This is a genomic window from Pedobacter sp., from assembly GCF_031119335.1.
Taxonomy (GTDB): domain Bacteria; phylum Bacteroidota; class Bacteroidia; order Sphingobacteriales; family Sphingobacteriaceae; genus Pedobacter.
In genome coordinates this window covers 115344-216277 of record NZ_JAVHXT010000006.1, presented here as the reverse complement: position 1 = coordinate 216277, position 100934 = coordinate 115344, and the positions used below count along the sequence as shown (strand labels likewise).

The following is a 100934-nucleotide window of genomic DNA, read 5'->3' as shown; positions in this document are numbered from 1 at the left end:
TTTGTTAAGCATGTGGTTAGATTTCTCACTGCGTTCGAAATGACGAAAGTGGCAAGTTTCTGTAAGTTCTTCATTGTGCTAATTCACGTATGTCGTCATCTCGAACGAGGCACGAGGAGAGATCGAGCGCTTTGTTAAGCATGTGGTTAGATTTCTCACTGCGTTCGAAATGACGAAAGTGGCAAAGTTTCTGTAAGTTCTTCATTGTGCTAATTCACGTATGCCGTCATCTCGAACGAGGCACGAGGAGAGATCTAGCACTTTGTTAAGCATGTGGCTAGATTTCTCACTGCGTTCGTGACGAAAGTGGCAAAGCCTCTTGTAAGTTCTTCGTCATGCTAATTCACGTATGCCGTCATCTCGAACGAGGCACGAGGAGAGATCTAGCACTTTGTTAAGCATGTGGTTAGATTTCTCACTGCGTTCGTATGACGGAAATGGGATAGCTACTATAAGTTCTTCGCTGTGGTAGTTCACGTATGTCGTCATCTCGAACGAGGCAGGAGGAGAGATCTAGCACTTTGTTAAGCATGTGGTTAGATTTCTCACTGCGTTCGAAATGACGAAAGTGGCAAGTTTCTGTAAGTTCTTCATTGTGCTAATTCACGTATGTCGTCATCTCGAACGAGGCACGAGGAGAGATCTAGCGCTTTGTTAAGCATGTAGTTAGATTTAGCTTCGCTTTCTTTCAGTTCTCACTTCGCTGTGCTTCAGTTCGCAATGACGACAACTATAAGCTAACCCTCCGCTAACTCCTTCACCTTCTCCAAAGCTTTTGGCCACTTCTCCTCAAAATAATCTTTGTATTCTTTGGTAATATCCATTTCTACGCTAAGCATAGATTTTCCATCCAAGTGGCTTATTTTATAATTCTCATAAATATCACCCCATTTTTTTGCTTCTTCACTCTCGTAATCTTCTACACCATTTTTGTAGAAACCTAAATGTTTAATAGATATGTACTCGTTAGGAATGTGTTCAGCAATTTTCGATGCCATACCATCGCCTTCAGCGTTTACGAAGAATACTTTACTTCCAGGCTGCCAGTCTGTTATTGCTCTCGAACCCTCAGCAAAAACTGCGGTCCATTGCGGGTAAGTAGTTTCTCCTAAGAGGATATCCCAAATCTTTTCTTTTGAGGCGTTGATTTCGATTTTAAAATATATTCTTTCCATGGTAAAAAAAATTAGCCACAAATGCACAGATGTTGAGAATGTGATTAATGGCGTTGATGATTGGTTAGTTTTATTTAATAGGTAAATTATCTTGATGTTAACTGTCTCATTTTTTTCTTAGTAAAAATCTGTTCATCAGGGGCATTAAAAAATCTACTGTTTGAATTTACTAAAATCCATGAACAAAACATTCCATTTGTGTCCATCTAAATCGGTAAAGCCACCGCCATACATCCAGCCATTTTTTTCACCTCCTTTGGCGTAAATGTAAGCTCCAGCGGCTTCGGCTTTCGCTAAAATTTCGTCCACTTCCGCTGCATTTTCTGCATCAATAGAAATCAAACATTCAGTTTTATTTTCTAAGTCAGCAATTTTGAAAGGAGTAAAACTGTTAAATACTTCTTCGGTAAAAAAGTTAACAATAAAATCTTTCTGTCCAATTTTGAAAGATGCCATGGTATCGCTTTGCGGTGCATGGGTGTTTAACGTGAAACCGATTTTGGTAAAGAAGTCGGTAGTTTTTTGGATGTTTGTAACTGGCAGGTTAAGCCAAATTTCTTTAGTCATACAGTTATGATTTGGTTGTATATCAAATTTGATTAAAAATTTTGAGAAATGAAGGGTTAAAAACGACACTTAAAAGGTGTATTGCAGACGGTGTTAATTTTTGTAAACGACTGTCCGTTAGAAAATTTTAGTGAGCCATGCAACAAAACATTTTTTTTCTCCTCTAATGTAGATATCGGTTACTGGGGAAAAAAAAGTCGACATAAAACTTGCTTCGTACGAAAGTTATCCTACCTTTGCTTTATGCAAGAGAATAAGTTGAATAATTCGATCCCAGAACCAACCCGAGCAGAGTTAGAGATATTGCAGGTTTTATGGGAATTTGGTGCCAGTACTGTACGTTTTGTGAATGATGAACTAAACAAGCAGCGAGATGTAAATTACACCTCAACCTTAAAGCAAATGCAAATTATGGCCGACAAGGGGATTTTGAAACGTGACGAAAGCCAGATGAAACATATTTATGCACCAGTGCAGGCCGAAATAAAAACCAAAGACCAGCTCTTAGACAGATTTGTAAATACATTATATAAAGGTTCTACAACCAATTTGGTAATGCAGCTTTTGGGTAATGAAAAAACCTCAAAAGAAGAACTGGAAGAGATTAAAAAAATGCTGAACGATTTAGAAAAGTAAACGAACTCAAAATATTAAAGCAACCACGATTATGGAATTTCAATGGTTAAACATTTTGTCTGCAGATTGGATAAATGCGCTTTATAGCACCTTATTTCATTCGCTTTGGATAGGTGTGGTGATGGCATTGGTAGCTGGTATTATTATGATGGGCACTAAAAACAGCAGGCCGTCTTTAAGGTACAACCTGTTAACGGTCTTGTTAGGTATGTTCTCGCTGAGCATGATTTTTGTTTTCTATCAATCGCTGAATAAAGTTAACCTGCTTTCTGGTTATTTAAATCCAGCAGCTTCAAATTCAAATCAGCTTTTCAAAATCAATTTTGCGGGCGATATAAACAACGTGTTAACCACTTTGGGTGCTTATGCTAATCAGCTGTTACTAATTTGGTTTGGTGTGATTTTTATCAAGACAATAAAACTGATGATTGGTCTGCAAGGTGTTCATCATTTAAAAAGAACAAAAGTTTTTGATGCAGGAGCTTACTGGCAAAATAAGGTGAACGAGCTTTCGCAACACTTGTACATTAAACAAAGTGTTCAAATTCTGCAATCGGGTATTGCTAAAATCCCCATGGTAATTGGACATTTTAAACCGGTTATTTTAATGCCTATCGGTATGTTAAACCATTTGAGCTTGACAGAGGTAGAAGCAATTCTAAGTCACGAGTTGGCGCATATTAAACGTAGAGATTACCTGATAAATATTCTCCAGAACATATTAGAAGTATTGTTCTTCTTTAATCCCGCTGTTTTATGGATATCTAAAGTGATTAAAGATGAGCGAGAAAACTGTTGCGACGATTTAGCAATTTCTTGTACCAACGATAAAAATGGTTACCTCAGAGCTTTGGTTTCTTGTCAAGAATTTAACCTAAACGCCACGGGTTTTGCCATGTCAATGGCAAGTGGAAAAGGACAGTTAATTGCTCGAATACGTAGAATTGCCTTTAATAAAAAAGCCTCTTTAGGCAGTGTAGAGAAAACAATTTTAGCTATGTCGTTGCTTTTTGTTTTTGCTTTAAGTGTAGCTTTTACATTAAGCGAGAGACCAAATAGGGTAGTTAAAGGAGCAGTTAAAACAGTGCAAACTTCGGTAAAGCATACCACAACAGAAGTAATAACTACTAGTGCAGGTACAATTACTAGCGCAGGCACAATCAAAAAAATAAAGCCAGTAATAAATAAAACTGTTGCTTCGATAAAAGAAACTGAATATGTAGACAACTCGGAATTGGCTACAACTAAAACAGAAGAAGAAAACGCCAATAAGCCAAATGAAACGCCTGAAACCTGCGCCAAGGTATCCCCAATTAAGTCGGTTCAGTTTTATGTTCCTCCAGTTTCGAAGACGGTGACTACTACAATTTCTACCACAACCACTACCGTAAAAGTTGATGGAAAAGTAATGGTATATGTAACGCACCAAGGTAGAGATGCCAGAAATGATATCAAAAGGGATATGCTAAATGATAGCATTATTGTAATTGGCGAAAATCCTAGCTATGTTTTAAATAGAGATGAGATGTTGGTAAACGGCGTAAAACAAAATGCTTGCATACATCAGAAATATAAAGAGAAATACATAACCAGACCAGATACGCAATACCGTATTGGAAGTTAAATTAAAATTAGGGACAGTTAAGCTGCTGCAAGGAGTTATTCTTAACACCTAAAACAAACTGTTAAACCAACGAACTATTAAACTGCTTTTATGAAATTTAAACTAAAGGTTATAACGACCTTTTGGCTAGCTATTGCTTCAACTTTTGCCTACGCACAAACCAATGCTGTCATTAATGGAAAAATTACCGATAGTAATTTGAAACCACTTGATTTAGTTACTGTAGCATTATTTAAAGCTAAAGATAGTGTGTTAATTAAAACTGTTTTTACAGAGGCTGATGGTAAATTCTCTTTCGATAAAGTGGCGAATGGTAGTTATCAGGTTAGAGCCATTTTGATAGGTTATGTCAATTACAGGAGTGAAACAATCGTTGTCGACGAAAATAATGCAATGGTTTACTTGGGCGATCTGAAGCTGAATTCTGCTACTAAGACCTTAAATGAGGTAAATGTTGTGGCTAAAAAGCCATTTGTTGAACGTAAAATAGATAGAACGGTGGTAAATGTTGATGCCTTAATTTCTAACGCTGGTACTTCTGCGCTCGATGTTTTGGAAAAATCTCCAGGAGTAAGTGTAGACCAAAATGGAAGTATTAGCCTAAAAGGAAAGCAAGGAGTGATGATTTTTATAGATGATAAACCTAGCTTTCTTTCTGGAGCCGATTTGGAAAATTATTTGCGGTCCTTGCCATCATCAATGGTAGATCAAATAGAATTGATGACCAACCCGCCAGCAAAGTACGATGCCGCTGGAAATGCAGGTGTTATCAATATTAAAACAAAAAAAGATAAAGCGGTTGGCTTTAACGGTTCCGTAAATGTGGGTTTAAACCAAGGAAAAAAAACGAGATCAAACAATAGCTTAAACCTAAACTATCGCCGAAACAAGCTTAATTTCTTTGGCAATTTTGGTTATAATTTAAGCAATACTTTTACCGATTTAGACTTAAATAGAAAGTACAAAAACCCCGATGGAAGCGTAGATTATTACTTTAATCAGAACTCTTATTTCCAAAGGCATGGCAACACTTTTAACGGTACTGCCGGAATGGATTTTTACCAATCTGATTTTACTACTTGGGGCGTGGTTTTAAGGGGAAATCTAAGAAATGCAGATAATGTGAATGATAATACCAGTAATTTGTTAACTCCAGCAATGGTAAAATATTCGAGCATTGTTGCTAAAAACATGGACGATATCAGTTTCAAAAATGGCGGTGCAAACATCAATTATCGCCATAAATTTGGAAAAACAGGCAAAGAAATTACTGTAGATGGCGATTATATTAATTACAATACAAGAACAGAGCAACAATATTATAATGACACTTATGCAGGTGATGGCACCTTAACATTGCAAGATTTGCTAACGGGATATTTGCCGGCAAAAATCAATATCTACAGCTTAAAATCAGATTATTCGCAAAGTTTAGCCAAAAATTGGAAGATAGATGCTGGTGCTAAATCGAGTTACATCAAAACTAACAACATTGCCAGTTATTTTTTAACGGCTAACAACGTTACTTCTCCAGATTACGATAAAAGTAATCACTTTCTGTATAGCGAAAATATCAGCGCTGCTTATTTAAATTTAAGCTCCGAAGGAAAGAAATTTTCTGTACAAGCAGGTTTGAGGGTAGAGGGGACAATTTCTAAAGGGCATCAGTTGGGTAATGTGATGAAACCAGATTCTAGTTTCAAAAGAAGCTACATCAATGCTTTTCCAACTTTATATTTCTCTTATAAATTAGATACTACTTCAACTCATCAGCTCGGTTTAAATTATGGCAGAAGAATAGATAGGCCGTTTTATCAAGATTTAAATCCTTTCTTTTCGCCGCTAGATAAGTTTACTTACTATGTAGGAAATCCGTTTTTGAAGCCATCATTTACACAAACCATTGAGTTGTCGCATACCTATAAAAATAAAATTACTACAGCGGTGAGTTATAACCATACCCGCGACCAAGTAAATGAAACCATTGAAATTGTAGATGGAACTTACTACAGCCGACCAGCGAATATTGGTAAACAACAGGTTTACAATGCCTCGGTTAATGCAAACTTAGATTTTACGAAATGGTTGGCACTGCATTGGTTTGGTCAGTATACCTACATTCATTCGCGAAGCGATTTTTATACTGGATTTCTAAATACCAAGGGTGGTTTCTTTTCAAGTAATGGGCAGCTACAATTAAAGTTAAGCAAGGGCTGGAGTGGAGAATTGAATTACAGATATCAAACCAAATTGAGAAATGTCCAGTTCGAGATTGGTAAGGTGTACGATATGGGCTTAGCGGTTCAAAAGAAACTTTCTACAAGCAGCACTTTGAGATTAAGTGCTACAGATATTTTCCAAACTAGAGCTATTAACGGCATCATTAATAACCTAAATTTAACTGAAGCAAATTGGAGAAACCGAGGTGATTTTACAACCGTTGCAGTAAGCTATACTTACAGATTTGGCAAAGCGATTAGCAATTTGCGTAGGCACAATGCAGATGGAGCGCAGACCGAGCAAAACAGGGTGAAAAATTAACTTCGCTCAGTACTTTGTAATTGCTTTTACACTGTATTTATTAGCATTTATTTTTAAGTTTTAAAACTTTTTTGGTTAGAGCTATTTGTTTTATCGTTTAGTTATCGGTAACTTCATGTTGTGATATCAGTGCCTCTAAGATGAAAAGGAGTTGTCTTCTTCTTTTAATCATTTTTATTTTACTTGCATTTAGGCAGGTCAATATAGAAACGCCCAAAAAGGGTATATTTAAGCTCCCTATTGGCGTTACTCCCAACGACTATTTGCCAAATACACTAGTTATTAAATTTAAGGAAGGTGTAAGGTTAGATGTGGCTACTCAAAGTGCTGCAAAAGAGCTTTCGGCAAATGGAATTTCATTAACAGCGCTAGAACCTATTTTTAGTGAAGGTTCGAAAAACAATCAGGCTCTCGCAAACAGAAATGGATATAATTTTGAGCTTTTCTACCATGCCAAATATCAGGGGGCTGCTAATATAGAAAAGGTAATCAATAATTTGCTGGCTAGTGATAACATCGCATACGCCGAACCTAGTTACATTCACAGCACTTGGTATACGCCAAATGATTTAGCTTATAGTACGCAATTTTATTTATCGCAAGTAAAAGCGCCACAAGCGTGGGATGTTTTAAAAAACTCATCTAATGTGATTATTGGTATTGTTGATACTGGTTCTGAAATCACTCATCAAGATCTGGCTGCAAACATTTACTACAACACAGCAGATCCAGTTAATGGTATCGACGATGATGGTGATGGCTTTATAGACAACTACGCAGGCTGGGATTTATGTGGTGCTTCGGCAACTACCATGATACCAGACAACGACCCGAATGTAAAAAGTGCCGCTGCAGATCACGGTGTGCATGTAAGCGGTATTGCAAGTGCAGTGTCTAATAACGGCATAGGAGTAGCGAGCTTAGCATACAATGCAAAATTACTGATCGTAAAAGCAGGCGCTGATGATGCCGCCAGATCCATTTATAAAGGTTACGAAGGTATTAAATACGCTGCCGACAAAGGTGCGCATATCATTAATTGTTCTTGGGGCGGCGCCGGAGGTGGACAATTTGGTCAAGAAATGGTGAACTATGCCATTAGTAAAGGCTGTTTGGTGGTAGCTGCTGCGGGTAATTCTGGTAACGACTTTCCCATTTATCCCGCTGCTTTTGACGGTGTGTTGGCTGTAGCAAATTTAAATGCCGATGATACCAAAGGTTCGGCTTCTAACTACGGCACTTATGTTGATATTTCTGCCCCTGGACAAGGCATTTACAATACTGTTTACAATAATAGTTATTCGTATTATTCTGGTACATCTATGGCTGCGCCGCTAGTGTCTAGTGCCGCTGCACTGTTAAAGGCAAAGTATCCTAACTATACAGGCTTGCAAATTGGTGAAATACTAAGGGCAACTGCCGATCCGATAGATGCTAAAAATCCAACCTATGCAAATATGTTAGGCCGCGGAAGACTAAATGCCTATCGGGCTTTAACAGAAACAGCGGCTTCGGTTCGTTATCAAAATATTGCGATCAGTGATCAAAGTTCTGGGAATAGAGCACCGGGAACAGAAGTGACCATGAAATTTAATTTGAAGAATTTCCTTATTCCGGTAAGCGGATTAAACGTCAGTGTTTCTAGTAATAGTTCTTTTGTACAGGTATTAGACCAAAATATCAATGCCGGAAATTTCAATAGCCAAGAAACAAAAACGGATATTGGGCCGGTGAGGGTGAAGGTTTTGCCTAATGCACCAGAAAACCATGAAGTTACTTTTACAGTTAGATATACCGGTAACAACGGTACATACACAGATTTTGAAAGTTTTAAAGAGGTTTTTGCATTAGATTACCTTAATATTAGGGTAAATAAAATCAGCACTACGTTAACTTCAAATGGTAGGGTAGGTTACAGTAAGCCAAATGCCACAGCTGGGTTGGGTTTTGTTTATAAGGATGAAAATATGCTTTACGAAGCGGCCCTAATGATTGCTCAATCTGAAACTCAGGTAATGAACAATGCCAGGATAGATGCTAGTTACGGCGAAGATTTTAAAAGACAACAAATAGCAGCAATGATGTCATCGTCTACGGCTAATTTTGAAGGTACAACCATTTTTACCGATGCGGGTAGCGCTAATCCCATCGGTTTAAAGATACTTGCTAAAGGTTTGGCTTTCAATACCGCTACCGACGATAGATATGTGATCATGGAGTATGAAATCTCAAATACAGGAAGCGTAGACCTAGAAAATATCTATACCGGCTTATTCACCGATTGGGATTTAGACGAATCATCAGCAAATGCCACACAGTACGATGCGACGAATAAAACAGCTTACGTTTATTCAAAAAAGAATGCCAGTTATCCGTTTGCTGGTGTTAAATTGTTGAAATTGACTGCGCCAGCCGCTTATTACCCACTCTCGTATCAGGTGCCAGGTAATTTTCTGGCGGATAATTATTTCAGTATAGCCGAGAAATACAAGACGCTAACTTCTGGCGTACAGGCAAATGGTTTAGGCCATGATGTTGCCAATGGCTACGATGTGATGTTTACCCTAGGGAGCGGTCCTTATACTATTCCTAAAAGTGGTTCAATAAAAGTGGTTTACGCTTTCTTGGCTGGAGATAGTAAAAATGATTTAATAGCAGTTGGCGATGCTGCACAAACAAAATATACCGAATTGGAAACTAAAGCAAATAAAGTATTGCCCGCCGAATATGCGCTCAAGCAAAACTATCCAAATGCTGCAAAAAACTATACCTACCTGCCGATTGATTTGCCAGAAAAAACTCCACTAGAAATTACAATTTACAATATCGATGGTAGAAAGGTGAGTAAGATTGTAAGCGGTATTTTTGAAGCAGGCAGTTACCAATTTTATGTAGACACAAGTCTTTTTCCCAATGGAATTTATACTTACAGCGTAAATACTTCTAACTTTAAGCAAGCAAAAAAAATGATCGTGGCTAGGTAAGCCGTTCATTGGTTCATTAGCCATTGGTTAATTTGCAATGGAATGATTTACCTAATTCATTCCTCGACAGCATTAAAACAGGCTCTGCAACGAGGCTCGTAACTGTCTTTTTCACCCAATAACACTCTTGCTTCGCTAGCTGCGGTACGGTAAGAATACACCGCCGGACTTCCACACTGCATACATACAGCATTCACCTTGGTTACGTGTTCGGCAATGGCCATTAATGCAGGCATGGGGCCAAAAGGTTTACCCAAAAAGTCCATGTCTAAACCAGCAATAATAACCCTGATACCTTTTTTCGCCAGGGTGTTGCAAACTTCTGGAAGCTCTTGGTCAAAAAACTGAGCCTCGTCAATGCCTACAACTTGGGTGTTGGTGCCTAACAATAAAATGGCTGATGAACTGTCAACCGGAGTAGATTGAATGGCGTTTTTATCGTGTGATACCACCGCAGTGTCATCGTAACGTGTATCAGTTTTAGGTTTAAATATCTCTACGTTTAATTTAGCTATTTGGGCTCTTTTCAGTCTTCTGATCAATTCTTCAGTCTTGCCAGAAAACATCGAACCACAAATTACTTCTATACTGCCACTAAATTCTCCCCGTCTAAAGTTTTGTTCGCTAAATAACATTGTAAAGGTATTTTTAGCCAAACTTAGATAAATTTGCTTTTATATGCAATATAATTAATCGGCATATAAAAGCAACTTATCGTTCTCTCCTCAGCCATACGAAGATATATTCATCTAGAGGAAATATAATAGATTTTTATAGTATTTTTGGTTGTCAGTTATTAACATAAAATGCCAAAACTTTCGTTACAACATTATGATTTAATAATTGTTAAATGTAATGTCGGGTTCGCTGATCTAAAAGAAAAAATAAACGGATGAAACAAGAAGCTCTTTTCAAGAAATTAGGAAATATACTCAATGAATTGAATGAACAATACCAGTTTTTATCTCAAAATCCTGAGCAACTGAGCGAGCTGGAATTGGAGCTATTCTTGGCCAATGCTAATTTCTTGGCCGATCATATTCAAATCATCAAAAAATTAAATTTACCGGTACAAGCTTTGCCAATTGCATCGATACCTCAAAATACAAAAGAAGAGGCTGCAATTGATGATGAAATAAGTGATGAATTGAAGGATGTGCAGCAGGTAGAAGCAATTACTTTCGCAAATGTGCCAGAAGAAGAGGTAGAAGTGCCGCAACCAATATTAATTGAAGAAGAAGTTGAAGAGGAGCCAGAAGTGCCAATAGCCGAACACGAAAGAGAGATTTTTAAGTTTGATGAAGAGCCTGAACATACTTTTGAGTTCATTTTGAATGATGGTAGTTTTTCTGAGGACGATAAGTTTGATTTTGAGGAAAAAACCACGGAGCAACTGTTTGATAGACCGCTGAGCGAAGAAGAGGAACTGATATTGGAACATAAGAAGAAAGTTAAAGAAAACTTAATTCGCAACCCTGAAGAGCTTGAGGAAGATGAAATTGGACCAGAACCGTTTCTAGTGAATGAAATAGCCGAGCCGGTTGAAGAAGTAGAGGAAACACAAGTTGAACCAATTATAATCGAACAAGTTGCAGCACCAGTGGTAGAGGTAAAAAAGGTGGTATTAGAAACTACAAAAGTAGAGATTGAGACAAGCCACAAACCCACATTGAATGATATATTAGCAGGTAAAAATACTGGCACTAGATTAAACGAAACATCAGGTAGTACAATTGCCGATTTGAAGTCTGCGATAAACCTAAACGATAAACTACTTTACATTAAAGATTTATTTAATGGTTACAATTTAGCTTACGCAGAGGCGATTGATATTGCCAATAAAATGCCAAATTTTGATGCTGCTGATAACTTCTTCCAAAAGAACTACGCCGCAAAAAATAACTGGGCAGATAAACAAGCTACCGTAGATAAATTTTATTTGTTGCTGAATAGAAGGTTTAGAGATTAACCCCCAGCCCCTAAAGGGGAGTTTTTCTATTGAAGTCCCCTTTAGGGGATTTAGGGGTTAAATAAATCCCATCCTATTAGAATCTAACTTCAGGAAGATAAACAGCAATATTGTAAAACTCCACAATGATGAACCTCCATAGCTGATAAACGGCAACGGTATACCTATTACTGGCATAATTCCAATCGTCATTCCAATATTTATAAAAACGTGGAAGAAGAAGATACACGCAATGCTGTATCCATAAACCCGAGAGAATACCGATCGCTGTCGTTCAGCCATATTGATAATCCTCAGTAAAAGAAACGCATATAAGCCTATTACTACGAAGCAACCAATAAAGCCCCATTCTTCGCCTATGGTAGAGAAAATAAAATCGGTGCTTTGTGCAGGTACATAGCCATATTTAGTTTGTGTGCCCTCCAAATAACCTCTTCCTGTCACTTGGCCCGCACCAATAGCAATTTTAGATTGAATTACATTGTAACCTGCACCTCTGTTATCACTTGTTAATCCCAAGATTAACTCAATGCGTGTACGTTGGTGAGGTTTCAGCACGTTCTCAAAAATATACTTTGCTACAAATAAATAACAGATGGCCACCAAGGTTACAATACCAATGTTGATGACTTTTTGCATCCGCTTTTTGTTATTATAAGCGAACAAACCGCCAATTACCAAAATGGAAATGATAAGAATTGTAGGCGACACAAACAGGTTGAGGATGAACAGCAATACCGCACCCCAGAAAATAATTAAAAGATTGCCAGGTAAACCTTCACGATACAAAGGGAACATAAAAGAGAGGAACACTAACATTGAACCTGCATCAGGCTGTAGCATAATTAGCGCCATTGGTGCCACAATAATGGCCGCACAAATTAGTATGGGCTTTAAGGTGTTCAGCTTGATGTTAAAAGAGCTGATGTATCTGGCTAAAAGCAATGCCGTACCAAATTTTGCAAACTCGGAGGGCTGTAAACGGAACGAGCCTATGGGTATCCAAGCTTGGTTGCCGCCAACATTTCTTCCCACAACTAACACAGCTATTAACAAAACAATGGTTACGCCATAAACTATAGGCGCAAATACACTGAAAAACTTGGCATCGAATAATAGAATAGACAAACCTAAGACTAAACCTGAGATGACAAAAATGAGCTGTTTTCCATATTCAGCGCCAAAATTAAAGGCCTCAGATTTATCGGGATCGTATCGAACCGAGAAAATGTTGAAAAAACCAATAGTGCACAAAGCCATATAAATTAATATGGTTACCCAATCAACATTAAAGAAAAATCTACTATTCTGTTGTTGCATTATTTTTAGGTAAAATGGCTGCTTTGTTAATGTTGTTTGCTGTAGATACAGGTGTTATTGGTGCAGATTTTTTCGTGCTATCTACTTTACTCGTATCTACTTTAGGTTTTACTTTCGGCAATTTATCCTTTAAAACCGGAAGCAGGTTATCTGCTTTGTATTGCTCTATAGTCGCACCGTTAATCCTTCGGCCTTTTAAGCTGTCGGTTAAGTATTTTTCGGTGATGAAACTGGCCATCGGCGCAGCATAAGCGCCGCCATAGCCACCATTTTCTACAATTACGGCAATCGCAATTTTCGGGTTATCACGCGGAGCGAAACCAATAAAAACCGAGTGGTTTTTACCATGCACGTTCTGCACCGTTCCTGTTTTGCCGCACATCAAGATATTTGGAATACGAGATTCTGTCGCTGTTCCCCAAGATGTATTTACTGCATCCTGCATACCATCAATTACAGATTCAAAATGTCTTGCATCTATGCCTACATGATGTTTTTCTTTATACTTAGGGTGGATATATTTCGTATCTCCAATACCTTTTACCAAATGTGGTTTGATGTAATGACCTCTATTGGCGATGATAGCCATGATGTTGGCCATTTGTAATGGAGTAGTAGTAATCTCGCCCTGCCCGATACTTACCGAAAGTATAGAGCCGTAGTTCCAATATTTACTATAGCGTTTGGTATAATCTTCTGAAGTAAATAGCTTGTAACCACTTTCACCAGGGAAATCAATTCCTAACGTATCTCCAATACCGAATTTACGAACCTTTTCCTGCCATTCATCGTAGGCTTTGTGCTGATTCTTGCGACCTTTTTTTAGCATCATTCTAGCAAAAATGTCGTAGAAATATACGTTACAAGACCTAGCAATACTTTTTCGAACTGCCACATTACCATCGCCACTTGCGTGATCACACCTAAATCTTCTATTTCCAACAACGTAATAACCAGGGCAAAAAACAGTAGTAAGCTCGTTAACCACGCCATCTTGTAGCGCAATTAAAGCATCTAAAGGTTTAAATGCAGAACCAGGGGAATATCGACCCTTAATTGGACGGGAAAAAAACGGACGATAAGGGTTGGAGAGAATCTTCATGTAGTTGTTTCCCGTTTCACGCCCTACCATTAAGTTGGGGTCGTAACCTGGACTACTCACGAATGCTAAAACCTCGCCAGTGGCGGGTTCAATAGCTACAATACTTCCAACTTTGTTGCGTAACAATTGTTCCCCCAATTTTTGTATCTCAACATCAATTGTCGTGGTTATTTGATCTCCCGCAATAGCTAAGGAATCGAATTTACCGTCGGCATAACTTCCTTGCGGTACGTTGTGAGCATTGTAAAGAATGTTTTTTACGCCTTTGGTACCTCTTAATTCTACTTCGTATTGGCGCTCTAACCCCATTTTTCCTATATAATCACCAGGCTTGTAGTAACCTTTGTGGCGCTCAATTTCTGTAGCGTTTGCCTCTCTAATGTAGCCCAACAATTGTCCGCCAATACTATCTGGATAATAACGGATAGTTCTTTTTTGTACGTCAAATCCTTTGAAATTTGCCATGCGCTCCTGTAAGGTAGCGTAGGTTTGTACTGACAATAACTTCTGAAAAATAGAAGCTTGATATCTCGATTGTACCACAGCCTTCCGAAATTTCTTTCTAAAATCTTCCATGCTAATGCCAATGATGTTGCACAAAGAAAGTGTATCAAAAGCCTTCACTTCGTTAGGGATCACCATTAAATCGTAGGTAGGCTGGTTTTGGGCTAGTACTTTGCCTTTCCTATCAGTAATTACGCCGCGAGCAGGGTAAATGAATTTCTTGCGTAGGGCATTGTTATTGGCATCGAGAAAATACTTATCACTAGCCACCTGAATATAGAAAAGCCTACCCAGCAAAATAAGCGCAATAAGCACAAATAAGCCTTGAATGATATATTTTCTATTAAACAGTTGGTCCATTAAGCCGATTTTCTATTATGGAAGATAAACTCTACCAATAATACGATGAAAAGTGTAAATACCACACTCAGTAACGTCCTTCCCAAAGTGTAAGCTAGAGATGTAAATTTAAAAGCCTCCAGGAAAAACAACACAATGTGATGCGCAAAAATACACAATACGGCGTATAAAGAAAACCACCTAAAGCCCATATTTCCCAATGATGGCTCAGGTTCATCTACAGCTTCTCTGTTTAAACTTACAGAAATGAAGAGTATCCTCACAAAAGCTAAAGCGATACAAGCACTGGTATGTACCCCCAATGTATCGTAAAACGCATCTAAGGTTAAGCCGGTAACGAAGGCGATGATATATAGCAGCAAGTTTGGGATCTGAAAAGGCAGTACCAAAATGAAAAGCACGTAAATAAATGGCGTAGAGAGGTTATAAAATGCCATGTTTCGTAACAGAAAAATCTGTACAAACAATAGCACTAGCCATCTAAAAATATTTACAAATATTACTCTACTGTTCATTTTTCACTTCTGGTTGCAAAGCTTTTACCTCTTCTGCAAATTTATCTTTAACTACATATACAAATTGTAGCGTACTAAAATTATTAAATAATGCCACTTCCAGAGTCATAAAGCTATCACCTGTACTAATAGTGTTGGTTACTTTACCCACTTCAATTCCTTTCGGAAATCCTCCAAAACCAGAAGTTACAATGGTATCGCCAACTTTAACCTTATAATGGTTAGGTATTTCCTTCACTTGTGCTTTACGATAATCAAAATTGTTTTCGCCCCAAACCAAGCTGCCAAAAGCATTATCTTTCTTAAGCGCCACACTAATAGCCGTTTCTTGGTTTAGCAACGGACGTATCGTAGCAAAGTTTTCAGATACATTCTGCACAAAGCCCACTACGCCTTTGCCTGGAGAAATTACCGCCATGTCTTTTAAAATACCTTCTTTGCTCCCCTTGTTAATGGTGATAATATTGTTGGTTAGTGTAACCGAGTTCTTAAAAACTTTAGCTGCAATTAAAGTGTATTGCTGGTGGTTAATCGTGTCTTTTACTTTAGTAATTTGCGTACTATCAATACTGGCAATGGCAAGCAGCTGCGTTTTTAAAGCTGCATTTTCGGCGGACAAACTATCATTTACCTGCACCAAGTTTAAATAACGCTTAATTACATTCAGTCTTTTATAGGCAGTGCCTACTACTTCGTTGGTAGAACTGAAAGTTACACTACGTTGGTATACATTATTCCTAATCGTTAAGATAATGCCAACGGTAAAAAAAACAATAAAAAAGAAAAATGCGTTGTATCTGCTAAGAAAAATCCAAAGGTTACGCATCTTGATTTACGGATTAGGATGTGAGTATTGGGGCTTGCGTATTGAGACTTGTCTCAAATCTCATATCTCAATACGCAATACTCCTATTGCATTAAGAATTTATAATTTCCAATGTTTTTAAGGGCGATACCAGTACCACGCACTACTGCACGCAAAGGATCTTCGGCAACGTGAACAGGCAATTTAGTTTTTGCAGCCACACGTTTGTCCAAACCTCTTAACAAAGCGCCACCACCGGTTAAGTAAATACCAGTTTGGTAAATATCAGCAGAAAGTTCCGGTGGAGTAATCTCCAAAGCTTTCAAGATTGCTTCCTCAATTTTAGAGATTGATTTATCTAAACAGTGCGCAATTTCAGTGTATGAAACTGTGATTTGCTTAGGCACACCAGTCATTAAATCTCTACCTTGAACCGCAAAATCAGCAGGAGGATCGCTTAATTCTGGTAAAGCAGCACCAACTTCAATCTTAATTTTCTCCGCAGTACGGTCACCAATCATAATGTTATGCTGGCGACGAATGTAATTCACAATATCCGAGTCAAAGTTATCACCCGCAACACGGATAGATTGATCGCAAACAATTCCAGAAAGTGCAATAACAGCAATTTCAGTTGTACCACCACCAATATCGATAATCATGTTACCCATTGGTTCTTCCACGTCAATGCCAATACCTACAGCAGCAGCCATTGGCTCGTGGATTAAGTAAACCTCTTTTGCACCAGCAATTTCAGCACTATCTCTAACGGCACGTTTTTCTACCTCGGTAATACCCGATGGAATACAAATCACCATTCTCAACGAAGGGAACATCCAACCTTTACCGCCGTTCAACATACGGATCATTCCTTTAATCATGGCTTCTGCAGCATTAAAGTCTGCAATTACACCATCTTTCAAAGGTCTTACGGTTCTAATATTGTCGTGGGTTTTACCCTCCATTTGCATCGCCTGACGACCAATAGCTATAATTTTATTTGTTTGTCTGTCGAAAGCCACAATAGAAGGCTCATCAACAACTACTTTATCGTTATGTATAATCAGGGTATTCGCAGTGCCAAGGTCAATGGCAACTTCCTGCGTAAACCAGTTAAATAATCCCATGTAAAAGGTATGTTATTGTATGTATTAACAAAAATGTCTAATATCTAAATGTAAAATTAGACAAAATATTATATTAAGTTTCTTTTTTCTCTTTGAAAATCAAAACCGGTAGCGCTTTTTAAGGCAAGTCCCGCTTTACGCTTCAATTCCCGATGAAAAATCGGGATATTTCCGCTTCAATCGGGTTTAGCGAACTCGGGTCTTTGCTTAAAACTCACAACCTTTTATTTGCTTAAAGATTGCTTCGTGCCTCGCAATAACGGCAAACGTCTAATCTGCAATTTGCATTCCTCCCCTTTGGGGAGGTTAGGTGGGGCTTTAGTGCTTAAAATGTCTCACACCAGTAGTTACCATTGCAATGCCTTTTTCGTTAGCTTTTGCTACAGAATCAGCATCTTTAATAGAACCGCCTGGTTGTAAAACTGCAGTAATACCAGCATCAGCAGCAATCTCCACACAATCAGGGAAAGGGAAGAAAGCATCAGAAGCCATGGCAGCACCTTGTACGCTGAAACCAAAAGAAGCTGCTTTTTCAATAGCTTGTCTCAAAGCATCAACTCTTGAAGTTTGACCAACACCACTAGCAATTAAAACATCATCCTTAACCAAAACAATGGTGTTAGATTTTGTGTGTTTTACTATTTTATTAGCGAAGTGCAGGTCTTTTAATTCTTGTGCGGTTGGTGCCTTTTCGGTAACAGCAGTCATTTGCTCCGGACCTTCGATAATTAGATCTTTATCCTGCTCAATTACACCGTTCAATAAAGTTTTGAATTGTTTTTTGTTCAATTCAACATAATTGCGTTTTAAGATTACGCGGTTTTTCTTCGTTTTAAACAAGTCAATAGCAGCCTGCTCGTAGCTTGGTGCAATTAAAACTTCAAAAAATAAGTTGTTAATTTCTTCTGCAGTTGCCAAATCAACTTCTCTGTTGGTAATTAAAACACCACCGAAAGCAGAAACTGGATCACAGCCTAAAGCATCAATCCAAGCTTGTTTAACCGTGCTTCTAGAAGCTACGCCACAAGCATTGGTATGTTTCAATATTGCAAAAGTAGGTTCTTCAAATTCATCGATTAAACTTACAGCAGCATCAACGTCAACCAAGTTGTTATAACTAAGCTCTTTTCCATTAAGTTTGGTAAACATCTCGTTCAAATCACCATAAAAAACGCCAGCTTGGTGTGGGTTTTCACCGTAACGTAAAGTTTGTGCGCTAGCAATGCTTTCTTTGAAAACGTTTAAAGGCTCTTCGTTATTGAAATAGTTGAAGATTGCCGTGTCATAGTGAGAAGAAGTATGGAAAGCTTTTTTAGCGAAAGCCTTACGCTGTGCTAAATCAGTTGCACCATCTTGCGCCTGCAGTTGTTCCAATAAAGTCGAGTAATCATCTTTTGATGCAATAATTACCACGTCGTTAAAGTTTTTAGCAGCGGCTCTAATTAAAGAAATCCCGCCGATGTCAATCTTCTCGATAATTTCTTCGTCGGTACCACCATTTTTAACAGTTTCCTCAAAAGGATAAAGATCTACGATTACCAAGTCAATTTCTGGGATTTCGTACTGAGCAATCTGCTCTTGGTCGCCAGCTAAGTTTCTACGGTTTAAAATACCGCCAAAAACTTTCGGGTGTAAAGTCTTTACACGTCCACCTAAAATAGAAGGATAGCTAGTTAAGTCTTCTACAGCGGTCACAGGAACGTTTAAGTCTTTAATAAACTGCTCGGTTCCACCGGTAGAAAATAAGGTTACACCTTGTTTGCCAAGGTACTCAACTAATGGTGCTAAACCATCTTTGTAATAAACTGAAATTAGGGCGTTTTTGATCTTTACTGTTTGGCTCATTTTGAGGGTATTGTTTTGAGCCGCAAAGGTATGAAAATGAGCCGATTTTTAGAGGAGGTTTTGAAAGAAAAATGATCTATTGTTAAATTGCTTTATTGTTAACCAGATGTGCGGCAATTAAACAATGCAACAATCTAGCAGTTATTGCTATTTCTTTATCTTCTTAATCAGTGTTTCCACAATCCTTGGATAGTGTAAATGTTCCAATTGCTGCCCTTTAAACTTTACCATTTCCAAGTTGTCGCCTTTATCTATACGGTATTTAGCTTGATAGATGAACTCACCTTCGTCATAATGTTCATTTACATAATGTATAGTAATGCCACCTTCGGGTTCTTTCGCCTCTAATACAGCCTTATGAACTTTATCACCATACATTCCTTTGCCGCCATACTTTGGTAATAGGGCAGGGTGTATGTTAATCATTCTTCCAGGATATTCTTTTAACAAGTTTTCAGGAATTAACCAAAGGAAGCCTGCTAATACAATTAGGTCTATGTCCAGGTTTTTAAGCAAGTCTAATACCTCATCAGTTTGGTAAAACTCATGCCTATCGAAAACATGAGAGGGAATTTCAAAGCTGTCGGCTCTTTGTAATACGTACGATTCTGGGTTGTTTGTTAGAACTAAGGCGACTTCTGCCTCTGTACTGCGTTTAAAATGCTCCATTATCTTTTGGGCATTTGATCCTGAACCTGAAGCAAAAATGGCGATACGTTTCTTCACTGATTTCTGTGTTTTTTCCAAAAATAATATTTTATGGCTCTTTGCACTAATTTCGGGCCAAAAAACCTTAATTTATCTAAAAATAATGAATGGGTATAAGTGTTTAGCATTCAAAAGCTTCGTGCTTAAAATGTTAGATGAAAATATTTTTTAAAAACCATTTTGCAATTAAAAATAATACCTCTATATTTGCAGTCCGAAAATAAATACAAGAAGAAATAAAAGGCTAAACAATGGCAAATCATAAATCAGCATTAAAAAGAATTAGAGCAAACGCTGCAAAACGTCTACGTAACAGATATCAAGCTAAAACTACGCGTACTTTCATTAAAAGATTGCGTGCTGCTGAAGATAAAAAAACTGGATTAGAAATGCTTCCTAAAGTAATTTCTATGTTAGATCGTTTAGCTAAAAAGAACGTTATCCACAAAAACAAAGCTTCTAACAATAAAGCTAAGTTAACTAAGTTCGTTAACAACTTGAAATAGTCGCTTTTTTAAACGATATTAGAAACGGTATCATCGAAAGATGATGCCGTTTTTTTGTTTAAAAAAAAATCTGATGAAAAAAATAACTCTCTTCCTTTTTGTCTCTTCAATAGTCAACTTCGTTTTCGCTCAGAAAAAGTTTGAAATCTATGGAAAGTATAAGGAGCCAACAAATGGTCTGTTAAAAGTGATGTATGACCAAAAGCTGGTGGATTCCGTTCCTGTAGTTGATGGAAAGTTTCATTATATAGGTAAAGCCGAACTTCCAAAGGCGGTTAGTCTATATATGGATTTTGAAAATCTGCCAAAAGATGTTATGACTACGTCTTTTGAAGTATATGTAGGTGAAAAGCCGACAATCTTAGAATTGGATACTACAACTGTTAGGGATTTTCGAACTTTTCTGACGACCAAAGTAACTTTTGTTCAGAAAAATAAATTTCAGGACGAATTTGATAAATTGAAAGCAGAGATGAAAGGCTTGGTGTCTTCAAAAGAGGAAGACAAGAAAAGAGGTGAAAAGTTGGCGCTTTCTTATATAGATAAAAATAAATCTGACCTAGAAAGAAGTATCTTGCTAAATTGGTATAGTAGTTTTATAGCTAAAGATAAGTTAAAAACATACTATGAAAGTTTTAACGAAAAGACAAAAAAATCATTCTACGGCGTTAGAATTAAAAATGCTGCGCTTACTAAGTACATGCTAAAGGTAGGGGAGTTATTACCGTCCTTTTCTCAAAAAGATACTAAAGGTAAAATGTTTAGTATCTCGGATTTGAAAGGAAAATACGTGTTGATTGATTTTTGGGCTTCTTGGTGCGTACCGTGTAGGGAAGAGAATCCAAATTTGGTTAAGGCTTACGAAACCTTTAAACATAAAGATTTTGAGATTTTAGGTGTCTCGTTAGATGATGATAAAGACAAATGGCTAGATGCTATTGCAAAAGATGGTTTAGTTTGGAAGCATGTCTCCGACTTGGATGGTTGGCAAAACGAGGTTTATAAAATGTTTAATCTTAAATCGGTTCCTTCAAGTATCCTTATTGACAAAGAAGGGAGGGTAATCGCAATGAATTTAAGAGGTGAAGCTTTAAATAAGAAGCTTGAGGAAATCCTTCTCTAAATAAAATCTACATCTATGTCTATCTATGAAAACAAACTCGGCATCAAAGCTTGGGCAGAGGCCGACCGTCCGCGGGAAAAATTACTGCAACAAGGCAGGCGACAGCTTACTGATGCAGAGCTCATTGCCATCTTAATTGGTTCGGGCAGTAGAAACGAAACTGCTGTTGACCTAAGCAAGCGCATCCTTGGCTCTTGCCAAAACGACCTCCATAAATTAGCGCAACTTGGCGTAAAGGAGTTATCAAAATTTAAAGGCATCGGCGAAGCTAAAGCCATTACCATTGTTGCTGCTCTAGAGTTGGGGCGTAGAAGAAAGGAAGCGGAACCAACCGAGGTACAAAAAGTGACATCTTCTATTGATGTTCATCGAATGTTGAAGGCCGACTTGGCCGATTTGCCGCATGAAGAATTTTGGGTATTGTTAATGAGCAGATCCAATGTTGTTATTGGCAAACACTTTTTGAGCAAGGGCGGTCAGGCAGGTACGGTTGTAGATCCGAAAATTGTTTTTAAAACTGCACTGGAGCACGGTGCGGCGTCTTTGGTATTGGTGCATAATCACCCGTCTGGCAGTTTGAAGCCCAGCAGTGCCGATATCAGTATCACCAAGAAACTAATGGAATTGGGTAAAATGATGGAAATTGCTGTTCATGATCATTTGATTGTTTATAATGACACTTTTTTAAGCTTGGCTGATGAAGGATATGTTTAATGTTTCATAGATTTTACTTTCGCTTAATTTCTATTCTTTACATTTGAAATTAAAATTAAATGAAATGAAAAGAATTATCATAGCGCTTTTGCTAATTGTGGCGGGCTTTCAAGTTCAAGCTCAAAAAAATCAGCCGATTAATGTAATGACCTATAATATAAGATACGCCACAGAGAAAGATGGCGTAAATGCTTGGTCTAAAAGAAAAGATGATGTAAAAGCACTCGTGAAATTTCATGATACAGATATTTTGTGTACACAAGAAGCTTTGGCAGAACAATACGATTTTTTGTTAGAGAACTCTGAATTTGAGGCAGTGGGTGCTGGTAGAGATGACGGCAAACGTAAAGGCGAATTTTCTCCAATCTATTATAATAAAAATAGATTTACCAAGAAAGACGGTGGTGTGTTCTGGTTATCGCAAACGCCAGATGTGCCAAGTAAGGGTTGGGATGCCATGTTTAATCGTGTTTGTACCTGGGTGCGACTTTACGATAAGTTAAATAAAAAAGAGTTTTTGGTTTTCAATACGCATTATGACCACGTTGGTGTGCAGGCCAGAATAGAGTCTGCAAAATTAATCAAACAAAAAATACAAGAAATTGCACCTAAATTACCGGTTATTTACACGGGTGATTTAAACGTAACTCCAGAAACAGAAGCTATTGCAACTATCAAATCGTTCTTAAGTGATAGTAAAGAAGTTTCGATAGAAGCTCCTTACGGTCCTGAAGGGACATTTAATGGTTTCAAGTTTAACAGTCCGTTGAAAGAAAGGATTGATTATGTTTTCGTAAACAAAGGTTTCAAGGTACAGAAATATGGGGTGTTAACGGATAGTAAAGACCAACGCTATTTTTCAGATCATATGCCGGTATTTGTCAAATTGTTGTTTTAACCCCTAAATCCCCTAAAGGGGACTTGTTCTAACGGCGAGAGGTGCTTTTTTTTGAAGACTTACGAAGTTTGATAAACTTCGTAAGTCTTATCCTTATATTCCTTCTCCTTTACCTTTATAAATAATATCTTTGCACTTTAAATCGTATAGCGTATAGAGATATGCGTAGTGAGATGATCGCAATACGCAATACGCCCTACTCAATACCCAAACATGAAAATATCATACAGCTGGCTTAAACAATTATTAAAAACGGATAAAACTCCTCAAGAACTTTCTTTAATCTTAACTAATATTGGTTTAGAGGTAGAAAGCCTAGAGAAAGTGCAAACTATTCCAGGCGGATTAGAAGGCTTGGTAATTGGATATGTGGAAGAAAGAGCGCAGCACCCAAATGCAGATAGATTAAGCGTAACCAAAGTAAATGTTGGCGGTCCAGAGCCATTACAAATTGTTTGTGGTGCACCAAACGTAGCTGCGGGACAAAAAGTAGTAGTTGCCGTTGTTGGTACTATGGTTCATCCAAATGAAGGCGAGCCTTTTAAAATCAATAAATCGAAAATTAGAGGCGAGGTTTCTGAAGGGATGATTTGTGCCGAAGATGAAATTGGTTTGGGCGGTTCTCATGCAGGTATCATGGTATTGCCAGAAGATGCGACTATAGGTTTAGAAGCTAAGAAATATTTCAACGTTGATGATGATTATCTCTTCGAAATTGGTTTAACACCAAATAGAGCAGATGCAGCTTCGCACTTAGGTGTGGCTAGAGATTTAGCAGCTTATTTACGTACAAGCCACGAATTGCCAGATGTAAGTGCTTTTGCAACTGAGAATGAAAACTTAAACATCGCTGTAGAAGTTGAAGCTACAGATGCTTGTCCACGTTATAGCAGTGTAAGCATTAGTGGTGTTACGGTAAAATCATCGCCAGATTGGCTAAAAGATAAATTGAAAGTAATTGGCGTTCGTCCAATTAATAACATAGTGGATGTTACCAATTACGTATTGCACGAGTTGGGACAGCCTTTACATGCTTTTGATGCAGATCAAATTGCAGGCAAGAAAATCATTGTTAAAAAATGTGCGGAAGGTACACCGTTTGTTACTTTAGATGAAGTAGAGCGTAAGCTTTCGGCAGAAGATTTAATGATCTGTGATGCTGAAAAACCATTGTGTATTGCAGGTGTTTTCGGCGGAATTGGTTCGGGAGTTACTGAGCAAACAACTAATATATTCCTGGAAAGTGCTTATTTCAACGCAGTTTCTGTACGTAAAACCTCAAAAAGACACGGTTTAAAAACTGATGCTTCTTTCCGTTTTGAGCGTGGTACCGACCCAGAAATTACCATTTTAGCTTTGCAAAGAGCAGCTTTATTAATTAAGGAAGTAGCAGGTGGTGAGATTTCTTCATCAGTTTCTGATATTTACCCTGTTAAAGCTAACCCTTTTGAAGTAGCCGTAAAATATCAAAACATAGTTGATTTAATTGGTAAGGATATTCCTGCTGCGGAGATTAAAGAAATTATTACGGCTTTAGGTATCAGCGTTGCTAAAGAAACTACAGAAGGATTGGATTTATTGGTGCCTGCTTACAAAGTAGACGTTACCCGTGAGTGCGATATTACCGAAGAAGTTTTGCGTATCTACGGTTATGACAATATCGAAATTCCATCGAAAGTAAATGCTTCGTTGGCTTTTACAGTTAAACCGAATAGAGAGAATATACAAAACTTAGTAGCTGATATGCTTACTTCAAACGGCTTTGTAGAAATTTGGTGTAACTCATTAACTCGATTAGCTAACTCTAAGAATGAGGAAGAGGCAGTTCAAATTTTAAATCCATTGAGTTCTGATTTGAATGCGATGCGACAAAGTTTGTTGCAGCCAGCTTTAGAAAGTGTAACTTATAACATCAACCGTAAAAATTCGGATATTAAATTCTATGAGTTTGGTAAAACTTATCATTTAATTGAAGGTAAATATGTAGAGCGTCCTCGTTTGTTAATCGCATTAAGTGGAGCTAAACAAAGTGAACAATGGAACCATCAATCTACGCCATCAAGTTTTTATAATTTAAAAGGAGCGGTAGATGCTGTGGTTACACGCTTAGGTCTTTCGAGTTTCCAAACAGCAGAAGTAAGCGATGAAAACTTCGCCTATGGCTTAAAATACTTTAGAGGAGATAAAACCTTGGTGAGCTTTGGGGCAGTAACCAACGCCGATAAAAAAGCAGCAGGTTTGAAACAGGATATTTTTTATGCTGATTTTGACTGGGCTTTTGTATTAGATGCCTTGAAGAAAAACAAAATCATCAATAAGGAAGTGCCTAAATATCCAGCGGTAAGAAGAGATTTATCGTTATTGGTAGACCAAGCAGTTACTTTTGACGAATTGAAGACGATTGCTTTCAAGTCTGAGAAGAAATTGGTTAAAAATGTACAGGTTTTTGATGTTTACCAAGGTGATAAATTGCCAGAAGGTAAAAAATCTTATGCTTTAAACTTTACTTTGCAAGACGAAGAGCAGACTTTGACTGATAAGCAGATAGATAGCATTATGCAAAAGATTATTACTAACTTAGCGCAAACTGCAAAAGCAGAAATAAGATAGAATAGGTTTAAAGTTGAAAGTTTAGAGTTGAAAGTTTTGAAGTCGGTATGCCGAAACATTCTCTCATTCGAAATTTTCTCATTCAAAATTAAATAATAGATGGCTGCTGTAGCTGATCAACTCAATAGTGTAATGCAAAAAACTGCTCGATTAATTGAGCTTTGCACTGCGTTACAGGAAGAAAACCAGTTGTTGAAGTCAGAAAATCAGCAACAAAAACAAGCTCTAGAAAGTGCTAAAGGTGTTCATTTAGAGCTAGATGAAAAGATAAGAGTACTCAAATTGGCAAAGAGTATTGAAGGTACAAGTGAAAAGACACTTGATATAAAGCAAAAAATTAACGAATTTGTGCGTGAAATTGATAAGTGTGTAGCATTGCTTAAAAAGTAAGTAAGGCAAGATTAATTGAAACAAAGCTAAAAAATGGGAGAAATCTCGATTAAAATAACTATCGCCGACCGTATTTACCCTTTAAAGGTGAGTATGGAAGAAGAGGAAATTGTGAGAAGGGCGGCAAAGATTATCAATGAACGTATAAAAGACTACCAGGAAAATTATGCGGTTAGGGATAAGCAAGATTTGTTGTCGATGGCGGTTCTACATTATGCAACGGCAGTTTTAAAGGCCGAGCATAAGGTACAACACCAAGATACCACAGTAACCGATAAAGTTGAAGAATTAGATAGTTTATTGAACGGATTTTTCGCTAAATAAAATGTTCTTTATAGCCTTTTCGAAATTCGAAGGGGTTTTCTATAGCTATAAATTTGGCCGTGGCTAAATTTTTATGTTTCTTTTAATTGATGTGGCTGCACATTTGGAACATAATGATTTAGTAACGGCTTTTTTTATATACAAAACCACGATGATGGATAGCGTCATCAACATTAAACAACAACTAGAAAATGGAAATATTAGGAATAGTAGGATGCATACTCGCCAGCTTAATTGTTGGGGTGGTAATTGGCAGATACCTGCTGCGTAACCTGTTAAAGCAACAAGAAGTAGCGGCGCAGACAAAGGCGAAGAAAATTTTAAAAGATGCTGAAAATAATGCGGAAATCTTAAAGAAAAACAAGCTTTTAGAAGCAAAAGAAAAGTTCTTGCAGATGAAAGCAGAGCATGAACAACAAGTTCAATCTCGTAACAGCGAGGTAGCTCAACGTGAGAACAGTATCAAACAAAAAGAGCAATCTTTAAACTCGAAATTAGAGAATGCCAACAGAAAAGAACAAGAGCTAGATAAGCAAAAAGATACCTTAGAAAAGCAAACTGCTTTAGCTGTAAAAAAACAGGAAGAAGTAGATGCGATTAAAAATCAACACGTACAGCAGCTAGAAACTATTGCTGGTTTAAGTGCAGAAGAGGCTAAAAATCAGTTGGTAGAAAACATGAAAGCAGAAGCTCGTTCGCAAGCTTTGATGCAGGTAAAAGACATTGTTGACGAAGCTAAATTGACTGCAAGTAAAGAAGCAAAGAAAGTAGTTATCCAAACTATTCAACGTACTGCGGCAGAAGCTGCCATTGAAAACTCGGTGTCTATTTTCCATATCGATAACGACGAAATTAAAGGACGTGTAATTGGTAGGGAAGGTCGTAACATCCGTGCTTTAGAAGCGGCAACAGGTATTGAAATTATTGTGGATGACACACCAGAGGCAATTATCCTTTCAGGTTTTGACCCGGTAAGAAGAGAGATTGCCCGTTTGGCTTTACATCGTTTGGTAACGGATGGTCGTATCCATCCAGCTCGTATCGAAGAGATTGTAGCTAAAACCAAAAAGCAAATCGAAGATGAAATTATCGAGATTGGTGAGCGTACTGTAATCGATTTGGGTATCCACGGTTTACACCCAGAGTTAATTAGAATGGTTGGCCGTATGCGTTACCGTTCTTCTTACGGACAAAACTTATTGCACCACTCTCGTGAGGTAGCTAATTTCTGTGCTACTATGGCCGCAGAGTTGGGCTTAAATGCAAAATTGGCTAAACGTGCAGGTCTGTTACACGATATAGGTAAAGTACCTGATGATAATCCAGAATTACCACACGCAATTTTGGGTATGCAGTTGGCAGAGAAATATAAGGAACATCCAGAGGTTTGTAACGCCATTGGAGCGCACCACGACGAAATTGAAATGACGTCGATGATTTCTCCAATTATCCAAGCTTGTGACTCTATTTCTGGTGCTCGTCCTGGAGCTCGTAGAGAGGTAGTAGAAAGCTACATCAAGCGTTTGAAAGAGTTGGAAGAATTGGCCTTGTCTTATCCGGGTGTAGAGAAAACTTTTGCGATACAAGCAGGTAGAGAGCTACGTGTAGTGGTAGAAAGTGAAAGAGTAACCGACCAACAGGCAGAATTGTTAGCAGCAGATATCTCTAACCGTATCCAAACTGAAATGACTTATCCAGGTCAAATCAAGGTAACGGTAATTAGAGAAACCCGTTCGGTAGCATTTGCGAAGTAGTTTTGGGATTAAACCGATTTCGGGATTACACTGATAGTATCGTCATTGCGAGGTACGAAGCAATCTTAAACCGATATTCTAAATTCATATAGAGAGATTGCTTCGTGCCTCGCAATGACGACTTATAAAAGATACTAAAACTAAAAGCGATAGATTTCTATCGCTTTTCTTACTTTTACAAAACCAAAATTAACCAGCTATGAGCAAGACTGTAAAAGCGCCAGAAAGAAAGCCTATAGATATCTTATTCGATAAATATGCAGAAAGCCATCAAGATCATACCAATAAATTGATCCATTGGATTTGTGTTCCTCTAATTGTCTTCAGTCTGTTAGGCTTAGTTTGGCAAATTCCATTTCCTAAGCTAGATTTCTTGGGACAATACCAAACCTTCCTTAACTGGGCATCTTTCTTACTTGCTTTTTCACTGTATTACTATTTTACACTATCGCCGGTTTTGTTTTTCCTGATGATTTGGGTAGTATCGGCAATGAGCTTTGTAATTGTGAAAATAGAATTACTTGTAGGTTTAGGTAGTGCAACGGCTTACGGCATTTACGCAGGCATATTTGTACTCGCTTGGGTTGGTCAATTTATCGGTCATAAAATAGAAGGTAAGAAGCCGTCATTTTTAGAAGATGTTAAGTTTTTGTTAATTGGCCCAATTTGGTTATTGCACTTTATATGCAAGAAAATCGGCTTAAAATATTAATTGAAACGCTCTCCAAAAGCGATACCGGCGGTGTTTAACAATTTATTAACCTGCCGGTAAACAAATGGTAATTTCAAGCTAACATGAAGCTAACATTGTGGTAATAGTTTTGCCCTAATTAAAAATAAGGCAAATTGAAATCACAATTAACTCTAAAAAAAGCACTACTAACCATCATGTTCGTGTTAGGCAGTGTACTTGTTTTCGCACAGGGAACAGGAAAAATTGCAGGAACTGTAACAGATAAAAAAACTGGCGAAACGCTGATTAGCGCCGCCGTTAAAGTGGTAGGTGCAAATAAAGTTGCTGGTACTGATGTTAACGGAAAGTACAGTATCGGAGGTCTGGCAGCAGGAAAATACACCATAGAAGTTTCTTATGTGAGTTACCTTCCAACCACAATTAAATTGGTTGAAGTAAAAGAAGGTGCAACAACAACCCTAAACGTTGCTCTAGAAGAATCTAGCTCTACTTTAAACCAAGTTGTAATTGCAGGTAAAGCAAATAAAGAATCTAGCAATGCCTTACTGGCAGAACGTAAAAACTCGACTTTAGTAGTTCAAAAAATTGGAGCACAGGAGTTAAGTCGTAAAGGTTTATCTAATGTTGCAGAAGGTGTAAGTAAGATTGCTGGCGTATCAATGGTTGGCAATAAAAACGTTTTCGTAAGAGGTTTAGGAGATCGTTACAACAATACTACTTTAAACGGATTGCCAATTCCTTCTACTAATCCAGATTTGAAGTTAATTCCTTTAGATATTTTCCCTACTTCGGTAGTTAAAAATATTGGTGTAACTAAATCTTATTCTCCAGAATTGTATGGCGATTTCTCAGGAGGTTCTATCGATATCGTAACTAAAGATTATCCAGAGCAAGGCTTTTTTAAAGTTGGCTTATCTAGCGGATATAATTCTATCACCACTGGGAAGGATTTTTACACCACCCAAAGAAGCTTTTTGAACTTTACAGGTTTTGACAGAGGTGAGAGAGCAATGCCGCAAGCTATTGATAATATGCGTATCTACAGATCTGCAGAGCGCCCTAACTTAAAGCCGAATTTTGCAACTAAATGGTCGCCAGAAACTATTACAGCGCCGGTAGCTACAGGTTTCTCATTATCTGGAGGCGACTCGTACGATTTAGGCAACAACAGAAAATTTGGCTACTTGGCAAGTTTAGGGTATAAAAATGATCTTCGTTTTAACGATGGTATCAGTGCAATTTATAACGCACAGCAAGCGCCAGATTATTTATACCAAACAGAACGTTTCAGTTTTACAACGAATACTTCTGCATTGTTGAACTTATATTACAAACCAGGAAGCAAGAGCAGCTACAGTGTAACTGGTATGTTTGTTAATGATTCTGGTAATGATATTTTCAACCAGCAAGGTTTTAAGGCCGATTTAAGTGGTGATATCTACGCTAGAAGAAATGCTTATGTACAAAATTCATTATTAACCGGACAGTTTTCTGGTACAAATAACTTTAGTGAACGTTTCAATTTGAAATATACTTTAGGTTATACAAACATTACCGGAAGTACGCCAGATAGGGTTCAAAATACTTTTATCGATAATAAAACTTCTACTTATTCATTTTTGAAACTTAACAATAGTGATAACCACAGGTTTTTTGCAGACTTGAATGAGGATGATTTCTCGGGTAATATCACTGCTGAGCTAAAATCAAAAAATACTGAGTCAGCTTTTAAAACTTTGCAATTCGGTTTTCAAGGCAGGTACAAATCTAGGGTTTTCAATTCAAGACAATTTGAAACGAAAATTGGTCTAAATCCTGTATTTAATTTAAACCAAGTAGATCTTTATTTGAACGATAACAATTTAGGAAGCGGTAACGATGAAAACTCATTTAGATACGATGAATCTTATTATGCGCCAAATAACTATGAAGCAGATTTGATGATTGCAGCTTCGTTTGTGAACTTCAACTTCGAATTTAATAAGAAGCTAAAATTAATTGCTGGTATAAGAGCAGAGTATTCTGAACAAAACACTTACTACAAATTAGGTAGCCAAACTTACGATTCTCCTTTTAGGGTTAAAACAATTGATGGCTTAGATATATTGCCGGCATTGACTTTGAAGTATGCGCTTGATGATAAATCTAACGTGTTGTTCGCAGCGAGTAAGACTATTTCTCGTCCGCAATTTGTGGAGGCTGCACCATTTAGATACAACGTTGGTTTTGGTATAGCTGAAGGTGAAGGTAATCCAAATTTGATAAATAGCGATAACTACAATGTTGATTTGAAATATGAAATCTATCCTTCTAGCGGTGAGATCTTTGCAGTAAGTTTATTTGGAAAATATATTGATAAACCCATCGAGTTAAGTCAAGTGGTTTCTGCCGATCCATTATTTACATACATCAATACCGATAACGCAATGTTAGCTGGAGTTGAAGTAGAATATAACAGAAATATTGGGGCTTTATTCTCATCATCATCAAAAGCTTTACAAAATATGTCACTAGGCTTTAACGCTTCATACATCTATAGTAAAATCGACATCAGCCAAGAAACGATTAATAATTCTGCTACGCCAATTGCGCCTACAAACACTTCGAGGCCTTTATTTGGTGCATCTCCATATTTAATCAATTTTGATTATAGCTACAAGCACAACTGGTCGGCTAAATCTAACACGACATTTACTTTAGCTTACAATGTTTTTGGTAAACGTTTGTTTGCTGCGGGAGCACAACAAGCGGGTGATATCTATGAAATGCCTGTGAATACTTTAGATTTTATCATCAATACAAAATTGAACAATAAGATAGGCTTGGATTTCAACTTTGGTAATATCCTCAATCCGGATATCAAATTCCAACAGGAGTATGAAAATAATAATCTTCCTTACAATCAGTACAAGCGAGGAATGAATATAGGTGTTAACCTTAACTACACATTCTAGTGGTAGTTAACAATTAATTAATGTTTTGTTGATGGACTGGTAATTACTAGCTAATCTATTCTTAATACTAATGTTGTTGCTTTGTGATATAAAATTTTGAATATAAACAATTTAAAAAAATGAATAAGCTTAAATTTTCAAAAATCTTTTTTGTTGTGGCTTTAGCGGGTGCTTCAACCTTTACAGCTTGTAAAAAAGACAAGCCAACAGAAGAAGACACTGTATTAGCAGGATCATTAGCTAATGGTACCGTACTTGTTGGCGACTTAGTAAATGATGTAACTTTAGTTAAAGGAAACACTTATGTTTTAAGAGGCGGAGTTCACGTTAAAGAAGGTAAAACGATTACCATTCAAGACGGAGTTACTGTTAAGCACGATCCTAATGAGCCAGCAACAGCTTATTTGTTAATTGAGCCAGGAGCTAAAATTAATGCTCAAGGTACTGCTGCTAGCCCTATTGTATTTACTTCTGGTGCAACTACTCCAACAGAACAAGATTGGGGAGGTATTATTGTATGCGGTAGAGCACCAGTAAATGGTGAAGGTGGTCGTGTCGCTTCAGAAATGGGTGCGGGAGTTACTTACGGTGGTACAGTAGCTAATGACAACTCTGGCACATTGAAATATATGCGTGTAGAATTTACAGGTAGAAAACAAACTGCCACTAAAGAACATAACGGCTTCACTTTTGAAGGTGTAGGTAACGGAACTACAGTAGAGTACTTATCTGTTTATAGAGGTGGTGACGATGCTTTCGAATGGTTTGGTGGTACTGTAAATGTAAAATATCTTTTCGCTTACGGTGCGCAAGATGATACTTTCGACTGGACTTTCGGCTGGTCTGGTAAAGCCCAATTCTTGGTTGGTGTACAAGGTGATGGTGTAGCTGATAGAGGTATTGAGGCAGATAATAGCGATACAAATAATGCAGCTAATCCGTTCTCCAATCCAACTTTATCTAACGTAACTTTAGTAGGTTCATTAATTGCAAAAACAGGTGATGATCCTAAGACAGCTTCTGATGTTGGTAAAACTACTGGTTTGAAATTACGTCAAGGTACTAAAGGTAAGTTGCACAACTTCGTAATCTATAACTTTAACAATGGTGTAGATGTAGAGCACAACGGTACTTTGGCTAATGTGCTTGATAACTCTTTAGTAATTAAAAACTCAGACATTTCTAATGTTAAACCTTGGGTTTTCAAACCTTCAAGTGGTGGTACTACAACTTTAACCCCTACTAGTAATCCATTCATTACTGGTCCATATAGTAACACTATCACAGAAACTAGCACTAAGCCTGCTTACATTACAGGTGTATTCGTAGGCACTTCTACTACTGGTTCAGTAGATCCAACTACATTAGATCCTTTCTTCACTGCTGCTAACTACAAAGGTGCAGTACAAGCAGGTTCTGATTGGACTACTGGTGCCTGGGTTAAAACTGATAAAAGATAATTTTAATTAAATAAAATATAAGGGGTGCGTTGTTTACAGCGCACCTTTTTTATTTTGTGTTAGGTTCGTATGCGTACACTACTTCGTAGGCTTCCTTTCTTAATTTAGGCGGTAATTTTCCTATTGGTAAATCGTTAATTTGAGGAGTAGGTTCGCAAATAGAGTAAGCTCTGTTGTTGTAATTGATAGTTTTTCCAATTGGTTTGTCAAACTGAACAGCCATTGTTACATGCGTAGGATAGAGTAAAACAATCATTGGTAAATCGTAAATCTCTCTTACTAAGTAAAAGAATAATGCTGCCCTATCGTCGCAATCGCTGTATGGATTTAATAAAGTTTGTTCTGGCGATAATCTCTTTTCTTTTCCAAAGTTTTCATGGTCGTTTTCATATAAGAAAGCATATCTGGTAAACTTCATCAAATAATTTACACCATTTTTTACAGACATACCATCTATGTTCTTTTTCAATGTAGGGATTAAAGAACCGTACGTTTCTTTGGTTAAAGGGATGTTAAAATAATAAGAGAAATCGACGCCTGGATAATTTTTGAAAATGCTTTCTACCTCTGGGCTCACTTTAATGTCGAAATGATAGTCTTGTGCGCCATATTTAAATGACACTTGCTTCTTGCCATAATTCGAAGGATTAAAATCGGGCATTTTGGTAATCTGGTAAGAGAAAGGTTTGGTAGCTTCAGTTATGCCAATCATTTCCGTATCAGGTATCGATGTAAAATTGGTATGGATATAATCATGGTAGTTTAAGCACATGTATTTTTTATTATCCAGTATCACATAGGGAATATCAAAAATCTTTTCGTTGTTATAAACGTACATGATAATTCTGTTGTCGGCTAAAATTAAACGAACATCGTAACCGCTTTTACCTAATAGGAACCATTTATATAAAGTGTATTGCTCATAGTTTTTTTTCTTGGCGCAAATGGTCTCTGCTGTTTTTCTAATGAGTTGATAAAAGAGCCAGTCATTAAGTTGTTTCTTCTTTTGAAAAGCCAAAAGCGTATCTACTATGGGTTGGTAGTTACTAGCTTCTAAAGTATGGTAGGCTGATGAAATGTATTGTGTGTTAAAGTCTACCTTGTTTTTAAGGATGATATTAGAATCTACATTGATATTAAAGGTATGACCATAGAACTCAAAGCTGTGCATTTGCCCTTTCACATTAGTGAACGTGCATAAAACCATCAGCAATACTGAGAGTTTAAAAATGCCATATCGTTTAATTGAGTGCATGTCTTAACATTCGGTTAACATTAAATTTAAACAAAATTAACACCTAATTGCAAGAAGTTTTTTGAGAAAAACACAGTTTTTACAAGAATTTCATTTTTCCTGTTAAGTAAATATAAAATAACTCAGGTTTTACAAGGACTTAACATTGCCACGCTACATTTGTGACGTTAAATATTTGGTTAGTATTTATCATACAGTTTAGGTTAGTTGATAGCAAAAAGCCCCGATGGATGTCGAGGCTTTTGCTTTTTGAAGGTGTGTGTTGTCTTTGTCAGGCTGAGCTTGTCGAAGCCTTTTGCGAACATTTCGACAAGCTCAATGTGACAACGTCACTGTTATGGTTTAAAGGTTCTTTCCAACCTTCTCTAAAATATCTGCAGGAATTTTATGCGTATCAACTACTAAAAATCCATCTAGGCAATCGGAAAATTTTGGGTCTATATTGAAACAAATAATTTTGGCGTTCAAATTCATGTACTGGCGCAACAACACCGGAATTTTAATATGATGATTTTCAATATCACCAATCAATCCATCTAAGTCTTTCAAGCTCTCACTCTGTTCAATCAATAAATCGGTATCAATAGGTGTAAGGTCTGCTTTAAACTTATTTCTTGGTTTTACGTAATGCGCCATCTCGTAATCGAAATGGTTTTTCGTAATAAAATCTACAATTAAAGACTTACTAAACTTAGAAAAACTATTGCTAATACTTACTGGGCCAATCATATAACGGTACTGCGGATTTAGAATTAAGTATTTCAAAATACCTTTCCACAATAGAAAAAGAGGCAGTGGTTTCAATTGATATTCTTTCCTGATCCACGATCTGCCTAGTTCAATTCCTTGCCTTAAAATTGGGTAGAAAGGTTCTTTGATTTTAAAAAGTTCTGAAATGTAGAAGCCACGTTTACCCATGGTATCCAAAATTTCATCGCCTTTGCCAATTCGGTAAGCACCCACAATCATCTGCGTTTCTTTGTCCCAAATAAAAAGGTGATTGTAGTAAATATCGTAGTTATCTAAATCTATTTTTTTATTAGTGCCCTCACCAACCTGTCTGAAAGTAATTTCACGCAAACGGCCTATTTCCCTTAAAATATTCGGAATGCCCGTAGTTGGAACAATGTAGACTTCATAGGCTTTCTCTTCCCAAACTTTGTATTCGGTTAAATTGGCTACCTCTTTGGCCATCAGTTCTTTGTTGGTCTCTTCAACTATTTCGGCAGGCTTTTTCTTAATCTTAAACAGATTAATAGGATTGAAAAGTTTCCTTTCCTGCTCAATGCTGGTGCCTAGGGCGTAAGTTCTAGCTCTTAAAAAATCTAAAAGCTTATTGGTGTCCTTATTGTAATTGATGTCTTCAATCTTGATCGGCTTACCAATACGCACTTTAATTTTCAAACCCTGCTTGTTCAAAAACTCGGATGGCAACTTTGCCGTTCGAAGCGTAGGGTGGATGAAGCTCAGGATGTTAAACAGCACGCCATTATTACCATGAAAATAAATTGGAACTACTGGAAGTTTCGCTTTTGAAACGAGTTTTCCCACCACCGGATGCCAAAGTCTGTCGGTAATTTCCTGCTTTTCTAAATTAAAGGTAGAAACTTCGCCAGCGGGGAAAATCCCGATAGGCGTACCACTTTGTAGCAAATCGAAAGTAGATTTTAATCCGCTAATACTAGACGAGTGCTGCACATTTTCAAAAGGATTTACAGCCACAAAAAACTCACTTAGGTTTGGTATTTTCTTCAAAATAAAGTTTACCATTACCTTCGCTTCCGGCCTAACGGTGCAAAGCAGCTTTACCAATGCCAAGCCTTCTACACCGCCATATGGGTGATTGGCAATGGCAATAAATCCGCCAGTTTTCGGGATGTGTTTTAGGTCATCTTCATCAAAATCTATAGAAACACCAATGGTTTCCAGTATCTTATCCACAAACTCTAAGCCCTCAAAATGTTGGTTTTTGGAGAACACCTTGTTAATGTCGTTCAGCTTCATTACTTCCATTAACAGGGCTGCAAGTCCTGGTACGCCTAACTTATCTATTTTGGTTGCCTGGGCAAACTCTTGTTTGGTTATAATCTTCATCTATAAATAATAAGGTGCAATGCAATTCCAAAATTAACGATTATATTTATATACCTATCTAATCTATGAAAATATGAAGAACTGGCTAATCAATAATTTTGGTTTCAGCAAGCGGGAGTATAACGGATTATTGTATCTTTTGTTATTGATCTTGCTCGTTACCTTCACGCCTTACATCTATCAATATTATCGCTATAAAAATCAAATTTCAACTCCTCAAGAAAAGTTGGCGCTGCAAAAACTAGAACTGGTCGACAGGTATCATCGCAAAAAGTACGAAAACACAAGGAATGAGATTGAAGGTAGTAATCTCAAACAGCCGGTTCGTTATTTTCCGTTCGATCCCAACGTAATCACAGAAAAAGAATGGCAGCAATTTGGACTTTCATACAAGCAGGCCATGTCTATCGTAAATTATGTGAAGAAAGGTGGCAAGTTTTATAAGCCCGAAGACCTCAAAAAGATATACACTATTTCTCCCGAAAAATATGAAGCTTTACTGCCTTACGTTTCTATTTCAAAAATTGAACAGCCAGACAAGAAACCTGCTTCTACGTATACCAAGAAAGAACCTATAATTGTAGATATTAATGCTGCCGATACATTGGAACTAGATAAAATCAAAGGGGTTGGGGCGGCATTCGCAAGGCGGATTGTAAAGTACAGGGAACGCTTAGGAGGTTTTTATGCCAAGGAACAATTGTTTGAAGTTTTCGGGGTAGATACGCCAAAGTTTATAGAAATTAAAGATCAGGTAAAGATTGATTTAGATGGAATTAAGAAAATAGACATTAACAAAGTTGAGTTTGACGATTTGAAAAGACATCCTTATTTAACTTTTAAGCAAATGAATGCCATTATTCAATACAGAAAACAACATGGCCCCTATAAAAGCATAACCGATTTGAATAAGGTCTTGATTTTAAAATCGGAAGTTATTCAAAAGATGGCGCCGTATTTGGAATTTAATTGATGTGAGTTTTTTGATGTTGATTTAGCCCACAGTTTAAACCGTGAGCTATGGTTTTAACCATTTATAAATATTTTCGCAATACATTATTTAAAATTAAGAATAATATACTAAGCTTTCTTACTTTTGAGTGAAGTTCTAAATTGGCAGTGCTCAGTAAGCAACAATTAACCAAAATGGTATCCGATAAAATCAAACAAATTATTAGGGATGTGCCCGATTTTCCCAAGCCAGGGATTATTTTCAAAGACATTACCCCAATATTGAAAAACCCCGCTCTGTGCAACGAAATAGCGGATGCATTAGCTGAGCAACTTAAAGAAGTTCGAATAGATGTAGTTGCCGGAATAGAAAGCAGAGGTTTTTTGTTTGGTTTGGCATTAGCGCAGAAGTTAAACGTTCCTTTTGTGCCAATAAGAAAAGCTGGGAAATTACCTTACAAAACGGTACAGCAATCTTATGATTTGGAATACGGAAGTGCCACTTTAGAGGTTCATGAAGATGCTTTTGAAGCAGGGCAAAACGTTTTGATACACGATGACTTATTGGCTACCGGAGGAACAGTGGTTGCTGCTTCACAGTTGGTGCAAAAATTAGGTGCTAGGGTGGCTGGTTATTCTTTTTTAATTAATCTGGCTTTTCTTAATGGTAAAGATAGGTTAAAGGTGTATAGCGAAAGCGTGTTTTCGTTGGCAGACTATTAGATTTGCGCTACTTCTGGTATGTGTGGTCAATAGTAAAATTGAGCAAAAGTCTTGTATTCATTGGCTTTTAACCTCATTTTAAGTTACATTTGTGTAATCATGCCTTCCTACCGTTCATATTCTGATAGTGAATTGTCTTATCTGCTTACGCAGGATGATGAGCATGCTTTTACGGAAATTTATCATCGATTTTATGGCTTGTTGTTTATTCATGCCAGTAAACGCTTAAACAACGATGAGGAGGCTAAGGATGCAGTTCAGCAGTTATTCGAATCGCTGTGGCTAAAGCGGACTCAAGTAAAGCCAGATGGAAATTTATCAGCTTACTTATATACGGCTATTCGTCATCGTATTTTAGATATATTTTCCCATCAAGAGGTAGAAAACAAGTATGTAGATTCCTTGCAGAGCTTTATTGATCAAGATCATGAGCTCACCGATTATAAAATCCGGGAAAAGCAGATGAAAGAGTTGATTGAGAAAGAGATCGACTCCCTTCCGCCTAAAATGCGGGAGATCTTCTTGCTAAGCAGGATGCAGAACAAATCTCATAAAGAAATTGCTGAGGAATTAGGTATTTCAGAACTAACTGTAAAAACTCAAGTAAAAAGAGCGCTAAAAATTCTTAGATCTAGGTTGGGTTTGGTGGTTTACGTTGCTTTTTTATTAAAAATCAATTCCTAATCTATTAAGTTGGCATTGTTTTTTAATTTTCTTTGACTTTGTGGTGTATATATGGTTTGTTATCCGTGTAATACATCGTATTCTTATTGCTTTTTTAGTCTTTTTTCTTTCTTAAAATATTTTTTCAAAAAAATATAAACTATTAGTACCCCCAAGCTAGGGACTTTGCCGTACTATATATAACCGACCAAACTTTAACTTCCTATTTATGGAGAAGAATGCAGCAAAACTGTTGAAAAAATATCTTTCTGGGCAATGTACGCCAGAGGAAAAAGCTATAGTGGAAGATTGGTATGTGCAATTCCCGTATCAACGTAATTCGCCTAGTGCCGAGCAAATTGCTGCAAGCCACGAAGAGGTGATTGGTCGATTAAACTTACAAAAGACCAAAACATTTCCTTTTCTAAAACCTTTGCTTGTAGCTGCAAGCTTATTGGTGTGTATAGGTTTTGGTCTAATCTTCTTTAATAGAAAGGCCGATACGCCTGTAGTATTAGCGAAAAAAGAACTAAAGGATGTACTTCCCGGAGGTAACAAAGCTACATTGACCTTAGCAGATGGTACTGTGGTTGATCTTGATCAAGCACTTAATGGCGAAATTTCTAAGCAAAACGGAATTATTATTCGCAAGACCGAAAATGGACAGCTAGAATACGTTGTTCAAGACAGTCCTGATGCTGTCAGCGGCACCAATACCATTGCTACACCTCGTGGTGGCCAGTATCAGGTGAGTCTGCCAGATGGTACAAAGGTTTGGCTTAATGCAGCAAGTTCATTAAAATATCCTTACCCTTTTGATAAAAACGAACGATTGGTAGAACTTAAAGGCGAGGCATATTTTGAAGTCGCTAAAGACCAGCGCAGACCTTTTAGAGTGAATACCATTCATCAAACGGTAGAAGTTTTAGGTACCCATTTTAATGTTAACGCTTATGCAGACGAGCCTACGTTAAAAACAACTCTTTTAGAAGGTTCAGTAAAAATAGAAGCAGGAGATAACCAAGTGCTTTTAAAACCCGGACAGCAGGCTAAGCTTAGTACTTCTAATGAACAGTTAGTGATAGACAAAAGTATTGATGCAGACCAAACCATTGCTTGGAAAAATGAAGTTTTCGCTTTCAACAATGAGGATATAAAATCGGTAATGCGCCAAATATCTAGGTGGTACGATATAGACGTAGTTTACAAAGGGAAAATTACCACAGAAAAATATTTTGGAGAAATTCCCAGAAACACCAATCTCGCCGAAGTATTTAAAATATTAGAATTGAACCACATCCGTGTAGAAGTATCAGGTAAAACAATGACCATTATTGGTGATTAAGTATACCTGAAGATGCATGAAACGCAAATAAACAAAATCAACAAACCCTTAAACAACAAACTATTGATGAAAAAACTACCAGAAATTTAACGGAAAGTACCTTTAAAAAAAACCGAAAGCGCAGCAACGCTTCCGGCCAGAAATTCGGACAAGCAGTCTGTTTTAGACCTAACTGCTTATTATTAAACCTCATTCAACTATAAAGGTATGAAATTAACTACCCTTTACAAGTCTGCGTGTAAAAAGCGGAACGTAAAGACTAAACTTTTATTGGTCATGAAATTGACTGCCATTTTATTGCTAACTGTTGCATTGCATGTGTCGGCGGCAAGTTATTCGCAAACCGTAACCATTCCCCGCCAAACAGGATCTATTAAAAATATTTTAAAGGAGATCAAAAAACAGACGGGCTATTTCTTTTTCTACAAGGGCAATGTGTTGCAGAACAAGCAGGATGTAGAGATAGAACTTCAAAAAGCATCTATTAACGAAGCGTTGAACACTTTATTTAAAAGCCAAGAGCTGAGCTATCACATTATCAACAAAACGATTGTGATCAGCAAAAAAGATGAAGTATCTACTGCCCAAAATCAATCTGCAAAAATTGATATAAAGGGAACGGTAAGCGACAAAAACACTGGAGAAACACTGCCTGGTGTAAATATTTCTCTCAAAGGCGGCGCAACTATAGGTGCAACCAACAGCAAAGGTGAATTTATAGTAACTGCCGATGAGGGAGTGATCCTCGTATTTAGTTACATAGGTTACGAACCTTTGGAAGTTCCAGCATCTGGTGGCAAAAATCTAGTTATAAAGCTAGTTCCTATGTCTATACAAATGAAAGATGTGGTAGTTACAGGCTATCAAACCATTAAAAAAGACAACTACACAGGTAATGCTATTGTAATTAAGGGAGAAGATTTGCAGAAGAACAATCCGCAGAGTTTAATTAAGAGTATCCAAACTTTCGATCCTTCATTTAAAGTTTTAGATAACAATCTTTTTGGCTCTGACCCTAATGCATTGCCGCGAATTAATGTAAGGGGAGCTACTGCCTTGCCTACCATCGAAGATACAGGCAACCTATTGGACCGTAACAATCTATCGAGCAACTACAACTTGCCAGCTTTTATGTTAGATGGCTTTGAGGTTACGCTACAAAAAGTAACCGACCTAGACATGAACAGGATAGAATCAGTTACGTTATTAAAAGACGCTGCGGCAACTGCCGTTTACGGCTCTAGAGCGGCCAATGGCGTTATTGTAATTACTACCAAAGCGCCGGTAGCAGGTAAACTCCAGCTATCGTACAATTACGAAACCACTTTGAATGCGCCAGACTTAACAGATTATCACGTACTAAATGCTGCAGATAAATTGAAGTATGAAGTGTTAGCAGGATTGTATGATGCGATGGAGAATGCTGGTAACACGCAAGAGCAGCTAGATGCAGAATATTTCAATAGGTTAAAAAATGTTGCCAGTGGGGTAGATACCTATTGGTTATCGCAAGCTTTACGTAATGCTTACCGCCAAAAACATGCGGCTTATGTACAAGGGGGTGATGAGAAATTTAGATATGGCTTAGATCTTCGCTACGAAACCACTCCGGGTGTAATGTTGGGCTCTAACAGAGATCGTTACAGCGGCGGAATGAGTTTTACCTACAGCCCGAGTAGAAAACTGATTTTTAGAAACGAAGTTACCGTTACGCAGGCAAACGGAAACAATTCGCCCTATGGAGATTTTTCTACCTATGTAAGAATGAACCCATATTATCCTATCAGGAACCAAAATGGTGATATTGTACAGGAATTGGCCAATTGGCGAGTAGATACTAAACAAAATGGTGCAGATCAATTCCAAAATAGGTATGTATTTAATCCATTGTTCGAAGGCACACTAGCTAGTTTCGATAAATCATCCATGTTGGAAATTATTGATGCTTTCTCGATAGATTGGAGAATTACACCAAGCCTAAACCTAAAAAGTCAAATTAGCTTAAATAAAAGTGTATCTAGCAACGACAAGTTTGTTTCGCCTTTAAGCAACCAATTTTATTCTTATCCTAGCGATCAACTAAACAATAAAGGAACTTACGGGTTGCTAGAAAATGACCGTTTAGCCATAGATGGTAAGGCAACTTTAGGTTATAATAAACAGATTGGCGAACAGTACTTTAACTTGGTTTTGGGAACTAATATTGTTGCCGTTAGAACCGATGATAAATTGACGGAAGCTCAGGGTTTTTCTAACGATCGTTTTACCAACATCGGCTTTGCCCGTATCTACAAATTAAATTCTGCACCTGGTGGTAATGTAACCGAAAACCGATTGGCAGGCGCATTCTTCTCAGGTAACTATTCCTTTAAAAATAGATACTTGCTAGATGCTTCTTTTAGGTACGAAGGTTCTTCTGCTTTTGGATCTAACAAGCGTTTTGCACCTTTTTGGTCTACAGGTATTGGTTGGAATATGCACAACGAATCATTCTTATCAGGATCTAAAGTGATTAGTCAACTCCGTTTAAAAGCTAGTGCTGGAGAAGTGGGTTCGGTTTCTTTTCCAGCCTATTTGTCTAGATCCTTATACCAATATCAGCCTAACAATTGGTATTCTACCGGTTTAGGGGCACAGGTATTGGGTTATGGTAACCCTAACTTACGCTGGCAAAAAACAACCACTTATGATGCCGGTATAGATTTAGGTTTGTTGCAAGATCGTATCGTGATTTCTCCAAGATATTATTACAAATTAACCAAAGGGTTAATCACTGATATTGATTTGGTGCCTTCTACAGGTTTTACTACCTATAAAGAAAACCTGGGTAACGTAGCTAACAAAGGTTTTGAAGTTTATTTGACTGCAAATGCACTAAGAACGAAAGACTTTAACATTAACGTTACTGCCAACTTAGGACATAATTTAAATAGGTTGGTAAGCTTATCCAACTCTTTAAACACCTTAAATAGTAAGATAGATGAGTACCAAACCGATCCTACTAAAAATGCACAGTCTACTCCGCTAGTACGTTTTAACGAAGGTGAATCGATGACCATGATTTACGCTGTACCATCTTTAGGTATAGACCCGCAAACTGGTAAAGAGATGTTTAGAAAGAAAGATGGTTCGTTAACTTATACATGGGATGTGGCAGATATTATGCCTATTGCCGAGGGTGCGCCAAAGTTCGAAGGTAATATTAACCCAAATATTGGTTACAAGAACTTCTTGTTCAGCTTCAGCTTTTTCTACCGTTTTGGTGGCTATACCTATAACCAAACTTTAGTAGATCGTGTAGAAAATGCCGATCCGAGGTTTAACGTAGATAGCCGCGTGCTTAACCAACGTTGGATTAGACCTGGCGACCAAACTTTCTTCAAGGATATTGCAGATTTTTCGATCACCAACGTATCATCTAGGTTCGTTCAAAAAGAAAACTTGTTAGAACTAAGGTCTATTTATGCATCGTACGACTTTAAAAAAGATATGGTGAAGCGCTTCGGACTACAAAATCTACGAACCACCTTGGCTATGAATGATATTTTCAGAACCTCGAGCATTGAAATGGAAAGAGGTACTATTTATCCTTTCGCCAGAAGTTTCACCTTTTCATTATTGGCCTCATTCTAAACATAAAGACATGAAAAAATATTTAATCATATTCATTAGCTTAATTGCACTGTCTTCTTGCAAAAAGTTTCTAGATATACAGCCAGAGTCTGATGTATCTAAAGAAGAACTTTTTTCATCTGAAGAAGGCTTTAAGGAAGCGTTAAATGGTGCCTACGTAGGCTTGGCTGGTGCCAATTTATATGGCGGTAATCTTACGTTCAGCAATTTGGATATCATGGCACAGAACTATCAATTTACTGATGCCAACTTTATAAGGATTGCTGCATTCGATTATACACTTACAGCCTATGTGCAAAAAATCAGCGTAATCTGGACACATTCCTACAAGCAAATTGGTAACCTTAATCAAATTTTAAGTGTAATAGACCAACGCAAAGAACTTTTCAGAGATCAAAATTATGAAATAGTGAAAGGCGAGGCTTTGGCTTTAAGAGCTTATATGCACTTTGATTTATTAAGGATGTTCGGTGCCTCTTATCAAAATAACCCCAGCTTTAAGGCAATGCCTTATGTAACTACGGTAGATACCAAACCTACCCCATTTTCTACCGTTACCGAAGTTATTGATAAAGCAATAGCTGATTTACAAGAAGCCAAAACGCTATTGAGAGGTAAAGACCCAATTTTGCCAGCTAGTTATGTGGTGGGTTATCCAACAGGAGAAAAAGCTACAGAACTGAAAAATCCATCCTTGTTTTTACAGAACAGAAGGCATAGGATGAACTATTACGCTGTAGCTGGTACCTTGGCTCGTGTTTACCTTTATAAGAATGATAAAGTGAATGCTCTAAGTAATGCGAAGGAAGTTATCGATTCACAAAAATTCCCATGGACATTACAAGCAGATTTCTTTGCTGATGACGTGAGCAAGAGAGATCGAATTTTCTATAATGAGCTTGTTTTTGGATGGTATGTGCCTCAATCTAGGGAGCAACTAATAGGTTTGTTCTCAAGGGTAAATCCAGATTATTCGGCTACTGCAGATCAAATCAATTCCATTTATAACTTAGGTACCGTTGGAGCAGACGATTGGCGCTACAAACAGTGGTTCAGGTTAGTGAGAGATGCCAATCAATCTGACAGGTTCTACCTGCAGAAATACATTGTAAATACCACGCCACTAACTAACCTGCATCCATTAATGGCACCGGCTATACGTTTAAGCGAGATGTATCTTATTGCAGCCGAATCTTCTTTTGATACCAATCCGGGAACGGCAGTAGATTACTTTAATACGTTTAGGGTGCACCGTGGTATCGGGACTAACGTAAGTGCATCTATTTCGAAACCAGATTTTATCAATCTCTTAAAAGGCGAATATAGAAAAGAGTTTTATGGAGAGAGCCAAAGCTTCTTCATGCACAAGCGCTTAAATCTCGATATCATTACCACCGCAGGATTTATTTACTCAGCGTCTGATAAAATATTTGTGTTTCCTCTTCCAATTGAAGAGCAAGCTAATAGAAACTAAATAGACCAAACAATGAAACCACTATGAGTTCAAAATCACACACTTGTCCCGATTTTACATCGGTAGTAACAACGATTAACTCATGGTAGCTTCATCACAAATGAAGACAAATTTTATACGGATGAAAAAGATCATATTTTCCTTTTTGCTTTTAAGCACAGTGTTATGGGCTTGTAAAAAGAACGAGTTGGCACCTTTTGAGGCAACCGACAATGTATACCTACATTATTTAGATAAAGATAAAAAACAGGATACAACCACGATTAGTTATTCTTTTGCTTACAACCCGAGTTTAGGGCAAGACACGGTTTGGATACCTGTTATTGTGACAGGTAACAAGGCTTCACGCAGCCGTCAGTTTGTGTTATCGGTAGTAGATTCGTTAACCACAGCAGTTAAAGATTTACATTACGAAGCCCTAAAGCCAAGCTATACTATGCCTGCTGATTCTACCACTTTTAAAATCCCAATCATCATTAAGAACATAGATGAAGGTTTAGCAGAAAAATCGGTGACGCTGGGTTTTAGAACAATATCTGGTGGCGACTTTTCGGCAGATTTGCCCTTGCCATTGCGCACCAAGAAAGTCATTTTCTCTAACCGTTTAGAAAGACCAAGCTGGTGGATGTATTGGCAATCGCAATTGGGCGACTACGGACGATTGAAACATCAGTTGTTTTTGATTGCTTCTGGTACTACCGAATTAGTAGATATGTCTAAACCAGATGCTTATATGCAAATTCCGCGAACGCTTTATTATATCGACAGTTTTAGGATATTTCTAAAAGATCCAGCGACTTGGATAGCTAAAAATCCGAGCAAGGGATATGTTCTAGTAAAGAAAACTGATGGTAGTAACGAATATGAGTTTTACAACGAAGATGCGCCGAGTAAACGTTTCGTAATGCGCTTTTTTGCTCAGGTTAACAGCTATTTCTTTATTGACGAGAGCGGCAACCAAATTGTTATTTAACCTTTATTAAACTTAGTAAAGATGAAATTTAAATTAATTTTAACACTGGCCATTTTGGTTGGTTTATATACAGCTTGTAAAAAGGATTTAGGTAATTACGATTATCATCCACCTTCGGAGCCTGTGGTGACCGAGTTTAGAGATTCTACTTTTGCAGCGCTTTTAGGCGATTCACTTATCCTTAATCCTAAAATAACGATAGCCGACGCAGACCCGAAAAAAGACCTTTCTTTTGAATGGCGCATTATGGTCGCTGAAGAGCTAAGGGAAGCGGTATACACTGGTTTTCCATTAAGAATGGTGTTTAATTTAGGGCCAGGTTTGCGTAATTCGAAGCTAATTATCATCGATAATCGTAACGGCCTAAGATATGTAGTGCCCTTTAAAATTTTAGGATCTACAGAGTTCAGCGTGGGTAACCTAGTTTTAAGTGACGACAATGGAACTGCTAGGCTATCTTTTGTGAAACCTGACAATACGGTCATAGCAGACATTTACAAGTCTTTTCACAACGAAGATTTGCCTAAAAACCCAGTACAGCTTTACTTTTCAGATCCACTGCCTTACCAGCCCATTACCAACCAAGACTATTGGGTGTTGTGTAATGATCCTACAACAAAAAGCCCGGTGCTAGATGCCAGTACTTTACTGCGCAAGAGATATTTTAATGACCAGTTTTTTACGCAGCCAAGTACAATTAATGTAGGCAGATTAGAAGCTTTTATGGGTACGGTGCCTACTGGGGTGGTTAATGGCAAATTGTACGTGGGTGTAATGTCTACTGCACCTTTTGCTCCAGATTACGGCAAATTCGCAAATGAGCAGGCAGGCGACTACCTTTTGTCTAAATATTTTACACGTACTCCTGGCTTTTACTTCGGTTTCGATACTAAATCTAAGGGCTTTGTAACTTTTGGTGGCGATGGCAGCTATCTAGGAAAAGATTATGTGGTAGATCCAGATGGAACTGCTTTTGATCCAAAGAATGTGGGCATGGATGATTTGCTATTCATGCAAACTGGTCAGGCAGGGACATTTTACGCATTTTTTAAAGCTCCCGATGGTACCATTACCGAGCTTGGTTTTAATTATACGTTTGATAGCAGCAACAAGCGGGTGAGAGCAATAAGCAAGCGAGTTTTTGCTGGAGCAGCGCTGGTGCAAACAGATAGCAAATGGGTACGTAATACCTTAAATGTATTTTACTTTACATCGAATGATAAGATTTATCGCTACAATCCTCTTAATGAAGATTTAAGGGTGTTAGATGCCAATTTTGCTGGTAAAAAAATCACCATGTTAAAAATCAGTGCCGACGATAATACCCTTACCGTGGGCACTGCAGGTGCTGTTTACACGGTGAACGTTAGTGTAGGCGTAAATGGCGTAATTACCAAAACTATAAACGGAATTCCAGGGGCTGCAGTTGACATTGTAACTCGAAAATAAACATACTATTTTCCGCCGCATGAACATTATGATTGCGGCGGATATTTATAAAACTCAAACTAAAAATAACACAAATGAAACCACCATGAGTTTCAAAATCACACAGTAGAATGATTAACTCATGGTAGCTGCATCACAAATGAAAATAAATTTGAACAAATGAAAATAAAAGAATTGATTTTATCAGCATTGCTACTGCCTACGTTAGCTTTAGCACAAACACCCAACTTTAACTTTACTGGAAAAGTTGGCAATTTGAATAAGCCTGCAATGGTTTATTTCGACTATATGGACAATGGTGGAGGTCGCGAAGACTCGGTGGCATTAGTTGACGGAGCGTTCAAGTTTAGTGGAACTATTACTTCGAACAACGCTTATGCCCGCATGGCATTAGATCATACCGGAAAAGGTAAAGGACACGCCGTTTACACAGGAGATGTCATTTATTTCTACTTTGGTAAAGAGCAGTTCAGCTTAACATCGAAGGATTCTTTACAAACGGCTAAGTTTACTGGTTCTAAGGTTTATGATGAGTCTGAAGCTTATAACAAAGTTATTGGAGGTACTATTATGGCTGTTACTAAAACAGCAAACATGGAGTACAACAGCGGCACACCCGAGCAAAAGAAAGACACTACTTTTATCAAAGAGATAGATAAGCGTTTTCGCAAAAGGATGCAAGACCGAACCGACAAGCAGTTTGAGTTTGCCAAAGCTAATCCAAAGTCTTATTACGCATTAGTAGCCTTATCTGAAGCTGCGGGCAGTAAAGTTGACGTAGCCAAAGTTCAGCCAATTTATAATGCGTTATCTAAAGAATTGAGGGAAACAGATATGGGCAAGGAGCTGGCACAACGTATAGAAGCTAATGGTTTAACTGCGGTAGGCAAACCAGCGCCTCTATTTACCCAAAATAACGAAGTAGGCAAACCAGTTTCTTTAGCCAGTTTTAAAGGTAAAGTAGTGTTGGTAGAATTTTGGGCAAGCTGGTGCGGGCCATGCCGAGAAGAAAATCCGAATTTGGTAAAACAGTATAAAACCTACCATGATAAAGGTTTCGAGATTATCTCCGTTTCTTTAGATCATGTAAAGCAAAGTTGGTTAGAAGCCATTGAAAAAGATGGGTTAGAATGGGCACATGTATCAGATTTAAAAGGTTGGAACAACGAAGTAGGACGTTTGTATGGAGTGCGTGCCGTGCCTGCCAGCTTTTTAGTAGATGCCGAAGGAAAGATTATCGCTAATGGTTTAAGGGGTGAGCCTCTAAACGCAAAATTGGCAGAAATTTTTAAATAGTCGCACAATAATGCAGGCTTGCCTCAAAAGGGTAAGTCTGCTTAAAGATCTTTAAATCTAATTCTATTGTGGTTGTTTTGTTAGGTAACGCCGCATGGAAGGTCATGTCTTTTGCTTTCATAGAAACGCTACCGAAAGAAAACCGTCTATGCGACTGAAGAAGTTCTAGCTCTAAGAAGAATTCCCACCACCATCGAATTAGGTTAGTAATGATTGGTATGGCCAGAAATGGTCATGCCTTTTTAAATCCATTCCCAAAACATGAAACCATATCAATTCCGTATCAAGATACTAATGGTATTATTACTCATTGGCTTTAACGGTTATGCACAAAAGAAAAAGCTGCAACAGTTTGAAGAAATTGTATCGAAAGCAGTTCAAAAAAGTTACCCCGCTAGTGTGCGCATTTGGAGCTTTGATGTCAAACTAGATCAGCGCACCGGAAATCAATTTAGTGGCGTGGTAGTTACAGCAGATGGCTATATTTTAACTGCGGCACATACCACCGTTCCGGGAAAAAATTATAAAGTATTTTTTCCAGACGGAAAAGAGTGCATTGCTATAGCTTTGGGGCGAATAGATAATCCAACAACACCAGGTATGCCCGATGTTGGTATGATGAAGATTACCGACCAAGGTATTTGGCCTTTTGCCGAAATGGGTTATTCGCATAGTCTGGTTGCTGGTCAGCCGTGTATCAGTATTGCTTATCCAGAAAGTTTAGATCAAAAGCTGCCAACGTTGAGATTAGGTAGAGTTGCCGAAGTGAAAAATGAGTACGGTTTTATTCGTTCTACCTGTAAAATGGAACCTGGCGACTCGGGAGGCCCTTTGTTCGACTATCATGGGCGTGTGATTGGCTTGCATAGTGCTGTTGATGTTGGCGAAGACCAAAACTTCGAAATTCCGGTTGATTTGTATCGTAACTATTGGACGGCGTTACAGCAGCAAACTACTTATTTAGATTTTCCAAAACAAAAGGATAGCATTGGAAAAGATCCATTGGCAAATACATTGCAGAAAGAAAGCAAACAGCAAAAATTGCATCCTAAGTTTGATACTCAAGCGGACAAATTAAGCTGCGTGGCGATAACGAGTACAGTTCAATCGGCGCAGCAACAGATATTGGCTACATTGTTTAATCAGAAAGATAGTAATGGGGCTAAACGACAGTTTCTAGTTACGAAATTATCTATGCTTGGCGATAACCCCGAGCTGGTCACCTATCCAAATGCGAAGCTTTCATTAGTAGCCAAAGATAGAGAGAACGATGTGGCATTGTTAGCTGTGAGTGGTACGGATGATTTGCGAGGTGGAATAAACTTATCAGAAGTATCGACAACCAATGTAGCGATGGGCAAGCTAATTTACATTGAAAAAGAACGTGGTAAATTAGTGTCTGGTGTATACGGTAGTGAAATATTTAACCTTCCGAAAAATAGCAGCAGGCCTTATTTGGGTGCCATGTTGAAGTTTAATTCTAAACCTGCCTTATTTTCTTTAATTAATCCTGAAAGTCCAGCAGGAAAGGCAGGGATTAAAGTAGGAGATGAGTTATTGGCACTTAATGGTAAGGTAATAGAAAAAGCGAACGATTTTGCACCAGCTTTACTAAACTATTGGCCAGATGATGAAATTAACTTGACTTGGAAGAACGATACTACCACCTTAACAAAGACTTTGGTTTTAGCAGGGGTGAAGATGGGAAGTTCTAATCATCCCGCAGAGCGGATTACCGGTGGAAAATCTGGAAGACGTGACGGTTTTGCGAAGGTTTTTGCGCACGATGCGGATGTAAAAGCTGCGGAATGCGGTTCGCCAGTGTTCGATTTAAATGGCAAGTTTTTGGGGATCAATATTGCAAGGTTTAGCCGAATTGCAACTTTAGCTTTGCCCGCTGATTTGATATTGCAATTTGTTAATGGTTCTAAATAAATGGGGTGGCGTTAAGCTTTTAAGTGTGTATGAACCTGAGTTCGATTATTAAATATGTCAAAACAAGCCGTTTAAACTAGTCCCGAATTAATTTCGGGATACGGAGTGCCAATATACCCGTCACCTCCGATATCTGGAGCAAGCTCTGAATTTATTTCAGGGTCAGTTAGAATAACCCGGTATAAAGCTGTAAATCAGTTAAATAATAATCGGACTGATAGGTTAGGCGCTTAGTAATGCTTTAACCAAGGCACGGAACTTGCGTTTTAAACCCGACAGTAGCGAAAACCTTTTTGTCGTGTCATCCTGAGCTCGTCGAAGGATTGTTTGTGTATCGATGCTTCGATAAACTAAGCATGACAATGATGTGGTAGTAGTGCTACAAAAAGGTTGTAGCGAATCCCGAAGTATCCTATCGTGTGGACACAGATATTAGCAAATGCCATTTTCCTCCCCCTGCCCCCTCGAAGAGGGGGATATGCAAAATGCTTAAGCGCTATGTGTCCCCCTTTGGAGGGGGATTCAAGGGGGAGGAATGAGATGTCCACACGATAGGAAGTGTCGGGACAGGTTGGCGGGGCTGTTCACAAATACTAGCATTAGCCTTGCTTTTCAAATTATTAGACAATTTGTAATGGTTCTTTTAAAATATTTCTCATAAAAAATTGCGAATTTAAAATTGAAACATTACTTTTGCAGTCCGTTAACGATACGGAAATGCTTTCGTAGCTCAACTGGATAGAGCATCTCACTACGGATGAGAAGGTTTGGGGTTCGAATCCCTACGAGAGCACAAACAATTAGGTAAAGCCTTGCCGCCCAAGCGGGAAGGCTTTTAATTTTTAAAGACAAACTTAAATGCTCAATTTAGTTCTCTTTGGCCCTCCGGGTGCAGGCAAAGGCACCCAATCTCAAAAGCTAATTGATAAATATCAACTAGTACACATCTCTACCGGCGATCTTTTTAGAGGCCACATCAAAAACCAAACTACGCTAGGAAAACAAGTAAGTAAATTAATTGCAGATGGCGAATTAGTACCAGATAGCATTACCATTGCGATGTTGGAAGAAGAGGTAGATAAAAATCCGGATGCGAAAGGATTTATCTTTGATGGTTTTCCGCGTACAGTTCCACAAGCAGAAGAGTTGGATAAGTTTTTAGAAGGAAAAGGTTCTAAAATTAATGGTGTAATTGCTTTGGATGTTGATCAAGATGAATTGAAACGTCGTATTGCAGAACGTCATAAAGTTAGCGGCCGCCCAGATGATGATGCAGAAAAACTAAAAAAGCGTATCGACGAGTACTTCACTAAAACTATTCATGTTTTACCTTACTACGAAGGTCAAGGCAAATTGGTTAAAGTTAATGGTATTGGCGAAATAGAAGTTATTTTCGGTGATCTTTGTAAGGTGATCGATAAGTATTAAAATGATTTTGGTGATTAGCGTTTAGCGTATCACAAAACATAAATTATTAAAGAAGCATCCGTATGAAATACATTAGTTATTTTTACGGATGTTTTTAGTTTTTTACCACAAAGGCACAGCATGTCCCGACTTATTCGGGAAAGGACACTAAGGAGTTAACAGTTTTCAGTTCTCGGTATGTCAGGCTGAGTCTATCGAATCCCAGCAATAAAACAATATAACTATTTAACAATCGTACTTAGTAAATCAAAATCGTAAATATTCATGTCTCAAGGTTCCAATTTTGTTGATTATGTAAAAATCTGCTGCCGCTCTGGTAAAGGTGGGGCAGGCTCTGCGCATTTGCACCGCGATAAACATACGGCTACTGGTGGTCCAGATGGTGGTGATGGCGGCAGAGGTGGTCACATCATCTTGCAGGGGAACGCCCAATTTTGGACTTTACTTCACTTGAAGTACCGTAAGCATATTATTGCAGAAGATGGAGGTGCTGGTGGTAGCGGACACAAATTTGGAAAACAAGGTAAGGATGAGGTTTTGGAAGTGCCACTAGGAACTATTGCTAGGGATGCAGAGACTGGTGAGGTGCTTTTTGAAATTACGGAAGATGGCGAAACTAAAATATTAACTGCTGGTGGCAGAGGTGGCTTAGGAAACGCTCACTTTAAATCGCCAACATTGCAAACCCCACGTTTTGCACAACCTGGAGAACAAGGCAAAGAAGAGTGGGTGGTTTTAGAATTAAAAGTATTGGCAGATGTAGGTTTGGTGGGTTTCCCAAATGCGGGTAAGTCTACTTTGCTTTCGGTTGTGTCTGCAGCTAAGCCAGAAATAGCAGATTATCCTTTCACCACTTTAGTACCTAATTTAGGGATCGTTTCTTACAGAGACTCCAAATCTTTCATCATGGCCGATATTCCGGGGATTATTGAAGGAGCATCGAAAGGAAAAGGCTTAGGATTTAGATTTTTAAGACATATTGAGCGTAACTCGGTACTATTGTTTATGGTGCCAGCAGATACCAGCAGAACCATTGCAGAAGAGTACGAGATCTTAAAAAATGAATTGCAGGCCTTCAATCCTGAGTTAATGCAGAAACCTCATTTGCTGGCAATTACCAAATCGGATATGTTAGATGAAGAATTGAAGGAAGAAATGGCGAAAGAGTTACCAGCGCAGGTTCCACACTTGTTTATTTCTTCTGTAGCGCAGTTAGGATTGGTAGAGTTGAAAGATTTGTTGTGGAAAGCGATTAATACCCCCTAGCCCCCTGAAGGGGGAATTGAATAGCAAACTTTCTATCAGATATTTAGGTCAAAATCCCCTTTATGGGATTAACCGACTGATACAATTAACCAAGTTAACCGATTAAACAATACCTACCTCTCTATCACAATATCCTCCAAAACAAGCATATCCATTTTTGTCCTTAAAAAGCAATTAAGTGCTTCTTCTGGCGTATTTACAATCGGCTCATTTTCATTGAATGACGTATTCAACAAGATAGGTACACCCGTTTTTGAATAGAAATTATTAATCAATCCAAAATACTTAGGTTCTATAGTTTCGTCTACACTTTGTAGTCTTCCAGTGCCATCTACGTGTGTAACTGCCGGAATTTTAGCTCTTTGATCTTCCTTAATTAGAAACACTTTCTCCATGAAAGGAACATCATCTACCTGCTCAAAATAGTCGGGGATGTGTTGTTTTAATATCGACGGAGCAAAAGGTCTAAAAGATTCTCTTCTTTTAATTTTAGCGTTCAGTATTTCTTTCGCATCATTACGACGAGGATCTGCAATGATTGAACGATGTCCCAAGGCTCTAGGTCCGAATTCTGCTCTTCCTTGAAACCATCCTACTACACCCGAATTGATCAAACAAGAGGTTACTTTATCAAATAAAGCATCTCCCTCTAATTTGGTGTAGCTGATATTCTTCTCTTTCAATAATGCTTCGATATTTTGGTTGCTAAAGCGACTGCCCAAATAGCCATGCAACATCGGTTCGGTTCTTGGCTGGTCTAGCAACTGGTTATAAACCCATAGTGCTGCGCCGATACAGGTTCCTGCATCATGACCTGCTGGTGGAATATATACTTTTTTGAACGGTGTTTTTAAGATAATCTTTCCATTAGCTACAGAATTTTGAGCCACACCACCAGCAATACAAACAGAATCTAAACCAGTTTTTTGTTGCAGGTGGGTTAGCATGTGATAAATCACTTCTTCTGTAATTCTTTGGATTGAGGTAGCCCAATCTCTGTGTGATTGCTCTAAAGGTTCTTCAGCTTTTCTGGCAGGGCCTAACTCACTAAGCAAGGCTTCGCTGTAAAGACTATCCATAGCTGGAATGCCTCCTTCCCAAGCCATATTTACGCCTTTAGTAGGATGATTGAAGTACTTTAGTTCTAACTCGAAAAGACCATTATCCTTAAACTTAATCACCTTTCTCAGCTGATCCAAGTATTTCGGTTCACCGTAGGGTGCTAAGCCCATTACCTTATATTCATCACCGTAATGCGGAAAACCTAACCATTGTGTAAAGGTGGTATAAAACACACCAATGGAATGCGGATAAGACACTGTTTCCATCACCTCTATTTTGTTGCCCTTACCGATGCCAGTCATGGTACTAGTGAAATCTCCAAAGCCATCAATAGAAAGCAATGCCGATTTTTCAAAAGGTGAAGCAAAGAAAGCACTAGCCAAATGACTTCTATGATGCTCTACATTATGAATTTTAGCCTTTAATTCTCCGGCCTGTAAATTGAAATGTTGCAAAAATTCATCTTCTATAGATGCCGCCTTTTTTAAATTTTTCACCCTATCAAGGATGTTGCTCAGCTTCAATCTATTCTTTAGCGCAGTCATAGCTTTTTTGCCTAAGTTTGCTTTAGGATCTCTTGAAATAGCAATATGATCTACGTCTTTAATTGAAATGCCAGCTTCTTTAAGACAGAAGTTAATGGCTTCAGTAGGAAAACCCGCCCAATGTTTAATTCGCCTAAAACGTTCTTCTTCAGAAGCTGCGATAAGTTGGCCGTCTTTGTAGATACATGCAGACGAATCTCCATGATAGGCATTAATTCCTAAAATATACATAATAATTTGCTGTCGTTAAATAACTGATTGCGAAGATATAAAAATGATAGATGTTCTAAAACAAAAAGGAGTACAGGGTTATGCTTTAGCAACTTTGCTAATATATTTTAACCAAATGTACACCAGTATAATCAATACGGCGTAAACCACAATATTGAATAAATCATGGTGATCCATATTTACGAGTGGATCTCTGCGGTTCCAATATAAAGACAATAGTACCAGCCTAAGTGTATTTAATAGCTGGATGATAACCAACCCCAAGACGAGGAAGCCATACCTTGCTTTAATCCTACCGGGAAATGTAATTACAAAGGCGGCGAATACGCTCATTACGCCATATCCTAAGCAACTATACACCATGGTAAAGCCATATTTGCCGATCACTTTCAATTGGTATTTGTTTGTGTAAACAATGTAATCGAACCATCGTAAAACTGTTGCAGTACTCTCTATAGTGAACTGGCGCCACCAATTGATATAGTTTAAATGTTCGTCTAAAAAAGGGATATAAATGCCACCTTTGGCAGTAACGCCTATAAACGCAACATTAAACCCTTCAAATAGGAAATAGAGGGCTATGAAATAGATGATGAACCTTATGTAAGGGTCTTTCCATAATTTAAGAATAGGGTCTAATGCTTTATTGCTCATTAGATTGGCTATTTAAATGTTTATGCTCATATATTTTCGCATCTATCAAAAATCTAAACCAGAAACACTGTAGGAAATGAAAAACTAAACCCCTTGTACCATCTAAAAAACCTAGACGAAAGAAGTAGCGTACAGTAAAGTAAATAAAAGGGCGTACAAAAAGTGGGAATTTCTCGTAGATGGTTTTGATATATCTTCTTTTTTGTATCGCATTACCATTTATTGAACCCGTGATGGTTTCACTTGATACTTGGTTATTGATTTGTTGTTGAGCTTCTAAGGTAGACCACTTGTTGTGTCTTTCGGTAAAAGTACTTAACGACTCTGTTGCCAAGTCAATAATATCTCCCTTTAGTTTGATGGTATCACCTTGCACTAGAAAATGTTGATCGTATAACTTCTCTTCGCATTTACCGAAGCCTTTTCTGAACATTACGGCATGATAGGTAGGGTAGTGACCACCGTATTTTATCCATTTACCCATAAAAACTGTTCTTCTGCTCGCCAAAAAACCATTGATGTGTTGAGGAACGCCGTTTGCTAAGTTTTGAAAGATGTTTGCTTTTAACTCTGGTGTTAACCGATGATCTGCATCGATGTTCAATATCCAATCTGTGGAGATGGGTAAAGTGTTAATTGCCCAGTTACGTTGTTGTGCATAATTTTCGAATGGGTTGGTAAAAACCTTTACATCGAATTCGTTTGCAATAGTTACGGTTTGGTCAGTGGAACCTGAGTCTACTACGAATATGTTTTCTGAAAAATCGGCGACGCTTTCTAAACAAGCTCTGATATTTTTTTCTTCGTTGTAGGTTAATATGATTACGGTAACCGCTGATTTCATTTAAAGCTGTTTTGATATAATTTGACGTAAGTTGCTGCTAATCTACTTTCTTCAAAGTCGTGCTGGATTAACGCTGGCGCAGTCTCACGAATATATGTTCTTTTCGTAAGGTCTTTGTAAGATAGTTCGATATTCCTAACAATTGCTTCCACATCCAAAGATGTTACCCAGCCTATCTTATTTGCTGCTACATAATCTGCTAAACCAACTTCCTCGCTAATCAATACTGGAGTGCCCATTGCTAAACTCTCTATCACTACATTGGCGAAGTTTTCATTGTAAGAGGTGAGTACCATTAAATCGCTAGCTGAAATCATGTCAAATTTCGATTGCTTTTCGATATGTCCAAGCCACCTTATGTTGGAAGCTATACCCAGATCCGTAGCTAAGGTTTGTAAGCTTTTAATATAGCTCTCTTCGCCTGTTCCAGCAATAGAAAGTTGATAGGGGATATTTACTTGCGATAAAGCACTAAATAGTAGCTCCAAGCCTTTCTTTTCTTCTATGCGAGATAAAAATAACAGTTTATAGGTGTCTGGTTGGCTACTTGACACCCCGGTCGACCATTCTCCGATTTCAGGTCGGACGGAACTGGGAAAGCGGACAAAGTTGGGAATTACAGTAACACCATTTACTTCACACGTTTGTAATACATCTTTTCGTTCCTTCTCACTGGTGGCGTGGATATGTGCGTACTTCAACAAACGTTTGCCCAAGAAAAAGTGGATAGTATCCTTAACCTTCGAATTGCGGTTATTGAGGCTGTAGCTGGTCAACATTCCTCTTGGAGATAAGATAACTTTTACCCCATACCATTTGGCTACCAGCGCAGAGAAAATAGACACCAAGTTCCACCAGGCATGGATATGGACAATGAGTTGTGGGTTTAGCGTATTGCGTGTAGCGTTGGGCGTTTGACGTTTAGCGTTTTTAATGGTTTGGTGCAGAAAACTCAAAAGGGACGGAGAAAAGTGCGTATGATCTTTCGTTAAGCGTTTGAAATAATACACCTTCACGCCATCTACTAAGGTTTCTTTACCAGTTGGCACGTCCAATTCATCTTTGCCGTTAGCGGTAGTGGTCAATACCATCACATCTTCGCCTGCTTTTACCAGTTCTTCCGACAGTTTGGAAACCGACATGGTTGGCCCGCCGTAAACGTAGGCTGGTTTATAAGCCGCACATATTTGGATGATCTTCATACCCCCTTAGCCCCCTGAAGGGTGGAAACAGTATAATGTTTAGAAAATGCGGAATTATTATTCACTCGTGTAAATACTCCCCTTTAGGGGTTGGGGGTTGACAACTTACTGTACTTATAACCATACGAGAAGTAAACAACAAGCCCGACTGCTAGCCAAATACCGAAGCCTACCCAATTGCTCAGTTCCAATTCGCACATCATGTACAAACAGCTGATTAGTCCCAATACTGGAATTAGGGATAAATTTTTGACGATGGATAAATAGGTCATGATCAGACAAATGATCAAAAATATCCACATCGGGATTTTATGCTTGAACAAATGCCAACCACTTTCATATTTCTTATGTTCGCCAATGGCTGATTTAGCCATAAAGCTTTCATATTGCTCCGTTTTTAGGTTGCTTAGGTAAGCTTCCGCATCAATCTGTTTGCCTTGTAACACCACCGGACTAGCACTGATTTCTTGCTTCACCGTTTGTAATTCCTCTGCATTCAAAGAAGTGACAAAGGTAACGGGGCTGATCACTTTGGATTCGTTGGTCACAAAAGCCATGGTTTCTTTCTTAAATTGTGTAAAGGCGATTATGAAGCCCCCAATTAGTAATAGGGGTGCCACAAACTTGGCATTTACATAAGGGATCTTAAATTTACCGCGTTGCACATCGGGCCTGTTTTGAAGTACTAAAACCCCGGCACAAACCAATACGAAAGCGAATAAGGTGCCAATAGAACATAAATCGGTAACGGTAGTTAAATTCATGAACAACGATGGCACTGCGACTACAAAACCCACTACTACCGTAGAAAATGAAGGCGTTTTGTACTTAGGGTGGATCTTAGAAAAAGCGGGAGGTAATAAACCATCACGGCTCATGCTCATCCAGATACGAGGTTGACCCATTTGGAACACCAACAGTACAGATGCCATGGCGAACACGGCACTCACCGCAATAATGCCACTCATTAATTTTAAATCGATGGCATCGAATACGTAAGCCAAAGGATCGCCAACGGCTAAGGTGTTATATTTTACAATACCGGTTAAAACCAGGGCAATGGCGATGTACAGCGTGGTACAAATGATAATAGCCCACATCATCCCTCTGGGTAAATCTCGTTGTGGATTTTTACATTCCTCTGCTGTAGTAGAAATGGCATCGAAACCTATATAAGCAAAGAATACCGCCGAAACGCCTTTCAATACACCCGATATCCCGTTAGGTGCAAATGGGTTCCAGTTTTCGGTATCTACATAAAATACACCTACCGCCAATACCAATAAAATTACGGCAAGCTTAACCACTACCATGGCATTACTGGCGTTTCTAGATTCTTTCATCCCTCTATACACCAACCAAGTAATAAAGATGATGATAGCCAGGGCAGGAAGATCGGCTACTAAATGGAAACCTCCAATTTGCGGTGCGGTGTTCCAAGCATTGGCTGCAATTCTAGTTGCATCGTCTAAGTTTGCCATGCTTTTGCCTGCATTCACCAAAGCTTCGGCATGTTTATGGCCATTGTAAGCGCTTAGGTAATCCATACTCGCCCAATCTGGCACATGGATACCGTTAATACCTAATGCGGGGATCTTGATGGAGGAGAGCAATCCGGTAAAATAATCGGACCAGGAAATGGCTACCGTAATATTGCCAATGGCATATTCCATAATCAACGACCAGCCGATGATCCATGCCACCAACTCGCCAAATGCTACGTAAGAATAGGTGTAAGCGCTACCAGAAACAGGTACCATCGACGCAAATTCTGCGTAGGCGAAAGCCGCAAAACTACAAGCGATAGCAGTAAAGATAAATAGGAAAATTACCGCAGGACCACCATCGGCACTTGCTTTACCAATGGTGCTGAAAATTCCAGCGCCAATAATAGCGGCAATACCGAAGGCTGTAAGGTCTCTTACGCCTAAAGTTTTATGAAGTGATGCTTCATGATCGCCATAGCCTTTTTGGGCATCGGCCAATATTTTGCTAACTGATTTCTTTCTGAATAGGTTGTTTAGCATTTGCTAGGTTTTGTTTGATGATGTTTCAAACTTAAAAAAATAAATAGACTTCTTGTTGTTTTGAGTTTATCGAAGCCCCTAAATTTTATCGTCATACCCAACTCGATTGGGTATCGTAATGCGATAAAAGGATTTTATTTACCACCTAAGACACATAAGTTCATTTTAGATTTGGTTGATTTTGATTAACCTCATAAGATACTCGTAGTGCATTATCATAAAATAAAATCAACATCAAAATAACCACCCCGCCTTTTAGGCACCCCTCCAAAGGAGGGGAATTTCGCTCTCCATTCCCCTCTTTCAGAGGGGTGGTCGAAGACCGGGGTGTACAATAAAAGAGGTTAATTTTTTTAAATACTTAGAGATAAGGATGTTATGTTTTTTAAATTGAAAAAAGTATTATTCACTACATGCATAAGATATCTAAGTACATTTAAGTTCTCATTTTATACTATGCAAGCATAACATAGTACACTAACAGTACACTAACAGTACTCTATCCCTACTTGAACCCTAGCTTTGATGTGGCTTTGGTGTGCTCTTGTGTTTTCCGTCATCCAAACCTTTCATTTTCCGTCATCTCGACTTTGGGAGAATTGAAAATCAACGAAGTTAGATCTGTTGGTTTTTTGGTAGTGGTTTATGTTTTTCGGGTGCTGCTAGGTTGCAGATTCCTCTCTGCGTTCGGAATGACGTGCACTTTTTATGACGTGCTGGAGTGGACATCCGGAATGATGTACTATTCCACATCACCACTCACTTATCTCATTCCATAAATCCAACCATTGAGGATTTAATCGATTTATTAATTCCTGTTTTTTCTCCCTTCTCCACTTTTTGATTTCCTTCTCTCTAACAATGGCCTCTTCAATACCGAAGAGCGTTTCGTAATACACACAACAATCTAAGTTATACTTTGCTGTGAATGCGTTTGGATGTAAATGTGCCTTATGTTGGTAAATTCGGTTGCGGAGATCTGAAGTGACACCAACATATAAGGTAGTTTTATTTTTGTTGGTCATGATGTAGATGAAGCCGCCTCGCTGCATTTTTGTTGATTTTTTTCTTGTTTTGCATCCACACGATCATTTTTCCCGTCATCTCGACCGTAAGGAGAATTGAAAATCAACGAAGTTAAATCTGTTAGTTTTTTTGAAGTGCGTTATGTTTTTTAGTGCTACTAGGTTGCAGATTCCTCTCTGCGTTCGGAATGACGTGCAAGGAGGAATGACGCGACCTTTCGACCGTCGTCCAAACCTCCCGCTTCTCCGTCATCTCGACGATGTGCAACGAGGAGAGATCTGTTAGTTTATTGGTAATACTGTATATTTTGCACTGCAGTACTAATAGTTTACAGATTTCTCTTCGTCGTGCCTCCTCATCGAAATGACGTGCTACTTTTACCCCAATTTCTCCAATTCTTCCTTCACAAAACCTGCTAACTCTTTGATATATTCTGCGCTGAAATCAAACTTAATACCTGCAGTTTCGTAGATCTCGTTCATTGGTTTAGTATAGCCCAAAGCCAAGGCATCCAAATATTGTTGTAATCCTTGTTCAGGATTTTCTTTATAGTTTTTCCAAACTGCAATAGCGCCCAGTTGTGCAATTGCATATTCAATATAATAGAATGGAACCTCGAACAAGTGCAACTGTTTTTGCCAAACGTTACCAAACTGCTGTTCAAAATCCGTCCAATCTGCAAAGCCTGCACCAAAGCGGGTATAGATTTGCTTAAAAGCCTCTTCTCTATCAGCAGCGTTATGTTCTGGATTTGTATAGATCCAATGCTGGAATTGATCGATCACCGCAACCCAAGGTAGAGTTTTTAATACATCAACCAACTGTTCCTTTTTCGCTCTAATTAAATCTTCTTCCTTGTCGAAATACACCGACCATTGGTCCATAGAAATCAGCTCCATGCTCATCGAAGCCAGTTCTGCTACTTCAGAAGGGCAGTGTTTGAAATCGTTGAGTTCTAAATTGGCCGTTAAAAAGGTATGAATGGCGTGACCACCTTCATGCACCATGGTCGTTAAATCACGAAGTGAATTGGCCGAGTTCATGAAAATGAAAGGTGCACCCGTTTCTGCCAGTGGATAGTTGTAACCTCCAGGAGCTTTGCCCATTCTGCTTTCTACATCAAAAAGATTGTTCGCTTTCATGATGGCCAATTTTTCGCCTAGAGCAGCATCGATCTGATTAAAACAAGCAATTGACTTGTCAATCAAATCTGCACCATTTTGGAAAGGTTTTAATGCCGGTTTCCCCGTCGTGCTTACTTCCAAATCCCAAGGTTTCAATTCGGCCAAGCCTAAAGCTTGTTGACGTTTTTCGGCTTGCTCCTTTAAGATTGGTACAATTTCCTGTTCAATGGCTTCTGCAAATTTATAGCAGTCTCTTGGGGTATAATCAAAACGGCCCAAAGCTTGGAACATGTAATCTCTATAATTCTCAAAACCTGCGTTCAAAGCTACTTGGTGACGTAGTTTCACCAACTCATCAAACAGGATGTTCAATTGGTCTTTGTCTACCAATCGGCGTTGTTGGATCGTTTCCCATGCCTGCTGACGAACGTTGCGGTCAGTATCTTTCAAGAAATTACTGGCTTGCTCTAAAGTGTACTCCTGATCGTTAATGGTAACACTCATAGCACCAGTGATCCCTTGATACTTTTGTTGTTTCACCTGTAATTCAGTGAACAAAGGAATGTTTTCTTCCCTGAACAACTCCAAAGCCTTGCGAACGCCACGCAGGTAAACGAAATATTTCTGCTCATCTAACTCATCTACATAAGGGTTTTCTACTAATTTCTTATTCAATTCATTAGCAAGTGGTGCAATTTTCGGTTCAATCTCTGTAGCAAAATATTGAAAGTCGGTTACCAATTGTTCATTTGCCGTATCGCAGCTCATTTTAATATAGCGCCAAGCGAAATCTTCTTCTAGTGCTGCCTCCAATTCGCTTTTATCTTTTAGCCATTGCTCCAATTCAGCAGCGCTATTGATTGTTCTATTTTGTAATTCCTCGAAAATAGGGGATAAGTTTTCCCATTTAATTTCTAGGTTTTGTGGGATGTAGGTTCTTTGTTTTTTTATGATAGTGTTCATAGTATTTGTTAGATAACCTTAACGTTTTTTAATAATAAAATTACTTTTATTAGTTATATTTTGATATACGCGGCAATAAATATTTAATGAAAATAATCGCGACAATAGTATAATAGATCAGTGGAGGTATTACTTTAAAGCTATCCGCTCCATAAAAGTTGCAGAGAGTAAAATATGGAAAAGTTATTGCTAAAGACCATACTTTATTCGGGCTTTGTTTATATAGTAATAAATATGATGTTCCTATGATAATACCAATTAGCAATGGAGTAATCCAAAAATAATAAAAGCCAAAATCAATATACCCATCTGCCATATATCCTAAACTTATTGATGTATTTGATTCAGTGCCAGATATAAATCGTCCGACATATTTTGCTGTTCTTTCACTGTCATTTGTAATGGCTTTACCTGGAAATAGTATCCTAGGCTGAAAAGCGAAAATAGTAGATTCAATGAGGTTCTGTCCATTTGTATGTGGTACGTTTATCGGGACGTTATCAATTACCTCTCCAAAATATTCTACATATGAAATACGATTGATTAATTTATCAAGTCCATCATCAAATGTTTTTTCATTCAGATTGTTAGCTAATTCTAACAATTTACCCAAGGAATTTCCAGTTCTGGTAATCTGGGTATTAATTTCTGCACCTTCTTCAGTGAGGTACGTTCTATATTCCGTTTTAATGGATGACCATATCACTCCTAAATATAACAGCAGTATCACAATTGGAAATAACTTAATTGCTTTATAAACCTTTCTGTCTGTAAAAAGTCTATATAATTGAACAAGTAATAAAATGTAAAAGTAATCTTTAAAGTCGGCAAAATACCCTGTAAACGAGATGATAATTTCAATGATGAGGAAAATGTAAAATATATTTTCCTCATTAGGTTTTCCAATGCGTACATAGTTTAAAGCAATGAAAAGTATAGAGAATTTGATTAACTCTAGGTATACGAAGAGCTGAGTAATTATGGTGATATCTTTTAAAGGACTTAATATAGTAAAAGCTATACTATAAGCGATGTATAAATGATGTGACTTCTTTGCTACTTGCCAATCTATTTTATGATAAGTGGTGTATGTTATTTTTCTTGTAATTAATGCTATTACTATCGACATGATTATAATTCCAATGTTCGAAAGGATAATCGCATTCTCTACCGATAGTGTAGGGATGTCTAGTTCTAAAAAATCTACTCCTAAATAGCTGGCATAGAAAATTTTTATGTTAATCGATAACCATTGAAACAACATTCCCCATAATATAGCATTATGGCTATTCTTCCGATACAAAATAACAGTTATAGCAATTAGGGTGAAAATTGCCTGTGCCGCTAACATTTATTTGCAAATTTTATGATAAAATCTTCTAGTTTTTTTGATTGGATGCTGATATTGAAATGATTATCAATTCTGTTGTAAGCGTTATTTCTAACTAAATCCATATTGTTTTCTGACGCATGCAATATACAGTCTTTAAGGGCAGATATGTCACCTTTCTCTATTAGAAAACCAGATTCTTTATTTATTATAATTTCTTTTGCACCGCCGCTTTTTGTAGCAATTACAACCTTTCTGTAACTCATTGCCTCTGCCACAACTAATCCGAATCCTTCGTCATGCCTAGATGCTAAAACTAGCATGTCAATGTTGTCGTAAAAGGTTTTCGATTCGTCTAACCATCCAGTAAATTGAACAAAATCTGCGATGTTTTCTTCCGCAATTCGTTTTTTTAATTTTGTATACAGTGGCTCTATCGGCTTACTGCCTATTAGGAGTTTCAGTCTCTGATCAATTTTTCTCGCTAAAATAAAAGCCTCGAGTAGATCTAGATGTCCTTTTGTTTCCGTCATTTGACCAGTAATTCCTATAATTATTGATTCCTCAGACCACTTCTCTCTAAAAATTAAATTTTCATAATCTGTCTGCTTTATCTCTATACCATTATGAATCGTCGTTATTTTTGAGGCATTCATACCCAACATCAAAGCTCTATCCCTTACGTCATCAGAAATGGAAATATAATGCGTTACAAGTTTGTCATAAAATCTAAACGACCTTTTTTGAAAGGGTGTGGGTGGTGGTGGATCATGGAGGTGACATAAAACAGGGACTTTTGCAAATAATTTAAGTACAGGATATAAAAGAATTAGCTCCTGTCTATTGGCAAAATATAGCGCTTCTGGTTTAAATCTATAATAGGTTCTGAGGAAATGATAATACAATAGCGGAAGTTTGCTAGTGCCATGTATTGTCATTTTTACATATTCGGTTTTTAGACTTTTGGAAATGAAACCTAGCCAACTTTCTGTATAAGGGATCGAATTTTCGTTTAGTGATTTTTTAAACATGCCATCGCTCCATTTAGTAAGAAGAAATAGGCTGTCTATTTTTGTAAAATTTCTGAAGAAATCAATGGTAATAAACTGTAGTCCAAAACAAAAACCTGAAGGTACTATAGCAAATATCTTAGTTTTTTTCACGCTTATGTATAAAGTTTATAGGCCAATTGGCATTTTGTATATTGGTGGGTAATTCATTAAAAGGAATATTCTCAAATTTGAAATCCTTTACAGATTCAGTATCCCATGTTTTGGATTCGGAATGACTGGATTTTTGGAACTTATTCCATATGCGTTCTTTATCTCCTATCCAGCAGGCATGATGAAATACTCCAACTTCTTTTGGGCAGTTAATAAAACCGTATATATTGTCAGATAAATCTGGTAACCGCAAAATTTTGAATAACTTAGATAAGCGTTGTAAATTCCATGAAATAGTTCTGCGTTGCTCAAAAAGTAAGTTTGGCTTGATGAAGCCGAAATGAGTAAAATCTATAATACTATTTGGAATCCGCTGGTGCCAGTTTTCAACGTAATTATACCCAGTAACTCGCATTCCTCTAGGTTTTTTCTGTTCTAAATATTTTAGTATGCTAGGAATAGTTTGTATATCATATATCTCATCTGCATCTACTATCCAAAAGTAATCTGGTGCTTCGTGAAAATCAATAATTTCATTAAATGCCCTTCCATGGGAAATAGTACCTTTGTACGGTTTTCCATTAAACGAAAGCATTTCCATATTCCTCGCTGCTGCTTCATCTGGCAACCTTCTAACAGTAAAGTGTATTTTACCATGAGGATCTGGATAATTCAAAATGAGATTAGCAGTGTTGTCAGGCTTGACGAAACTTGCATACCAATCTCTATCATATTGAGTTATAATAGATATTCTACTACAAAAGTTATACAAAGTATCTAGTTGAGGAATAATAAAATCCTCTTCGTTTAAAGCCAAGATAATTGCATGTATTTTTAACGGCATGTCATGATTTTTTTTACGGCGCTAATAGTGCTGTCGTAAGAATATTGACTAATTATTTTATAAAGTTCTTGACTACTTTTTTTGTTGGACATTGAATGTAAAATTGATTGATAAAGTTGATCTATTTCGCCAGTGTGATAAACGTGTTTATTTCCCAATTTTAATCCAATGTCTTCTGCAGAGCCACAAGAATTGGATATTATCACCTGGCAACCAGAAGCCATAGCCTCATTCACAACAAGTCCCCAAGTTTCACCAAAGTTTGATGGGAGTACTAAACAATCTGCTACTGCGTAAGCTTTAGGTATCTCCGTTTGATTTAGAAACCCTGTAATTGAAATGTTTAATTCATTTTCTTTGCAACTGTTTACTAGTCCAAGTTCCTTATCAAATATAATATTGGCCTCCTTTTTAATCTCGGGGTAAAGGACTCCATCGCCAACGTATAGAAGATGAATGTTAAGTTTGTTAGCAGACAGCTGTTTGGCAGCATAAATAATGTCTAAGGGTCTTTTTTTTTCGATAAACTTCCCTGAGAATAGAATGCAAAATGAATTAGAGGGAATGCCCCATTGTTTTCGTAGGGTATATTTGTGAGAATAAAGTTTTCCTGCTTGCTCTTTGAATCTATCATTGTCTATACAATATAGACCAGGCAGCAATTTTTCGTCTTTAATCTTATATTTCTTGTAAAGCCTTTTATTTGCTTCGCCTATATAAAGAAAATGATCGATTTTCTTAAAAAAATTAGCTAATAGCAATTTCTTTATTGGCCATTTCCATTTGCTTTCTGGTTTGAGATCGTTGCTTTCCCCTTTAAAAATTGTAATCAATCCTATAGACTTTGCAGCCCATAATGCCTGCCAATAAGCAAAAACTTGCCATCCATTGATGTATACGTGTGTAGCTTTGCACTCTCTTAGTTTTTTTTTGATATTCTCCCTAATGAAAATACTTTTAAATCCTTTGTTTGGAACTGCACCTGCGTTTACCTCTAAAAAGCGATATTTATATCCTTCCAGCATCGGTAAATCCCAGCTGAAAGATTTATCAAATTGTACATCGTAACTTTTTTTCGTTCCAAAATCGGTAAAGTACCACACTTCTAAATTAATGCCAGCATCGGTCATTTTTTTCCATAATGGTACCTGATATTGAATGGGATGGGTGGCAAAAATTACGAGCATATATTATATTAGAGGTTTAAAAAAAACTATATGTGATTTTCAATAATATGTTTCCACCTATTTCCATAGTTCTCCCAAGTTTGGTTTGCACTAGCTATTTTAGATTTTCTTGACATATCTGAAAGCTTATTTTTATTTTCATTAAACCAAATTATTGCATTTTTTAACTCGCCGATGTTACCAGCTTCGATAACCAAACCATTTTCTTCAGCAATTATTAATTCTGTTGCTCCAGAATTATAAGTTCCAACGACGGGAAGCCCACAAGAAAGAGCTTCAATTTGAACTTGAGCTAGGCCTTCAAAATAACTTGGAAATATGAACACATGAGCCTCATTGTAAATATTAGGAAGTTTATTTTTATCTATTTTACCAAGAAAGTTAATGGATTGGTGTAATGGCTTAATTTTTTCAGGCAAGTTGCCATATCCAGCTACCCAGAGTTCGCAATCAGCAAGCTTTAATTCGGTCCAAACTTTTAAGAGATCAGGAACTCCTTTATTTGCATTAATAGAACCAACAAATAAGAATACAAGTTTTTGCCTATAATTTCTAATATTTATATCTTTAAATTGTTGATTGTTAATGCCGTATGGGTTAATTAAAATTTTTTCTGAATCCACGCCGTTTTCCGTAAGAGAATTTTTTACAAAACGACTCGGCACGACAATCAAATCTGCTAAATCGTGTTCCAGCTTTTCTTGTGCTAAAAGAATTGATTTGTTTTCGTGAAAAGTATCATTATACCACTCGGGATACTCTTTACGTAACCTAGTTATATATTCTGATTTCGTTTTCGAATGACAAGTCGTTTGGTCGAGAATGAATGTTTTTCCCATGTCTTTCGCCCGTTGTGCGATTATCCAAGAGGAAGTGTCATAACCAATTATGATATCACTTTCTTTTATATAATCTTTACTTACTGAAAGTTGTATTTTTTCGTTTCTTTTATTAATTTCTTTTCGGACGTCTAACAAAGGATTGACTTTCTTTTTTAAAAGAAGTTGCAATTCGGGCAAAGGGTATGTTTTAATCTTGTTGTTTGGAAGGCCATCGAAAAATCTAAGTGATAATCTTCTATTTAATATAGGAAGTGACTTCACGACTTTCTCCAAGTATGAATTCTTCGCGAAGCCTAATGACGTTACATAATACTTTAATAAATTTAAATTATAGAGCTCTCTTGCTAGATGGGGAGAATGCTGTGTACCAGGATGTACAATCGTAATATTTGGAGATTGCATAATTAAGATCTACTTTCTTTTATTTAGAAAAGGCTTTTCTATTATCATTGACAATAAATAGCTTATAAGAACTATGGAAGCCACGAAAGGATAAATAAACCAAAAGTGTTGGGGTAGCTTATGATTATTTACTTCTAAAATATAGCTGTGTACAAAAATTAATATTGGGACATGGATAATATATATCGTATAAGAACAATCTCCAAGCCATTTGAGTTTGATAAGGACTTTAATAAGTATATTGTTTTCATTCAGTGAAAAAAAGAAACTTAACAATCCAACTAGGCCTAAACCCCAAAGAATATCATTGTATGATGAAGAGGGTTTGTATATGACGAAAGGTATTATTAAAATTAATATAGAAAGATGTGTGAAATTAATTTTGATTTTTCTTAAATATACTTCTGCTAAAAGCACTCCCAACCACCAAATTAACATCATTGAAAAAACATCACGCAGTAATTGGATAGGCCAATCAAGAAATTTAAAACTTAAACAAAAAAAGATTATTTGTAAGATAGTAGCTAAGACTATATTTTTTTTTGCTGTATAATAGAAAAAAGGGTATATAACATAAAACCACCATTCGTAGCTAAGTGACCATGTTGCCCCATTAGAGCCAAAAATAGGAACATAAGTTCTCATTAAAAAAAGTAAGTTGCCGAGAAATGTCGCTATCGATGTATTTTCTTCATTCAAATGAAAAGAACTATATATTGATCCAGTTCTGTAATTACTGAAATTTAGAATATTATTGCCTATATAGTCTAATGCAGCTGTTAGTAAAATAGCAAATATGAATGCTGGATACAAACGTTTGATCCTGTTTTTTAAATATTTAATCCAAAATTTTGAATCTACAGACAGCCTTTTCGCAGAGTTATGTGTGCTTAGATGAATTACGAATCCAGATAACACAAAAAATAATAACACAGCATTATGACCAAAACGAAATATCGTGAAAAAGTAAGCTTGAAGCTTCTCAAAAAGGCTATAGTCATTGGGATGAACATTAATCCCATGTTGAAAGCCTTCCCATAAAAGCCATCTAGCGTGGCCTATTAAAACATAAAGCGCAGCTAAGCCACGTAATCCGTCTAGAAATTGGATATGTTTTTTCAATTTAAATGTTTATAAGATTTTATCAAAGGCAAATATTACACCGTGTGGCGAGTTCCTGTAGATACTAATCCCTTTCGTATTCGTAGTGCTTAATATGTATACGTCGTAATAATGATTTTTAATTAACTTAAAGTCCGTAAATATTGAATAGGAATAAAATAACCCGTCTCCCTCCGATATTTGATATTTTTTTCCTTTTGTTCGCAGCCAGTTGTAAGCTGGCCATAATTTTAGTGCATTTAGTGATTGCTTGATTGTTCTGCTTAGAAGAGAACCTTGCCCAAAATTATTGGAGTCAGAAATAAAAATACCTTTCTTGGAAACTCGTACCATTTCCTTGATTACTTGAGAAGGTGTCTCAACGTGATGTAGTATGCCAAACTCGCATACGAGATCTATTGAATTATCTTCAAAATTTATTTTATAACCATTCCCTTCAATGAGCTCATTTTCTTTTAAACCTTTCGAATAGCCTATTAACCGAAGTTCTTTTACAGGCTCAATGCCAATAATTTTTAGATACGGAAAATTGCTCTTTAAAAATGAGATGGCTCTTCCTGTTCCGGCACCTACGTCAAGAATTGATTTAATTTTAAACTTCTTAATTAGCGAAATTAGATAATGCAATGCTAAATCATGTTCAAGGTCATTCCCTTCCAAGAGATGCATTTTATCATATTGTTCAGAAGTTTTGGCGTAATATGTTTCTTGTATTTGTTGTGGTGTTAACATACTATTCGGTTTTTTTACTTAAATGTTTTGCAGGAACGCCACCTATAATTGAGCCATTTGGGAAGCTTTTAGTCACTACCGAACCAGCACCAACCACACAATAGTCTCCTAACTCTACATCTTTTAAGATAATCGTTTTTGCTCCAATCCAACAGTGGTTGCCGATTTTTACTTTTCCACGTTGCATAGGTGCTTTTTGCGGCGATATACCATCGCCAAAAGTGTGATTGGAATCGGTGATATAAACGTCAGGACCGAACATGTTATAATCGCCTATTTGTATCATACCACAGGCATCTAGCATCATATTTTTGTTGAAATAGTTATAAGAGCCTATGATTATTCTTTTTCCTGAAAAAGCGGTATCCTCTGGCCAAAGTTTGTACGTAGAGGTAAAAGTATTGTGATCTGTTATTTCTATCTGTGTGGCTCGACGTAATAATCCTTTTTCAAAACGATTTTTTTTACCTATTCTAGCCCCTAGAAATCGGTAAATTAATATTTTAAATCTGCTTTTAATACTGTTCGGAATTCTAAAAAATAAAGATTCTATAAAATATTTCATGAGGATCTTTTTCCTAGTTTAATAAAAGTTGTAAAAGCATTTAAGCTAACAGGATTTCTGTGAGTTTTTCCTGTTATTAACCACTTAAAGAAAAATCTGAAGCCTTGTAAACATGGTTTTAGCAGCGGTTCTTTTTTGTAGGTTAATGAAAACTTTAAGTGCTTGTAGAATTTAATTAAAATAGATGGAATTAAAATGAATAACGGTGCTCTTCGGTAAGTAAATACTAAATCATTACAAACTCCCGAGAGATGTTGGTTAGCTAAGTCTCTTGAAAGCATCGTTTTTTCATGCCAAACGTACATGCTTTTATAATTCACTACTTTATAACCAGCATTAATTAGTCTGATGCAGAAGTCTTTTTCTTCTCCACCGTAAAAACCGGGATTAGGGGTGTAATAGCCTATTTTTTTTGCAGCTTTTAAATTAATAATATGTCCACAGCCGATGAAATTATTCGACTCTATAATATAGGGTACAACGTTACATCGTTTCGGGGAATCAGGAGTTAACATATCAAAACCTAATGCACCAATATTGGGATTAGCTTGCATATGATCTAATGCTTTTCTAATTGCAGTATGGTCGACAAACCAAGCATCATCATCCAAACTACAAAAATAATCGTAACCTCCTTTCTGCATAAAAAGATTTCGGGCATATAAGTAACCATTAGGCAAATCAGAGAAAAGCCAATTTACTTGAGGATATAAACTTTCCAGATTTTTTGTTTCATCAGTAGAAGCATCATCATATACCCAAATTTCTTTATTTAAGTAATCTTGGCTTAATGCCGACTTAATTGATTTAGGCAAAATAGAAGCTCTATTTTTAGAGGTTATACCTATTAAGATTTTCAAATTTTTTGTATTTTCTTTAATGCGGAATATTTTCCTTTTAAATATTTTATAGATAGAATCTTCTTTGAACTTACGGCAGAAAACAATTGTTGCAGAAATAATTTAACATAGTCTTTTAATCCTGTTTGATTTCGGATATGTTTCATTATGTAAAATCGGTTTACCAACTCCATTTCTGAATTGATGAAAATATTGCTTTTACCCTCACTTGGCTGGCTATCGTGATAAATGTGAGCTTGGCTTGCAGTTATTAATTTCCAGTTCTGACCAACTCGAAGTGACAAAGCTAAATCTTCCATCAAGGAGTAACCAACGAAATGATGGTCAAACACAGGTTTTGGCAGTGCATCTTTGCGGTAAAAAGTGCATCCCAAGTTCAGCCAATCCACTTCTGCATACTCTACTTTTGTTTCTAAAGAAGGAAGAAAGCAAATTGCTGGACCAATGCATTTGCCTGCAAGGGACTTCGAAGTGTCACCCCCTAATAACCTATAAAACATTTTGCTTATGCTACCAAGATTATGATAAGATTGATTTGTAATTACGGCATTTATTCCGCCGCAATTCTGGTGTTTTTGTAAACCATCCCATAAAATTTTAATGCAATCCTTTTCTAGAATGATATCGTCATCAAAGAACCCGATAATATCTGTGTTTGCAAGTGCGATACCCTGATTGCGTTGTTTTGCTGCTCCTAATTCTATAGCTTTCTCGTGAACTATTATACTTGATAAGTTTGGCCACATCGACGAAGTGGATTTCTCAAAATCTTTAGAGCCATCAATAATTATTATTTCATATGGTTGGTGTTGCTGTAACGATATACTCTGTAAGGTTTTTTGTAGTATTTCAGGCCGGTTGTATGTTGGGATTACAATGGAGAGGTTTAAAACATATCTGTTGTTGATTTCTAACATGTTGTTTTTTAGGAAAATCTATTAGCTATTAAGATAGGATTTAATAAAGCCATAGAACTTTGTTTTTATAATATGGTTTGCAAAATTCTCTTTACCAAATTTATAAGCCTTTTCTCCAAACTTTCTTCTAACATTAAAATCAACCGAGCAGTCCGTTAATTTTTTTATTTGCTGAGAGGCAATTTCTTCCACTGTGTAAAATATTTCGGGGTTAGCTTTAGCAAACTTAATTCCGCTTGAATATTCTTTTCCAATAATTACAATTGGTAGACCTGTTAAAGTATAATCAACTAATTTACTTGGGAAATTTGTCGACACGCTTTGTTTGGAGAACTTTGACATATCTTGAATTAATAATAAAATGTCAATATTTTTTTGAATATATTCAACTAAATCTTTTGCTTCAACCCATCCACCTATTACGATGTTGTTAGTTTTTAATCCATTTTCTCTAAGAACATTTAAAGTTATATTACTAAGAAGAATTAATTTGTGGCCAGACGTCTCAATTTCATGAGCAAACTTAATCATGTCATTTATTAATCCCGGAGTATTTATCGAGCCCAAATACCCAAACGTTAATTTTTGTTTATCATAAAAATTTATTTGAGGCGGTTCCCTTGTTAATGGCTGGAGAGGGTACAATATTTCTGCATCAGTTTTGCCAAATTTATTTTCGTAAAATTCTTTTAGAAATTCCGAAACACAGAGGTTTTTAGATTTTGTATATAATTGTTGAAAATCCCTTGTTAAATGCTTCTTTGCAAACTGCAGTAGTCCAACGGAATGATAAAAGTAGTCATGATGTATACAGATGAACGGTACTTTTCGTTTTTCAGCAACTTTAAATGCATTTATATAAAGTAGGTGATGAGAAACAGAGAGTATAATGTCAGGTCTATAGTCTTTAATTAGTTTCATCAATTTCTTTTGTATGAAATATGATAGAAAATAGATTAATGTATTATAAACAGCGGTAAATCTTGTCTTATAAAGACGACTTAAAGGGTATCTAAGTTTAACATATTCTACTGGTAGTTTTTTATTAACATCATTTTCCTTAAGATTGCTTTCAATGATTCGAACTTCCCCAGGGTAGTTTTCTAAGAGCCGGAATAATACTAACTCACCTCCAGTAGTATTAACAGCCGATACATCCGATATATATAATATTTTAGGTAAACTTCCGCTCATCTAATTCGGAATAAGTAAGAAATTTTCATCCATCTTAGATAATAATTCTAAATCTTTGATAGTAGTGCATTTGCTAAAATAAGGTAGTGCATATATTGTATAATCTATGTCTGTTGTGAATTTCAAAAGATCTAAATTTGATAGATTAAATGGGATTATATTTATTTTATTCCATTCCATTAATATTGAAGGCCTACATTTTTTGATACACTCTTTGCCTCCGTGTAGCGCTAATAAGTCTGCTCCTTCAATATCAATTTTAATGAAGGAAATCTCTGGGTTATTAAACGAATTCCATATCTCATCAATTGTTGTGCAGTCAACTTGTATAGAGTTAATAAAATTTGTACGAGAAGTATTCATTACACTTTCGTAAGCAGCATTTTCTGTTGTTGCAATTTGAAAGTCGATTGTACCACTTTTGTTTGAAACGGCTTTGTTTATTAGATGCCACTGCTTATTGAAATTACTGCTTTTGTGAGTTTTTGATAGAAAAGGGAATGAACTAGGGGAAGGTTCTATAGAAATCACATGATTATTACTATTTCTAGACAATATAGGTATAGCCATTAGACCTATATTTGCTCCTATGTCAAAAGTGTATGTGTTATCTCTAACCAAATTATTTAGAATTTTAACATTGTCCATTTCATATATTCCTTCTTCTATAGCTCGAAGGAATATTACACTATTTTTAGGGAAGTAAACCTGATGCTTATAGTAAGGAAAAGTGCCTTTTAAATTCCAATACCATTTGAAAAAGGTTCTTTTGATAATTTTTTTGATGATCTGTATCATTAAATAATTTTAGTTTGTAGATTCATTAGACCGCGTACCGAAGGGTCATATTCAAAGGTTAAATCGTTATCGTTATTAATTGCCGATAGAATTTCAAAGTTGTATACCCCAAGGATATTTTTTGAAATTATATTATCTTGAAGATAAAAACCTAACTGATATTTCCCCTCTATTAATGGGCAGTCCTTGATTGCAATTTTGATATTCAATGCTCCATCGGAAGCTATGCGAACACTTGACCCTAAGTCATTTCTTAGATCAATGATAGCTACTCTTTGATTAAATTCATTATAAATTAATGGTGTGAGAGAAAATATAGTTCTTTCTTCGCTAGATCTAATTCTGATATTTAGTTGGATATCTTCTAGACTATGGAGTTGTGTATTGCTAAAGCATAACTCTTCTATAACATAATTATCATCTAAAGTACTTTTTGTAATTTCATTTTCATTTTGTAACTGAAGATATTCTGGGATTATTGAGCTTGTATCCCCTATATTAGTTAGTTTTCCAAAGTTTAGAATCATTGATTTTTTGCAAAGCTTATAAACGCTCCCCATATTATGGCTCACAAATAGTACCGTTCTACCTTCCCCTTTACTTACTTCGCCCATTTTACCCAAGCACTTTTTTTGAAATTCAGCGTCGCCAACAGCTAATACCTCGTCTACAATTAAAATTTCACTTTCTAAATGGGCAGCTACAGCGAAAGCTAAACGCACATACATACCGCTAGAGTAACGTTTTACAGGAGTATCTATATAACGTTCTACGCCTGCAAAATCTACAATTTCATCGAATTTGCGAGTAATTTCCTTTTTGCGCATACCCAATATGGCACCGTTCAAGTAAATATTTTCACGGCCAGTGAGTTCTGGGTGGAAACCAGTACCTACTTCTAACAAAGAAGCGATACGACCTTTACCGGTAATACGGCCAGATGTAGGGGAGGTGACACGGCTTAATACTTTTAATAAGGTACTTTTACCTGCGCCATTACGTCCAATAATACCCACGGCATCGCCCCGCTCAATTTCGAAATTAATATCCTTTAGTGACCATACAACGTCTGAAGCGCCTTTGCTGGTGCGGTCGTTAGTTTCGCCGATACGTAAAAATGGATCTTCCTTGCCACGAATGCGGGCATACCAACGTTCCAAATCTCGGCTAATGGTACCTGTGCCAATTTCTCCTAATTGGTAGGCTTTGGAAAGGTTTTCGGCTTTTATCGCGATGTTAGACATGTTGAGGTTGAGGCTAAGGTTGAGGTTGAGGTTGAGGTTGAGGTTGAGAGGTTGAGATTGAATTAATGTAGCGCAAGTAACCTTTTTTTTTAGGGCCATTGCTAAGATTTGCGATCAACCTATTTGCCTTTAAGAGGATTCTTGTAAAGATCCCCTTTTTTTTGATTATCAGTCTGTATTGTTCTGAGTATTGGGGGTAACACTGATGTAAAAAGTTTCCCCTTTCTTTTTGACTGAGCTTGTAATCACTAGAAAATCCATTTAAAACAAAATTGCAAAGTACAATTTCATCTATTTTTTTAAATACAGAACCTTTCTTAAAGGCATCGAAACTAAATATCCAATCGCCAGATAATTGATAGTTCTCTTTATAAAGGCCTATTTCTTCAAAAAGCCTTTTTTCTATAAACATCGTTTGGTGGCATAAAGAAGATTTTATAAAAAAACTATCGCTCACTGTTTTTGGATAGGTCTTTATCCAAGCAAACTTTAGTTTTTCATCAACAAAGTTTACATCGGTATAGAAGATGTTAGCATTGTCATCTTTAATTTTTGCAGCAGTTTCTGTTAAAATGTTGGGATGGTACAGCGTATCACCACTATTTAAAAATAAAAGAAATTTACCATTTGCCTGTTTGATACCTTTGTTCATGGCTTGGTAAATACCGCTGTCTTTCTCGCTAATCCAATAGTTAATTTTCTCTTGATATTCCTTGATGAGTGCTACACTTCCGTCGCTTGATGCACCATCTATAATGATGTATTCGAAGTTTTGATAAGTCTGTTTGAAGACACTGGTCATCGTTTTTTTCAAACCTTCGAAATTATTTAGGTTAATGGTGATAACGGAAAGCATTATTTTAGCCATTTTCTCAATACCTTAAATACAAACGATTTTCTAAATTTCTCATCAAGAGGAATCAAATACCAGATGCGCTTTCTTCGAATAAAAGTATCGTTGAAATGCTGCTCCAAGTAATTCCCTTTTCTTGCGCTCTTAATATTCTAACCAGCCAAAACCAATAGTAGGCCAAATCTTCCTGCGCATTGGTAGATAGACCCTTATCATGAAACCTATAATAGTACAATGGTTTTGGAAGGTGGATGCAATTGCCGGTATCATAAAGTTTTAGGTAAAGGTCTTGATCTATCGCTCTTTTGAGTGCAGGATTTAAACCGTTAGTTTTATCGTAAAATTCTTTTTTAAACGTAGCAAATGGACCTATTCCCTTATCATTAAAAAAGTCATATTGCCCGTTGATCACTTGTTCAGTTTTATACGCTTTAGTGATTTGCAAATGCTCATCACACTCATAATAGTCGCTGTAAATTAGTGCAGCGTCAGACTTGCTTGCGTGTGCCTCCACCATTTGGCTAATGGCATCGAGTGTAAGCGTATCATCTGGATCTAAAAACCCACAGATTTCACCAGATGCTTCATCAATACATCTTTTTTTAGTATAACCTACGCCTTTGTTCTCTTCATTGCTAAACAATTTGATATTGCTATGTTGCAGGTAGGGCTTAATAATTTGCAATGAACTATCCGTAGAAGCATCATCAACAATAATAATTTCAATATTTGGATAATCTTGCTTTAAAACGCTATCTAGGCATTCGGCAATGTACCTTCCGTTATTATAGTTGGCAACTAAGACACTGAATAATGGTTGGGGTTGCATTGAGTTGAGATGGCTGCTTAGTCTTAATCTTAACCTAGTTTTAAAAAAATGAGATACATTTTTTTAAACCGTATCCACAAAATTCTTTTCTACTTTATTAAATACTACAATGCCTACTAAAAGTATAGCTAGGGTAATGCCAGTAGTATAGCCAATTGCCCCCCAGCTAAAAGTGCCATTGCCTAAAAAACCATATCTAAAAGTCTCGATCAATGGGGTCATTGGGTTGTATTCGATGATCCAAGAATAAGACGGATAGTTTTCTAAAGCAGTGCTTAAGGGGTAGATGACTGTAGTGGCATACATCAACAGCTGTACTCCGAACGTAACTAAGAAAGCTAAATCGCGGTATTTAGTCGTCATTGCCGAAATTAACATGCCCGTACCTAAGCCCAATAGCGCCATTAAAACAACCACTAATGGAAATAAGGAAATGGCCCAGGTAATACTGAAATCTGCTTTCGCAATGAAAAAATAATAAGCCATTACCAGTAAAAACAGTAGGAATTGCACACCAAATCTCACCAAGTTACTCACCACAATGCTTAAGGGCATAATTAATCTTGGGAAGTATACCTTACCGAAGATATTGGCATTATCTTTAAAAACGGTAGAGGTTTTAGTCAGGCAGTCGGCAAAATAGTTCCAAGCGGTAATACCAGCCATATAAAATAGGGGCTGAGGTAAACCATCTGTGCTAATTCCTGCGAGGTTACCAAAAACGAAGGTGAAAATAAGGGTGGTTAACAAGGGCTGTATAAAAAACCAAAGTGGTCCTAAGATGGTTTGTTTATAGAACGACACGAAATCTCTTCTTACCAAGAGCCAAAGTAAATCTCTGTAGGCCCAAGTGTCTTTCAACTTGAGATCTAGCAATGAGTTTTGCGGCTCAATGCTCCAGTCGTATGTTTGTTGGTTGTTCATGAATTAGTTTTGCGTTTGGCGTGAAGCGTTTAGTTGGGCAGATCTATTGATTTTTTTAATGGGTTGGTGTCAGTTAACCGATTTTGCAATTAAACAGCTAACCTTATCGATATATCGCTCAAAACCAAAATCTTGCAACGTCAGTTCTTGTTGTAGTTTTGGTTGATGCTGAGTGTTGTGGATTGCTTTTTGTATGGCTTCAATAATTTCTACTTCGCTATCTGGGGCCACTATTTGACCTAGTTCTCCGTTTAGCAACGCATCTGTGCTACCATCAACGTTTCCACCAATGACCTGACAACCACAAGCGGCAGCCTCTATGAGCACAATACCGAAGCCTTCTTTTTTGCTAGGAAGCACAAAACAATCTGCCAAGTGATAATGTGCTTCAATTTCCCGTTCTTCTATAAAGCCAATGATTTTTACGCTTTCGGTAAGCTTGTGCTTTTCGATCAATTGTGTCAATCGTATTTGTTCCTGCTCGTCGGCTTTACCGCCTATAACATAAATGAGCTGAGGAAGCCGATCTTTCAGTGCTTTCACTGCATTAATCACTAAGTCATAGTTTTTGGCGTGTTCAGTAGCTGATAATCTGGTCAAAGTAAATAATACAAAATCATTGGGCTTGATTTGGTAACGCTCTAACAAATTACTGGGCTTAGAAAAATCTTCAGACACTTTATAAAAAGGGTCAATTGTGTTGTTGAGTACTTTAATGTTTGCTGATGGAATTTGGTGCCTTTCTATCAATTGATGTTTGGTATAATTACTTACCGCCCAAATTTCGGATTTCTCTTGTAGGAACTTCTTTTTCCAATTGGGGATTGCTCTCCAAACTTCAATGCCGTGCGCCCAAAGGATAATTTTTGCACTTGGTTTTAAGCGCTTAACTATTTTACCGAATAGCAATAAGTTGATGTGACTTAAAATCAACTTATCTGTACTAAATGCTTTTTTTATTAAGGCTAAGGCAAAAGAAACTCGTTTTCCACCAAATCCTTTAAAGCTACTCTTTGCAATATAACGCTGGTCTGTATGAGTATTGTTGTCATACATCGAGTAGGTGGTCAGCTCAATATCCTCATTTTGTTGCAGTGCATAGAGGAGTGACCTGCAAGCCTTTTCTATCCCGCCTGTAAAGCTGAATGTTTTTAAAGTAAGGAAGAGGACTTTCAATTTGAACTAATAACCAATAACCAAATGAACTAATGAACCTAAACCCACAGCTTCGCCCTTTCAGTCCCATTTTCGGTACCTAGGGGTATTAATTTTGATCCGATAGCTATCGGATGATTAGTTTTCCGAATGATTAAATAAGTACGGATGAACATTAAAGGAATATTCAATCATTTACTCATTTGTCATTCTCATTTCTTTAAGTCCCCTTAGGGGATTTAGGGGCTAACGGCTCTACATAAGCCATCGAAGTTTTCACCTCAATTGCGTAGCCCAAGTTTTCTAGTTTTAAAACCAGGCTTCTTTTATTTTTAATAGACACTAGCTCGGCAATCATTCCCTTAAAAGGACCGGCGTTAACCAATACTCTTTCACCAGGCTGAATATCATGTTCAATCAGTTCCAAATCTTCGCCCGAAGCCATCAATAGCTTCAAGTCTTCCATTTGCTTATCAGGCATGATCGCAATTTTCCCCGAAAAATACAGGAAACGGCTAATGCCTTGCGTCATGAAAACTTCTGCGTGTTCTTTGTTGGAGATACGAACAAAAAGATAAGACTTAAACAAAGGTTCTTCCACAATTTTCTTGCGGTCGCTCCATTGCTTCACTTCTTTTCTAAGCGGTAAATAGGCCTCAATTCCTTTTCTTTGTAGTTCTTGATAGGCCTTTTTCTCTGCTCTAGAATTCGTATACACCGGATACCATCTGTACAAACTATCGATCATCGTCTATTTCCTTTTCCAAAACTCCCACCATTTCTTGTCTGGCTCGTCACTGTAGTAGCCACTACCATAGCCCGTATTCGAATAATCGGAATAGTAGTAGTAATTGGCGTAGTAACTGCCTGTATAATTGGTGGTATAATATCTGCTGTGTAGGATGTCGTTATCAAATGCGTTTAAAATAATCGCAATATTAGAGAGGTTAAATTCTTTCGATAACCGCTCTGGTACAGAAGCTGCTTGGTATCGAGATACGCCAGAACGTACTACAAATAAATTCACATCGGCCATTCTGATCAAAGGAATAGCATCAGAAACCAAACCAACTGGAGCCGAATCGACAATCACAAAGTCGTAAGATTTGGTTAGCTCTTCCAAAAGGTGTTTCATCTTATCAGAATACAATAACTCTGATGGGTTAGGTGGCACTGGTCCGGCAGGGATGAATCTTAAGTTTTCTACTTCGGTATCAAAAATAATCTCCGACAGCTCAGTTTGGTTTGAAAGATAAGAGCTTAGCCCTTTGAGGTTGCTTACCTTAAATGTATGCTGCAATTTCGAACGCCTTAAATCCGCCGCAATTACAATCACCTTTTTATCGATTAAACTTAAAGTACTGGCCAAGTTTACAGTGGTAAACGATTTACCCTCGCCAGAAATTTCTGAAGTGATACACACTACCTTGCTCTGTTTTTCTGAAGCTAAGAAACTCAAATTGGTTCTTACCGATCTTACCGATTCTGCAAAAAGAGATTTTGGGTTTTTAATGGAAAGGATTTGACGGTTGTCTTCGTCAATCGCATCCTGATATTTCCTAATTACCCCAATGATAGGGATATTGGTTAAGCTTTCGATGGTTTCCTTATCGTAGATGTACGGATTTAACATCCTTACCAAAAATACCAGGCCTATACCAGCCACTAAGCCCATAATTAAAGCACTGATATAGGTTTTTTTATGAATAGGAGCAATGGCGTTGGTATTGTACAAGGCAAAATCTACAATGGTAGCACCCGGAGTAATGGCTGCTTTACTGATTTGTGCCTCTAATTTCTTTTCCGACAAATAGCTGTAAACCTTTTGGTTGATGGCCGCATTAGACGTAAGGTTAATGAGCTCACGTTCGGCTTTGGGAATGGTATTGAAAGTTTGCTTGATAGAACCTATCTGCTGTTCTAAAAAAGCGATAGTTTTTTGGTTTTTTTGTCTCTGGCTATTGGCATTACTTACGAAAGCCGATTTAATATCTAAAATCTGCTTGTCGATTAGTTGTACCTTGTCTGAAGTTGATTTGAAGGTGGCAAGAGCCGCTTCTCTTTCCGATAGTAGCGTATTGTACTGAGCCAACAGAGAACCAAGCATGGGGTCTGTAATGCCTTGCAAATTGTAATTAATGGCATTCAGATTTTTATTGTTGACAATTTCCTTCTCTAACTGATTGATGAAAATACCTTGCAGATTGAGTGTGTTTTTCTCCGTCTCTAAATCGGTCAATTTTTTCATTACATCTTGTCCCGTAGCAGAAATATCTAACACTTTGTTAGCCACTTTAAACTGTTCTAGCTCCGAACCAGATGTTTTTACAGCATTAGACATGTTTTGCAGCTGACTGTCGATGAAATCAATAGTCTGCGTAGCTGATATAGTTTTTTGTTCGCGATCGTAACTTACATAAGATTTAATTACTGCATTTAATACATCCGTAGCAAAGAAAGGATTTTTATCAGTTTGGGATAAACTAAGGATGTTGGTTCCTTTGGTTTCGGTCATATTCAACCCGCTTGCAATGCGCCCTATAAAATTGGATGGCGAATTGAACTTAAAGCAGTAAATAGAACTGTTGTTGGTAGAAAATGTACTGTTGGTGATTTTGAATTTGATACCCGGAACAGCAATAATTTGACCAGTTTGATAAGTCTTAACTACTTCTTGCCCGTTTTGTTGATGACTCAGTTTAAATGACTTGCTGTCGATAGGCTCATACTCGAACAAAGAGCGGGTGAAATCTAGGCTATCTTGCTCAATAATGGCAATGTGTAAGGGTTTTTGAGGATAGATGTCGCTGGTTCTAACCCTGCCCTTTAGAAAAAAAGAAATTTTATAGTCTAAGTTTTCTACCGCATTCATTAAGACTTCCCTAGAACGGATTACAAACTGCTCCGACTGCATTTTGTTAGTGCGATCGTACGCATTTCGAACATTCAAGAGCTCAGAAATTTCTGATTTTTTCTCATCAAACTTTAACGATGCGCTGGTGCTAAAGGTTTCTGGCGTATACCAAAGGTAAATATAGGCAATTACCAATGCGATGATAACTGTACTAGCCACCCAGTACCATCTACTAAGTACAATCTTAACGATTTTAACATAGTCTATATCTTGCTGCACATTCGCGTTTCCGTTGACCTGTTGTTCCATCTATTTGGCAATATTGTAAATAAGTAATAGGGTATTCACAGCAACTAATCCAACTTGGATAAATGTAGAATAAGCTTGGAAATTTTGGCTGCTTGAGGCAATTCTACGGGGTTCAACATATACGATGTCTTTTGCACGTAGTTTCAATTTCGGGTCTTTAATAAAATTGTAGTCGTTTAAGTTTACTTGGATAATTTCTGGATTGGCTCTGTCGCCCCTAAAAATCCTCACCATTTTTCTGTTGGCATTGATATTCACACCGCCCGCATCTGCTAAAAGATCAATTAGCTCGTAATCTTCTCTATCGATGATATATTTACCCTGCTTACCTACTTCGCCCAATACTACAATGTAGGCATTGGCAATACGTACATCAATTAAGGGAGCATTTAATTCTTTAGCTTCGTAAGCTTTTTGGATTTCGGCGGCAGCTTGTGTGCGGTTTAGACCCGCAACTTTGATATTGCCAACCTTAGGAAGTACCACCTCGCCATTGGCGTTTACTTTAAAAGTTGTGAAGGTTTGCTGATTGTTGATATTGGTGCTTGTCTGTGCGTCCCTAACAATTAGCCTCATGTCTTGTACATTCCTAATGGCCAATTCGTCTTCTGGCTTAATAAGGTTGTAGTAATCTTCGCTATCTGCAACGGTTCCATTAATCACCCTAACAGTTTTTACAGTATCGGCATCGTATGGTGTCTTTAGCAATGCTTGCCTGTTTCTAAAGGAACAAGAACTCAACAGCAGTGCAACAAGACCAATTAAAAAAGGTGTTGTTAGGTATAATTTGTTGTACTTCATTAGTTTGAATGAAGGTGCAAATTACAACTTTTTATTGTTAGTCAAATGATAAAATTAAAAAACAGGTGTTTAGAATTTTCAAAACCACAGGTTTTAAGCTTTGACAAGAGATGCTTTTTTTTCTATCAAATGCTGATAAGTTAATGCCTTGCTAATGGCTTGAAAAATTGAAGGTAGAATTGCCATTAACTAAAGGTTTGCTTCGTATCTGCTTCGGTGCTTGTTTGGTAAAAGGGACATTTTACCGAAGCAGGTACGAACACTAACCGAACAAGCACCGAAGAAAGTACTGTTTTAGAAGTGCGAAGCATTGGTTGGATTAGCTTAGAAAATTATTGATATATTGCCCCTTAAGGGCGATATTCTTATTCATTAAGCCAATGGAGTACCATTGGCTAGTATATCGATAGGCTTTCAGCCATAACTAATAAGCTTCGGGAATTCGATAACCAAAATTGCTTGAAAGACTTTGTAAGCTAGCACAATACTTGCATTTTTGATTCACACATGGTGAATTAATAATTTCCGCTATTGCGCAGTATTTGTATTTTTACAACCAATAAATCTAAGAACTTTGAAGGTAACCATCATTACGGTAGTTTATAATGCGGAAAAACATCTTCGCGATTGTATCGAATCCGTGCTAGCGCAAAACTATCCTAACATAGAGTATATATTAATTGATGGTAATTCTACTGATGGTACCTTTCAAATTGCGCAAGAGTATCAAGATCGTATTGCTGTACTGATTTCAGAATCAGACAAGGGAATGTACGACGCCTTAAACAAAGGGATAGCCCTAGCAACTGGAGAAGTGGTCGGTATTTTAAATGCAGATGATCTGCTTGCCGATGAAGATGTGATCACAAAAGTGGTCGAACTATTTCAGCAACGAAAAATAGATGCAGTATATGGCGACTTAAATTATGTGGCACAGGATGATGTCAGTAAAATTCAACGTAAATGGAGGGCTATGGAAGCAAAACCAAAAGATTTAGCCCTGGGCTGGATGCCTGCTCATCCAACCTTGTATATAAAGACATCACTTTTTAATCAATTTGGTGCTTATCAGCTCAATTATGGTTCTGCGGCAGATTACGAGTTGATGCTTCGATATCTCTACAAGCACAGAATCACCACTGCGCATTTGCGTAAGCTGATGATTAAAATGCGTAATGGTGGTATGAGTAATCAATCGCTTAAACATCGTTATGCTGCTTTTCTTAATGATTATGCAGCTTTAAAACATAACAAAGTCCCATTACCTATATTTGCTCTGCTACTTAAAAAGCTAAGGAAAGTAAAGCAGTTTTTTTAACATCAGCAATATATTAATATCTAATCTTAGATGAACTAAGGTGTTTTAGGTGGTACAATATCCAGCTTGAAAATTAAACTATACCTTTTACCCTATATGAACTTGTTTGCCTTGCATGGTTTAAAATACCCAAAACTAGGTATGTGTATTCCTAAAGGTTTTACTTTTTTTGAAATATTACAACTGAGTTGTTTAAATAAATCATAAATTTGACTGTCAATCATTTATAGAACGACAATGCCCAAACAACTATTTGCCGAATACCCTTTGGTGTTCTATATTTCTATTACTACTTTGGCGTACCTATTGGTTAGGTTTGCCATACCTTCAATTATCCATGCTGCTAACAAGCATAGTTTATTTGATTCTATAGATTTACATCGCAAAGAGCATAAAGGAAATATTTCTAGATTGGGCGGAATAGGCCTTTTTTGTGGTTTCACCATTACCGTTTTATTGTTTGCTACAACCGTACATTATCAAGAGGCAAACTTCTTAATCGCATCGAGTATCTTATTATTCGCTTTAGGGATTAAGGATGATATCTACGGCGTAAGTCCGAGTACTAAATTTGCATTACAGATTGTAGTAGCCTTAATTCTGGTTGTGCTTGGCGATTTTAAATTATCGAGTCTTTATGGTGTATTCAATATTTGGGATGTACACCCTATAGCAGGTGGTATTTTCTCCATCGCACTAATTATCTTCATCAACAATGCTTTTAATTTAATAGACGGTGTAGACGGTTTAGCGGGCACTGTGGGGGCAATTGTTAGCTTATGTTTTGGGGTGTTTTTCGCCTTGGGTAACGATGTAGCTTATGCCTTTATCGCTTTTTCAATGTTGGGCGCTATTTTGGGCTTCTTGATTTTTAATTATCCACCAGCAAAAATTTTTATGGGCGATACTGGTTCCTTAATTATTGGATTGGTATCTGCAGTGTTAGCCATTAAATTCATCGAAATCAACAAAGTTGGTGTGGTTCCTGGGCCTTTTTTCAGCTCTGCACCAGCCATTGCGGTCGCGGTACTTATCGTCCCAATTTTCGACTCACTTCGTATATTCTTCATCAGATTAATTAACAGAAAATCTCCTTTTAGAGGAGATAGAAACCATATTCATCACCGCTTGCTACGCTTGGGCCTAAATGCAAAACAAATATTGTTGGTAACTATATCATTTAACGGGAGCATGATAGCGCTAACCCTATTGTTAAGTCATCTGGGTAATTTTGCACTCATCTTCTTACAAATAGGCATCTGTATGGTATTCAATACTATACTCACTTATGTAAAAGGTAGAAAAGCGACAAAAGCCTATACCATTAAGGATGTTTTCTTGAAGGATACTGTAAAGGTGTCATAGTTTTTTCTTTATTTAAATTTCTGATTTTCTATTCTGCAGATATTGGTAGCTTTGTGACGTAGAATGATATCGTTCTACATTTATCATCGCCAACCAAAATGAATATAGCCATCAATGGTTTTGGTCGCATCGGTAGGATGTTCCTGCGTGCTGCGTTACAAAGAAAATTCAATATCGTTGCCATTAACGATTTAACTACAGCTACAACTTTAGCGCACCTTTTCAAGTATGATTCTGTTCATGGTGTCTATGGTGGGGAGGTTTTTGCTAGCGATCATTATCTGCATATAGATGGTCAGCAAATCCAAGTTTTAGCTAATGCTAATCCGGAGAATTTGCCCTGGGCCGATTTAAAAATCGACTTAGTAGTAGAAGCAACAGGTAGGTTTGCTAATAAGGCTGGGGCCGACAAACATTTGCAGGCAGGCGCAGGACAAGTACTCATTTCTGCGCCAGCGCCAGATAAAGAAGTACCAATGGTGGTAATGGGTGTTAATGATGATACGGTAGATTTCTCGTCGCCAATTCTTTCTAATGCTTCTTGTACTACCAATAACGTGGCGCCTATGGTGAAAGTGTTGGATGACATTTGGGGTATCGAAGATGGTTACATTACAACGGTGCATTCTATGACGGGCGATCAAAACTTGCATGACTCGCCACACCAAGATCTCCGTCGAGCAAGGGCCGCCTCTTCATCTATTATTCCGACTACCACAGGAGCTGCAAAGGCTATTACGCATATTTTTCCGCATTTAGATGGGAAACTGGGTGGGGCAGGTATAAGAGTGCCAGTTTTAAATGGGTCTTTAACCGATTTTACCTGCATCCTTAAAAAGAAAACCACCATACAAGCTATTAATGATGCCTTTAAAACTGCAGCTAGCGGAGCAATGTCTAATATCGTCCAATATACAGAAGATCCAATCGTTTCTATCGATGTCATCAACAATCCATACTCTTGTGTGTTTGATTCGCAGCTGACTTCTATTGTTGGCGATTTGGTAAAGGTGGTGGGCTGGTACGATAACGAATCGGGTTACTCAAATAGATTGGCTGATGTAGTGGAAAGGATAATTACGGTTAATAATAATCAAATTACAAATAATCAATGACCAATAGCCGAAGATTGAACTACAAACCATTAATTTGCAAATTGCAATGATTAGCAATAAAACAATTCAACAATAAAACAATCTTACAATTAAGCAATATATTAAGCAACCATGATCAAATTTGTTCCTTTAGAGCTAGTGCTCCCATTAAGAAGTAAGATGCTAAGAAATGGCGCACCCGAAAGTGAATGCGTTTTTCCAACGGATAACATTGAGGGCGTTTTTCATTTAGCTTACTATGTGGATGAAACCGAGATTGCTACTGTGGCAACTTTTTTTCCGCAAAATATGCAAGATAAAGAGGCTTCAGGTTATCAGCTTCGCGGAATGGCAACGGATGCACCTTTCTTTGGGAAAGGTTATGGTGCTGCTTTGGTAAAATATGCGGTAGATTACATAAAAGAGGCAAAAGCTGAGTATATTTGGTGCAATGCCCGCACATCGGCTGTAGATTTTTACAAGAAACAAGGCTTCGATGTTGTTTCAGAAGAATTTGAAATTCCGGGTGTGGGGCCACATTGCATCATGATTTTAAACCTAATATAGAAGATAGAAAACAATGAAGACAGTAGATCAATTTGATTTTAAAGACCAGAAAGCCATCGTTAGGGTGGATTTTAACGTTCCTTTAGATGCCGATTTCAATATTACAGATGATAAAAGGATGCGTGCTGCATTGCCAACCATTAAAAAAATCCTAAATGATGGTGGTTCGGTTATCCTAATGTCGCACTTGGGCCGTCCTAAAGAAGGACCAACAGATAAGTATTCTTTAAAACATATTGTTGCAGATTTGTCTCGTATGTTGAGCTTAACTGTAAAATTTGCTGATGATTGCATTGGTGAAGATGCCGTTAACAAAGCTGATAATTTAGTTCCGGGTGATGTTTTGTTGTTGGAAAACCTTCGTTTCTATAAAGAGGAAGAAAAAGGAGATGTGGCTTTTGCAGAAAAGTTATCGAAGCTAGCTGATGTGTATGTAAATGATGCTTTCGGTACGGCGCATAGGGCACATGCTTCTACAACCATTATTGCGCAGTTTTTTCCAGAGAAGAAATATTTCGGTTATTTAATGGCTGAAGAAGTAAAGAACGCAGAGAAAATCATTAACGATGCCGAAAAACCATTTACTGCTATCATGGGCGGTGCGAAAGTTTCTGATAAAATTTTATTGATCGAAAGTTTATTAGAAAAAGTAGATAATTTGATTATCGGTGGTGGTATGGCTTATACTTTCGCAAAAGCACAAGGTGGCGAAATCGGTACTTCGTTGTTAGAAGCTGATAGAATGGAACTTTGCCTGGAGTTATTAGAAAAAGCAAAAGCTAAAGGCGTAAACTTGGTATTGCCTGTTGATACCGTAATTGCCGACAAATTCGACAACGAGGCTAGCAAAGATCAGGTAGATAGTGGTCACATCCCCGCAGATTGGATGGGCTTAGATATCGGTACAAAAACCATAGAGTTATTCAGTGATATTATTAAAAACTCTAAAACTTTACTTTGGAACGGTCCGATGGGTGTTTTTGAAATGGAAAATTTCCAACAAGGAACCAAAGCTGTTGCCGAAGCTGTGGTAGAGGCAACCAAAAATGGTGCATTCTCGTTAATTGGTGGCGGCGATTCGGCTGCGGCAATTGCGAAATTTGGCTTAGAAGATGAAGTGAGTTACGTTTCTACTGGCGGCGGTGCTTTACTAGAATATATGGAAGGCAAAGAATTGCCAGGTGTAGCTGCTATCCAGAAATAGTATTCAATTGGGATAGCACGTTGGCGGGGACGCCAACGTTAGCAAGTGCCTCCTGTTTGGGGCTTAGATAATATTGAAGGCTTTTGATTGGCGAGCCAGCATTGTTAGGGAGGGGCTGCTGTCGTTAAATACGTTAGGTTGCCAAATGCGCTCGTTGGCGTCCCCGCCAACGAGCATGAAAATTAATCTGTGCATCTGTGGCTGTATAAATTTTAAAAAATAAAGGTTAACTCCTTGTATATAAGCGGTCCCGACTGAAAAGTCGGGGCCGCTTTCTTTTTTTACCACCAGCAAAAATGCCCCAGCGATATTAAAAAGTGGGTTAAAGTGGTAAGAAAAGTGTGTTGAAAACTTTTTTGTGGTAAAAAGTGGTAAAAAGTGGTAGAAGTGCTTTACTTTTACACTAGATAAAAAGTGTAGCTACTATAAATGAACCAACTCATAGGAGAATTTGATTGCAAAATGGATGCGAAGGGGCGCTTGATGGTGCCTGTTTTGCTGAAAAAGCAATTGCTCGATGTAGAGCGAGATGGGTTGGTTGTGAATAGGGGTTTCGAGAAGAACTTGGTGATTTATCCAAAGAAAGTTTGGGATGAAACCGTAGCCGAGTTGAGCAAGTTGAATATGTTCGAGAAAAAGAATCGTGAGTTTGTGAGAGCGTTTCAGCGTGGAGCGATGCCGTTAACGCTTGATGCTGCGGGTCGTGTGCTTTTGCCCAAAACTTTGGTAGAGTACGCTGGTATCGAGAATGAATTGGTCTTGGCTTGTCAGTTGGATAAAATCGAAGTGTGGGATAAGAAAGTTTACGATGGTCTTTTTGATGATGTGCCTGAAAACTTTGCTGCATTAGCAGAAGAGGTGATGGGCGGTAAGAGCGTTCAGAACAAAGGAGGTGCTGATGGAGAATAATTACCATGTGCCTGTTTTGTTGCAAGAGTGTATTGATGGTTTAGCGATTAAGCCAAATGGGGTATATGTGGATGTGACTTTTGGTGGTGGCGGACACTCTCGTGAAATTTTAAAGCATTTAGGTGCTGATGGAATTTTGGTTGCTTTTGACCAAGATCCTGATGCGCAAAGAAATAAGATAGATGATCCTCGTTTTCGTTTTGTAGATCAAAATTTTGGATACCTGAAAAATAATCTCCGTTTATTGGGAATTAGGCAGGTGGACGGAATTTTGGCTGATTTGGGTGTTTCCTCTCATCAGTTTAATGAGCCAGAAAGAGGTTTTTCTACTCGCTTTGAAGCTGATTTGGATATGCGTATGGATCAGCAGCGGGCTTTAACTGCTGCGGTAGTGCTCAATACTTACACCGAAGAGAATTTGCATAAAATTTTCGGCTTGTATGGCGAAGTGCAAAATGCAAAATCTTTAGCTAGAACTATCGTAACAGCTCGTTTGGATGAGCCAATTCAAACTTTGTCTGGGTTTAAAAATGTAATTGCGGCTCATATCCCTCGTGGAAAAGAGCATAAATATATGGCGCAGGTTTTTCAGGCTTTGCGTATCGAGGTGAATGGTGAAATTGAAGTATTAGAGCGCTTTTTGGAGCAATCTGCAGAGGTGTTAAAGCCAGGCGGTCGTTTGGTGGTCATTTCTTATCACTCGCTCGAAGATAGGCCTGTAAAGAATTTTTTGGCTAAGGGAAAATTTAAAGGTGAAGTGGAGAAGGATTTTTTCGGTAATGATCAAAAGCCATTTGATGTCATCACCAGAAAAGCAATAGTGGCCAATGCGGATGAGTTGGCTCGTAACAGTAGATCTCGCAGTGCAAAACTAAGAATCGGTGAACGGCTATCATTGCCGTTGACTTCAGTCAACGGAGGAGAGAAGCGGTGAATAGGTTTAGGGAAAAGCTAGAGGAAGAATTAGCTCAAGAAGATGAACCGGTTCTGAAAAAGGAAGAAGAACCTCGCAAGAAAGAGCGTCAAGAGCCAGCGAAAGAAGGTAGTGCAACAGCTTTTTTTAGAAAGTTGTTCGTAGACGGTGCTGTTTCTAAGGAGACGGCAACTGATATGCTTCCTTACTTGATTTTCTTGTGTGTGTTGGGTATGATTTATATCGCTAATAGCCACATGGCGGTAAAAAGAATAAGAGATATAGATCGCTTAAGTAAAGAGGTGAAAGAGTCGAGTTGGGAATACAAATCGCTGAAAGCGGATTTGATGTTTAAAAGCAAAATGACCGAGGTGGCCAAAAAGGTAGATACGTTGGGATTGGAAGAATTGATTGAGCCACCAAAAAAAATAATAGTACAAGTTAAATAATGAATATCAGGGCAAACATATTACTCAGAGTGTACTTGGCTTTTGGGCTAATTGTACTTTTTGCGCTTGCGGTTTTCGTTAGGTTATGCGATGTGCAATTTAGGCAAGGGCATAAGTGGGTGGCTATGGCCGATAGTTTATCGATCAAAGAATTTGAAATTGAGGCTACCCGTGGCAATATCTATTCTGTAGATGGTAGTTTGCTGGCTACGTCAGTTCCAGAATATGAACTAAGGATGGATTTGTTTGCTGGTGGTATCCAAGACGACAAAATCTTTAACTCGAAAGTAGACTCTTTGGCAATGAAACTTTCAGGTTTCTTTAAAGATAAAAGTGCAAAGGATTATTCGCGGTTGTTGCGTAAGGCTAGGCAAGATAGTGCTCGTTATCTGCTTATTAAGCGCAAGGTTTCTTATCAGGATTTGAAAATTGTAAGAACCTTTCCTTTATATAATATAGGTACACATTCTGGAGGGTTAATGGCTAGACCTAAAAACCGTAGAATTTTACCTTTTAAAGCTTTGGCAGCCAGGACTATCGGATATAAAAATGAAAATGTAGCCAATGGCGTAGGTTTAGAAGGTGCTTATGGCAATTACATCAATGGTGAAACTGGAAGACAGTTGAGGCAACGAATTACTGGTGGCGTTTGGATTCCGGTAAATAGCGACGCTGAAGTAGCACCAAAAGACGGTGCGGATATCATTTCAACTATCGATATCAATATCCAAGATTTAGCGCAAAGTGCATTAGAAAAACAGCTGATTAAAAGTCAAGCGCACCATGGTTCTGTAATTGTAATGGAGGTGGCTACTGGAGAGATTAGAGCGGTGGCAAATTTCACAAAAGTAGAAGAAGGTGTTTATAAAGAGCAGTTCAACTACGCTATTGCAGGTAATCAAGATCCGGGTTCTACTTTTAAACTGGCTTCGTACATGGCTTTGTTGGAAGATAAAAAAGTAGATACCACAACCTTAATTGGTACCGAGAACTACAGATTGCCAGGTGGCCATGTCATTAAAGATTCGCACGGAAGTGTGGGTACGTTGAATGTGAAGCAGGCTTTTGAGCAATCTTCTAACTCTGCAATTGCGCAGTTAATTAATAGGCATTACAGCACTGATCCGAAACAATTCACGGATCATTTGTACGATTGGCATTTACACGAGAAAACAGGATTGCAAATTCCTGGTGAAGCAAAACCTTGGGTTAAAAATCCAAGCGCCAAAAGTTGGAATAAAAACATGACGCTGCCACAAATGGCTTATGGTTATGAGATGATGTTAACACCTCTCAAGATGTTGACTTTATACAATGCTATTGCTAACGATGGTAAAATGGTAGCACCAATTTTTGTGCGAGAAATTAGAAGGCTGGGTAATCCGATAGAGCAGTTTAAAGCAAAGGTGATGAATGAGAAGGTTTGCTCTGATGAGACTTTGTCCAAGATAAAAGCAATGTTGGAAGGTGTGGTAACTAACGGTAGCGGTAAGCAGGTGGTACATAATCCTTTGTATAAGATTGCTGGCAAAACAGGCACGGCGCAAGTGGCTGATGCGAATTTAGGTTATAAAGCTAAACGTCAATATCAGGCTTCTTTCGTTGGTTATTTCCCAGCTGATAAACCTAAATATTCAATGATTGTGGTAATCAACGATCCCAAAGGTGCTTATTACGGCGCTTTGGTTTCGGGTCCGGTATTTAGGGAAGTGGCAGATCGTATTTACGCCAGCGATGTAAATATGTACAACAAAGTTGAAGAACGTTTGGCTGGTAATACAGTTGCTCCAGAAGCTAAAGCAGGTCAAAGTCAGGCAACTAAAAAAGTTTACAACGCGTTTGGCATTAAAGCGCTCTACGCTGCAAAATCAGGTTATTTCAATTCTGTTGATACCAACAATGGTGTGGCCTACGAAGAAAATACACCAGTAAAAGGTGTAATGCCAAACGTAAATGGGATGGGCTTAAAAGATGCGATGTTCCTATTAGGAAATGCAGGTTTAAAAGCCAGAGTTAAAGGTAGTGGAAAAGTAATCAGCCAATCTATACATCCTGGTAGTAGGATCGGTAAAGGTTTGGTAGTAGATATAATGTTGCAATAAGAAAATTTGAAATGAGGAAATGACGAAATGAGAAAATGGTCTTGGAGCATAGTCCAATATTTAAAAATTACTCATTTACTCAATTAATCATTAATAGAAAATATGAACTTACAAGATTTACTTTACGGAGTTTCGATTAAAAGCTTAAAGGGAATGCCTCAGGTAGAGGTAACTGCCTTGGCTTTTGATTCTCGTTTGGTAAATCCAGGGACGTTGTTTTTTGCTATTCGTGGTACAGCGGTTGATGGACACAAATTCATTGACCAAACCATTGCTGCCGGAGCAAGTGTAATTGTTTGCGAAGAACTTCCTTCACAACTAAATGAGCAAGTAACCTATGTAGAGGTTGCAGATTCTGCAGAAGCACTAGGTATCATTGCTTGCAATTTCTACGGTAATCCTTCGGCAGATTTGAAGTTGGTAGGCATTACTGGAACTAACGGTAAAACCACTATTGCTACGCTGCTTTTTCAGTTGTTCGGTAATCTAAATTATGGTGTAGGCTTAATTTCTACGGTTCAAAATCAGATTAATGATAAAGTGGTGCCGGCTACGCACACAACCCCAAATCCAATTGCGCTAAATGAACTGTTGCGTGATATGGTGAATGCTGGCTGCGAATATTGCTTTATGGAAGTGAGTTCTCATGCGGTTTCACAACATCGCATTGCGGGATTGACTTTTGCTGGTGCTGTGTTCTCTAACATCACTCACGATCATTTAGATTTCCATAAAACCTTCGATAATTACATCAAAGCGAAAAAAGGCTTTTTTGATATGCTGCCTAAATCGGCCTTTGCCTTAACTAACGCCGACGACAAAAACGGAATGGTGATGCTGCAAAATACCAAAGCTTATAAAAAGACTTATGCGTTGAAACAGATGGCTGATTTCAAGGCAAAAATCATCGAGAATAAATTCAGTGGATTGCATTTAGAAGTAGATCAAACTGATGTTTATTTCAAAATGGTAGGCTCTTTTAATGCTTACAATTTATTAGCGGCTTATGCTACTGCAGTTTTGCTAGAGCAAGATAAAATGAGAGTGTTAACTACGCTTAGCGCTTTGTCTGGTGCCGAAGGAAGGTTCGATTATATCGTATCAAAATCGGGCGTAGTTGGAATTGTAGATTACGCACATACGCCAGATGCGGTGCAAAATGTGTTGAGCACTATTGCGAACATCAGAAAAGGAACCGAACAAGTAATTACGGTAATTGGTTGTGGTGGCGATAGAGATACTACTAAACGTCCGATAATGGCACAGGTGGCTTGCGATTGGAGCGATAAAGTGATTTTAACTTCTGATAATCCGCGTACCGAAGATCCGCAAGCAATTATAAAAGATATGGAAGCTGGAGTTTCGCCAACTAATCAACGCAAAACGATCAGCATTTTAGATAGAAGAGAGGCCATTAAAACCGCTTGTCTTTTGGCCCAACCGGGCGATATCATTCTGGTTGCAGGTAAAGGACATGAAAAATACCAAGAAATCAATGGTGTAAGACATCATTTTGATGATAAAGAGCTCATTAAAGAACAACTAAATTAAGCTAGCTGATGTTATATTTATTATTCGAATATCTACATAAAAACTACGATTTTCCGGGCTTAAGGTTGTTTCAATACCTTACTTTCAGATCATCTCTGTCTATCATTTTGTCTTTAATTATCACTACGGTTTATGGTCGTAGAATTATCGATTATCTACAGCGTAAGCAAGTTGGAGAAACTGTTCGTAACCTAGGTTTAGAAGGACAAATGCAGAAACAAGGTACACCAACTATGGGCGGTATCATGATTTTGATGGGGATTTTAATTCCTACTTTGTTGTTCGCTAACCTAACTAATATCTATGTTATTTTAATGATTGTAACCACCGTTTGGATGGGTGCAATTGGCTTCTTGGATGATTATATCAAAGTTTTTAAAAAGAACAAAGAAGGCTTAGCAGGACGATTTAAAGTAGTTGGACAAGTAGGTTTAGCAATTATTGTGGGTTGTACCATGTATTTTCATCCGAGTATAGTGGTGCGCCAAACGGTGGATGAAACAGCGAAATTGGACACTGCAAAAGTGCAAAGTACTGCGCCAATGGTGTTGCGTAAAAAGGGCGAAACTTACTACTACACACAAGATGTAAAATCTACAAAAACCAATATTCCATTCTATAAAAACAATGAGTTTGATTACGCCAAAGTAGTTAAGTTTTTAGGCAAGGGATATGAGAAATATGCTTTTGCGGTGTTCTTGTTGTTCGTGATCATTATTGTAACTGCGGTTTCAAATGGGGCGAATTTAACTGATGGTATTGATGGTTTGGCCACAGGAACTTCGGCGGTTATTGGTGTAACTATGGCAGTATTTGCTTATGTGTCTGGTAATACGGTGATGGCCGATTATCTCAACATCATGTACATCCCTAACAGTGGCGAGCTGATCATTTTTGCCAGTGCTTTTATTGGAGCATGTATAGGTTTCTTGTGGTACAATTCGTATCCGGCTCAAATTTTTATGGGTGATACAGGTAGTTTAACTATTGGAGGTATCATCGCAGTATTTCTAATCATGACTAGAAAAGAGCTGTTAATTCCAATTATATGTGGCGTGTTTTTGATAGAAGTTTTATCGGTGAGTTTGCAGGTAACCTACTTCAAATACACAAAGAAACGTTTTGGCGAGGGCAGAAGGATTTTCCTGATGTCGCCATTGCACCATCACTACCAAAAGAAAGGATATCACGAAGCTAAAATTGTAACCCGCTTCTGGATTATCGGGATTTTACTAGCGGTAATTGCATTTGTGACATTAAAATTGAGATAGAATAGAGTTATAAAGACCTAAGTTGAAAGACTAAAGATTAGAAACGAAAGACATAAAAATAAAATGCTAAGATGACCTAAGGTGTCTTAGGTGGTGAGAGACAGGGGAATAAAAAATATAAATCTGTGTAATCACTAAATCTGTGAAATCACACTAAAAATAAAAAATGAACTCAAATAACAACATATCGCAAGACCAACCTCAGTCAACTACGGCTGTGCGTTCGCGTATGGTTATTTTGGGTGCAGGCGAAAGCGGTGTGGGTGCAGCTAAGTTAGCGCAAAAGCAAGGTTTCGATGTTTTTGTGTCAGATTTTGGCGGCATAGCTGATGCTTACAAAACGGATTTGCAGCACATGAATATTCCTTTCGAGGAAAACCAACACACCGAAGCATTGATTTTAAATGCAGCGGAAGTAGTAAAGAGTCCAGGAATTCCTTCAAAAGCACCAATTGTGAAAGCATTGGTAGAAAAAGGTATTTCGGTAATCTCAGAGATTGAATTTGCAAAACGATATACCAATGCAAAAACCATCTGCATTACAGGTTCAAATGGTAAATCTACTACAAGCTTATTAACCTATCACATCCTTAAAAATGCGGGATTAAATGTAGGCTTAGCGGGAAATATAGGTCACAGTTTTGCTGCCCAGGTTGCGGACAAAGAGTTTGATTGGTATGTATTAGAAATATCAAGCTTTATGCTAGACGATATGTATGCTTTTAAGGCTGATATCGCAGTATTGCTAAACATTACACCAGACCATTTAGATAGATACGATTACAAAATTGAGAATTACGCAGCTTCGAAAATACGCATTGTACAAAATCAAACATCAGCCGATGCTTTTGTGTACTGTGCAGACGACAAAGAGACGAAAAAAATACTAGCTACCGTAAATATACAAGCCAAAACTTATCCTTTTTCTATCCTAACGGAAGTAGAACAAGGTGCCTATTTAGCGCAGCACAATATCCACATCAATACAAATTTAAACAACACACTAACCATGTCAATTTCAGAGTTAGCCTTACAAGGTAAGCACAACATTTACAACTCAATGGCCTCGGGCATCGTAGCAAAAGTTTTAGAGCTACGTAACGAAACTATCCGCGAAAGCATGGGTAATTTCAAAAACATTGACCATAGGTTAGAGTTTGTGGCAAAGATTAATGATGTAACCTACATTAACGATTCGAAAGCTACCAACGTAAATTCAACTTGGTATGCGCTAGAAAGTGTAAACAGCGATGTGGTCTTAATTATGGGCGGTGTAGATAAGGGTAACGACTATGAGATGCTGCGTGACTTGGTGAAAAGCAAGGTAAAGGCAATCATTTGCTTGGGTAAAGATAATAAACGTATACACGATGCTTTTGAAGATGATGTGGAAGTGATTGTGAATACGTTTTCTGCAGAAGAAGCGGTTCAAGTGGCTTATCACTTGGCTAAAAAAGGCAGTACGGTATTGTTGTCGCCAGCTTGTGCAAGTTTCGATTTGTTTAAAAATTACGAAGATCGTGGTAACCAATTTAAGGCTGCTGTTAAAGAACTATAATAAAGATTAAGACTGAGGTTAAGCAGCCAAAGAAGTAGAAATGCTACATGCCTAAAGTTAAATGACCTAAGGTTTCTTAGGTGTAGAAAATAAAGAGATCGGAGAAATCATAAAATCCGTGTAATCAAATTAAAGAAGTAAAATGTTTAACATCAACGCACTTTTAGAACGTACCAAAGGCGACCGTTGGATCTGGATCATCATTATCCTGCTTTCGATGATCTCTATTATGGTGGTGTATAGTGCCACTGGCGCTATCGCTTATAAGAAAGGTGTTTCTGTAGAGAGGTATCTTTTGTTTAAGCACGTAATTTTCGTATTGCTGGGTATTGGTATGATTTACATTGCGCATTTGCTCGATTACAAGTATTACGCTGGTATTTCTAAGATTTTGATGATTGTAACTGTGCCTTTGTTGCTCTACACGTTAGCATTCGGACAGTCATTAAACGATGCATCCCGTTGGGTGAAAATTCCAGTAATCGGATTAACATTTCAAACTTCAGATTTAGCTAAGCTGGCGTTAATTACCTTTTTAGCAAGGATGTTGACCCGTAAGCAAGAGAATATCAAAGATGTAAAAAGTGCATTTATTCCAATCATGGGATCGGTTTGTGTGGTTTTTGTGTTAATTGCATTAGCTAACTTATCAACCGCATTAATGTTGTTTGGCGTTAGTATTTTGTTGTTAATCATTGGACGTATCAGTATCAAACAAATAGCCACGGTTTGTGCAGGTGGTTTAGTGCTGTTAATGTTTGTTGTGTTTTTAGGACCAAGGAGAGAAACTTACAAATCACGTATCAATTCGTACTTGCATCCGGAATTACAACACTCTGATAAAACATACCAGTCTGACCATTCAAAAATTGCATTGGCAACTGGTGGCTTGTTAGGTAAAGGACCTGGCAACAGTACAGAACGAAACTTCTTACCGCATCCATATTCCGATTTTATTTTCGCCATTATTATTGAGGAATATGGAACGGTGGGCGGTTTAGCCGTTATTATGTTGTACTTGGTCTTGCTATATCGATGTGTACGGATTGTTAACCGAAGTCCCAAAGCGTTTGGAGCATTGCTGGCCGCGGGCTTGAGTTTCAGCTTAACCATACAGGCCTTTGCCAACATGGCGGTAGCGGTAGGTTTAGGTCCGGTAACGGGTGTGCCTTTACCGCTGGTAAGTATGGGTGGTACCTCAATGATATTTACAAGTATTGCATTTGGTATTATATTAAGTGTAAGCCGCGATGTGGAAGAAAACGTAGGTAAAACTAAAAAAGAAGAAATAGAAAATAAAGTAGTTGTTGGAAGTATTCCAGCGATGGGTTAGAGCGCATTCGTCATTGCGAGGAAGAATGACGAAGCAATCTCAAGCATAGATAAATAATATAAACAACAAGATTGCTTCGTTCCTCGCAATGACGCAACGAAATAAAACAACATGAATAATTTCCCAAAAATTATCATATCCGGTGGTGGCACAGGCGGGCATATTTTCCCCGCCGTTGCTATCGCTAATGCCCTAAAAGCAGTTTCGCCGCAATGCGAAATTTTGTTCGTTGGGGCAGAAGGTCGCATGGAAATGGAGAAGGTTCCGGCGGCTGGATATAAAATTGTGGGACTAAATATAAGTGGCATTCAACGAGGTTCAATTTTTAAAAACCTGGGACTGCCTTTTAAGGTTATAGGTAGTGTGCGCAAAGCGATGAAATTAATTGCCGATTTTAAACCCGATGCAGTAGTTGGGGTTGGTGGTTATGCTTCTGGTCCGTTGCTTTATGCGGCTTCCCTAAAAAATATACCTTACTTGATACAAGAACAGAACTCTTACGCAGGCATTACCAATAAATTGTTGGGTAAAAAGGCAGCGAAGATTTGTGTAGCCTTTGATGGCATGGAAACTTTTTTTCCAGCCGATAGAATTTTGAAAACAGGAAATCCCGTGAGGAAGAACATTGTCAACATCGATGGTCGTCGTCATGCAGGTGCAGAGTTGTTAAAGCTCGATCCTTTGAAGAAAACTATTTTAGTTACTGGCGGAAGTTTAGGTGCAGGTACTTTGAATAAGGCAGTAGAAAAACACTTAGCAGAAATCATCGCACAAGATGTGCAAGTAATTTGGCAAACCGGCAAGTTCTACTACAAAGGGGTTATTGAAAGGTTGGGTGTAGAGTATCATCCAAATGTGCGCATCCTAGAGTTTTTAAATCAGATGGATTTGGCTTACGCAGCATCGGATGTAATTATTTCTAGAGCTGGAGCAGGAACCATTGCAGAGCTTTGCTTAATCAAAAAGCCCGTGATTTTAGTGCCTTCGCCTAATGTAGCAGAAG

At 37.6% G+C, this 100934-nt stretch carries 81 protein-coding genes and 1 tRNA gene (1 of these 82 only partly in view); 43 read left to right on the top strand and 39 right to left on the bottom strand.

Annotation, left to right across the window (positions count from 1 at the left end; genetic code table 11):
* Window positions 1-737 precede the first annotated feature (737 nt).
* Both REI64_RS09040 and REI64_RS09035 read right to left on the bottom strand, forming a co-directional pair.
* On the bottom strand, window positions 738-1175 hold the full coding sequence (locus REI64_RS09040) for an SRPBCC domain-containing protein (RefSeq protein WP_308849789.1): 438 nt from the start codon (window positions 1173-1175) through the stop codon (window positions 738-740).
* Window positions 1176-1328: 153 nt separating this feature from the next.
* Entirely contained in the window at window positions 1329-1742 is a 414-nt protein-coding gene (locus REI64_RS09035; protein WP_308849788.1) for a VOC family protein, read from the bottom strand.
* A 243-nt stretch (window positions 1743-1985) separates the two neighbouring features.
* On the opposite strand from REI64_RS09035, the gene REI64_RS09030 reads away from it, so the two are divergent.
* From REI64_RS09030 to REI64_RS09015, 4 genes are all read left to right on the top strand, one after another.
* Window positions 1986-2378 carry a BlaI/MecI/CopY family transcriptional regulator gene (locus tag REI64_RS09030; protein ID WP_308849787.1) on the top strand — a complete coding sequence of 131 codons (393 nt, stop codon included), beginning with the start codon at window positions 1986-1988 and terminating at the stop codon, window positions 2376-2378.
* A 31-nt stretch (window positions 2379-2409) separates the two neighbouring features.
* A complete protein-coding gene (locus tag REI64_RS09025) occupies window positions 2410-4002 on the top strand; it encodes a M56 family metallopeptidase (protein WP_308849785.1) in 1593 nt (530 codons plus the stop codon).
* 90 nt (window positions 4003-4092) lie between these two features.
* Entirely contained in the window at window positions 4093-6543 is a 2451-nt protein-coding gene (locus tag REI64_RS09020; RefSeq protein ID WP_308849784.1) for an outer membrane beta-barrel protein, read from the top strand.
* A 140-nt stretch (window positions 6544-6683) separates the two neighbouring features.
* The gene (locus REI64_RS09015; protein WP_308849783.1) at window positions 6684-9527 is read left to right on the top strand and encodes a S8/S53 family peptidase; all 2844 of its coding nucleotides are present in this window, start codon (window positions 6684-6686) and stop codon (window positions 9525-9527) included.
* A 56-nt stretch (window positions 9528-9583) separates the two neighbouring features.
* Here the strand turns inward: REI64_RS09015 and REI64_RS09010 are convergent, their stop codons facing one another.
* A complete protein-coding gene (locus tag REI64_RS09010; protein ID WP_308849782.1) occupies window positions 9584-10162 on the bottom strand; it encodes a thymidine kinase in 579 nt (192 codons plus the stop codon).
* Window positions 10163-10419: 257 nt separating this feature from the next.
* Here REI64_RS09010 and REI64_RS09005 point away from each other — a divergent pair, with 257 nt between their 5' ends.
* Window positions 10420-11496, top strand: a complete 1077-nt coding sequence (locus REI64_RS09005; RefSeq protein ID WP_308849781.1) for a hypothetical protein — start codon at window positions 10420-10422, stop codon at window positions 11494-11496.
* A gap of 57 nt (window positions 11497-11553) precedes the next feature.
* Here the strand turns inward: REI64_RS09005 and rodA are convergent, their stop codons facing one another.
* From rodA to purN, 7 genes are all read right to left on the bottom strand, one after another.
* Window positions 11554-12816, bottom strand: coding sequence for a rod shape-determining protein RodA (gene rodA, locus REI64_RS09000; RefSeq protein ID WP_308849780.1), 1263 nt, complete (start codon window positions 12814-12816; stop codon window positions 11554-11556).
* On the bottom strand, window positions 12800-14782 hold the full coding sequence (gene mrdA / locus REI64_RS08995) for a penicillin-binding protein 2 (protein WP_308849779.1): 1983 nt from the start codon (window positions 14780-14782) through the stop codon (window positions 12800-12802). Before mrdA ends, rodA begins: the two co-directional genes overlap by 17 nt.
* On the bottom strand, window positions 14782-15297 hold the full coding sequence (locus REI64_RS08990; protein WP_308849778.1) for a rod shape-determining protein MreD: 516 nt from the start codon (window positions 15295-15297) through the stop codon (window positions 14782-14784). The genes mrdA and REI64_RS08990 overlap by 1 nt, the downstream gene beginning before the upstream one ends.
* The gene (gene mreC / locus REI64_RS08985; RefSeq protein ID WP_308849777.1) at window positions 15287-16123 is read right to left on the bottom strand and encodes a rod shape-determining protein MreC; all 837 of its coding nucleotides are present in this window, start codon (window positions 16121-16123) and stop codon (window positions 15287-15289) included. Before mreC ends, REI64_RS08990 begins: the two co-directional genes overlap by 11 nt.
* Window positions 16124-16206: 83 nt before the next feature.
* A complete protein-coding gene (locus REI64_RS08980; RefSeq protein ID WP_138729034.1) occupies window positions 16207-17229 on the bottom strand; it encodes a rod shape-determining protein in 1023 nt (340 codons plus the stop codon).
* 318 nt (window positions 17230-17547) lie between these two features.
* Entirely contained in the window at window positions 17548-19074 is a 1527-nt protein-coding gene (purH, locus tag REI64_RS08975) for a bifunctional phosphoribosylaminoimidazolecarboxamide formyltransferase/IMP cyclohydrolase (RefSeq protein WP_308849776.1), read from the bottom strand.
* A gap of 147 nt (window positions 19075-19221) precedes the next feature.
* Window positions 19222-19800, bottom strand: coding sequence for a phosphoribosylglycinamide formyltransferase (purN, locus tag REI64_RS08970; protein ID WP_308849826.1), 579 nt, complete (start codon window positions 19798-19800; stop codon window positions 19222-19224).
* 233 nt (window positions 19801-20033) lie between these two features.
* On the opposite strand from purN, the gene rpsT reads away from it, so the two are divergent.
* The 11 genes from rpsT (at window position 20034) to REI64_RS08915 (ending at window position 33209) form a co-directional block, all read left to right on the top strand.
* A complete protein-coding gene (rpsT, locus tag REI64_RS08965) occupies window positions 20034-20288 on the top strand; it encodes a 30S ribosomal protein S20 (RefSeq protein WP_308849775.1) in 255 nt (84 codons plus the stop codon).
* A gap of 73 nt (window positions 20289-20361) precedes the next feature.
* On the top strand, window positions 20362-21411 hold the full coding sequence (locus tag REI64_RS08960) for a TlpA disulfide reductase family protein (RefSeq protein ID WP_308849774.1): 1050 nt from the start codon (window positions 20362-20364) through the stop codon (window positions 21409-21411).
* A 15-nt stretch (window positions 21412-21426) separates the two neighbouring features.
* Window positions 21427-22125: a DNA repair protein RadC gene (radC, locus tag REI64_RS08955; protein ID WP_308849773.1), complete on the top strand. Its 699-nt coding sequence runs from the start codon at window positions 21427-21429 to the stop codon at window positions 22123-22125.
* A 64-nt stretch (window positions 22126-22189) separates the two neighbouring features.
* The gene (locus REI64_RS08950) at window positions 22190-23023 is read left to right on the top strand and encodes an endonuclease/exonuclease/phosphatase family protein (protein WP_308849772.1); all 834 of its coding nucleotides are present in this window, start codon (window positions 22190-22192) and stop codon (window positions 23021-23023) included.
* Between the two features lie 213 nt (window positions 23024-23236).
* Window positions 23237-25633: a phenylalanine--tRNA ligase subunit beta gene (gene pheT / locus REI64_RS08945; RefSeq protein ID WP_308849771.1), complete on the top strand. Its 2397-nt coding sequence runs from the start codon at window positions 23237-23239 to the stop codon at window positions 25631-25633.
* A gap of 99 nt (window positions 25634-25732) precedes the next feature.
* Window positions 25733-26023 carry a hypothetical protein gene (locus REI64_RS08940; RefSeq protein WP_308849770.1) on the top strand — a complete coding sequence of 97 codons (291 nt, stop codon included), beginning with the start codon at window positions 25733-25735 and terminating at the stop codon, window positions 26021-26023.
* A gap of 33 nt (window positions 26024-26056) precedes the next feature.
* Window positions 26057-26347, top strand: a complete 291-nt coding sequence (locus tag REI64_RS08935) for a cell division protein ZapA (RefSeq protein ID WP_308849769.1) — start codon at window positions 26057-26059, stop codon at window positions 26345-26347.
* A gap of 191 nt (window positions 26348-26538) precedes the next feature.
* Entirely contained in the window at window positions 26539-28101 is a 1563-nt protein-coding gene (gene rny, locus REI64_RS08930) for a ribonuclease Y (RefSeq protein ID WP_308849768.1), read from the top strand.
* Between the two features lie 199 nt (window positions 28102-28300).
* On the top strand, window positions 28301-28813 hold the full coding sequence (locus REI64_RS08925) for an Mpo1-like protein (RefSeq protein WP_308849767.1): 513 nt from the start codon (window positions 28301-28303) through the stop codon (window positions 28811-28813).
* Window positions 28814-28947: 134 nt separating this feature from the next.
* On the top strand, window positions 28948-31749 hold the full coding sequence (locus REI64_RS08920; protein WP_308849766.1) for a TonB-dependent receptor domain-containing protein: 2802 nt from the start codon (window positions 28948-28950) through the stop codon (window positions 31747-31749).
* A 119-nt stretch (window positions 31750-31868) separates the two neighbouring features.
* Window positions 31869-33209, top strand: a complete 1341-nt coding sequence (locus REI64_RS08915; protein WP_308849765.1) for a hypothetical protein — start codon at window positions 31869-31871, stop codon at window positions 33207-33209.
* A gap of 49 nt (window positions 33210-33258) precedes the next feature.
* Here REI64_RS08915 and REI64_RS08910 read toward each other — a convergent pair whose 3' ends face one another.
* Window positions 33259-34416, bottom strand: coding sequence for a hypothetical protein (locus REI64_RS08910; protein WP_308849764.1), 1158 nt, complete (start codon window positions 34414-34416; stop codon window positions 33259-33261).
* A 390-nt stretch (window positions 34417-34806) separates the two neighbouring features.
* Window positions 34807-36558 carry a GNAT family N-acyltransferase gene (locus REI64_RS08905; protein ID WP_308849763.1) on the bottom strand — a complete coding sequence of 584 codons (1752 nt, stop codon included), beginning with the start codon at window positions 36556-36558 and terminating at the stop codon, window positions 34807-34809.
* 73 nt (window positions 36559-36631) lie between these two features.
* Here REI64_RS08905 and REI64_RS08900 point away from each other — a divergent pair, with 73 nt between their 5' ends.
* From REI64_RS08900 to obgE, 13 genes are all read left to right on the top strand, one after another.
* Window positions 36632-37531, top strand: coding sequence for a helix-hairpin-helix domain-containing protein (locus tag REI64_RS08900; protein ID WP_308849762.1), 900 nt, complete (start codon window positions 36632-36634; stop codon window positions 37529-37531).
* Window positions 37532-37704: 173 nt separating this feature from the next.
* Entirely contained in the window at window positions 37705-38232 is a 528-nt protein-coding gene (locus REI64_RS08895; RefSeq protein WP_308849761.1) for an adenine phosphoribosyltransferase, read from the top strand.
* Window positions 38233-38331: 99 nt separating this feature from the next.
* Complete coding sequence (locus REI64_RS08890; RefSeq protein WP_308849760.1) at window positions 38332-38916, top strand: RNA polymerase sigma-70 factor; 585 nt, start codon at window positions 38332-38334, stop codon at window positions 38914-38916.
* Between the two features lie 208 nt (window positions 38917-39124).
* A complete protein-coding gene (locus REI64_RS08885; RefSeq protein ID WP_308849759.1) occupies window positions 39125-40240 on the top strand; it encodes a FecR family protein in 1116 nt (371 codons plus the stop codon).
* 276 nt (window positions 40241-40516) lie between these two features.
* Window positions 40517-43873 carry a SusC/RagA family TonB-linked outer membrane protein gene (locus tag REI64_RS08880; RefSeq protein WP_308849758.1) on the top strand — a complete coding sequence of 1119 codons (3357 nt, stop codon included), beginning with the start codon at window positions 40517-40519 and terminating at the stop codon, window positions 43871-43873.
* A gap of 10 nt (window positions 43874-43883) precedes the next feature.
* A complete protein-coding gene (locus REI64_RS08875; RefSeq protein ID WP_308849757.1) occupies window positions 43884-45347 on the top strand; it encodes a RagB/SusD family nutrient uptake outer membrane protein in 1464 nt (487 codons plus the stop codon).
* A gap of 121 nt (window positions 45348-45468) precedes the next feature.
* Complete coding sequence (locus REI64_RS08870) at window positions 45469-46320, top strand: DUF4843 domain-containing protein (protein WP_308849756.1); 852 nt, start codon at window positions 45469-45471, stop codon at window positions 46318-46320.
* A 21-nt stretch (window positions 46321-46341) separates the two neighbouring features.
* Window positions 46342-47769, top strand: coding sequence for a PKD-like family lipoprotein (locus REI64_RS08865; RefSeq protein ID WP_308849755.1), 1428 nt, complete (start codon window positions 46342-46344; stop codon window positions 47767-47769).
* Between the two features lie 159 nt (window positions 47770-47928).
* Window positions 47929-49065: a TlpA disulfide reductase family protein gene (locus REI64_RS08860; RefSeq protein WP_308849754.1), complete on the top strand. Its 1137-nt coding sequence runs from the start codon at window positions 47929-47931 to the stop codon at window positions 49063-49065.
* 261 nt (window positions 49066-49326) lie between these two features.
* A complete protein-coding gene (locus REI64_RS08855; RefSeq protein WP_308849753.1) occupies window positions 49327-51000 on the top strand; it encodes a trypsin-like peptidase domain-containing protein in 1674 nt (557 codons plus the stop codon).
* A 719-nt stretch (window positions 51001-51719) separates the two neighbouring features.
* Window positions 51720-51793 (top strand) — tRNA-Arg (locus tag REI64_RS08850).
* 65 nt (window positions 51794-51858) lie between these two features.
* Window positions 51859-52428, top strand: coding sequence for an adenylate kinase (locus REI64_RS08845; protein WP_308849752.1), 570 nt, complete (start codon window positions 51859-51861; stop codon window positions 52426-52428).
* A 264-nt stretch (window positions 52429-52692) separates the two neighbouring features.
* Window positions 52693-53694, top strand: a complete 1002-nt coding sequence (gene obgE, locus REI64_RS08840) for a GTPase ObgE (RefSeq protein ID WP_308849751.1) — start codon at window positions 52693-52695, stop codon at window positions 53692-53694.
* A gap of 113 nt (window positions 53695-53807) precedes the next feature.
* On the opposite strand, the gene REI64_RS08835 is transcribed toward obgE, so the two are convergent.
* From REI64_RS08835 to REI64_RS08705, 27 genes are all read right to left on the bottom strand, one after another.
* Window positions 53808-55532 carry a carbamoyltransferase C-terminal domain-containing protein gene (locus REI64_RS08835; RefSeq protein WP_308849750.1) on the bottom strand — a complete coding sequence of 575 codons (1725 nt, stop codon included), beginning with the start codon at window positions 55530-55532 and terminating at the stop codon, window positions 53808-53810.
* Window positions 55533-55610: 78 nt separating this feature from the next.
* Window positions 55611-56186, bottom strand: a complete 576-nt coding sequence (gene xrtY, locus REI64_RS08830) for an exosortase Y (protein ID WP_308849749.1) — start codon at window positions 56184-56186, stop codon at window positions 55611-55613.
* Window positions 56176-57030: a glycosyltransferase family 2 protein gene (locus REI64_RS08825; protein ID WP_308849748.1), complete on the bottom strand. Its 855-nt coding sequence runs from the start codon at window positions 57028-57030 to the stop codon at window positions 56176-56178. The genes xrtY and REI64_RS08825 overlap by 11 nt, the downstream gene beginning before the upstream one ends.
* Window positions 57027-58232, bottom strand: a complete 1206-nt coding sequence (locus tag REI64_RS08820; RefSeq protein WP_308849747.1) for an XrtY-associated glycosyltransferase XYAG1 — start codon at window positions 58230-58232, stop codon at window positions 57027-57029. The genes REI64_RS08825 and REI64_RS08820 overlap by 4 nt, the downstream gene beginning before the upstream one ends.
* An 83-nt stretch (window positions 58233-58315) precedes the next feature.
* Window positions 58316-60259 (bottom strand): amino acid permease, encoded by a 1944-nt coding sequence (locus REI64_RS08815; protein WP_308849746.1) that lies wholly within the window; start codon window positions 60257-60259, stop codon window positions 58316-58318.
* A gap of 752 nt (window positions 60260-61011) precedes the next feature.
* Window positions 61012-61311 (bottom strand): GIY-YIG nuclease family protein, encoded by a 300-nt coding sequence (locus tag REI64_RS08810; protein WP_308849745.1) that lies wholly within the window; start codon window positions 61309-61311, stop codon window positions 61012-61014.
* A 351-nt stretch (window positions 61312-61662) separates the two neighbouring features.
* Entirely contained in the window at window positions 61663-63372 is a 1710-nt protein-coding gene (locus REI64_RS08805) for a M3 family oligoendopeptidase (protein WP_308849744.1), read from the bottom strand.
* A gap of 49 nt (window positions 63373-63421) precedes the next feature.
* Window positions 63422-64723 carry a hypothetical protein gene (locus REI64_RS08800; RefSeq protein WP_308849743.1) on the bottom strand — a complete coding sequence of 434 codons (1302 nt, stop codon included), beginning with the start codon at window positions 64721-64723 and terminating at the stop codon, window positions 63422-63424.
* Entirely contained in the window at window positions 64717-65865 is a 1149-nt protein-coding gene (locus tag REI64_RS08795; RefSeq protein WP_308849742.1) for a glycosyltransferase family 4 protein, read from the bottom strand. The genes REI64_RS08800 and REI64_RS08795 overlap by 7 nt, the downstream gene beginning before the upstream one ends.
* Entirely contained in the window at window positions 65852-66709 is an 858-nt protein-coding gene (locus tag REI64_RS08790; RefSeq protein WP_308849741.1) for a hypothetical protein, read from the bottom strand. The genes REI64_RS08795 and REI64_RS08790 overlap by 14 nt, the downstream gene beginning before the upstream one ends.
* Window positions 66700-67896 (bottom strand): glycosyltransferase family 4 protein, encoded by a 1197-nt coding sequence (locus REI64_RS08785; protein ID WP_308849740.1) that lies wholly within the window; start codon window positions 67894-67896, stop codon window positions 66700-66702. Before REI64_RS08785 ends, REI64_RS08790 begins: the two co-directional genes overlap by 10 nt.
* 26 nt (window positions 67897-67922) lie before the next feature.
* Window positions 67923-69140 (bottom strand): glycosyltransferase family 4 protein, encoded by a 1218-nt coding sequence (locus REI64_RS08780; protein WP_308849739.1) that lies wholly within the window; start codon window positions 69138-69140, stop codon window positions 67923-67925.
* Between the two features lie 9 nt (window positions 69141-69149).
* Window positions 69150-70262, bottom strand: a complete 1113-nt coding sequence (locus tag REI64_RS08775; protein WP_308849738.1) for an acyltransferase — start codon at window positions 70260-70262, stop codon at window positions 69150-69152.
* A 9-nt stretch (window positions 70263-70271) separates the two neighbouring features.
* Window positions 70272-70994 (bottom strand): class I SAM-dependent methyltransferase, encoded by a 723-nt coding sequence (locus REI64_RS08770; RefSeq protein WP_308849737.1) that lies wholly within the window; start codon window positions 70992-70994, stop codon window positions 70272-70274.
* 1 nt (window position 70995) lies between these two features.
* The gene (locus REI64_RS08765; RefSeq protein WP_308849736.1) at window positions 70996-71559 is read right to left on the bottom strand and encodes an acyltransferase; all 564 of its coding nucleotides are present in this window, start codon (window positions 71557-71559) and stop codon (window positions 70996-70998) included.
* Entirely contained in the window at window positions 71556-72419 is an 864-nt protein-coding gene (locus tag REI64_RS08760; protein WP_308849735.1) for a glycosyltransferase, read from the bottom strand. Before REI64_RS08760 ends, REI64_RS08765 begins: the two co-directional genes overlap by 4 nt.
* The gene (locus REI64_RS08755) at window positions 72416-73336 is read right to left on the bottom strand and encodes a glycosyltransferase (protein WP_308849734.1); all 921 of its coding nucleotides are present in this window, start codon (window positions 73334-73336) and stop codon (window positions 72416-72418) included. Before REI64_RS08755 ends, REI64_RS08760 begins: the two co-directional genes overlap by 4 nt.
* Before the next feature lie 21 nt (window positions 73337-73357).
* Window positions 73358-74530 carry a glycosyltransferase gene (locus REI64_RS08750; protein ID WP_308849733.1) on the bottom strand — a complete coding sequence of 391 codons (1173 nt, stop codon included), beginning with the start codon at window positions 74528-74530 and terminating at the stop codon, window positions 73358-73360.
* Window positions 74531-75328, bottom strand: a complete 798-nt coding sequence (locus REI64_RS08745; RefSeq protein WP_308849732.1) for an FkbM family methyltransferase — start codon at window positions 75326-75328, stop codon at window positions 74531-74533.
* Window positions 75328-76572, bottom strand: a complete 1245-nt coding sequence (locus tag REI64_RS08740) for an ABC transporter ATP-binding protein (protein ID WP_308849731.1) — start codon at window positions 76570-76572, stop codon at window positions 75328-75330. Before REI64_RS08740 ends, REI64_RS08745 begins: the two co-directional genes overlap by 1 nt.
* Before the next feature lie 13 nt (window positions 76573-76585).
* A complete protein-coding gene (locus tag REI64_RS08735) occupies window positions 76586-77428 on the bottom strand; it encodes a glycosyltransferase family 2 protein (RefSeq protein ID WP_308849730.1) in 843 nt (280 codons plus the stop codon).
* 64 nt (window positions 77429-77492) lie between these two features.
* Window positions 77493-78254 carry a glycosyltransferase gene (locus tag REI64_RS08730; RefSeq protein ID WP_308849729.1) on the bottom strand — a complete coding sequence of 254 codons (762 nt, stop codon included), beginning with the start codon at window positions 78252-78254 and terminating at the stop codon, window positions 77493-77495.
* A gap of 63 nt (window positions 78255-78317) precedes the next feature.
* Window positions 78318-79178, bottom strand: coding sequence for an ABC transporter permease (locus tag REI64_RS08725; protein ID WP_308849728.1), 861 nt, complete (start codon window positions 79176-79178; stop codon window positions 78318-78320).
* 69 nt (window positions 79179-79247) lie between these two features.
* The gene (locus REI64_RS08720; RefSeq protein WP_308849727.1) at window positions 79248-80354 is read right to left on the bottom strand and encodes a glycosyltransferase family 4 protein; all 1107 of its coding nucleotides are present in this window, start codon (window positions 80352-80354) and stop codon (window positions 79248-79250) included.
* Window positions 80355-80553: 199 nt separating this feature from the next.
* Complete coding sequence (locus tag REI64_RS08715; protein WP_308849726.1) at window positions 80554-81081, bottom strand: UpxY family transcription antiterminator; 528 nt, start codon at window positions 81079-81081, stop codon at window positions 80554-80556.
* A gap of 3 nt (window positions 81082-81084) precedes the next feature.
* The gene (locus tag REI64_RS08710) at window positions 81085-83496 is read right to left on the bottom strand and encodes a polysaccharide biosynthesis tyrosine autokinase (RefSeq protein ID WP_308849725.1); all 2412 of its coding nucleotides are present in this window, start codon (window positions 83494-83496) and stop codon (window positions 81085-81087) included.
* A complete protein-coding gene (locus REI64_RS08705) occupies window positions 83497-84297 on the bottom strand; it encodes a polysaccharide biosynthesis/export family protein (protein WP_308849724.1) in 801 nt (266 codons plus the stop codon).
* Window positions 84298-84871: 574 nt separating this feature from the next.
* On the opposite strand from REI64_RS08705, the gene REI64_RS08700 reads away from it, so the two are divergent.
* From REI64_RS08700 to murG, 14 genes are all read left to right on the top strand, one after another.
* Window positions 84872-85615: a glycosyltransferase family 2 protein gene (locus tag REI64_RS08700; RefSeq protein ID WP_308849723.1), complete on the top strand. Its 744-nt coding sequence runs from the start codon at window positions 84872-84874 to the stop codon at window positions 85613-85615.
* A 237-nt stretch (window positions 85616-85852) separates the two neighbouring features.
* Window positions 85853-86980 carry an MraY family glycosyltransferase gene (locus REI64_RS08695; protein WP_308849722.1) on the top strand — a complete coding sequence of 376 codons (1128 nt, stop codon included), beginning with the start codon at window positions 85853-85855 and terminating at the stop codon, window positions 86978-86980.
* 98 nt (window positions 86981-87078) lie between these two features.
* Window positions 87079-88095, top strand: a complete 1017-nt coding sequence (gene gap, locus REI64_RS08690; RefSeq protein ID WP_308849721.1) for a type I glyceraldehyde-3-phosphate dehydrogenase — start codon at window positions 87079-87081, stop codon at window positions 88093-88095.
* A gap of 111 nt (window positions 88096-88206) precedes the next feature.
* Window positions 88207-88641 carry a GNAT family N-acetyltransferase gene (locus tag REI64_RS08685; RefSeq protein WP_308849720.1) on the top strand — a complete coding sequence of 145 codons (435 nt, stop codon included), beginning with the start codon at window positions 88207-88209 and terminating at the stop codon, window positions 88639-88641.
* 13 nt (window positions 88642-88654) lie between these two features.
* Complete coding sequence (locus REI64_RS08680; RefSeq protein ID WP_308849719.1) at window positions 88655-89845, top strand: phosphoglycerate kinase; 1191 nt, start codon at window positions 88655-88657, stop codon at window positions 89843-89845.
* 429 nt (window positions 89846-90274) lie between these two features.
* The gene (mraZ, locus tag REI64_RS08675; RefSeq protein WP_308849718.1) at window positions 90275-90754 is read left to right on the top strand and encodes a division/cell wall cluster transcriptional repressor MraZ; all 480 of its coding nucleotides are present in this window, start codon (window positions 90275-90277) and stop codon (window positions 90752-90754) included.
* On the top strand, window positions 90744-91688 hold the full coding sequence (gene rsmH / locus REI64_RS08670; protein ID WP_308849717.1) for a 16S rRNA (cytosine(1402)-N(4))-methyltransferase RsmH: 945 nt from the start codon (window positions 90744-90746) through the stop codon (window positions 91686-91688). The genes mraZ and rsmH overlap by 11 nt, the downstream gene beginning before the upstream one ends.
* Window positions 91685-92116 carry an FtsL-like putative cell division protein gene (locus REI64_RS08665; protein ID WP_308849716.1) on the top strand — a complete coding sequence of 144 codons (432 nt, stop codon included), beginning with the start codon at window positions 91685-91687 and terminating at the stop codon, window positions 92114-92116. Before rsmH ends, REI64_RS08665 begins: the two co-directional genes overlap by 4 nt.
* Window positions 92116-94218: a penicillin-binding protein gene (locus REI64_RS08660; RefSeq protein WP_308849715.1), complete on the top strand. Its 2103-nt coding sequence runs from the start codon at window positions 92116-92118 to the stop codon at window positions 94216-94218. Before REI64_RS08665 ends, REI64_RS08660 begins: the two co-directional genes overlap by 1 nt.
* Before the next feature lie 102 nt (window positions 94219-94320).
* Complete coding sequence (locus REI64_RS08655) at window positions 94321-95769, top strand: UDP-N-acetylmuramoyl-L-alanyl-D-glutamate--2,6-diaminopimelate ligase (RefSeq protein ID WP_308849714.1); 1449 nt, start codon at window positions 94321-94323, stop codon at window positions 95767-95769.
* 8 nt (window positions 95770-95777) lie between these two features.
* Complete coding sequence (mraY, locus tag REI64_RS08650) at window positions 95778-97040, top strand: phospho-N-acetylmuramoyl-pentapeptide-transferase (RefSeq protein WP_308849713.1); 1263 nt, start codon at window positions 95778-95780, stop codon at window positions 97038-97040.
* Window positions 97041-97206: 166 nt separating this feature from the next.
* Window positions 97207-98598 (top strand): UDP-N-acetylmuramoyl-L-alanine--D-glutamate ligase, encoded by a 1392-nt coding sequence (murD, locus tag REI64_RS08645; protein WP_308849712.1) that lies wholly within the window; start codon window positions 97207-97209, stop codon window positions 98596-98598.
* Between the two features lie 142 nt (window positions 98599-98740).
* Window positions 98741-99931: a putative peptidoglycan glycosyltransferase FtsW gene (locus tag REI64_RS08640; RefSeq protein WP_308849711.1), complete on the top strand. Its 1191-nt coding sequence runs from the start codon at window positions 98741-98743 to the stop codon at window positions 99929-99931.
* A 111-nt stretch (window positions 99932-100042) separates the two neighbouring features.
* A protein-coding gene (gene murG, locus REI64_RS08635; RefSeq protein ID WP_308849710.1) for an undecaprenyldiphospho-muramoylpentapeptide beta-N-acetylglucosaminyltransferase crosses the window boundary here: on the top strand, window positions 100043-100934 show its 5' portion. Its footprint extends 215 nt past the window's final position; 892 of the gene's 1107 nt are visible here — the first part of the coding sequence; the start codon lies at window positions 100043-100045; the stop codon falls past the right edge of the window.

Bases quoted from the DNA above. Each gene is read 5' to 3' on its own strand.
- REI64_RS08660 (WP_308849715.1), top strand. From the start codon at position 92,116: ATGAATATCAGGGCAAACATATTACTCAGAGTGTACTTGGCTTTTGGG.
- REI64_RS08940 (WP_308849770.1), top strand. From the start codon at position 25,733: ATGGCTGCTGTAGCTGATCAACTCAATAGTGTAATGCAAAAAACTGCT.
- REI64_RS08805 (WP_308849744.1), bottom strand. From the start codon at position 63,372: ATGAACACTATCATAAAAAAACAAAGAACCTACATCCCACAAAACCTA.
- REI64_RS08815 (WP_308849746.1), bottom strand. From the start codon at position 60,259: ATGCTAAACAACCTATTCAGAAAGAAATCAGTTAGCAAAATATTGGCC.
- REI64_RS08810 (WP_308849745.1), bottom strand. From the start codon at position 61,311: ATGCAGCGAGGCGGCTTCATCTACATCATGACCAACAAAAATAAAACT.
- REI64_RS08915 (WP_308849765.1), top strand. From the start codon at position 31,869: ATGAATAAGCTTAAATTTTCAAAAATCTTTTTTGTTGTGGCTTTAGCG.
- REI64_RS09035 (WP_308849788.1), bottom strand. From the start codon at position 1,742: ATGACTAAAGAAATTTGGCTTAACCTGCCAGTTACAAACATCCAAAAA.
- REI64_RS08765 (WP_308849736.1), bottom strand. From the start codon at position 71,559: ATGAAATATTTTATAGAATCTTTATTTTTTAGAATTCCGAACAGTATT.
- REI64_RS08790 (WP_308849741.1), bottom strand. From the start codon at position 66,709: ATGCCGTTAAAAATACATGCAATTATCTTGGCTTTAAACGAAGAGGAT.
- REI64_RS08865 (WP_308849755.1), top strand. From the start codon at position 46,342: ATGAAATTTAAATTAATTTTAACACTGGCCATTTTGGTTGGTTTATAT.
- mrdA (WP_308849779.1), bottom strand. From the start codon at position 14,782: ATGGACCAACTGTTTAATAGAAAATATATCATTCAAGGCTTATTTGTG.
- REI64_RS09040 (WP_308849789.1), bottom strand. From the start codon at position 1,175: ATGGAAAGAATATATTTTAAAATCGAAATCAACGCCTCAAAAGAAAAG.
- REI64_RS08905 (WP_308849763.1), bottom strand. From the start codon at position 36,558: ATGAAGATTATAACCAAACAAGAGTTTGCCCAGGCAACCAAAATAGAT.
- REI64_RS08685 (WP_308849720.1), top strand. From the start codon at position 88,207: ATGATCAAATTTGTTCCTTTAGAGCTAGTGCTCCCATTAAGAAGTAAG.
- REI64_RS08910 (WP_308849764.1), bottom strand. From the start codon at position 34,416: ATGGTTTTATGCACGTTCACTAATGTGAAAGGGCAAATGCACAGCTTT.
- REI64_RS08835 (WP_308849750.1), bottom strand. From the start codon at position 55,532: ATGTATATTTTAGGAATTAATGCCTATCATGGAGATTCGTCTGCATGT.
- REI64_RS08640 (WP_308849711.1), top strand. From the start codon at position 98,741: ATGTTTAACATCAACGCACTTTTAGAACGTACCAAAGGCGACCGTTGG.
- gap (WP_308849721.1), top strand. From the start codon at position 87,079: ATGAATATAGCCATCAATGGTTTTGGTCGCATCGGTAGGATGTTCCTG.
- REI64_RS09010 (WP_308849782.1), bottom strand. From the start codon at position 10,162: ATGTTATTTAGCGAACAAAACTTTAGACGGGGAGAATTTAGTGGCAGT.
- rny (WP_308849768.1), top strand. From the start codon at position 26,539: ATGGAAATATTAGGAATAGTAGGATGCATACTCGCCAGCTTAATTGTT.
- mreC (WP_308849777.1), bottom strand. From the start codon at position 16,123: ATGCGTAACCTTTGGATTTTTCTTAGCAGATACAACGCATTTTTCTTT.
- REI64_RS08860 (WP_308849754.1), top strand. From the start codon at position 47,929: ATGAAAATAAAAGAATTGATTTTATCAGCATTGCTACTGCCTACGTTA.
- rsmH (WP_308849717.1), top strand. From the start codon at position 90,744: ATGGAGAATAATTACCATGTGCCTGTTTTGTTGCAAGAGTGTATTGAT.
- REI64_RS08980 (WP_138729034.1), bottom strand. From the start codon at position 17,229: ATGGGATTATTTAACTGGTTTACGCAGGAAGTTGCCATTGACCTTGGC.
- REI64_RS08875 (WP_308849757.1), top strand. From the start codon at position 43,884: ATGAAAAAATATTTAATCATATTCATTAGCTTAATTGCACTGTCTTCT.
- REI64_RS08750 (WP_308849733.1), bottom strand. From the start codon at position 74,530: ATGAGCGGAAGTTTACCTAAAATATTATATATATCGGATGTATCGGCT.
- pheT (WP_308849771.1), top strand. From the start codon at position 23,237: ATGAAAATATCATACAGCTGGCTTAAACAATTATTAAAAACGGATAAA.
- REI64_RS08780 (WP_308849739.1), bottom strand. From the start codon at position 69,140: ATGCAATCTCCAAATATTACGATTGTACATCCTGGTACACAGCATTCT.
- REI64_RS08855 (WP_308849753.1), top strand. From the start codon at position 49,327: ATGAAACCATATCAATTCCGTATCAAGATACTAATGGTATTATTACTC.
- xrtY (WP_308849749.1), bottom strand. From the start codon at position 56,186: ATGAGCAATAAAGCATTAGACCCTATTCTTAAATTATGGAAAGACCCT.
- REI64_RS08935 (WP_308849769.1), top strand. From the start codon at position 26,057: ATGGGAGAAATCTCGATTAAAATAACTATCGCCGACCGTATTTACCCT.
- purH (WP_308849776.1), bottom strand. From the start codon at position 19,074: ATGAGCCAAACAGTAAAGATCAAAAACGCCCTAATTTCAGTTTATTAC.
- mraZ (WP_308849718.1), top strand. From the start codon at position 90,275: ATGAACCAACTCATAGGAGAATTTGATTGCAAAATGGATGCGAAGGGG.
- REI64_RS09030 (WP_308849787.1), top strand. From the start codon at position 1,986: ATGCAAGAGAATAAGTTGAATAATTCGATCCCAGAACCAACCCGAGCA.
- REI64_RS08825 (WP_308849748.1), bottom strand. From the start codon at position 57,030: ATGAAATCAGCGGTTACCGTAATCATATTAACCTACAACGAAGAAAAA.
- REI64_RS08800 (WP_308849743.1), bottom strand. From the start codon at position 64,723: ATGTTAGCGGCACAGGCAATTTTCACCCTAATTGCTATAACTGTTATT.
- obgE (WP_308849751.1), top strand. From the start codon at position 52,693: ATGTCTCAAGGTTCCAATTTTGTTGATTATGTAAAAATCTGCTGCCGC.
- REI64_RS08705 (WP_308849724.1), bottom strand. From the start codon at position 84,297: ATGAAGTACAACAAATTATACCTAACAACACCTTTTTTAATTGGTCTT.
- REI64_RS08730 (WP_308849729.1), bottom strand. From the start codon at position 78,254: ATGCAACCCCAACCATTATTCAGTGTCTTAGTTGCCAACTATAATAAC.
- REI64_RS08890 (WP_308849760.1), top strand. From the start codon at position 38,332: ATGCCTTCCTACCGTTCATATTCTGATAGTGAATTGTCTTATCTGCTT.
- REI64_RS08820 (WP_308849747.1), bottom strand. From the start codon at position 58,232: ATGAAGATCATCCAAATATGTGCGGCTTATAAACCAGCCTACGTTTAC.
- REI64_RS08740 (WP_308849731.1), bottom strand. From the start codon at position 76,572: ATGTCTAACATCGCGATAAAAGCCGAAAACCTTTCCAAAGCCTACCAA.
- REI64_RS08770 (WP_308849737.1), bottom strand. From the start codon at position 70,994: ATGTTAACACCACAACAAATACAAGAAACATATTACGCCAAAACTTCT.
- REI64_RS09025 (WP_308849785.1), top strand. From the start codon at position 2,410: ATGGAATTTCAATGGTTAAACATTTTGTCTGCAGATTGGATAAATGCG.
- REI64_RS08870 (WP_308849756.1), top strand. From the start codon at position 45,469: ATGAAAAAGATCATATTTTCCTTTTTGCTTTTAAGCACAGTGTTATGG.
- REI64_RS08725 (WP_308849728.1), bottom strand. From the start codon at position 79,178: ATGAACAACCAACAAACATACGACTGGAGCATTGAGCCGCAAAACTCA.
- REI64_RS08695 (WP_308849722.1), top strand. From the start codon at position 85,853: ATGCCCAAACAACTATTTGCCGAATACCCTTTGGTGTTCTATATTTCT.
- murD (WP_308849712.1), top strand. From the start codon at position 97,207: ATGAACTCAAATAACAACATATCGCAAGACCAACCTCAGTCAACTACG.
- REI64_RS08845 (WP_308849752.1), top strand. From the start codon at position 51,859: ATGCTCAATTTAGTTCTCTTTGGCCCTCCGGGTGCAGGCAAAGGCACC.
- radC (WP_308849773.1), top strand. From the start codon at position 21,427: ATGTCTATCTATGAAAACAAACTCGGCATCAAAGCTTGGGCAGAGGCC.
- REI64_RS08925 (WP_308849767.1), top strand. From the start codon at position 28,301: ATGAGCAAGACTGTAAAAGCGCCAGAAAGAAAGCCTATAGATATCTTA.
- REI64_RS09015 (WP_308849783.1), top strand. From the start codon at position 6,684: ATGAAAAGGAGTTGTCTTCTTCTTTTAATCATTTTTATTTTACTTGCA.
- REI64_RS08715 (WP_308849726.1), bottom strand. From the start codon at position 81,081: ATGATCGATAGTTTGTACAGATGGTATCCGGTGTATACGAATTCTAGA.
- REI64_RS09005 (WP_308849781.1), top strand. From the start codon at position 10,420: ATGAAACAAGAAGCTCTTTTCAAGAAATTAGGAAATATACTCAATGAA.
- REI64_RS08655 (WP_308849714.1), top strand. From the start codon at position 94,321: ATGAACTTACAAGATTTACTTTACGGAGTTTCGATTAAAAGCTTAAAG.
- REI64_RS08880 (WP_308849758.1), top strand. From the start codon at position 40,517: ATGAAATTGACTGCCATTTTATTGCTAACTGTTGCATTGCATGTGTCG.
- REI64_RS09020 (WP_308849784.1), top strand. From the start codon at position 4,093: ATGAAATTTAAACTAAAGGTTATAACGACCTTTTGGCTAGCTATTGCT.
- REI64_RS08990 (WP_308849778.1), bottom strand. From the start codon at position 15,297: ATGAACAGTAGAGTAATATTTGTAAATATTTTTAGATGGCTAGTGCTA.
- REI64_RS08785 (WP_308849740.1), bottom strand. From the start codon at position 67,896: ATGCTCGTAATTTTTGCCACCCATCCCATTCAATATCAGGTACCATTA.
- mraY (WP_308849713.1), top strand. From the start codon at position 95,778: ATGTTATATTTATTATTCGAATATCTACATAAAAACTACGATTTTCCG.
- REI64_RS08950 (WP_308849772.1), top strand. From the start codon at position 22,190: ATGAAAAGAATTATCATAGCGCTTTTGCTAATTGTGGCGGGCTTTCAA.
- REI64_RS08710 (WP_308849725.1), bottom strand. From the start codon at position 83,496: ATGGAACAACAGGTCAACGGAAACGCGAATGTGCAGCAAGATATAGAC.
- REI64_RS08745 (WP_308849732.1), bottom strand. From the start codon at position 75,328: ATGATACAGATCATCAAAAAAATTATCAAAAGAACCTTTTTCAAATGG.
- REI64_RS08735 (WP_308849730.1), bottom strand. From the start codon at position 77,428: ATGCTTTCCGTTATCACCATTAACCTAAATAATTTCGAAGGTTTGAAA.
- REI64_RS08960 (WP_308849774.1), top strand. From the start codon at position 20,362: ATGAAAAAAATAACTCTCTTCCTTTTTGTCTCTTCAATAGTCAACTTC.
- REI64_RS08885 (WP_308849759.1), top strand. From the start codon at position 39,125: ATGGAGAAGAATGCAGCAAAACTGTTGAAAAAATATCTTTCTGGGCAA.
- REI64_RS08755 (WP_308849734.1), bottom strand. From the start codon at position 73,336: ATGTTAGAAATCAACAACAGATATGTTTTAAACCTCTCCATTGTAATC.
- REI64_RS08895 (WP_308849761.1), top strand. From the start codon at position 37,705: ATGGTATCCGATAAAATCAAACAAATTATTAGGGATGTGCCCGATTTT.
- REI64_RS08680 (WP_308849719.1), top strand. From the start codon at position 88,655: ATGAAGACAGTAGATCAATTTGATTTTAAAGACCAGAAAGCCATCGTT.
- rodA (WP_308849780.1), bottom strand. From the start codon at position 12,816: ATGCAACAACAGAATAGTAGATTTTTCTTTAATGTTGATTGGGTAACC.
- rpsT (WP_308849775.1), top strand. From the start codon at position 20,034: ATGGCAAATCATAAATCAGCATTAAAAAGAATTAGAGCAAACGCTGCA.
- REI64_RS08900 (WP_308849762.1), top strand. From the start codon at position 36,632: ATGAAGAACTGGCTAATCAATAATTTTGGTTTCAGCAAGCGGGAGTAT.